Raw genomic sequence first — 114,360 nt, 5'->3', positions numbered from 1 at the left:
CGTCGAACGCGCGGCTGGCGGCGGCCACGGCGGCGTCGGTGTCGTCCGCACCGCCCTCGGCCACGACCGCGAGGACCGTGGCGTCCGCGGGGTCGAGCACCTCCCGCTGAGCGCCGGACGTGGCGGCCCGCCACACCCCGTCGACGTGGATGGTCTCGACTGACGACATCACTCTCTGCCTTCCGGTTCTGAACATTCCCGTCACCGGACGGCACGACGGCCGGACCGGCAACGGGACGCCCCTAACCAGAAGGGGGAAACCTATGCCTCCTTCTTCACAAAGAGTGACCTGAGTCACTCTGAGTCGCCGGTTTCCCCCGGCCGTGCCGGGTGACGATCAGGACGTCGTGCAGTACCCCAGCGGGCAGAACGTGCTCACCAGCGCCCGCTGGACCTGGAGCATCGCCGTCCAGCCGCTCTCCGGCCCGGCGACCAGCAGGGCGTACTGCCTGCCGTCGGGAGCGGTGTAGGCGTGGATCAGCGAGTGCCGCCGGGTGGAGTCCGCCTGGACGTAGGTGTACTCCAGCTCGGCCGGGTCACCCGGGCCGGCGGCGTGGGTGAGCCTGCTCTTCTGATACCCCCTGTACTGGGAGACGTACGTCTCGGATTCGGCCAGGGAGTCGTACGGCGTCGCCCTCGGCGGGTTCAGGACGAAGACCTGGATCAGGCTCCTGCCGTCGGAGGACTCGTAGAAGACGCTCTCCCGCTCGGTCCTGCGCTGCCACCCCAGGGGCACGGCCAGCCGGTACCCCGCCGGGTCCGTGACCCGCCGGAAGCCGGCCGGGACGGCCGGGTCGCCGAAGGTGCCGGCCGTGGTGGGGGCGGTCGTCGGCGCCGGGCCCGGGCCGGGGGTGAAGCCTCCGCCTCCCCCTCCGGCCGTGCCGGCGGAGGCGCCGTAGAGGTCCGTCGGGCCGGGGGTCACCGAGGCGCTCACCCCGGGGAGGACGTCGTCGTGGCCGGTCGTCCCGTCGCCGTCGCCGTCGTCCCGCACGAGCGCCCAGATCCCGGTGCCGAGCCCGCCGGCCAGGACCGCCCCGACCAGGACGCCGGCGAGGATCCTCGCGTGGGAGGGGCCGGCCGGCGGGTCGTCGGGGAACGACGGGTGGGGGATGGGGGTGATGTCGGGGGCGACGTGGAGGGTGGCGCCCGGCCCGGGCGGGTACGGCCCGGACGTGCGGTGATCGTCGCGGTCGTCGTGGTCGGTGCGGTCGTCGTGGTCCGGGGAGTCGACCCACCTCTGGAGGTCCGCGTCCCAGTAGCTCATGTGCCTCGCCGCCTCACGCCAATAACTGGCTGATCGACTGGACGAGGGCGACGGCCGAGGCCAGCCCTCCGGCGGCCGTGGCGCCGTCGCTCAGCAACGCGCGCAGCCGCGCAAGCCGTCCGGGGCGGGTACGGCCCTCGCGCCGCGCGTCGTCCTCCAGACCGGCCAGTTCCGCGTCGAGTTCGTCGAGGCCGTCGCCCTCGGCGCGGGTGAGCCGGGGCAGGTCGAGCCTCAGCTCCCGGGCGACGTGCAGCAGTTCGGGCGTCACGGTCAGGAGGCGCCGGGAGGCGTCGACGGCCTCCGCGTCGTCCCCCTGGGCGAGCGCGCCGCCCGACAGGCTGCCGACGGCGATGCCGCCGTGGTCCGGGGCCGGCACGGGTGCGGCCGCCGGGTCGCCGGCGCCCGCGGCGGGCGCCCCCGCGCGCTCGGAACGGTCCTCGGCCCGGGCCCCCGGGCCCTGGCCGACGGCACCGCCGCTCATCGACCCGATGGAGATGCCTCCACCGGGCTTCTCGCGTTCGTTCGTCATCGTCCCCCGCTTCCGGTCAGGTTCTTGGCCTCGGCGCCGGCGCCCTGGGCCACCGCGCCGCCGCTCATCGAGCCGATGTAGATGCCGCCCTCGCTGATCTGCACGATCTGCTGCTCGAACCGGTCGGTCTCGAAGCCCTGGGAGCGCAGGGCCTCCCGCACGCCGCTGGCGATCCGGTCCTGGACCGTCTTCACGTAGCGGCTGATGTCCATCTCCTGGAACAGCGAGACCTCCGGCACGCCGGCCAGCTCCCGCACCGAGTGCGCGGGCCCGTCCGGGACCGCCCGCCGGGGGTCGGCGAGCCAGGTGCGGAAGCCCGAGACCGCCGAGCGGATCGTGGACACCGCCGCGGCGAAGCCGGCGGCGGGGGCGCTCAGCAGGGCCCGCACGCCGTCGCGCAGCAGGTCGTCCTCGCCGCGCGCCGCGATCACGTCGACGGCCCGGAACTCCGGCCGAACGGGGGTGAGGATGTGCGGCACGACCTCGAGGACCAGCATCCCGCCCTGGGTGTGCACCCTGACCAGGACCGAGACCACGACCTGCTCGTCCCAGGCGCCCACGCGCACGCGCAGGAAGTAGCGCCGCGCCTCGCCGCCCTCGTTGACCGACTCGGCGAGGTGCCGGGAGACGGTGTGGTCGTCGTAGGCGACCCTGGGCCGGGGCGGGCCGACCGGCAGGTAGACGAACTCCTCGATCTCCAGGTCCTTCAGCCGGTCCCGGCTGGTCTCGGCGGCGGCCTTGCGCAGGGCCTCCAGCCGGGGCCGGATCAGCTCGACGACGGTGCGCCCGGTAAAGGGCGGGGTGCCGGGGGCGTTCCCGTCGGCACCGTCCGCGCCCTTGCGCCGCTTGAGTTCGAGGGCGAACGACCACGGCTCGTAGGGCACGCCCATGCCGATGAACGGCCGGGACGGGTCGTAGATGGTCAGGCCCGAATACTGCTCGCGGTCGATGGCCTGGGCGATCCTGCGGTGGTACGACGAGGAGGGATACGCCCGGGGCCGGCGGCGGAACGCCTCACGGCTCAGCTCCGTGCGCATGACCGCCGCCACGCGCGCCCGGTGCATCCACACGGGCAGCACCAGCAGCAGCGGGAAGATGATGCCGACCCAGTTGTCGGCCCCCTGGCTCAGCGCCCAGAAGGTGAACACCCAGTACGCGATGGCCAGCAGCGGCGGCCCCACGGGCAGCAGCACGCGCAGCGCCCGCAGCCCGCCGCTGCCCTTGAGGGCCTGGCGCAGGGTGCTCTTGTCGACGACGTACACGGACGAACCGCGCCCGGCGGCGGCCTGCGCGGTCCAGTGCATGAAGCACACCACCGCGTAGGCGGTCGACCAGATGGGCACGGGCGCCTCGGCCCCTTCGGGGGTGGAGGCGACGTCGACGGAGATGAAGCCCACCCAGAGGGCGAGCATGATCAGAGCGGTCAGGGTGTCCTGCCCGCGGGCACGCAGTGCGTGGGTGAGCACCGGCACGGCGTCCACGCCCAGGGAGGGCGCGACGGGTCTTTCGGCGTGTTCCACCAGCTCTTCGATGACCCGGCGGCGGAACTCGATGTCGAGGTAGGTCCCCGCGCAGAGTAACCGGGTGGCCTCTGTCGGGGAGTCCTGGGGCACGGAGTGACTCATTCTGGTTCCCCCGATCCGTCGAACTCATGGTCGCATTACATGAGTTGACGCACTTTCGGAAGACATCAGAATAGGCCACGGAAGGCTCCTGGGACCCCGTGCGTAGCCGACGGTTACCGGATCGTGGTGTCCCCGAAGGAGACGAGGAGGCGGCGCAGCAGGGCGGAGAGCTCGTCGCATTCGGCGCGGTCGAAGTCCTTCAGCATGCGGGCCTCGTTGACCAGGTGGTCGTCCATGAACGCCTGCGTGATCTCGCGGCCCCGCTCGGTGAGGCGGATCTTCACGACCCGCCGGTCCGCCGCCTCGCGGACCCGTTCGACCAGCCCCTTCGCCTCGACGCGGTCGATGCGGTTGGTGATCGCGCCCGACGTCACCATGGCGGCCCGCTTGAGGTCGCCGGCCGTCAGCTCGTACGGGGGGCCCGAGCGTCGCAGGGTGTTCAGGACGTCGAACTCGCCGAGCTCCAGGCCGCGCGCGGCGGCGAAGGCGCGGAACTCCCTGTCCAGGGTGACGCCGAGCCGCTGCAGGCGGCCCAGCACCTGGACCGGCCAGAGCCGCTCGGCCAGGTCGGGGCGCTCCTCGGCCCACAGACCGATGATCTCGTCCACGGCGTCGCCGCTCATCACGCTCCTCGGGGGTTGTTGGACGTCCCAGGTCTCTGGACGTTGAACATCTCAACCTTAAGACAGTTGACGTTCAACGACCAACGGTGGTTTTATCTCAACGTTGAAATAATCAACCTTGAATGGATGTGACCGCAGCATGTCCACGGCCTCCGTCGTGCCCACCACCTCCGTCACCGCCGCCCCGGTCACGCCCGCCGGGCCGGCGGCGCGGCGCCAGGTCCCCGTCGGCTGGCTGGCCGTGCTCGCCGCGCCCATCGCCATGGGCGCCAACGCACCCGTGCTGATCATGGGCGACCTCGCCCGCTCGCTGGGCGTCGCGCAGACCACCGCCACCTGGCTGGTCACGAGCTTCGCCTGGGCGATGACCGTCGGCACCCCGCTGTTCGCGGCGCTCCTGCGGCAACGCGGGGCGCGGCCGGTGCTCCTGACGGGAAGTGCGCTCGTGGCGGCCGGCACCCTGCTGGTCACGCTCGCGCCCTGGCTGCCGCTCGCGCTCGTCGGACGGGCCGGGCAGGCCCTCGGCGGTGCCGGGCTGGTGGCCGTGGCGATGAACCTCGCCGGGTCGGCCCGCCGCATGGGCGTCATCACGGCCGGCTTCGGCATGCTCGGCGCGTCCGGCCCCCTGCTCGGCTCGCTGCTCGCCGGGGCGGTCTCCGGGCGGCTCGCCCTCGCCCTGTCGGCGGTGGCCCTCTTCGCGGTGCCCGCCGTCTGGCGGCGCGCCGAGGGCACCTCCACCGCCCCCGGCGCGGCGTTCGACCCCCGGGGTGCCTCGCTCGTGGTGGCCCTCGTCTCGGCGCTGGTCCTGCTGCCCACCGTCCCGCTCGCGGCCGCCGGCGCCGCCGTCGTCGTCGCGGCCCTGCTGGCCGTCCACGTGCGGCGCCGCCCCGAGGGCTTCGTCCCGGCCGCCCTGCTGCGCTCGCGCACCTTCCTCACGTCCGCGCTGTTCGCCTGCACCGTCTCGACGTCGTACTTCGCCCTGCTCTTCAGCCTCCCCCGGCTGATCGCCCGCCGTACGGACTGGAGCACCGGCGCCGTCGGGACCGGCCAGCTCCTCGCCCTCCTCGCCGGCGCCGCCCTGTCCTGGCTGCTGGCCGCCGCCTCGGGCCGGCTGGGCCACCGCAGGGTCCTCGCCCTGCTGGCCGCGCTGGGCGCCCTCGCCCCGCTCACCGCGGCCCTCGCCGACCGGGCCCCGCTGCTCCTGCTGGCCGCCACCGTCGCCGTCTTCGTCTCCACCAGCGGCAACGCGGTCCTGTCCGTCCGCGTGGCCAAGGCCGCGCCAGCCGGCCAGAGCCCCACGGCGATCGGCCTCTTCGTCCTCTGCTACCAGCTCGGCGGCGCCCTCGGCCCGGCCCTGGCGGCCACCCTCGTCCTGAGCTGAGGCGCCCTGACCCCACGCGAAAGGCCCCCGGCAGCCAGACGGCTGCCGGGGGCCTTTCGCGTGCGGGGTCAGTCGACCCGGCCGGGGGGCCGGATCAGATGAGGCCCAGACCGCGGACCGCCTCGCGCTCCTCCTCGAGCTCCTTGACGGAAGCGTCGATGCGGGCGCGCGAGAAGTCGTTGATCTCCAGGCCCTGGACGATCTCGTACTTGCCGTCCTTGACGGTGACCGGGAAGGAGGAGATGAGGCCCTCCGGGACGCCGTAGGAGCCGTCCGACGGGATGCCCATGGAGGTCCAGTCGCCCTCGGCGGTGCCGTTGACCCAGGTGTGGACGTGGTCGATGGCGGCGTTCGCGGCGGAGGCGGCCGAGGAGGCGCCACGGGCCTCGATGATGGCGGCGCCGCGCTTGGCGACGGTCGGGATGAAGGTGTCCGCGAGCCACTGCTCGTCGTTCACGACCTCGGCGGCGTTCTTGCCGGCGACCTCGGCGTGGAAGATGTCCGGGTACTGGGTGGCCGAGTGGTTGCCCCAGATCGTCAGCTTCTTGATCTCGGAGACGGCGACGCCGGTCTTCTTCGCCAGCTGCGAGATGGCGCGGTTGTGGTCCAGGCGGGTCATCGCGGTGAAGCGCTCGGCCGGCACGTCCGGCGCCGCGGCCTGGGCGATGAGGGCGTTGGTGTTGGCCGGGTTGCCGACGACGAGGATCTTGACGTCGTCCGCGGCGTGGTCGTTGATGGCCTTGCCCTGCGGCTTGAAGATGCCGCCGTTGGCCTCCAGCAGGTCGCCGCGCTCCATGCCCTTGGTGCGGGGGCGGGCGCCGACGAGGAGGCCGACGTTCGCGCCGTCGAAGGCCACGTTCGGGTCGTCGGTGATCTCGATGCCGCGCAGCAGCGGGAACGCGCAGTCGTCCAGCTCCATCGCGGTGCCCTCGGCGGCCTTCAGGCCCTGGGGGATCTCCAGCAGACGCAGCTTGACCGGCACGTCCGCGCCGAGGAGGTGACCGGAGGCGATGCGGAAGAGCAGCGCGTAGCCGATCTGGCCGGCCGCGCCGGTGACGGTGACATTGACGGGAGTGCGGGTCATGGCGGTCTCCTGCTGCGAACTGGCGGTGGGTGTCCCTGCCCAAGGTGCTGATCTCTCGGTGTCAAGAGATCCGGCGTCAGGCTATCCGACCGCGCCCCCGCTGTACGTCCGACCCGGTGTGGGACGGCTCACCGTCCGCCCCTTCGCCGCCCGCCCGCGGCCGTCCCGCGGGGCTTCCCACGGTCTTACCGCCCGTCTCCTCGCCGTCCGCCGGCCCCTCCGTCCGGGTCAACCTCCTGCGCTTCCGCCCGGGTCAGCCCCCTGCCCCCTCCGCCCGGCTCAACCCGTCGGCCCCGGCTCCGCCGCCCCGGCCGCCCCCGCCGACTCCGACGGCTGTTCGGACGCCGCGCGCGGCACCGTGCACCCCTTGCGGCCGGACATCAGGGACGCGCACGCGGAGGCCTGCCCGGAGTCCGTGACGGCGATCATGCGGGTGTGCGCGTCGGCGCCCCGGTCGACCTTGCCGCTCTCCGTGCGGGCCTGCCCACCCGTGTCGCTTATGCGCAGGGTGTCCCCGGGCACGGCCTGGGTGATGCGGGCCCAGGCGGCGCCGCAGACCCTGCTGTAGCGCACCTCCAGATAGGACGTGCCGACCGTGGCCGAGCCGGCCGTCGTCGCGTGCTTGCCGCCGCAGCCCATCGTCTCGGGGTCCTGGCCCGTGCAGTCGCCGCCCGTGCACTTCACCCCGGCGGGCATCCCGGGGGCACTGCTCACGCTGGGCGTGGCCACCGTGCCGGTCGCTGCCTTGGGGCCGTCCTCGGCGCCGAGCAGCAGCACGGCGGCGGCGACCACGAAGAGGGCGCCCACGGCCCCCACCGTGAAGAGCACCGCGTGGCGCCGGGGCCGGAGCGGTGCCCGCCGGGCCTTCACGGGCACGGCCTGCGCCCTGACGTCGGGCGACTCCCCCGGACCGGGCAGCCCCGCGAGCGGGTCCTCCTGCGGCGGGCGATTCTCGGGGCGCGGCGCCGGGCGGACCTTGACCTTCACCTTCGCCTTGGCCTTGCCCTCGGCGGCGCCGGCGCCGTCGCCCTCCTCCCGCGACGGGCCGAACTCGCCCAGCGCCGCCCGGGCCTCGGCGACGCGGATGGCCTCCATCGTCACGTCGTGCCGCAGCTCCGAGCGGCTCCAGGACCGCTCGGCCAGCTCCCACAGCGTGCCCAGGTGGCCGACGTCCGTGCCGGTCACCTCGGCGAGGGCCTCAGCGGCCCCCCGAGGCGGCAGCAGACGACCGTTCAGATACCGCTCCCACGAGGTCTTGCTGTAGCCGGTGCGGTCCGCGACGGCGGCGATGCTGAGCCCGCTGCGCTCGACGAGTCTGCGCAACTGTTCGGCGAACTCGCGTACCTGCGGGTCGAGTTCTTCTGGTAGCGCCCTCCAGCGAGGCATTGCCCTCCCCTGTCCCCCGGTCCGTACGGTCGTCTTCCCCGTGTCACTGGGCGGCCCCGTGGCCTCGCTCCCCGCCGCCCGTCCCGGCACCCGCTCCCCATAACTTTGCTCCCGGCCACCCACGGGGATGCCCGAAACCAGCATGTCAGTTCCCAACGGGGCGGCGCACGGTGGCACTTGGGGTTGATCAGGCCGACAGGGCGCACGCCCCTGGGGCACGCCGGGGCCACCCGCCCGAGGCCGGCGTGTCACCGTACGGTGACACGCCCGGGCCATTTGATGCGGAACGGGGACCTGGTGCCGAAACGGTCACTTCCGCGCCACAAGGGAACGGCGGACCTTGATCCGGTCTGACGCGATCATGATCCTCAAGGGGTGAGCGGCGGCCGGTCCTCCCACGGGGGTGGAGGACCGGCCACCGGCTCTCCTCCACCCGCCTTCCTACCCGGTCCCGCGCGGGGATACGCCGAGAGAGGCGCAAAGGGCTCGTAACGCGCGAAACGACGGCTCACACCGCCAGCTTCGTCCGGAGGTTCTGATCAAGGGCCGCCAGGAACTGCTCGGTCGTGAGCCACGGCTGCTCGGGGGAGATCAGAACGGCCAGGTCCTTGGTCATCTGGCCGCCTTCGACGGTCTCGACGCAGACCCGCTCCAGGGTCTCCGCGAACCGGGTGACCTCGGGGGTGCCGTCCAGCTTGCCGCGGTGGGCCAGGCCGCGGGTCCAGGCGAAGATCGAGGCGATCGGGTTGGTGGAGGTCGGCTTGCCCAGCTGGTGCTGGCGGTAGTGGCGGGTGACCGTGCCGTGCGCCGCCTCGGCCTCGATCGTGCGACCGTCGGGCGACATCAGGACCGACGTCATCAGGCCCAGCGAGCCGAAGCCCTGCGCGACGATGTCGGACTGGACGTCGCCGTCGTAGTTCTTGCAGGCCCAGACGTACCCGCCCTCCCACTTCAGCGCCGAGGCGACCATGTCGTCGATCAGGCGGTGCTCGTAGGTCAGCCCCGCGGCCTCGAACTCCGTGCGGAACTCGGCGTCGAAGACCTCCTGGAAGACGTCCTTGAACCGGCCGTCGTACTTCTTGAGGATCGTGTTCTTGGTGGACATGTAGACCGGGAAGCCGCGGTCCAGGCCGTAGCGGAACGAGGCGCGCGCGAAGTCGCGGATGGACTCGTCCAGGTTGTACATCGACAGCGCGACGCCGGCGCCCGGGAACTCGTAGACCTCGAGCTCGATCGGTTCGGAACCGTCCTTCGGGGTGAACGTCATGGTGAGCGTGCCCTCACCGGGGACCTTCAGGTCGGTCGCGCGGTACTGGTCGCCGAAGGCGTGACGGCCGACGACGATCGGCTTCGTCCAGCCCGGCACCAGGCGCGGCACGTTGCCCATGATGATCGGCTCGCGGAAGATCACACCGCCGAGGATGTTGCGGATGGTGCCGTTGGGCGAGCGGTACATCGCCTTGAGGCCGAACTCCTCGACCCGCGCCTCGTCGGGCGTGATCGTCGCGCACTTCACCCCGACGCCGTACTGCTTGATGGCGTTGGCGGCGTCGACCGTCACCTGGTCGTTGGTGGCGTCGCGGTGCTCGATGCCCAGGTCGAAGTACTTCAGCTCGACGTCGAGGTACGGCAGGATCAGCCGGTCCTTGATGAACTGCCAGATGATGCGGGTCATCTCGTCGCCGTCGAGCTCGACGACGGGATGGGCAACCTTGATCTTGGTCATGAGCCGGTACGTCCCTCTCGCGCAGCGTGGTCCCCCGTCGGGAGACGGGCCCCCTCCCCCGCACCCCGGGCACGCCAAGGCGCCCGAAGGCACGGGGAAAGGAATATCTTGACGTCAAGATACTGAGGAAGTGTCTCGACATCAAGATATTTCTGGGGCCGGCCCCGCGGACGACCCCACGGAACGCACCTTGCCCTACCGGACGGTGAAGTGCAGCACGTCCTCCAGGAACGGCAGCTTCAGCCACGCGTGCGGCTGAGCCATCAGGGCCAGCAGGACGATCGCCACTCCCAGACCGCCGTACGTGGCGATGTCCGTGAAGCGCGAGCGCACGGCGAGCATGCCCACGGACGGCAGGGCCCAGCGCAGCGCCGCGCCCCCGAGCATGGCCAGCCCGATCAGGAGCGTGCCCACCCGGAAGGCGTCGAACGCGACGATCAGCAGGCCGAGGCCCGTGGCGCCGAAGACCGCCAGCAGCGGCCACTGGCGCGCGGGCGCCGGCGCGCCACCGGGCGCGGCGCGCCCGCCGCCCTCGGGGCGGGCCGTGTCCCGGGTGACCCGGGGAGGCCTCCGGGAGGACTTGCCGACGGCGGGGGCGTCGGCTGCGTCGCCGGTGCCCTCCGTCACGCCCGCTCCGGCCTCGGCGCCGACGCCGTTCTTGGCACCAGCGCTGCTCTTGGCGCTGACGCCGTTCTTGGCGCTGACGCCGTTCGCGCCGGCCGCACCTTCGGCCGTCTCGCCGGTGACTGCCGCGCCGTTCTCGCCGGCCGCCTTCCCGGTGCCCTCCGTCGCGCCCGCGCCGTTCTCGCCGCTCACGCCGTTCTTGCCGGCCGGCCCGCTGGCGCCGCCGGGGGTTCCTGCGCCCTTCTCGGCGCTTGCGCCCTGCTCAGCGCTTGCGCCGTTCTCGGCGTCCGGGCCGGCCGGCCCGGCGTCCTGCCCGCGCTTCGCTCCGGCCCCGTTCCCGGGCCGCGGCGCGCCCGGCTCAGCCCGCATCGCCACCGCCGGCTGCGCGCTCCGCGGCCTCCACCACGTTGACCAGGAGCAGCGCCCTGGTCATCGGGCCGACACCGCCCGGGTTGGGCGAGACCCAGCCGGCGACGCCTGCCACCGCGGGGTCCACGTCGCCCATGATCTTGCCTTCGCCGTCCCGGCTGACGCCCACGTCGAGGACCGCCGCGCCCGGCTTGACGTCCTCGGGCTTGATCAGGTGGCCGACGCCCGCCGCCGCGACGATGATGTCCGCACGGCGCAGCTGCTCGGACAGGTCACGGGTGCCGGTGTGGCAGAGGGTGACCGTGGCGTTCTCGGTCCTGCGGGTCAGCAGCAGGCCGATCGAGCGGCCCACGGTGATGCCGCGGCCCACGACGACGACGTGCGCGCCGTTGAGCTCCACGTCGTGGCGGCGCAGCAGCTCGATGATCCCGTTGGGGGTGCAGGGCAGTGGGCCGGTCTCGTTGAGCACCAGGCGGCCCAGGCTCATCGGGTGCAGGCCGTCGGCGTCCTTGGCCGGGTCCATCAGCTCCAGGACGCGGTTGGTGTCGATGCCCTTGGGAAGCGGGAGCTGGACGATGTAGCCCGTGCAGTCGGGGTTCTCGTTGAGCTCGCGGACGACCGCCTCGATCTCCTCCTGGGTGGCGGTGGCGGGCAGCTCGCGCTGGATCGAGCCGATGCCGACCTCGGCGCAGTCGCGGTGCTTGCCGGCGACGTACCACTTGCTACCGGGGTCGTCGCCCACCAGGAGCGTGCCCAGGCCGGGCGTGACGCCCTTGGCCTTCAGGGCCTCCACACGGACGGTCAGTTCGGACTTGATCGCGGCCGCGGTGGCCTTGCCATCGAGAATCTTGGCGGTCATGGGGGCCATCCTCCCGGATCGTGCGGCCCGCCTTCCACTCAGGTCGGGTCCGCGGTGTGCCTTTGCGTGGGGTGCGAACCGCCCACGGTCCGGCCAGATCGCCGGACACGTGGGCGTACGGCCGTACGGACGCGGCACGCGCGCGTACCCGTACGGCCGGACCGGTCAGTGGAAGAAGTGGCGCGTGCCCGTGAAGTACATGGTCACGCCCGCTGCCTTCGCGGCCTCCACCACCTGCTCGTCGCGGACGGAACCGCCGGGCTGGGCCACCGCCTTGACGCCCGCGGCCAGCAGCACCTCCAGGCCGTCGGGGAAGGGGAAGAACGCGTCGGAGGCCGCGTACGAGCCGCGGGCGCGCTCCTCGCCGGCGCGCTGGACGGCCAGCTTGGCGGAGTCCACGCGGTTGACCTGGCCCATGCCGACGCCGACGGTCGCGCCGTCCTTGGCCAGCAGGATGGCGTTGGACTTCACGGCGCGGCACGCCCGCCACGCGAAGGCCAGCTCGGCCAGCTCCGCCGCGGGCAGGGGCTCACCCGAGGCGAGCGTCCAGTTGGCCGGGTCGTCGCCCTCGGCCTGGAGGCGGTCCTTGGCCTGGACCAGCAGACCGCCCTCGACGGGCCGGGACTCGCCGTGCGCCGCGGGCGCGTCGGCGCAGCGCAGCACCCGGATGTTCTTCTTCCGGGCCAGTACCTCGACGGCGCCGGCCTCGTAGTCCGGCGCGACGACGACCTCGGTGAAGATCTCGGCGACCTGCTCGGCCATCGCCACCGACACCGGGCGGTTCACGGCGATCACACCGCCGAACGCGGACAGCGGGTCGCAGGCGTGCGCCTTGCGGTGCGCCTCGGCGACGTCCGCGCCGGTCGCGATGCCACAGGGGTTGGCGTGCTTGATGATCGCGACACAGGGGTCGGCGTGGTCGTAGGCGGCGCGGCGGGCCGCGTCGGTGTCCACGTAGTTGTTGTAGGACATCTCCTTGCCGTGCAGCTGCTCGGCGTTCGCGAGCCCCGTGCCGGTGGAGTCGAGGTAGAGCGCGGCGGACTGGTGCGGGTTCTCGCCGTAGCGCAGAACCTGCTTGCGGGTGTAGGAGGCCCCGATGAAGTCGGGCCACGGGCCCTCGTCCGCGCCGTAACCCTCCGCGAACCAGTTGGCCACGGCCGCGTCGTAGGCGGCCGTGTGCTGGAACGCCTCGGCGGCCAGGCGCTTGCGGGCGGCGAGGTCGAAGCCGCCGTCGGTGACGGCCTTGAGGACGTCGTCGTAACGGCCGGGGTTGACGACCACCGCGACCGAGGGGTGGTTCTTGGCGGCGGCGCGGACCATCGAGGGGCCGCCGATGTCGATCTGCTCGACGCACTCGTCGGGCGAGGCGCCGGAGGCGACCGTCTCGCGGAACGGGTAGAGGTTCACGACCACCAGCTCGAAGGGCCGCACCCCCAGCTCGTCCAGCTGGGCGCGGTGCGCCTCAAGGCGCTGGTCGGCGAGGATGCCGGCGTGGACGCGCGGGTGCAGCGTCTTGACCCGGCCGTCCAGGCACTCGGGGAAACCGGTCAGTTCCTCGACCTTGGTGACGGGGACGCCCGCAGCCGCGATCCGGCCGGCCGTCGAGCCGGTCGAGACGAGCTCGACGCCGGCCGCGTGCAGCCCGTGGGCCAGCTCTTCCAGGCCCGTCTTGTCGTAGACGCTGACCAGCGCGCGGCGGATGGGCCGCTGGGTGTCCTCGGTGGTCGTCGTACCTTCGGCGGTCACGGGATCCTTACCTTTCGTCCCTCTATGCGGTAGCCGTTGCGGGCCATGCGCCCCACGACATCGACGAGCAGCGTGCGCTCGACTTCCTTGATCCGCTCGTGCAGCGCGGATTCGTCGTCCTCGTCCCGGATCTCGACGACGCCCTGGGCGATGATCGGGCCGGTGTCGACGCCCTCGTCGACGAGGTGCACGGTGCACCCGGTCACCTTCACGCCGTACGCGAGCGCGTCGCGCACGCCGTGGGCGCCGGGAAAGCTGGGGAGCAGGGCGGGGTGCGTGTTGACGAGCCGCCCCCCGAACCGGGCGAGGAACTCCTTGCCCACGATCTTCATGAAGCCTGCCGAGACGACGAGGTCCGGCTCGTACGCCGCCGTCGCCTCGGCCAGCGCCTGGTCCCAGGCCCCGCGCGAGGCGTGGTCCTGCACGCGGCAGACGAAGGTGGGCAGCCCGGCGCGGCCGGCGCGCTCGAGCCCGGCGATGCCGTCGCGGTCGGCACCCACGGCGACGACGCGGGCGCCGTAGCCATCGGGGTCGGCGGCGATGGCGTCGAGCAGGGCCTGCAGGTTCGTGCCGGAACCGGAGACGAGCACGACGATGCGGGCGGGGCGGTTCGGCGCCTCCACGGTTAAGGCCCTTTCTCGCGGTCTGGTGCGGTGGTGAGCGCGGCCGGCCGACCGGTCGGGTCGGCCACGGTTCGCCGGTCACACTTCGTGGGTCAATCTTCGTAGGTTCGTACAGGCCGAAGGGTTCGCCGAATACGGGGGACTCTACGAAGCCGTCGACCGCCAGCAACGATACCGGCACACCGAACGGCCCCCACGGGACGGGGGCGTGCTCGGCGGGTAGCGTCGGACCGGGCCGGCCGGCGACACGGGAAACCGGGCGCGTCGCCGTAGGCTCGATGTGCAGGACGACGCCACAAGGGGAAGAAACACTCCACATGCCGGACCGACGCCGCCACGCGGCTCACCGCCCTCCGCTGCCCGCCGCCATCGCGCTGCGCGGACGCCAGTCGCCGCCGTCGAACGCCACGGGCTCGGAGGACCAGCGGGACAACCCCTTCGCGGCGCCGCCCGAGGGCCGGCCCGACCGGCCCTGGCAGCCGCGCCAACCGCAGCCCCCCGCCGGGGACGGCGACGGAGACGGCGAGGGCGGCTCCGGCCAGCAGCCCCCCGCGTGGGGCAGCCAGTGGAGCAACCGCCAGCCGGGACGGCAGGACGGCGGTTTCGGCGGCCAGGGAGGCGGCCCCGGGGGCCCCAACCCGTCCGGAGGCGGCCCGGGCGGCGGCCTGCGCTGGGACCCGACGGACCCCGCACAGCGGCGCGCCCGTTACGCGCTCCTCGCCGGCATGTGGGGCTTCTTCTTCGCGCTCTTCAGCATCCCGCAGGTGGCGCTGCTCCTCGGCGCCCTCTCCGTCTACTGGGGCATCAGCGCCCTGCGCGCCAAGTCCAAGCCCCGCGACCCGGACACCCCGGCCCCGGCGCCCACGGCGGGCGGCTTCCGCCCCCAGACCACGGCGGCCGTCAGCGGCCTGGTCACCGGCGGCCTGGCCCTGGCCATCGTGGCAGCGACCTTCACCGTGCACCTCGTCTACCGCGACTACTACACCTGCGTCGACGACGCCCTCACCCAGACGTCCCTCCAGTCCTGCGAGAACCACCTCCCGAAGCAACTGCGCCCGCTGCTGGGGTCGCAGGACTGAGACGGGGCGGCGGGGGCGGTCGGCTGCGGGGCGGGACGGTGCCGGCTGGGGTGAGCCGAGCGGCTCCGTGAGCGCGTGCGGGGGCAGCGCGGCGCTGGCAGGGCGAGCAAGCGGCCCGAGCGAGCGAGCCGACGGCCCTAGCTTGGCCCGTCCCACCGGCACCACAGGCGGGGTGACCCCGGGCCGGGCCGAGCCGAGGCGCCATGACCGCGCGCGGGGGCAGCGTGGCCGGTGGCGGGGCGAGCAAGCGGCCCGAGCGGGCGAGCCGGCGGCCCTAGCTTGGCCGGCCCCACCGGCACCACGGGCGGGGTGACCCCGGCCGGGCCGAGCCGAGGCACCATCACCGCGCGCGTGGGCAGCGCGGGCGCTGGCGGCGTGAGCAGCCGGCTCTCCCGTCAGCGAACCGGCCTCTGCGGAGCCGGGCCCGCAGGCACCACGAGCGGGATGGCGACGGCTCACACCGACCGGCTTCACCACCCACACGCGTCGACTGGCGGGGCGGGCGAGCGGCCCGCGAAAGCGAGCGAGCCGGGGCGAGGCGTGCCCGGGGCTCGGCAGTCCGCGGTGGTGCCGTCAGTCCCCTTCCGGCGCCGAGGGCTTCGCGCCGGGGGCGTCCAGCTCCGGGGCCAGCCGGGCACCGGAGTCCTTGAGGGCCGCCCAGCGGACCTGGCGGGAGCCCGTGTCGTGCCAGGCCGGGGCGGAGACGGCGGCCGGGTCCGGGGCACCAGGGTCCCGGGGCCCGGGTTCCTGGGCCTCGGGGTCCTTGCGGCGGGGCTTCCACCAGGGATGGCGCGCCGGAGCCGGCGGCGCGGCCTCGGGTGGCTGCCCGGCGCCCAGCGTCGGCAGCAGCGGAAGCATCTCCGGTTCGTACGCCACCTCCGGCGGCGGAGGCTCGCTCGGCCCGAAGCCGTACCAGGCCGCCACGCCCCGCCACCACGACCGCGGCCGCTCGTCGTCGCCCCCGGCCTCGCGCCCGGCCTCGTCCTCGCCGGCGTCCTCGCCGGCGTCCTCGTTCTCGTTCCCTTGCGTGCCGGTCGCGCCGGGCTCCTCCGGGTGGCGCGGCTCCCGGGGGTGCCGCTGTGCCTCGGGGTCGTGCGGGGGCGCCGGTGACGCCGGCTGCGGCTGCGGCTCCTGCCCCGGTTCGTCCGCGTCCACCGCCAGCCCCAGGGCGTAGCCCACGCGCCGCCACCCCGTCAGCACACCCGCGTCCGCGTCCGTGCCCGCTTTGGCCCGCGCCCGCAGCACCGCGCCGCGCCGCCACCGCACCACCAGCGCGCCCGGGACGCCGAGCGCCCCCGTCCACGCCGCGGCGGCCGCGCCCGTGCGCCAGCACGGCGGGCCGAAGTCGGCCAGGACGGCGTTGCCGAGTGCGCCCGACGCCGCGTAGGCGAGCACCGTGGTGAGCACCCCGCAGAGCAGGGCGGCCAGCAGGGCGATCATCGCGACCTCACGGCGCCCCACCCGCGTGGTGCGCCGCGGTACGGCGGCCCGCGCGGCCGCGACCCCGACCCCGGCGGTCAGCGCGACCGCCCCGGCCAGCCCCAGGGGGCCCGCCTCGCCGGGCGAGGGAAGCGCCGCGAGCAGGGGGAAGTGCGGCAGCAGCGGGCGGTCGGCCGCCACCGCAAGCGGGGCGACCACACCGCCCGCGCCGGCCGTGAAGCCTGGCCCCACCCCGTAGGCCGCGGCCCAGACGACCGCGTTGGGCAGCAGCGCCGCGCTCAGCAGGGACACCGCGAGCCGGCCGTGCCAGCCGGTCGCGAGGTGGGCGAAGGCGTCCCGCGCCGCGCCCGTGTGCAGACCCAGCGAGACGGCCAGCAACAAGGTGCCGCCGAGCAGGAGCACCCCGGTGGCCGACACCCCGGCGCGCACGACCGTGGCCATGTGGGAGCGCGTGAACCATGCCCGTACGCCCCAGGGCACGTACCGGCGTACGAACAGGGGTGCGGGTGGTGCGGGGAGGCCCGCCGCCGTCCAGACCCCGGCCGCGATGAACGCCGCCGCGACCAACGGCAGGTGCAGCAGCGCGCTCAGCGGCGCGACCCGGACCGGCGCGGACCAGGAGTACAGCGCCGCGGCCGCGGCCACCAGCAGATAGCCGCCCAGCATGGCGGTGATCGCCGTGCGCGGGGCGGGTCCCGGCGTGTCCGGGGGAGCGCTCTCGGCGGGTTCGAGGGCGTGCCGGGCGGCACGGTAGAGCAGGGTGCAGGGCACCACGGCGAACAGCAGCGGCGTCAGCCCGAGCGGCGCGGGCACGCCGGACAGCGTGTCGGTCCGCACCAGGGCCGCCCCGTGGGCCAGCAGCCACAGGTCGGCGGCGATGCGCAACGCGTCCGCGGGGCCGCTGTCGGGGTACGGGGAGGTGATCCACAACGCCAGCACGCCCATGGCGAAGGCCCCGAGCCCCAGACCGGCGGCGAGGACCCCGCCGAAGAACACGTGGCTCGCCGCGGACGGGCCGCGCACGGCGGGCCGATGGCGCGGCGGCGACGCGGGGCCGTGTTCGGCGTAGTGGCTCACGGGGCCATGCTGCCAACAACACGCCTTTCGGGCGTGTAGCCGGTAGCTGGTGGATAACCCTCGTGTCGCCCGTATGGGGAGTATCCGGATGTGCCGGGAATGTATCGATAGTTGCGGAAGAGGCGCGCTCCAGGGCCACTTGCGCGTCGGGCGGCCCGCCGGTCCCGCCGGGCGGGGCCGCTCAGGCCGCCACGCGGATGGATGGCCGCCACGCGGATGGACGGCGACCACGCGGACGGACGGCCGCCACGTGTAAGGGCGGCGACCACGCGCAGGGACGGCCGCCACGTACAAGGACGGCCACCACGCGCAGGGACGGCCACCACGCGGACGGACGGCCGCCACGCGTACGGGCGTGGGCCCGCACCCCTGACGGAGTACGGGCCCACTGCTCCCGGACGTGTCGCTCCGGGGGACGGCGTGTCAGCCGGCCAGCGCGGCGCGCGCGAGGCGAGCGGTCTCGGACGGGGTCTTGCCGACCTTCACGCCCGCGGCCTCAAGGGCCTCCTTCTTCGCCTGCGCGGTGCCGGAGGAGCCGGAGACGATGGCGCCGGCGTGGCCCATCGTCTTGCCCTCGGGCGCGGTGAAGCCGGCCACGTAGCCGACGACCGGCTTGGTGACGTTGGCCTTGATGAAGTCCGCGGCGCGCTCCTCGGCGTCGCCACCGATCTCACCGATCATGACGATCAGCTCGGTCTCGGGGTCGGCCTCGAACGCGGCGAGCGCGTCGATGTGCGTGGTGCCGATGACCGGGTCGCCACCGATGCCGACGGCCGAGGAGAAGCCGATGTCACGGAGCTCGTACATCATCTGGTAGGTCAGCGTGCCGGACTTCGACACCAGACCGATGCGGCCGGGCTTGGTGATGTCGCCCGGGATGATGCCGGCGTTCGACTGACCCGGGGTGATGAGACCGGGGCAGTTCGGACCGATGATGCGGGTCTTGTTGCCCTTGGACTTGGCGTACGCCCAGAAGGCGGCCGAGTCGTGGACGGCGATGCCCTCGGTGATCACGACGGCCAGGCCGATCTCGGCGTCGATCGCCTCGACCACGGCGGCCTTGGCGAAGGCCGGCGGCACGAAGACGACGGTGACGTCGGCACCGGTCTTCTCCATCGCCTCGGCGACGGAGCCGAAGACGGGGACGGCCGTGCCGTCGAAGTCGACCTCGGTGCCGGCCTTGCGCGGGTTCACGCCGCCGACGATGTTGGTGCCGTCACCCAGCATGAGCTTGGTGTGCTTCATGCCCGTGGCACCGGTCATCCCCTGGACGATGACCTTGCTGTCCTTGGTGAGGAAGATAGCCATGGTTGTGGAGTCCTCGTCCCTTACTTAGCCGCAGCCAGCTCGGCGGCCTTGTCGGCCGCGCCGTCCATGGTGTCCACGCGCTGCACGAGCGGGTGGTTGGCGTCCGAAAGGATCTTGCGACCCAGCTCGGCGTTGTTGCCGTCGAGGCGCACGACCAGCGGCTTGGTGACGTCCTCGCCCTTGTCCTTGAGCAGCTCAAGGGCCTGGACGATGCCCTTGGCGACCTCGTCGCACGCGGTGATGCCACCGAAGACGTTGACGAAGACGGACTTGACGTCCGGGTCGCCGAGGATGATCTCGAGGCCGTTGGCCATGACCTCGGCGGAGGCGCCACCACCGATGTCGAGGAAGTTGGCGGGCTTGACGCCACCGTGGTTCTCACCGGCGTAGGCGACGACGTCGAGGGTCGACATGACCAGACCCGCGCCGTTGCCGATGATGCCGACCTGACCGTCGAGCTTGACGTAGTTCAGGCCCTTGGCCTTGGCGGCCGCCTCAAGCGGGTTGGCCGACGCCTTGTCCTCGAGCGCCTCGTGCTCCGGCTGGCGGAAGTCGGCGTTCTCGTCGAGCGAGACCTTGCCGTCGAGGGCGATGACGTCGCCGCTGGCGACCTTGGCGAGCGGGTTGACCTCGACGAGGAGCGCGTCCTCGGCGACGAAGGTCTTCCACAGGGTCACCATGACCTCGGCGACCTTCTCGGCCACCTCGGCCGGGAACTTCGCCTGGGCGACGATCTCGCGGGCCTTCTCGATGGAGACGCCCTCGTTGGCGTCGACCGGCACCTTGGCGAGCTTCTCGGGGGTCGTCGCGGCGACCTCCTCGATGTCCATGCCACCGGCGACCGAGGCCATGGCCAGGAAGGTGCGGTTGGTGCGGTCGAGGAGGTACGAGACGTAGTACTCCTCAAGGATCTCGGGAGCGGTCTCGGCGATCATCACCTTGTGGACCGTGTGGCCCTTGATGTCCATGCCGAGGATGTCCGTCGCGCGAGCGACGGCCTCGTCCGGGGTCGCGGCCAGCTTCACGCCGCCGGCCTTGCCGCGGCCACCGACCTTCACCTGCGCCTTGACGACCGACTTGCCGCCAAGGCGCTCAGTCGCCGCGCGCGCCGCCTCAGGCGTGTCGATGACTTCACCGGCCAGCACCGGTACACCGTGCTTGGCGAAGAGGTCCCTCGCCTGGTACTCGAACAGGTCCACGCGCGTCCGTCCCTTTTCCATGGATATCGCGGTTCGTTGTCTGCGCGGGCGTGCCGCAGGGCAGCGTGACGACGCGATCTTTTACGAGGGCGGCACACGTTCACCGTTGACGCGGCATGTCCGTCTCGCAGGTTATCCCCGAGGGCGGGAGGTCCCTAAATCACAGGTCACACTCTGGCCGTGATTACGCTCACAGATCGCGACGGCGCCCGTACGCATACGGGTATACCGGGGCCCGGCCGGATCCGCCGCCCAGCGCCGCGCCGCGCGTCAGGCGCCCTTTCCGGGTATCGGTTCGGGGACCGGCAGGGGGCGCTTCTCCAGCGCCGCCGCCATGACGTCCGGGAAGAGGTCCGGGGTGCAGGCGAAGGCGGGCGCGCCAAGGGCCGCCAGCGCTGCCGCGTGGTCCCGGTCGTAGGCGGGGGCGCCCTCGTCGGAGAGCGCCAGCAGGGTGACGAACTGAACACCGGACGCCTTCATCGCCGCGACACGCTTGAGCATCTCGTTGCGGATTCCGCCCTCGTAGAGATCACTGATGAGGACCACGACGGTTTCCGCCGGGCGGGTGATCCGTGACTGACAGTAGGCGAGGGCCCGGTTGATGTCGGTGCCTCCGCCGAGCTGGGTGCCGAACAGCACGTCCACGGGATCGGTCAGCTGGTCGGTGAGGTCCACGATGGCGGTGTCGAAGACGACCAGGCGCGTGTCGAGGGTCCGCATCGAGGCGAGGACCGCGCCGAAGACGGAGGCGTAGACGACGGATGCGGCCATCGAGCCGGACTGGTCGATGCAGAGGATCACCTCCTTCTTCACCGACCGCGCGGCACGGCCGTAGCCGATGAGACGCTCGGGGACGACGGTGCGGTGGTCGGGCAGGTAGTTCTTGAGGTTCGCCCGGATCGTGCGGTTCCAGTCGATGTCGGCGTGGCGGGGGCGGCTGACCCGCGCGGACCGGTCGAGAGCGCCGGAGAGCGTGGCCCGCGTGCGGTTGGCCAGGCGCTTCTCGAGGTCCTGGACGACCTTGCGGACGACGGCCCGCGCGGTCTCCTTCGTGGCCTCGGGCATCGCCCGGTTCAGGGACAGCAGCGTGCCGACGAGGTGGACGTCCGCCTCCACGGCCTCCAGCATCTCCGGCTCCAGCAGCAGGGCCGACAGCCCCAGCCGGTCGATGGCGTCGCGCTGCATCACCTGAACGACGGAAGCCGGAAAGTACGTGCGGATGTCCCCCAGCCAGCGGGCCACGCGCGGCGCGGACCCGCCGAGCCCGGCCTCGCGCCGGCCCGGAGCCGCCGCCCCGCCGGAGCCGTAGAGGGCCTCCAGGGTGCGGTCCATGGCGGCGTCGCTCCCGGCGAGCGCACAGCCGGTGCCGTCACCCCCGTCAGCCTCACCCCCGAGAACGAGCCGCCAGCGCCGCAGCCGCTCGGCGACGGGATCGGCGCACGGAGAGACGACGCCCGAGCCGGCTGAGGCGAGGCCCGGGCCAGCTGAGGCGAGGGCCACGGGATCGCCGGGACGGGCGCCCGAGGCCGCACCGCTGGTGGTGGTGATGGTCACGGCAGCGACCTGGCCGCCGATGGCCGGCGCGGCACCGATGGCCGGCGTGGCACTGCTGGTGGTCGGCGTGGCGCCGGAAGCCGTCGCGTCGCGGGTGGCCGGCGTGGCGCCGGAGGCCGACACGGCATGGCTGGCGCTCGCCGTGGCGCCGCAGGCCGTCGCACCGCCGGTGATCGGCGTGGCACCGATGGCCGGCGCGGCACTGCTGGTGGTCGGCGTGGCACCCGTGGCCGGCGTGGCGCCAGTCGTCGGCACGGCGCCGATCGTCGCCGCCCCGCTGGTCGTCGGCGTGCCGCCGGCGGCCATCGCGCCGCCGGAGGTGATCGCGTCGCCGGAGGTCATCGCGTCGGTCGTCATTCCGTTCCCCCTGTGTGTGCGATGCCCAGCAGCAGGCGCATCGTCGGCAGCACCGCCGCCGCGCGCTCCTCGTCCAGGCCCGCGCCGAACCCGTTCCTCGTTCCCTCGCCGCGGACGGCCTCCGCGCCGCTCGCCCTGCCCCGCCGGACCAGTTCGCCGAGCGTGCGCCGCACGCCGGGCTCGTACGCGGAGAAGGTCCGCCGCAGCAACGGCAGGACGTCCGTGAACGCGTCCGGTGGAACGCCGGTGAGCCAGGTGTCCACGAGCCCGAGCAGGCGCTCGTCGTGGACGAGGAGCATGCCGCCGGCGCCCCCGCTGCCGACGAAGCCCTCTATCCACGCGGCCGCCTCGGCCGGGGCCGTGCCAGGCGAGAGGGCGAGGCCCATCAGCCGTGCCGCCTCGTCGTCCGTCAGCCGCCCGTCGTCGAGCAGCAGCCGCGCGGCCCGTCCCCGGATGCCGCCCGGCAGCCCGTCGCGCCCGGCGAGAACCTTGAGCACGGCGGCCCAACGGCCGCGTATGCCGGAACCGGCAGCGGCGACGTCGGCATCGGCGGCATCGGCATCGGCGGCCTGGGGGCCCGTATCGGTCTCTTCCGCCTCGGTCTCCCCGGCGGGCGGCCGGCCGGCTTGGCCGAGCAGGGCCACCGCCTGGTGCACCGCGTCAATGTGCCCCCGCATCTCCTCGGCCGCGTCCGTGTCGAGACCCGCGCACGCCGCGGGCAGGCTCACGAAGACGCGCTCGGCCAGCCCCGCGGCCACCTCGCCGAGGGCGGCCGTGTCGGTGCGGCGCACGTCGCCGTACCGCACGGAACGCACGAGGGCGGGCAGGGCCCGGGCCAGGTGCCCCACGTCCGCGTCGAGTGCGGCGCGGTCGGCGAGGGCGCGCATGACGACGGGCAGGGCGGCGGGCAGCCCCGCGAGGAGGCAGCGCTCAGCGAGGGCCGTGACCTCGGCGAGGGACGTCGCCTCACGGGCCAGGGACTCCGCCTTCGCCGTCGCCGCGGCCTCCACCGTGGTGCCCCAGGCCGCCGCTTCGGCCATCCGCACCGACAACTCGGGCTCCCAGCACACCCGCCAGCTCTCGCGGAACGTCCCGAGCCCTGAGCGGTGGCGGGCCGGCTCGCCCCAGCCGACGCCGAGCAGCCGCAGACGGTGCAGCAGCAGGCTGCGGGCCGCGTCGACGTCCTTGCGCAAGTCGAACTCGTGGTCACGATGGGCCGCTTCGGGCTTGAGGCGAAGGCTCCGCTGGAGCCGCGCGAGGTCGCGCTGGAGCGGTGTGGCGGGCGCGGATTCGGGGACCTCGCCGAGCACGTCCCCGATGACCAGCCGGTCCTGGACGAGCGCCAGCGGCACGTCGGAACCGTCGCACATCGCCGACCGGATCGCGTCGGTGGTCTCGGCGAGCCCGGCGAGCGGGCGGCCGCGCATGGCGGCCAGGGTGTCCGCGAGCCGTACGGCCTCGATGACGTGCGCGGAGGAGACGGGAAAGTCCTCGTCGCGCAGCAGGCCGGCGACAGTGGTCATCCAGCGCTCGACGGGACGGTCGGGGGCGTGGAAGAGGTGTCCGTACCAGCCGGGCGAGGTGATTCCGGCGCCGTAGCCGCTGCACCGGGCGAGCCGGCGGTGGGTCCAGGGCACCCAGCTCAGCTCGGCCTTGACCTTGGGCAGGCCCTTGAGCAGCTGCCGGTCGGCGGCGACGGTCCGCTTGGCGGCGAGGGCCGGTACGTGCCAGGCGCCGCAGACGACCGCTACGGCGTCGCCGAACTGACGCTTCGCCTCACGGAGTTTGAGCCGCATGTGCGCTTCCCGGACGGCGTCCCGGTCGGCGGGCCCGTCGCCGCCGGTCCCGCCGTCGGCGGCCTCCTCCCCGAAGGCTGCGCGCAGCTCGGCCATGGCCTCGGCGACGGCCCGGAAGGGCGCGAGGGCGTCGCCGCCGGCCGGGCCGCCGGCGCGGCGGTGCTCGACGGCGTCCTCCCACCACACCTCGGGGTCGTCGTAACCGGCGGCTCCGGCGAGCGCGGCCAGGGGGTCGAGCCGTGGTGCGACGGGTCGGCCACCGTCACCCTCGCCGCCCCCCTCGCCCTCGCCGCTGCCGTCACCCGCGCGGTGCGGCTTTTCGTCCACAGCGAGGGAGTGGGCGGCGGGCAGGTCGATGAAGCGCACCGGGACGTCGTGCGCCAGTGCCCACCGGACGGCCACCCACTCCGGGGAGAACTCGGCGAACGGCCAGAACGCGGCGCGCCCGGGGTCGTCCGCGACGTGGGCGAGCAGGGCCACGGGCGGGCGCATGCCCTCCTCCGCCGCGAGGTGGACGACGGCGTCGGCCTCCGGCGGCCCCTCGATCAGCACGGCGTCGGGCCGGCACTGGTCGAGAGCCGCCCTCACGGCCCTCGCCGATCCCGGGCCGTGATGGCGGACGCCCAGCAGCGCGGGGGTCGCGGTGGCGGGCGGCGTCATGCCGACACCTCGCGGCAGGCGCGGTAGAAGTCCTTCCAGCCGTCGCGCTCACGGACGACGGTCTCCAGATACTCCTGCCAGATCACCCGGTCCGCCGCGGGGTCGCGGACGACGGCGCCCATGATTCCCGCGGCCACGTCGCCGGCGCGCAGCACACCGTCGCCGAAGTGCGCGGCGAGGGCGAGCCCGCCGGTGACGACGGAGATCGCCTCGGCCGTGGACAGCGTGCCCGAGGGCGACTTGAGCTTGGTGCGGCCGTCGGTGGTGACCCCGTCGCGGAGCTCGCGGAAGACCGTGACGACGCGGCGGATCTCGTCGATGCCGTCGGGGGTGGCGGGCAGGTCGAGGGAGCGGCCGAGCTGGTCCACGCGCCGGGAGACGATGTCCACCTCGGCTTCGGGCGTGGCGGGCAGCGGCAGCACCACCGTGTTGAAGCGGCGGCGCAGGGCGCTGGAGAGCTCGTTGACGCCGCGGTCGCGGTCGTTGGCGGTGGCGATCAGGTTGAAGCCGCGCACGGCCTGGACCTCTTCGCCGAGCTCGGGGATGGGCAGGGTCTTCTCCGACAGGACCGTGATGAGCGTGTCCTGGACGTCGGCGGGGATGCGGGTCAGCTCCTCGACCCGCGCGGTCATGCCCTGGGCCATGGCCCGCATGACCGGGCTGGGCACGAGCGCCTCGCGGCTGGGGCCGTGGGCGAGGAGCCGGGCGTAGTTCCAGCCGTAGCGGATGGCCTCCTCGGCGGTGCCGGCCGTGCCCTGCACGAGCAGGGTGGAGTCACCGCTGACGGCGGCGGCCAGGTGTTCGGACACCCAGGTCTTGGCCGTGCCGGGCACGCCGAGCAGGAGCAGGGCCCGGTCGGTGGCCAGCGTGGTGACGGCGACCTCGACGATCCTGCGCGGGCCGACGTACTTCGGCGTGATGACGGTGCCGTCGGGCAGCGTGCCGCCGAGCAGGTAGGTGGCGACGGCCCAGGGCGACAGGCGCCAATGCTCGGGCCTGGGCCGGTCGTCGGCCGCGGCGAGGGCCTTCAGCTCGTCGGCGAAGGCGTCCTCGGCGTGCGGTCGCAGGGCTTCGGTCTCAATTCCGGACACGGTCACAAGTCCCCCTCGTCGTGCGGTTCCGGGATGCGTCTCACACCCTGCACCACCCCACTGACAATCGGCCTTTGCCCGTCGAATCCGCAGGTCAGAGCGATTGTCAGTGGGTGGCCCTACCTTCGGGGGCATGAATCCGCAGGGGGAACGCTGGACGGCGGAACAGGTGCTCGCGCTCGCACCTGACGCCGCATCACGTAAGGCGGGCGCGAAGCTCGCGGCGCCCGGACCGTGGTCGGGCCCGGGTGCGCACACGGACGGGGGCGTGGGCGCGGTGTGGGGGGAGTGCGCGGGCAGCGGCAGCAAGCCGTACCGGACGGTCGTGGACCTGGCGGGGCAGGGCGGACCGGGCTTCCACTGCAGCTGCCCGAGCCGCAAGTTCCCCTGCAAACACGCCCTGGGGTTGCTGCTGTTGTGGACGGAGGGGCCGGCCGCGGTGCCGGCCGCGGACGCCCCGCCGGACTGGGCGGGGCAGTGGCTGGAGCGCCGCCGGGGGCGTGCCGAGCGGGCCGATTCGGAGGCCGGGGCAGTGGGGGGTGCCACGGCCCCGGTGGACACGGAGGCGGCGCGGCGGCGTGCCGAGCGGCGGGCGGGGCGTATCGCCACGGGTGCCTCGGAGTTGGAGCAGCGGCTGTCCGATCTGCTGCGGGGCGGGCTGGCCGCGGTCGAGGGGGCGCGGTACGGGCAGTGGGAGGAGACGGCGGCCCGCATGGTCGACGCCCAGGCACCCGGACTGGCCGCTTGGGTAAGGGAGTTGGCCTCGCTCGCCGGGTCCGGGGCGGGGACGGACTGGGCGTCGCGCATGCTGGAGGAGTGCGCTCTGCTGCACACCCTCAGCCAGGGGTACCTGCGCGTGGAGGAGCTGCCCGAGGCGCTGGCCGCGACGGTGCGCAGCCGCGTCGGCATCAGCACGGACGCGGCGGCCCTGCTCGCCGCGGGCCCGCTCGTGCGCGACCACTGGCTCGTCCTGGCCCAGCGGGACAGTGACGACGGCCGCCTGACCACCCGCCGCATCTGGCTCCACGGCCGCGAGACGGGCCGCATGGCCCTTCTCCTGTCCTACGGGGCGGCGGGCCGCGCCCCCGAGTTGTCCCTGCCCGTGGGGCTCGCCCTGGACGCCGACCTGGCCTTTCACCCTTCCGCGCGACCGCTGCGCGCGGTCCTGGGCACCAGGCACGGCGCACCCGAGCCCTGCCCCGCCCCGCCGCCGGGCGGCGACGCCCGGGACGCCCTGCGCGCCTACGGCGACGCCCTGCGGGGCGACCCTTGGCTGGAGGCATGGCCGGTGGTCCTGTCCTCGGTGATACCGGTGCCGGGCGACGGCGGACGCAGGTGGCACATGAGCGACGTGGAGGGTGAGTCGGCGCTGCCGGTGGCCTCTCGCGGCGGCGGTGACGGTACGGGGCTGTGGCAGCTCGCGGCCATATCCGGCGGCGGGCCGGTGACGGTCTTCGGCGAATGCGGCCACCGGGGCTTCACACCGCTGGCGACGTGGGCCCCGGAGCCGGTGGCGCTCTGACGCGCACCGAACGGCCTCCGGCACCCAGCGCCGCCCGGCGCCCGTGGCCCGGGGCAAGCGCCCCCACTGCATCGTGCCGGCCGGCACGGTCGGCGGGCGGGTCGGCACCGGCCGGGCGCGATCTTCAACGCCCGGCATCCCGTCCTCCCGCTCCCACGCCCGTACCCGCAGCCGGTGCGACCGCCTGGCGACACGCCCCTGAAGTGGCGCCCGGGACATCGCGGCGCCGAACGCGGCACCCCCATGCTCCCGCCCCGATGAAGCGACAACGCGACAGTCAGAACACGAGCCAAGACATGTCGACACACGACCGAGACTGCGAGCGACACGAAAGGCAGGCACGCACATGACGACCGGCACCTGGGACGACCTCGTCTCGGCCGCCCTGCTCGGCACCGAGCGGCGCACGCCGCCCGCTCCTCCCCGGGCCGGGCAGGACACCGCCGGCGCCCTGCTGGACGCCGCGGCGCTACGGACGGTGCAGCGTCGCGCCGCCCTGCTTCCGGCGCCCGCGGCGGCGCGGCCCGAGGCGGCGCCCGAGGATCCCAGGCCCCCGTTGCCGGACGCCGCGCGGCGGCGGCTGGCGCTGCTGCTCGCCGACCGGGCGGCGCCGGGCGGCGGGCGGCGCGGTGGCGCCCCCGACCTCACCGAGCTGCTGCCCCAGTGGCTCGCGGCCGCCAACCGGCACGGATACCGCGCCCCCGCCGCCCTGCTGCCCGCACTGCTGGAAGCCGCCCGCGCCCGTAGCGACCTGCGGCCGGACGCGCTGGCACTGGGCGGCCCCCGGGCCCTGTGGCTGGCCCGGCTCAATCCGCAGTGGAAGTACGCCCTCCGCGGCCACGCCGCGGGAGCCACGGCCCCGGCCGCCACGGGCGAAGCCGGCGGGGGCCGGGAAGAGCGCGTGTGGCAGGAGGGGCTGTTCGCCGAACGTGTCGCCGTGCTGGCCTCGGTACGGCACCGCGATCCGTCCGCCGCGCGGGAGATGCTGGCCGCGACGTGGCCGAAGGAACGGGCCGAGGACCGGCTCCTGCTCCTGGACGTGCTGCGGGAGGAGTGCTCGCCCGCCGACGAGCCGTTCTTCGAGCAGGCCCTTTCCGATCGCAGCCGCAACGTACGCGCCGTGGCGGCCGAACTGCTGTCCACCCTCCCCGGTTCCGCGCTCTCACAGCGGATGGCGGCGCGGGCCCGGGCCTGTGTCGCCCTGGACCGCACCGGGGAGGGCGGTCCGCGCATCGTGGTCGAGGCGCCGCACGAGTGCGACAGCGCGATGCAGCGGGACGGCGTCGTGCGCAAACCCCCGGCCGGGCGGGGTGAACGTTCGTGGTGGCTGACCCAGCTGGTGGAGGCGGCACCGCTGTCCCTCTGGTGCGAGCGGTTCGGGGTCCGGAGCGCCGAGGAGGCCGTCGCCCTGCCGGTGGCAGACGGCTGGCAGCCCGATCTCCACGCCGCCTGGTGCCGGGCGGCGGTGCGGCAGGGGGACGCGGAGTGGTCGCGGGTGCTGCTCGGCGCCGCCGCGTCACCGCCCGCGCCCGCGGGCTCCTCCTGGCTGGACCCCGCGAAACTGCTCTCGGCGCTGCCCGCGGGGGAACGGGCCGTGTGGGTGGCCGACTTCATCGGGGCACACGGCCTGTCGGAGGCCTTCCGGCTGCTGGGGGTGTGCGCGGTGCCGTGGGCCGAACCACTGGGGAGGGCCGTGGTGGACGCGCTGGACTGCGCCCGGGACGCGGGCGGCTACCCGTGGAGCTTCAGCGGGGTCATGGGCCTCGCCGAGCGCTGCCTCGACCCTGAGCAGGCGGACCGGCTGGAAGCGCTGACCGTCCGCCCCGCGGCAGCGGAATCCGTCCCGACCACACCCGGCGCGGACTACTGGACGGAGGCGTTCGAGCGCCTCATAGGCACACTGCGGCTGCGCGCCACGATGCGAGCGGAGCTCGCGGCGGCCGGCTGAGGGCAAGCGCGGCGCAGCCGCGCACCCGAACCGGCCCTGCGGGACCCCGGGAAACGTGGGAGCCACGCCTCCGAACGACGCCGGAAGCACGCCCCAACGACACCGGAGCCGCGGCCCCGACCGACGCCGGAGCCACACCCCACACCACACCGGAAGCGCGGCTCCGACCGACACGAGAGCCGCGCCCCGGAACGACACCGGGAAACGCCCCCCGACCGACACCGGGGCCACACACCCGCACGACACCGGAAACGCAGCTCCGGACGACATCGAAAGCGCGGCCCCGGACGACACCGAAACGCACCCCCGACCGACACCGGAGCCACGCCCCCGACGGGGTCTCAGGCTTCGGCCGGGTGGCGGACGTTGGCGTTGACCCACTCCACGATCGACGTCGTCGTCGCGCCCGGGGTGAAGATCGCCGCGACGCCCTGGGCCTTGAGCGGGGGGATGTCCTCCTCGGGGATGATCCCGCCGCCGAAGACCTTGATGTCCGCCGCGTCGCGCTCGCGCAGCAGCTCCATCACCTTGGCGAAGAGGGTGTTGTGCGCACCGGAGAGGATCGACAGGCCGATCGCGTCGGCGTCCTCCTGGATCGCGGTGTCGACGATCTGCTCGGGCGTCTGGTGGAGTCCGGTGTAGATGACCTCCATGCCGGCGTCCCGCAGCGCACGCGCGATGACCTTGGCCCCGCGATCGTGGCCGTCGAGCCCCGGCTTGGCCACCACCACACGGATCGGACCGGTCACTCCCATCACTGCCTCCATGTACGACTGCCGTCGACCGCCGCGAGGTTCCTCGCGCCCACAGCGCCGAGGACGTGAACGAACGTTATCTCCAGCATCCCGCAACCGGCCGTTTCGCGGTGGAGAGCGAGGGGGAAATCACACGTGGGACACCACGTTCGCTACGCATCGCTGCCGCACCCCGCGTCTCACGGGCCACCAGAGCCACCCGGATACGAGCCGCCGGGCCACGGAGCGGAAGTGAGGGGAGCCGCGACGAGGTCCGCCGGGCCACGGGGCCGTCATGCCGTACGCCGCACGGCGCCGCGTCCGCCCGCCAGGCCGCGCACAGCTGCCCGCGAGGGCACACGGGGCAGGGAGCCGCCTTCCGGGTGCCGTTCGGGAGGTCGGTCGGCCATGAGGGCCTTGCCCTTTCTTTTCAGCTTCCTTCGCCCTTGTGCTCTTGTGCGCCCGTCGGCCGCCCTCGTGCGGTCCACGGTGCTCGAGCTGGCGATCCTCACCGCGCACGTCCTGATCTATCCCACGGGGATCCTGCAGGAACGCCGCCCGCCCACCCCTCCCGTCCCGGACACGGCGGACATGACCGTGGACGTGGACACGCTGGACATGCTGGACGTGCCGTCCGCGCCGGCCCTGCGGTCCGACACGCCGGTGCGGTCCGATCCACCGATCCGGTCCGACACGCCCGGGCCCTCGGACGACATGCCGGGCGACCGGCCACCGGTCCTCCTCCTGCACGGCTTCATCGACAACCGTTCGGTTTTCATACTGCTGCGGCGCTCGCTGCGGCGGCACGGGTGGCGGCAGGTGTGGTCCCTCAACTACTCGCCCCTCACCTGCGACGTCCGCACGGCGGCCGCACTGCTGGCGCGCCACGTGGAGGAGGTCTGCGCCCGGACGGGACGGCAGCAGGTCGACATGGTCGGACACAGCCTGGGCGGCCTGATCGCGCGGTATTACATCCAGCGGATGGGTGGCGACGCCCGGGTGCGCACGCTGGTCACGCTCGGCACGCCCCACGGCGGCACCCGTGTGGCGCCGGCCATGTCCGCCCACCCGCTGGTGCGGCAGATGCGTCCCGATTCGGAAGTCATCGCCGAACTTGCCGCGCCCGCCCCGCATTGCGCGACGCATTTCATCGCTTTCTGGAGTGAGCTCGATCAGATCATGGTCCCCGTCGAGACCGCCGCTATCGACCATCCGGATCTCATTTCGCGCAACGTCCGGGTGAGCGGCGTCGGGCATCTCGCCCTGCCCGTGCACGGCGAGGTGGCGGCCGGCATCCGCGGGGCGCTGACCGCCGAGCAGCCGGCGGCGGGTGCGGCGGGAGCCGCTTCGGTCGCCTGACGTCGGGACTTGCCGTTCCGGCTGCCGGCACCGCTCCAGGGGGCCGGGGTCGGCGCGGATACCACTCCCCCGCGGCCCCGCGCATCCGATTTCCACTCGAACGAATATCGAACGCCGGGTCGACCCATCCGGGTTCAGTCCACCAAAAGGCGGCTAAATGCCCAGCGTCCGGCCGCCTGAAACGTGATGAAGATTGTCGTCGCCGCATACCGCCGGGTACAGTCGCCGCTAATTCTCCTGCTGCCAAGGCGAAATGGAAGTGGTGGTGAACGACCGTCACCCGTCGGCGGGCTCCGGCCCGACCGTTCCCGCTCCCGATGGTTCCTACGGGCACTATGGCCCGTACGGGCAGCAGAGCAGTCAGCAGACCTACGCCGGATACGACGGCCACGCCGGGTACGACACCGGCCAGTGGGCCGCTCCCGGCGCGTCGGACACGTCCGGCCAGTGGGACACCGCCGCCCAGTGGGGCGTCGCCGGGCACACCCAGACGTGGGATTTCAGCGGCCACGACCTCGGGGCCCACGACACCGGCCAGCACGACCTCGGCACCTACGGCGACCAGGCCCCCACCGGTCACGGTCACGACCACCACCACAGCGGCCAGTGGGACACCTCCGGTGCGCACAGCGGCCAGTGGGACACGGGCGCCTGGAGCGCGGCCGGCTCCGCGGCCGGTTCGTACGACACGTCCGGCCAGGGCTACCAGTCGGGCCCGTGGGACACCGGCGCCTACGACCAGGCACAGCACCAGGGCTGGAACTCCACCGGCCAGTACGCGGCCACGGCCTGGAACACCGTCGACCAGTCGGCGCAGCCGGGCGGCCCCTCGGGCCAGTCCGATCCGTCGGGCCAGTGGGACATCAGCACCCAGCAGACCCAGATGTGGGACACCAGCGCCTACGCGTCCATGGACGACCACCGCCCGCAGTCCGCCGCCGAGCCGCGGCACACGGCGACCGTCCCGCACACGCCCACGCTCATGGTCGACCTCTCGGAGGCCGGCCTCTCCGACGCCGGTCTCCCCGACGCCGAGCCGGCGCTCGCCGCTCAGGCCCCCGGCGCCCGGTCCGTCGCCGACGCCGAGACCCGCACCATGTCGGTCGTCGAGGCCGAGGAGGCGGAGCGCGACACCGCGCCCTCGCACCAGCGGGAGACCGCCCCGGCCCCCGGCCGCAGCGCCAGGCGCAAGAGCAACGCGCCCTCCCGCGCCGGCTACCGCCCCCGCCGCAAGGCGCTGCTCACCGTCGCCGTTCCCTCGGTCGCGGTCATGGGCGTCGCCGGCATCGCCGCCGCCTCCGTCGTGAGCGGCGGCGACAAGGAGGCCCCGAAGGCCACGGCCGCCGCCGCCCCGGACACCTCCGTCAAGCTCTCGGCGGCCAACAGCCAGCTGGACACCCAGCTCGCCGGCCTCAGCCGGGGCGCCGACGACTTCGCCACCCGCGCCAACCGCACCCAGGAGCGGATCGACCTCAAGGCCCGCCAGGACGAGGAGCGCAAGCGCAAGGCCGAGGAAGCCGCGCGCAAGGAGCGCGAGCGGCCGAAGTTCTCGCTGCCCGTCACCCAGCACGGGCTGAGCGCGATGTACGGGCAGGCGGGCGTCAACTGGATGTCGGTGCACACCGGCATCGACTTCCCCGTCAGCTACGGCACCCCCGTCATGGCCGCCACCGACGGCACGGTGCGCACCCAGTACAACGTCGCCTACGGCAACATGGCCATAGTGACGGCGCCGGACGGCACCGAGACCTGGTACTGCCACCTCAGCAGCACCAAGGTCAGGTCCGGGTCCGTCAAGGCCGGGGACGTCATCGCGTACTCCGGCAACTCCGGCAACTCCACCGGCCCGCACCTGCACTTCGAGGTACGGCCCGGCGGCTCGGCCGTCGACCCGCTGCCGTGGCTGCGCAGCCACGACCTCGACCCGACGTGATGAGGGCGGGTGGCCCCGCCCGAAGCCGGGGCCGCGTCCGCTTCAGCTGTCCGTAGCCGCGTCCGCGGCTCCCGCCCCGGCTAGAGCTTCTCCACCGGCGCGTACCGCAGCAGCAGTCGCTTGGGCTTCTCGTCCCCGAAGTCGATCGTGGCCTCGGCGTTGTCACCGCCGCCCTTGACGGCGACGACCGTGCCGAGCCCGAACGAGTCGTGCGTGACCCGGTCGCCGATGGCCAGCGCCACGACCGGCCGGTCCTTGGCCCGCCGCGTGGCGAAACCACTCGGCCCCGCCTTGCCGCCGCCGGACCCCCCGGAGCGTGAGGCGAACGACGAGGAGAACCCCGAGGTGATGCCCGAGCCGGCCCCCAGCGAGGAGGCCGAGGGCGTCGCCGGCCCGGTTCGGCGCCAGTCCAGGTACTGGTCGGGGATCTCCTCCAGGAACCGCGACGGCGGGTTGTAGGAGGGCTGCCCCCAGGCGCTGCGCATGCTCGCCCGGGTCAGATACAGCCGCTCGCGCGCACGCGTGATGCCCACGTAGGCGAGCCGGCGCTCCTCCTCCAGCTCCTTGGCCTGGCCGAGGGCCCGCATGTGCGGGAAGACGCCGTCCTCCATGCCGGTGAGGAAGACGACGGGGAACTCCAGGCCCTTGGCGGTGTGGAGGGTCATCAGCGTGATGACGCCGCCGCCCTCGGTGTCCTCGTCGGGGATCTGGTCGGAGTCGGCGACGAGGGCGACCTTCTCCAGGAAGTCGGCCAGCGTCCCGGGCTCCTCCTCCGTGCGCTCCTGCTCGAACTCGAGGGCGACGGCGGCGAGCTCCTGGAGGTTCTCGACGCGGGTCTCGTCCTGCGGGTCGGTGGACGCCTGGAGCTCCGCCAGGTAACCCGTGCGCTCCAGCACCGCCTCCAGCACGGTCGCCGGGCCGGCGCCCGACTCCACGATCGTGCGGAGCTCCTCCATCAGGGCGTTGAAGCGCTTGACGGCGTTCGCCGAGCGGGGCGCCATGCCGTACGCCTCGTCCACGCGGCGCAGCGCCTGCGCGAAGCTGACCTTCTCGCGCAGCGACAACGCGTCGATCATGGCCTCGGCGCGCTCGCCGATGCCGCGCTTGGGCACGTTGAGGATGCGGCGCAGGGGCACGGTGTCCTCGGGGTTGGCGAGCACGCGCAGGTAGGCGAGGACGTCCCGGACCTCCTTGCGCTCGTAGAAGCGGACGCCGCCGATGACCTTGTACGGCAGGCCCACGCGGATGAAGATCTCTTCGAAGACGCGGGACTGGGCGTTGGTCCGGTAGAAGACGGCGACGTCCCCGGCCTTGGCGTCGCCGGAGTCCGTGAGCCGGTCGATCTCGTCGGCGACGAACTGGGCCTCGTCGTGCTCGGTGTCGGCGACGTAGCCGGTGATGGAGGCGCCCGCGCCGGCCTCGGTCCACAGGTTCTTCGGGCGGCGGTTCTGATTGCGCTCGATCACCGCGTTGGCGGCGCTGAGGATGGTCTGCGTGGAGCGGTAGTTCTGCTCCAGCAGGATCGTGGTGGCGTCCGGGTAGTCCTCCTCGAACTGGAGGATGTTGCGGATGGTGGCACCGCGGAAGGCGTAGATCGACTGGTCGGCGTCGCCCACGACGCACAGCTCGGCGACGCCCTCCTCGCCGCAGTTCTCGGGGGTGCCGACCAGCTCGCGCACCAGGGTGTACTGGGCGTGGTTGGTGTCCTGGTACTCGTCGACCAGGACGTGCCGGAAGCGGCGGCGGTAGTGCTCGGCCACGTCCGGGAACGCCTGCAGCAGGTGGACGGTGGTCATGATGATGTCGTCGAAGTCCAGGGCGTTGGCCTCGCGCAGCCGTGCCTGGTACATGACGTACGCCTCGGCGAGCGTCTTCTCGAAGCCGTCGGCGGCCCGGTCGGCGAAGGTCTCCTCGTCGACGAGCTCGTTCTTGAGGTTGGAGATCTTCGCGCTGAACGACTTGGGCGGGAACTTCTTGGGATCGAGGTCCAGGTCCCGGCAGACGAGCGCCATGAGCCGCTTGGAGTCGGCGGCGTCGTAGATCGAGAAGGAGGACGTGAAGCCCAGCTTCTTGCTCTCCCGGCGCAGGATCCGCACGCACGCGCTGTGGAAGGTCATGACCCACATGGCGTGGGCGCGCGGGCCGACGAGCTGCTCGACGCGCTCCTTCATCTCGCCCGCGGCCTTGTTGGTGAACGTGATCGCGAGGATCTGGCCGGGGTGGACGTGGCGGGAGCCCAGCAGATGAGCGATGCGGTGCGTGAGGACGCGGGTCTTGCCGGAGCCGGCGCCGGCGACGATCAGCAGCGGCGAGCCGGTGTGCACGACGGCCGCACGCTGCTGGTCGTTCATGCCGTCCAGCAGCGCCGCGGGGTCCACGACGGGGCGGGCGGCCCCGTCGCGGTAGTACGCCTCGCGCGGGACGGGCGCGTCGAAGGCACCGCCGAAGAGGTCGTCCGGCAGGGACTCGGGGGCCGCGTCCTCCGGGGGCGGCGGCTGCTCCTCGTCGGAGGGGGCCAGGTCCGCCAGGAAGCTGTCGTCAAAGAGGCTGCTCATCGCCTTCCGAGTCTAGGCGGCCCCGCTGACAGCCGGTCCCGGATCCCGCCAACAGTGGCCACTCCCACAGCCGGCGACGGTCACGGGACCGGGGATCACACCCACAGGACGGCGATGAAGACGTTGGCCGCCGTGGCCGCTCCCACGACGCCGAAGGAGGCCGCGTCGACCTTCTCCTCGTCGCGCTTGACGTACACCAGGCCCAGGATCATGATCAGCAGGGCCAGCTTCACACCGATCTTGAAGGTGTTGACCGTGTGGTCCTCGGCCTGGTTGAGGCCGACCAGCGCGACGCCGGTCACCAGCATGGTCAGCGCGCCGTGCAGCATGGCCGGAACCATGCGGGCCTCGCCCTTGCCCATGGCCTTCATCTGGGTCATGAAGCCGCCGAGCAGCGCGGCGATGCCGATGATGTGCAGGCCGACGACGGCGTGAATGAGTACGTCCATGGGGGCGACCCTAGCCGGGGCCATAGCACCTGCTCACGGCCAGGTCCGGCAGGAACACCGCTTCGATCAGTCGCGGGCGGCTTCCTTCCGTACGGGCGGCGGCCGACCGGCCACGAGCGGTCACCAAACAGCGGATTCAGGGCAATAGCGGTCATGGCCGTTTCCACGTGACCTTCAGGTTTAGCGTCCTCCTCCAGACGGCGGTGGCCCGCCTCTCCCCCCTCGCACGGGCCACCGCCGGGCATCTCGTGCCGGACCGGAAGGAAGTGACGGCCGTCGTGGCGTCGCACCGAAAGCCCAAGCAGAACCCGTTCACCGGCAGCACGGCCGCCCGGACCGCGGTGACCCTCGCCCTCGCCGGAGCCGCCACGGCCACGGCCCTCGACGGCACGGGTCACGCCGCCCCGGCGCCCACCCCCACCCAGCTGAAGGCACAGGTCGCGCGGTACTACCAGGAGGCCGAGGTCGCCACCGACCGGTACAACGGCGTGAAGGAGCGCGCCGACCGCGCCCGGGCCGCGCTGGACCGGCTGACGGACGAGGCCGCCCGCAAGACCGAGCGCCTCAACGCCGCCCGCAACGCCCTCGGCTCGTACGCCACCGCCCAGTACCGCTCCGGCGGCGTCCCCGTCGGCGTCCGGCTGCTGCTGTCCGACTCGCCCGACCGCTTCCTGCGCGACGCCTCGCTGGCCGACCGCGCGGGCGACCGGCAGGCCATCGCCGTCGCCCGGGTGCGCGACGAACTGCGGGACGTACGGCGGGTGCGCACGACCGCCGACGCCCGCCTGGCCGAGCTCAAGGGCGAGCAGGCCGCGCTCGCCGCGCACAAGCACATCATCGAGACGCGGCTCGAGGAGGCCAGGCGCCTCCTGGAGAAGCTGCCCTCCGAGGAGCGGGCGGCCGTCGAGGGCGGCGACACGGGCGCCGCCCCCGTCGCGCACGTCGCGGACACGGCACACGCGGCGGTCGACTCCGTGCAGGCCGCGGTCCCGGCCCCCTCCTCACGCGCCGCCCAGGCGGTGGCCTACGCCTACTCGGCGATCGGCAAGCCCTACGTGTGGGGGGCGACCGGGCCGTCCGCCTTCGACTGCTCGGGGCTGACGCAGGCCGCCTGGCAGGCGGCGGGCGTGTCGCTGCCGCGCACGACCTACACCCAGATCAACGCCGGCCGACGGGTGGCCCGCTCCCAGCTCGCCCCCGGCGACCTGGTCTTCTTCTACTCCGGCATCAGCCATGTGGGGCTCTACGTCGGCCACGGCCAGATGATCCACGCCCCGCACCCGGGGGCGCCGGTGCGGGTCGCGCCGATCAGCGAGATGCCGTTCGCGGGGGCGTCCCGGCCCGTGTGAGCCGCGTCAGCGGGTGGTCAGTAGGAGACCTGCTTGGTCAGCCAGCGGAAGACGTCCGGCACCTGCCGCTTCCACACGGCCGTGCCATGGCCGCCCGCACCCGCCGGGATCATGGTGACCTGCACGGTCGTCGGCGCCTTGGCCGCCTGCTTGATGGCCAGTCCGCCCTGGTAGCCGTCGCCCTCGGCGCCGGAGATGAACAGCGCCACGTGCGGCGGGGTCTTGGCGCGCTGGAGCATCTTCCAGGGGTTGTTCTCGTCGCGCAGCTGCGGCGTCTTCGCCGTGAGGGAGGCGGGCTCGCCGGAGGGGTCGTTGTAGCCGGAGAGGCTCACGCCGGCGCGGTAGCGGTCGGGGTGGGCGACGGCCAGCTTGGTGGCGCAGTGGGCGCCGGCGGAGTAGCCGGCGACGGCCCAGCCGTCGGGCTTGTCGGACACGCGGAAGGTGTCGACGACCATCTTCCGGACGTCCACGCTCAGCCAGGTGTCCGCGTTGACCTTGCCCGGGATGTTGGCGCAGCCGGTGTCGACGTCGCCGAGGAGCGTGGTGCGCGGGGCCACGATGATGAAGGGCGCGACCTCGCCCTTCTCCATCATCGGCTTGAGCTGCGTGTTGACGTCGAGGGTGCCGAACCACGCCTTGGCCGAGCCGGGGAAGCCCGGCAGCACCTCGACGACGGGGAACTTCTTGTCCTTGTACGCCGGGTCGTCGTACTGCGGCGGCAGCCAGACGTAGACCTCGCCCTCGACGCCGGATATTCGGCCCTTCAGCTGGGTCTCCCGGACGCCGGGGCCCATGCGCTTGTCGGACGCAGGCTTGAACGGCTGGACGACCTTCGGTTCGTCCTTGACCGACTTGCCGCCGGTACCGTCGGGCCCGAGGTCGGCCGCCACCTTGACGTGGTCGCCGGTGCCCAGCAGGTCGGCCCAGTTGTCGAAGAGCCCGTTGCTGTTGTTGACGATCACGAAGACCAGGACGATCGCGGTGGCCTGCGCGAACAGCAGCATGAAGATCCGGGTGACGTGCCGGACGAGCTTGGGACCGCCGATCCTGCCCCACAGGGTGAGGGGGAGCACGAGGCCGAGCACGACCAGGGCGATCGCGGTCAGGAAGAACGGGGTTCCCGTCAGGCTCATCGGGCGGCGGCTCTCGTTTCGTGGGGCTGTGCTCTCGCCCGTGCTAGATGGCGGGGAGGGCGGTCAGGTTCCCCTCGCGAGGGCGGGCGGCGTGGCAGAGGGTCACCGAAACCGCAGGATTGCTACGATGCGTAGCGCGTCGACTCCGTCACGTACGCACCGGGAGGGGTTCCGTGCCTGCCACCGCATCGGGCCTGAAGTGGCCGACCGCCCACGGCGGCGCGCTGGACACACGCGGGCGCCGCCTTCCGCCACCAGCAGGTCTGGGCGTAGCCGCGCCCGGCCGGCTCAGACCAGGCGTCGCGCCGTCGCCCAGCGCGTCAGCTCGTGCCGGTTGGACAGCTGGAGCTTGCGCAGCACGGCCGAGACGTGCGACTCCACGGTCTTCACCGAGATGAAGAGCTGCTTGGCGATCTCCTTGTAGGCGTAGCCACGCGCGATGAGCCGCAGCACCTCGCGTTCGCGCTGCGTCAGCCGGTCCAGGTCCTCGTCGACCGGCGGCGCGTCCGTCGAGGCGAAGGCGTCGAGGACGAAGCCGGCCAGCCGGGGCGAGAAGACGGCGTCGCCGTCCTTGACCCGGAACACCGCGTCCACCAGGTCGTCGCCGGTGATGTTCTTGGTGACGTAGCCGCGGGCGCCGCCGCGGATGACGCCGATGACGTCCTCGGCGGCGTCGGAGACGGACAGGGCGAGGAAGCGCACGGGGGCGTTCTGATCGGTCATCATGGCGGCGCTGCGGCGCAGCACCTCGACCCCGCCGCCGCCGGGGAGGTGGACGTCCAGGAGGACGACCTCCGGGCGGGTCGCGGTGATCACTGTGAGGGCCTGGTCGACGTCGGCGGCCTCGCCGACGACCTCGACGCCCGTCCGGTCGGTGGCCCCGATCTCGGCCTGCACGCCCGTGCGGAACATGCGGTGGTCGTCCACCAGCACGACCCTGACGTGTCGTTCCGCCGCTTGTCCGGTGGTCTCGGTCGTCATGACGCCTTCTCCGCCCTCTCCATCTCCAGCTCCCATTCCGTCCCGCCGCCGGGGACGGACCGCACGCGGGCGGTGCCGCCGTTGCGCTGCATCCTGCCGATGATCGACTCCCGGACGCCCATCCGGTCGTCCGGCACCGCGTCGAGATCGAACCCGGGGCCCCGGTCGCGCACCGAGATGAAGACCGTACGCCCTTCGACCTCGGCGTACACCTGCACGGCGCCGCCCTGGCCACCGTACTTGGCCGCGTTGACCATGGCCTCGCGGGCGGCCTGGAGCTGGGCGCCCAGCCGGTCGTCCAGGGGGCAGTCGCCGACGACGACGACCTCGATGGGCACGCCGTGGTGGTCCTCGACCTCGGCGACGGCCGCCTTCACGGCCTCCGCCACGGTCTGGGGCTCCTCGGCCTCCTCCTTGCCGCGGCCCTCGGGGTTGTAGAGCCAGGCGCGCAGTTCACGTTCCTGGGCGCGGGCGAGCCGGGCGACCTCGCGGGCGTCGTCGGCGTTGCGCTGGATGAGGGTGAGGGTGTGCAGGACGGAGTCGTGGACGTGGGCGGCGACCTCGGCGCGCTCCTGGGCGCGGATGCGCATGGTCCGCTCGGCCGAGAGGTCCTGCGTCATCCGTACGACCGAGGGACCGGCCAGCAGCGCGATGCCGACGAGGACGGCCAGCGACGCCTGGAGCACGGTTCCGAGGTGTTCGGCCGAGCCCTGGAGCACGACGATGCCCGTGGCGCCGACGCCGACGAGCAGCACGCCGGCCGCGCCGCGCGCGAACGGCAGGACGCGCTTGCTGCGGCTGACCTCCATCCAGTGGGCGCGGCGGGCGTTGTCGGCCTGCCGCCAGACGAGGGCCACGCCGGCGCCGATGAGCACGAGCGGCCAGATGTAGGCGTTGGCGCGGCCGAGCTGGAGGCGTTCGAGGAAGACGGCGCCGCTGACGACGATGGCCAGGAGGGCGAAGACCTGGCCCCGGTCGGGCTTGCGGACGAGGCGCCGGCGCCCGTCCGGCAGGACCTCCGCCGCCGTGGGGCGCGGCACCTCGACGCCGCCGACGCCGAGCGGCACGACGAACCAGAACACCGCGTACAGCAACGCGCCCATGCCCTGCGCCATGAGCAGCGCGAGGAACGCCAGCCGCACCCAGGAGACGGGCACCCCCAGGTGACCGGCGAGCCCCCGGGCCACGCCTCCGAGCATCCGCCCGTCGGCGCTGCGGTAGAGCTTGCGCAGGGGTGGGCTGTCCGGGCGTGGAGCGGTGGTCATGTACAGATCGTCACATGACCGCGGGGGGTGGGGCATCAGGGTCGTCCCTGAAGGCTCCCCGATCCCCAGGTCAGCGGTCCTCGGGCATCCGGAAGCCGTCCCTGACGTCGTCGAAGACCTTCTTGTGCCGGTCCCATTCGGCCTTGGGGGCCGAGAGGTAGATCGCGTACTCCTTCTCGCCCGGCCGGCCGAACCCGAGGTCGGCGGCCCGGAAGTCGCGTGCCCGGCCCTTGAAGGTGAACTCCCAGATCGCGGCGGGGCGCCCCCGGTACGTCGTGCTCTGCATGCGCAGTTGTCTGTAGCCGGGCAGTTTGCCCTCGGCCTGGGACTTGGCCTCGTCGTCCTTCCAGTGCTGGAGGGGGTCGGTGCTCGCGAGGTCGAGGACGGAGACCCGCAGGCCCACCAGTCCGCTCGGGTCGACGTAGACGATCGAGTCGTTCTCCTCGATCTTCTCGCGCCGCCAGCCGTCCGGCACGGGGAAGGAGACGCCGACCTTCTTCTCCTCGACCAGGTGGTACCCCTTGGGGACGGGGGGCGGGGCCGGGGCGTCGCTGCTGCGGGAGGGGGCGGGGGTGGCGCTCGGCGGCGCGGCGTCCGCTTCCTCGTCTGCGCCGCCGTCCTTCGACAGGACGTAGGCGCCGGCGGCGAGCACCAACGCGACGACGGTCGCGGCGGTGGCGATCCAGCCGGCCCGGCGCCGCTTGGCCGGAGTCCGCGGCGTGGCGGCCGTCGCGGTGGCGGTCGGGGACGTGGTGGTGGGTGCGGCCGTGGTGGCGGCGGTGGGCACGGCGGCGGTGGTGCCGGTCGCCGTGCCGGCCCCTGCCCCGGCCGGGGGCCCGGGGGGCGGTCCGGCGGCCGTGACGCCGCCCCGGGAGGCCGCCGGCGGCCGCATGGAGGCCGTGGCGGGCTCGGCGGCGGGCTCCCGCAGGATCTGCTCCACCAGCTCCGCCGGGGGCCGCAGGGCCGGGTCCTTGGCCAGGAGGGTCTCGACGAGCTTCGTCAACGGGCCGGCGTTGCGCGGGGGGACAAGCGGGTCCATGGCGATGGAGTACGCGGTCTCGACGGCGGTGTCCTTGCGGAACGGCGGCCGGCCCTCCAACGCCTGGTAGAGCGTGGCGCCCAGCGCCCACAGGTCGGCGGCGGGGCCGGGCTTGGCGCCCTTGACCCGCTCGGGGGCGATGTAGTCGATCGAGCCGACCATCTCGCCGGTCTTGGTCAGGGTGGACGTGCCGGTGGAGTGGGCGATGCCGAAGTCGGTGAGGACGACCCGCCCGTCGTGGCCGAGCAGGACGTTGCCGGGCTTGACGTCGCGGTGCAGCACCCCGGCGGCGTGCGCGGCGCGCAGCGCCGCGACCATGCCGCGGCCGATGCGCGCGGCCTCGTCGGGGCTGACGGTGCCGCGCTTGAGCAGGTCGCCGAGCGTCGTCGACGGCACGTACTCCATCACGATGCACGGCAGGCCGCCGTCCTCGACCACATCGTGGACGACCACGACGTTGGCGTGGTTGATCCGGGCGGCGCTGCGGGCCTCGCGGCGCGTGCGTTCGTAGAGGGTGGCGAGCTCGTCCTCCTCCAGGCCCAGCGGGACGTGCAGCCGTTTCAGCGCGACCTGACGGGCCAGCAGCTCGTCCTCGGCACGCCAGACGGTGCCCATGCCGCCCCGGCCTATGCGCTCCACCAGGCGGTAGCGCCCGGAAACCAGCCTGCCCAGCTCGGCCCCCGGTCCCACGCCGAACGCCGCCCCGGGCCCTGTCTCAGACACCGCGCGCCCCTCCGGTTACCCATGTGTGTTCGATGCGCCACCCTAACCGGAGGTTCTCAGGGACGATCTCAGGGAACGTCCAGGGTCACCTCGGGTGCCTCCTGCCCGTTCCGCTTGACACCATGTCCGTATGACGGAAGCACCCACCGCCGAGCAGGAGACGAGGCCACCGCTGCGGCGCAGCCGTGAGCACAAGGTGGTCTCGGGGGTGTGCGGCGGACTCGGCCGCTGCTTCGACATGGATCCCGTCATCTTCCGCGTGGTCCTGGGCGTGCTGGGCGTGACCGGCGGCCTGGGGCTGATCGTCTACGGCTTCGCCTGGCTGCTGATCCCGCAGGAGGGCGAGGAGGAGAACGAGGTCCGCAGGCTGCTGTCGGGCCGGGTCGAGGGGCCGGCGCTCACGGCGCTGCTGTTCGCCCTGGTGGGCTGTGGGTTGTTCCTGTCGATGCTCAACAACAGCAGCGTGATGTCCTTCGCGCTCATGCTGGCCCTCGCCATCAGCGGCGCGGCCTACTGGTCGCGCCACCGGCAGACGGCCGACGAGACGGAGGGCGCGCCCACGGCGGAGCAGGCAACTCCCGGTGCCCACAAGCCCCACAAGCCGCACAAGACGGTGGAGGCCCCCCCGGAGACGCAGGCCCCGCCGGCACCGGGCACACCCTCCTGGTGGCGCGACCCCGTCAAGGACCCCGCGGCCGCCGCCACGACGACCGCCGGCACCGGCTACTTGTGGGGCCCCGACGACGGCCCGTACGACACCGCGCCGGCCGGCCGGGCCCGCGCCGTCCCGGTGCGGACCGGCCGTCACCTCGGCGGCTGGACCTTCCTGCTGGCGCTCCTGGCCGCCGCTCTCGGCACCGGCCTGACCTGGCACCACCAGCCACTGGGCACCTCCCTGGAGATCGGCCTGGCCTGTGCGCTGGGCGCCTTCGGCCTGGGCATCACGGCCAGTTCGCTCTACGGGCGCATCGGCGGCGGCACCATCGTCACGGCCGCGCTGACCGGCGCGCTCCTCGCCGGCGCCGCCGCCCTGCCCAAGACCATCACCACCGAGTGGACCCGGGAGACCTGGCGGCCGACCGCCGCGTCCGACGTGCGGGCCCACTACGAGCTGGGCAGCGGCGTGGGCGTGCTCGACCTGTCCGCCGTGCCGCTCGACCGGGACGCGCCACCGGCCACCACGAGCGCGGAGATCGGTGCGGGGCAGCTCAAGGTCGTCCTGCCCCGTGACGCCACGGCGGAGGTGACCATCGAGGTCGGCGTCGGCGACATCCAGCTGCCCGGCGAGCGGCGCGACGACATCGACGTCCAGCCCCGCCAGAACCGGCACGTGACCCTGCGGCCGGACGCCGGACGGCCGGAGCGCGGCACCCTGCGACTGCGGCTCAAGGCCGGTCTCGGCCAGGTGGAGGTGGTCCGTGCCGCGGCATGACTTCGATCCCGGCAAGCTGGTCCTCGGGCTGGTGCTGCTGGGCGGCTGCGCGGCCTATCTGGCCGCGGCCGCCGGCTGGTGGCACTTCCCCTCCTACGCGGTGCTGCCCGCCCTGGCCGCCGGCTTCTGTCTGGCCGGCGTGGCCTCGGCCCTCGCCTACGCCGTGCGTCGGCGCCGCTCCCGCGGCCCGGACCCGGCCCTCGACCGGTCCGGCGACCGGACGCCCGGACCGGGCGGGCTCAGCTGAACAACCGTCCGCGCCGGCCGCGCCGGGCGCGCCCCCGGCCGCCGCGGGCCCACATCGCGTCGACCGACAGCAGGGGCGCGCCCGCGAGTATCAGCGGCAGCCAGGCCATCAGATAGGCCAGGTCGTTGCCGTAGTAGTACGGCGTGGTCGGCCAGCTGACGGTGAGCCAGAGGGTGAGCGAGATGAGCGCGCCGCCGGCGGCGGCGACGCGGGCGAACGCCCCGAACAGCGTGCCCAGGCCGACCGCCAGCTCGCCCAGCGCCAGGGCGTAACCGAAGCTCACGGGGCTCTTCAGCCCCAGGTCGACGAGGCCCGGGATCGCCGCGGTGTCACGCACCGAGCGCATCAGCTCGCCGAGGGACCCCTGCCCCTGGGCGGCCAGGAAGGCGGAGTCGGTGAGCTTGTCGACGCCCGCGTAGACGAACGTGATGCCGAGGAAGAGGCGCAGCGGCAGCAGGGCGTACCGGGAGAGGGCCGCCCGCCGCTCCTCCGCCGTCCCTCCGCGCCCGGTCAGTGTCATGCCGCTCCCCGCCTTTCCCTTGCCGCACACGATCGACGCCGCGGGCGCCTCCGGGGCGCCGCGGCCGTCATCCGACCATACGTGGGGATGCCGGCCGGCGTTCAAGCCTGTGGACGACCGCGGGGCGCAGGGGTCTCATGAGGGTGAGGAAGTTATCCACAGGCTTGGGGCAGCCTTGGGGCAAGCTTGGGGGCGCGCGCCGTCGCACCGGCGGCCGGCCGCTCAGCCGCCGGTGCGGACGCCCAGCGCGCTGCCCGCCAGCCACTGCTCCCAACTGAGGTTCCAGTCGCCGTGGCCGTTGCCGAAGTGGTCCATCGGCTTGGGCTTGGAGCCGCCGGTGACCTGCTGGTCGGCGGGGGTCGGGCCACGGGCCGCGTCAGCCCAGCAGCTCCGGTTCGCTGCGCGTGATCTGCTGGTACAGCGGCTGGTAGTTGATCCACGCGGCCAGGTCGTTGCCCAGCTGGTCACGGGTGTGCTCGGCGCTCGCCGCGTCGATGTGCACCGGCTTCCCGGCCGCCTTCGCCGCCAGCTGCACCTGGCAGGAACGTTCCATCGTGATGAACCACCACGCCGCCGCGTCCACCGAGTCGCCGACGGTCAGCAGTCCGTGATTCCGCAGGATGACGGCCTTGTGCGGCCCGAGGGCGGTCGCGATGCGCCGGCCCTCCTCCTCGTCCACGACGACGCCCGTGTAGTCGTCGAAGAGCGCGTGGTCCTGGTAGAAGGCGCAGACGTCCTGCGTGATCGGCTCCAGCAGCTCGCCGAGGGCGGACAGCGCCCGCCCGTACGTGGAGTGGCTGTGCGCGGCGGCCACGACGTCGGGGCGGGCCCGGTGGATCTGCGAGTGGATCGCGAACGCGGCCTGGTTGACGTGGTAGCGGCCCTCGACGACCTGCCCCCGGTGATTGACGAGGATCAGGTCGGAGACGGTGATGTGCTTGAAGGACATCCCGAAGGGGTTGACCCAGAAGTGGTCGGTGAACTCCGGGTCGCGCGCGGTGATGTGCCCCGCGACGCCCTCCTCGAAGCCGAAGCGCCCGAAGAGGCGGAGCGCGGCCGCGAGCCGCTCCTTGCGGTACCGCCGCTCGCCCTCGACGGAGTCGTGCTTGGGCGGCATGGCGAAGTGCAGCTGGTCGGTGGGTACGGGCTCGGGGGCGGTGGCCTGCGACATGGCGGAGCTCCTCCGGCTTCGGTGGTCCGTGGCTACGACACGGAAGCTACCGCCGGGTACCGAGGGAGACCAGGGGCTGCGCGCGGGACGCCTAGAGCTTGTCGATCTCGGTCAGATCGATGTCGATGTCGAAGGGGGCGGTGAACTTGAGTGCATCCCGGTACGTTCCGGTCGGTACGTATGTACGGGTCTCCTTGTCGAGCTCGAAGGCATGGACGACCGGATAGCCCTCGACACCCGCCATCTCGACCCGCCAGAAGTAAGGGATGCCCGCGAGAGCGTATTTGAACGGTTTGGTCACGGAATCGCGGGACACGGAATCAGGGGAGACCACCTCGACCGCAAGGAGAACATCCCTCACCGGGTAGTAGGTCTGATCGTAACTTCGCACCGACGCGGCACGCAGAACAGAGATGTCCGGTTCCGGAGCGTTGTGCTGATCGATCACAACGGTCATCTCACGGCGGACCTTCAGCCCGGGCGGCACAGTCCGGCGCAAGCCTTCGACCAGCAAATCGATCACGATGCTGTGAAAGTTCCGCTGAGGACTCACGAAAACCAGGCTCCCGTCGATCAACTCCGTGTGCGGCGGGAGGTCGGGCAGCGTCAGCAGGTCGGCCACGGTGTAACCGTCCGGCGGCGGCACCGGCCAGGCGTGCGCGGGCTCAGCGGTCATGGTTCCTCCCATGGACGGGATTCTCGGCCGTACGGTCAGCGTACCCACCGCCAACGCCACCGCCGCCGCTCAAACGAATGAGCGACGGCGGCGGCGTTGGCCTGATGGCCCTGTGGCCCTGTGGCCCTACGAGAGGACCGGTAGGACTACTCCCACTCGATCGTCCCCGGCGGCTTGCTCGTCACGTCGAGCACCACGCGGTTCACGTCACGCACCTCGTTGGTGATGCGCGTGGAGATCCGCGCCAGCACCTCGTACGGCATCCGGGTCCAGTCCGCCGTCATGGCGTCCTCGGACGAGACCGGGCGCAGCACGATCGGGTGGCCGTACGTACGGCCGTCACCCTGGACGCCCACGCTGCGGACGTCGGCCAGCAGGACGACCGGGCACTGCCAGATCTCGCGGTCCAGGCCGGCGGCGGTGAGCTCCTCGCGGGCGATGGCGTCGGCCTCGCGCAGCAGGTCCAGGCGCTCGCGCGTGACCTCGCCGACGATGCGGATGCCCAGGCCCGGGCCCGGGAAGGGCTGGCGCTGGACGATCTCGTCCGGCAGGCCCAGCTCCTGGCCGACCATGCGGACCTCGTCCTTGAACAGCTGGCGCAGCGGCTCGACGAGCTCGAACTCCAGGTCCTCGGGGAGGCCGCCCACGTTGTGGTGGGACTTGATGTTGGCCGTGCCGGTGCCGCCGCCGGACTCGACGATGTCCGGGTAGAGCGTGCCCTGGACGAGGAACGCGACGTCCTCGCCGTCGGCCGCGCCCTCGGCGACGATCTCGGCCTGCGCCTGCTCGAAGACGCGGATGAACTCCCGGCCGATGATCTTCCGCTTGGTCTCCGGGTCGGAGACGCCGGCGAGCGCGGCGAGGAACCGCTCCTGCGCGTCCACGACCTTGAGCTGGACGCCCGTGGCCGCGACGAAGTCCTTCTCGACCTGCTCGGTCTCACCCTTGCGCATCAGGCCGTGGTCGACGTAGACGCAGGTCAGCTGGGAGCCGATGGCCTTCTGCACCAGGGCCGCGGCGACGGCGGAGTCCACGCCGCCGGACAGGCCGCAGATGGCGCGCTTGCTGCCGACCTGCTCGCGGATGGCCTCGACCTGCTCCTCGATCACGTTGCCCGTGGTCCAGGTCGGCTCGATGCCCGCGCCGCGGTAGAGGAAGTGCTCCAGGACCAGCTGGCCGTGCGTGGAGTGCATCACCTCGGGGTGGTACTGCACGCCGTAGAGCTTCTTCTCGTCGTTCTCGAAGGCGGCGACCGGCACGACGTCCGTGGACGCGGTGACGGTGAAGCCCTCGGGCGCGGCGGAGCAGGCGTCGCCGTGCGACATCCACACCGACTGCTCGACCGGGGTGCCCTCGAAGAGGGTAGAGGCGGGCTTGGTGACGGCCAGCGGCGTGCGGCCGTACTCGCGGGCGCCGGAGTTGTCGACCGTGCCGCCGAGCGTGGTGGCCATCAGCTGGAAGCCGTAGCACATGCCGAAGACGGGGACGCCGGCCTCGAAGAGGGCGCGGGCGTCGTCCAGGCGGGGGGCGCCCTCCTCGTACACGGACGAGGGGCCGCCGGAGAGGATGATCGCCTTCGGGTTCTTCGCGAGCATCTCGGCCACCGGCATGGTGCTGGGGACGATCTCGCTGTAGACCCGGGCCTCGCGGACGCGGCGGGCGATGAGCTGGGCGTACTGCGCGCCGAAGTCGACAACGAGCACCGGTTCCGCGGTGTTGTCGTGGACGGCGGCGGGGGGTGCTGCTGACACGGGAGCGGCCTTCCGGCGGTCGAGAGGGGGTCTGTATTTGTCGATTCTACCGGGGCGCGGACGCTTGCCTTTGTCTCACCATCCGAACCCGGACGGGGTCCGCGTTGGCCCCGGGGCCGCGCACGGGCCATACTGTCGGCCATGCGCAAGCACCTGACCTTCGTCTTTACCTATGGCACCGGGCCCGTCCGGCTGCCATGGTCGTGCTGCTTGAGCAACTGACAAGCGACTTCCCAGGCGCCCCGGGCCGACAAGGCCCGGGGCGCCTGTCGTTTTTCCCGGGTCCTGCCGCTCCGGGGGCCGCGCCCTTTTTGGAGAAACACACATGAGCGCCACCGAGAGCCCCGCCGCCACCGCGACCCGCCGGCCCGCCGCCACCGGGGCCCACACCGACGAGGCCGTCGACGTGATCACGGACGCCCGCGGCCGGATCGACGATCTCGACGGCCGGATCATCGGGCTCGTGCAGGAACGGATGGCCGTGTCCGCGGTGATCCAGCGCGAGCGCATCGCCTCCGGCGGCCGCCGCGTCAGCCTCTCCCGCGAGATGGAGGTCCTCGGCCACTACAGCGAGCAGCTCGGCAGGCCCGGCACGGCACTGGCCATGACCCTGCTCGAACTGTGCCGCGGGCGCATCTGAGTTCGGGGCCCGTCACCCGTACGGCGCGTGACCGGCCCCGGGCCGCCTTCGTTGGTCCCGGTGTCCGCACCAGCCAGGAGCGGCCCCCGAGATCCACGCGTGGCTTCCGTCCCTGTTCATCTGGGCGCCCGGCAACGACAGGGCGGATCCACCGGAGTGTGTGACGCGCGAGCACGCGCGTCGTGGGACCTCACTCCGGTGGCGAGGCGACCGGTCAGCAGGGGACAGCAGCCCGGCCGCCACCCAAGGGGCGGTCGGTTCCAGGGACGCCTGGAACCGACCGTATCCGGTCGAAACGGTTGCGCTTGACGCGGCTCATCCCGCACGATGCCAAAGGGAAGGCCAAGCCCCCCGGCCCGTACCGCCATTGGTTCAACCATCTCTCAGCCCGCGGCGCTCCCCCCGGCGCCGCTCCGCGGCACCGAACTCTGCCCTGACCTCGGTGCCGGCAGTCAAGGGCCCCGAGGCCGCCCGCACGCCCCCGCGGAGCCGGCCCGGGGCCCTTCGCCGTGGTCCCGCCGCAACCCCTCCGCGGGCCGGCAGTGAGTCCGCTCACACGGCGCCCGACATTTCTCTGTAAGCCACAACCTTTCCCGTGAGCGACCGGTCATGTACGCGTAATCGTTCGCTTCCGGAAGAGGATCGATGAAGTTTCGCCGCACCCTGGCGACCGCCGCCGTCATGGCCGCAGTCGGGCCCGTCGCCCTGCTCGCCGCCCCCGGCGCCGTCCTGACCTCCCTCGGGCCCCTGTCGCAGCTGGTGGCCTCGCCCGCCCACGCGGCCGAGCACGCGCCCGCGGCGGACGGCAAGCCCGCGGCCTCCGCCGCCCCCTCGGCCGCTCCCTCGCCGATCGGCCGGCCCGGCGAGGAGACCCGGCCGTCCACCGGGCCCGGCAGCGGGACGACGGACGGCAGCCGGCCCGCCCCGTCGGCCAAGCCCTCCGCCGCGCCGTCCACGCCTTCGGCCGAGCCCTCCAAGGCCCCGCAGGTCACGCCGTCGCCCTCGTTCAGCCGCTCCGGCTCCTGCTCGCCGATCTTCGACGAGGACCGCGGCAAGACCGGGCTGCGCGGCCTCCCGAGCAAGATCGTCGCCGGCTCGGGCTGGCACGAGTTCACCTACCGGGTGACCAACGTCTCCAAGGTCACCGTGGTGGAGGCCGACGTCTCCCTGATGCTCGGCACCGCCGACCCCAAGCTCGACGACATCGCCCAGCTGGACGTGACCGTCGAGTGGTACAACCCGGCCACCCGCAGCTGGAAGGCCATCGAGGGCGGCGGCGCCGGGGCCCTCGACAACTACGACTTCGCCACCGTGAAGAACATCAAGCCGGGCGAGTACGCCGACGCGAAGATGCGCATCAAGGCCGGCGACAAGGCCCAGGCCGGAACCGGCTACTTCTTCACCATCGGCCACTCCTTCGGTGCCGACGGCAAGTGCGGCTCCGACGGGATCAGCCAGTTCGACTTCACCGTCCTCACCCCCGGCAGCAAGCCCGGCAAGGTCGGCGACGCCAAGGGCAAGCCGGGGAAGCCGGGCAGCGTCGAGCAGGCCCACAAGGCCGAGCAGGCCGCTGCCGGGAACAAGGCCACCGCCCAGGGCGAGCGCGCCGAGATCCCCGTCACCGGCAAGCTCGCGGAGACCGGTTCGTCCTCCGCCGTGCCCGTGGTCGCGGGCATCGGCGGTGCCGCCGTGGTCGCGGGCGCGGGTGCGCTCTTCCTCGTCAAGCGCCGCAAGGGCAACGCCTCGGCGTAACCCCGCCACCAGCGCCGTGTAAGGCCCGCGTTCCAAGGAGCGCGGGCCTTACACGTGCCCGTGAGCTACGCCTCTGCCGATTTCTTCGGGACCACCGGCACATCCAGCATCGGCAGCCTCAGTGCCCCGAAGGCCCCCTCGGGCACCGCCGGTTGACGGGGCGCGACCGCGGCCACGCGCTCGTACGCGCTCCCCTGCGCCGGGCGGGGATCGGCGTCCCCCTTGTTCGGCCAGAGGGACATCGCCCGTTCCGCCTGCGCCGTGATCGTCAGGGAGGGGTTGACGCCCAGGTTCGCCGAGACGGCCGCGCCGTCGACCACCGAGATGCCGGGATGGCCGTACAGCCGGTGGTACGGGTCGATGACGCCCCGCGAGGGGTCCGGGCCGATGGGGCACCCGCCGAGGAAGTGGGCGGTCAGCGGCATGCCCAGCAGCTCGCCGACGTTGCTGCCCGGAAAGCCGTTGATCTCCCGGGCGATGAGCTCCGCCGCCCGGGCGGCCTGCGGGATCTGCTTCGGATTGGGCGCGCCGTGGCCCTGGCGGGCGGTGAGCAGGCCCTTACCGGGGCCCTTGGGCCTGCGGTACGTGGTCAGGGAGTTGTCCAGCGACTGCATGACGAGGCCGATGATCGTGCGCTCCGACCAGCGGTGGTTGGAGAGGGACATCACCAGTTGCAGCGGGTGCAGCGCGCAGCGGGCCGCGAAGGCCAGCGCGCGCGGCGCCCGCGTCCCCACCGGCACCTGGAGGATGGACAGGACGCCCATGGCGTTGGAGCCCTTGCCGTAGCGCACGGGTTCGATGTGGGTGTCGGCGTCGGGGTGGACGGACGAGGTGATCGCGACGCCCCGCGTGAAGTCGGCCCGGGCCGCGCCGTGGGCCTTGCGGTAGCGGCGGTCGGTGGTCTGGGCCCCCACCAGGGCCTCGGAGTTCGTCCGGGTCAGCACGCCGAGGCGGTCGCAGACGCGCGGCAGCAGGCCCTTGTCCCGCATGGTGTGCAGCAGCGTCTGCGTGCCGTACGTTCCGGCGGCCAGCACCACGCGTTCGGCGCGCAGGACGCGCGGGCGGGCCTTGCGGCGCCGGTCGGTGGGGACGGTGACGACGCGGAAGCCACCGTCCCGGTGCTCGCTCACGGCCACGACCGTGGTCATCGGGCGCAGGACGGCCCCGGCGCGCTCGGCGAGGTGGAGGTAGTTCTCGTTGAGGGTGTTCTTCGCGCCGTGCCGGCAGCCGGTCATGCACTCGCCGCACTCGGTGCAGGCCGTGCGGGCCGGGCCGGCGCCGCCGAAGTAGGGGTCGGGGACCTCCTCCCCGGGCCGGGCCCGTCGTGCGCCGTCCGCGTCGTCGCCGTCGCCGAAGAAGACCCCGACGGGCGCCATGTGGAAGGTGTCGCCCACGCCCATCCGCTCGGCGGCGGCCTTCAGGTGCGCGTCCGAGGCGGTCACGGTCGGGTTGAGCCGCACTCCGAGCATGCGCCGTGCCTGCGCGTAGTGCGGGCGGAGTTCGTCCTCCCAGTCGGTGATGCCGGCCCACTGGGGGTCCTCGAAGAACGCCTTCGGCGGTACGTACAGCGTGTTGGCGTAGTTGAGCGACCCGCCGCCGACGCCCGCGCCCGCGAGGACCATCACGTTGCCGAGGAGGTGGACGCGCTGGATGCCGTAGAGACCGAGGGCGGGTGCCCACAGGTAGTTGCGCAGGTCCCAGGAGTTCTTCGGCAGGCTGTCGCGGGTGAAGCGCCGGCCGGCTTCGAGGACGCCGACGCGGTAGCCCTTCTCCGTGAGGCGGAGGGCGGCGACGGAGCCGCCGAAGCCGGAGCCGACGACGATGACGTCGTAGTCGTACGAGGTGGCGCGCGCGGCGCTGGACACGGTCTGTGACGGGGTCACCCGTACCTCCTGTTCGGACGTGGTCACCGGATCCTTCCCCCGGTCAGCGGAGGCGGACCGCTTTCAGCAGGCGCAGTCCGCGCGTCATCACGCGCGCGTACTGCTCGTCGTCCAGGCCGAACGCCGGTGCGAGCGGCATGATCCGCTGATGGGCGACCGTCTGGGCCTCGGTGTACTTGAGGAGGCCCTCCGAGCCGTGCCGCCGGCCCAGGCCCGAGTCGCCCATGCCGCCCATCGGTGCCCGCGCGCTGCCGTAGGCCGCCGCGTAGCCTTCGTTGACGTTGACGGTGCCGGCGTCCAGCCGGGCCGCGAGGGCCCGCCCCCGGCGCCCGTCCGTGGTCCACACGCTGGCGTTGAGGCCGTACGGGGTGGCGTTGGCCCGCCGCACCGCCTCGTCCTCGTCGTCGAAGCGGTAGACGGACACCACGGGGCCGAACGTCTCCTCCGCGCACACGGCCATGGGCGGCTCCACGCCGTCCAGGATGGTGGGCTCGTGGAAGAAGGGGCCGACGTCGGGCCGGGGGCGGCCGCCCGCCAGGACCGTGGCGCCCTTGGCGACGGCCTCCTCGACGTGGCGGGTGACGGTCTCCAACTGCCGTGCGGATATGAGCGATCCCATGTCGGCGCCGTACGCCAGGGCCGTGCCGAGCCGCATCGCCTTGGTGCGGGCGGTGAAGCGGCGCAGGAAGTCGTCGGCCAGCGAGGAGTGGACGTACAGCCGCTCGATGGAGACGCACAGCTGACCGGCGGAGGAGAAGCAGGCGCGGACGGCGCCGGCCGCCGCCTTCTCCACGTCGGCGTCGCGCAGCACCAGCATGGCGTTCTTGCCGCCCAGTTCGAGCGAGCAGCCCACCAGGCGGGCGGCCGCGCCCCGGGCGACCTCGCGGCCGGTGCGGGTGGAGCCGGTGAAGGAGACGTAGTCGGCGTGGGCCACGACGGCGGGCCCCACGACCGGGCCGTCGCCGAGCACGACCTGCCAGACGCCCTCGGGGAGGCCGGCCTCGACGAGCAGTCGCCGGGCCCACAGGGCGGTGAGCGCCGTCTGGGTGTCGGGCTTCATCACGACCGCGTTGCCCGCGGCGAACGCGGGCAGGGCGTCCCCGACCGACAGCTCGAAGGGGTAGTTCCAGGGCGCGATCTGGCCGACGACCCCGCGGGGCCGGCGCAGCTCGGTGGCCTTGGTCAGGAGGGGCAGGACGCCGGTGTGGCCCTTGGGGCGCAGGAGGGCGGGCGCGGCGTGCCCGTAGTGGCGGGCGGCGACGGCGACGGCCTGGACCTCCTCGTGCGCGTGCAGCCGGGCCTTGCCGGTCTCCAGCTGGATGAGGTCCAGCACCTCCGACTGGCGGGCGAGCACGAGGTCGTGGAAGCGCAGCAGCACGGCCGCCCGCCGGCGCACCGGCGTGGCGGCCCAGGCGCGCTGCGCCTGCCGGGCCCGCGCGAAGGCCCCGGCGACGTCCTCGGGGGTGGAGACCGGCAGTTCGGCCAGGACGTCGCCGGTGAGCGGCGTACGGCTGGTCGTCGTGCCGCCCGTGCTGACGACGCAGCGGGTCAGGCGGTCGACGAGGCCGGGGGTGACCACGTCGGCGGCGCCGCGGGCGCCCGCCGGGACTGCGGGGTTACGGGAGTTGCCATCGGTGACTGTTCCAGTGTCCTGCGGGTCCGTCATGCGGGTGAGCGTATGCCGGGTGGGCCGCTTTGGGTACCCATCGGTAACCCACTGATGTCACGAGCCCCGGACCGCCGGGCGCCCGAGGCGTTCTCCGCGGCCCCGCCCGCCGCGGGCGCCCCTCTGTGACGCTCCCGCCTCACGGGGAGGAGACGGGCTTCGTCCTGACGAACGTCGACACGGCCGCGTCGAAGTACCGCCGCCCCTCCTCGGCCTTCCCGGCCGGCGCCGACACCCACACGTCGTACATCTTCTCCCCCTCGTCCCAGGCGATGTCGTACGTGTGGCGGCTGCCCTGCGGCGCCTTGTTCTCGCTCTCCTCGAAGCCGTCCCAGGTGAACTCCCAGACGGCGGCGCGGTGGCCCTTGTGCTCGGCCCGCTCCACCGTGCCGTCGCGGTAGCCGGGGTAGCGGTCCGGGGCCAGGGCGGCGGAGCTGCGCATCACGCCGATCGGGCCGCCCTCCTGGAGGTCCTGGATGAGGACGCCGATGCGGAACTCCTTGCCAGGCGAGTAGTAGAAGATCCGCGGCGGCTCGAAGGAGCGGGTGAAGCCCTCGGGCACGGCCAGGGCGAAACCGGCCGGGTCCTGGACGGAGCGGTAGCCGGGGGGCGCGGTGACGGAGGCGCTGGCGGGCGGCTCGGGGACGGCCGAGGGCGTGTTCAGGGTGCTGGAGCGCGCCGGGGTCCTGCCGTCGGCCTGCGTGCCCCCGCGGTCCATGAGCAGCGCGGCGGCGCCCGCGCCCATGCCGGCCAGGGCGACGATCGTGATCGCCGCCAGCAGGGCGCTCCGGGCCCGGGTGATCTCATGCGTCTGCCGCCGTCCCGCCGGCAGGTCGGTCCGCGTCGGGGTGTACGCCACCGGGACCGGCGCGCGCCTGGACTCCAGATAGCCGGTCAGCAGGCGTTCCGCCTCGTCGGCGGACATGCGGTGCGCGGGGTCGCGCTCCAGCAGGCCGCGGACGACCGGGAGCAGGGGCCCGGCGGTGCCCGGTGGCCGGATCTCGTCGTACACCACCGCGTGCAGGATGCCGCCCAACGAGTCCCGGTGGAACGGTGATTCACCGTTCATCGCGGTGCACAACAGCACCCCCAGCGACCACAGGTCGGATTCCGGCCCCGCCGGCCCGCCCGACATCCGCTCGGGGGCCGTGTACTCGGGCGAGCCGACGAACGCCCCCGTCTCGGTGATCGTCGTGGCGCCCGAGACCTGGGCGATGCCGAAGTCGGTGAGGACGACGCGCCCGGTGCCGCTCTCCAGCAGGACGTTGGGGGGCTTGATGTCCCGGTGCAGCACCCCGCGCGCGTGGGCGGCGCGCAGCGCGCCCAGCATGGCCACGCCGATGCGGGCCGCCTCCCGCGGGGTGATGGGCCCCTCCGCGGCCAGCAGGCTCGACAGCGAGCGGCCGTCGACGAGCTCCATCACGATCCAGGGGCGGCCGTCCTGCTCGACGATGTCGTGCATGACGATCACGTTCGGGTGCTTGATCAGCGCGACCGCGCGGGCCTCGCGCAGCATCCGGTCACGCTGGGCCTGGGCCTCCTGGGCCGACTGCTGCTCGTCCATGTGGAGCTCTTTGACCGCGACCTCGCGGGCCAACAGCTCGTCCGTGGCACGCCATACGGTGCCCATGCCGCCGCGCCCGATCTTCCGGCCGAGCCGGTACCGCCCGGCAATCAGGCCGCCGTGTGCAGCGTAGGTGCCCATGAGGCCATATTGCCCCACAACCCCCCACCCGACCGGGCCCGTACCGGTCGCTTCACTCGCCGGATCGTACGGCCGGCCGCCGGGGTGTCGCCGGGAGCGGGGGAAAAGCACCGGAATACTTCATGTACAGTTGTTCCCGCAACGCCGACCGGCCGATCCTGAGGGACTGCCGGGAGCCGAGCGCTCGTAGCTTAACGGATAGAGCACTTGACTACGGATCAAGAGGTTGCAGGTTCGAATCCTGCCGAGCGCACACTTTCCGACGGGAGTCGGACGTCATGGACGTCCGGCTCCCGTTCTTCGTCGGCGGCCCCGCCGGAGAACTCCGCCGCCTCCTTCCGCGGGCGGGCTCGCCGGCCCTGACAGAGGCCGGGATCTGACCTACTGGGCCCCTACCGTCACTCCATGACCACCGGCCCCCGCATCAGTGACGACGACCGCCGCGCCCGCCTCGGCCGCCGGCACCTCCTCGCCCCCGCCCTGCGCGCCACGTCCGTCGAGGCCGTGGCCGACGCGCTGGTCGGGCTGCACGCCACCGACCCCGCGACCGTCTTCCTCTCCGCCTGCGCCCGGCTCGCCGAGCCGTCGCCGGCCGAGGTCGAGCGGGGGCTGTACGAGGACGTGACCGTGGTGAAGCTGCTCTCCATGCGGCGCACGATCTTCGCCGTGAGCACCGAGGTCGCCCCGTGCGTCAACTCCTCCACGGCCCGCACGATCGCCCGCCGCGAACGGGCCGCGCTGCTCAAGAGCCTGGGCGGCTCGTGGGACGGGCGACGGCTCGCCGAGGCCGAGCGGGCGGCGCTCGACGCGCTCGCCGCGCGGGGCGAGGCGACGACGGCCGAGCTGACGGCGGACGTCCCCGACCTCCAGGAGACCCTCGTCTCCTCGCCCGGCAAGCCGTACGAGGGGCGACAGAGCGTGGGCAGCCGGGTGTTGCGGCTGCTGGCGTCCGACGGCCACGTGCGGCGCGGCCGGCCCCGGGGGTCGTGGACGAGCAGCCTGTACCCCTGGGCGCCCGCCCCGAGCCTGCCGGAGATGCCGGAGCGGGAGGCGAAGGCCGAGCTGGCGCGCCGCTGGCTCGCCTCGTACGGGCCCTCGTCCGAGGCGGACCTGAAGTGGTGGACGGGCTGGGGGGTGCGCGACACGCGCACCGCGCTCGCGGACGCCGGGGCCGAGGCCGTGCGGCTCGGCCACGGGCCCGGCTTCGCGCTGCCCGGCGACACCGGCCCCGTGGAGCCGGCGGGCGACTGGGCGGCGCTGCTGCCGGGGCTGGACCCGACGGCCATGGGCTGGCGCGAGCGCGACTGGTACCTGTCCCCCGACCACGTCCCCTTCCTCTTCGACCGGGCCGGCAACGTGGGCCCGACCGTCTGGTGGAACGGCCGGATCGTCGGCGGCTGGGCCCAGCGCGCGGACGGCGAGATCGTGTGGCGGGCCCTCGCGGACGTGGGCCGCGAGGCCGTGGCGGCCGTCGAGGCGGAGGCCGGCCGGCTGGCGGACTGGCTGGGCGCGGTCCGCGTCACGCCCCGGTTCCGCACCCCGCTGGAGCGGGAGCTGGTGCGCTGAGCGGCTGGCGGGCACCGCGGGCCACGGGCGCGGCCCGGGCCACGCCCTCTTTGGGCGCACGGCTTGGGCGCACGGCGCCACCCCGACGACGCGGCGAGTGTGCGTTGCCAGGCGGCCCGGGCCGGGCCGGGCTTTGCGGGCCCGCCCCGGCGTCCGCCGCCGTCAGGAGGCCGGGCGGCGGCGCGGCAGGGCCAGGCCGATCAGCGCGGCGACGGCGGTGCAGACCGCCGCGACCAGCAGCCCGCGGCCGTAGCCCGCGGCCAGCGCGTCCCGGACGTCCCCGGGGTGGGCGGCCAGCCGGGCCGCCGTGGTGTGGGAGGCGATCGTGCCCAGCAGGGCGAGGCCGAGCGCGCCGCCGACCTGCCGGGAGGTGTTGACCAGGCCCGAGGCGAGACCGGCCTCGCCGGGCGCGGTGCCGCTGGTGGCGGTGACCGTCGTGGGCATGGTCGCCAGTCCCGTACCGAACGCGGCCAGCACGAAGGGGGCCACGACGTCGGTCGCGTAGCTGCCGTGGCCGCCGACGAGCGAGAGCCAGGCGAAGCCGGCGGTGCTGAGGGCCAGGCCGGTCAGCAGCAGCGGCCGGGCGCCGGTGCGGCCCAGGAGCCGGGTGGCGATCCGGGAGGCCACGATGATCGCGAGGGAGCCCGGCAGGAAGCACAGGCCGGCCCGGACGGCGCTGTAGCCGAGGGCCTGCTGGAGGTAGAGCGAGAGCAGGAACCACATCGAGAACATCGCCGCGCTGATCGCGACGACCACCATGTTGGCGGTCGCGAGGGTCCGGCGGCGGAAGATCGCCAGGGGTACGAGCGGATGGGCGGCCCGGGCCTCGACGGCCACGAACGCCGCGAGCAGCACCACCGCCGCCGCGACCGGCCCCCACACGGCGAGCGAGCCCCAGCCGTGCGTCTCGCTCGCGATGATGCCGTAGACGAGCGAGGTCAGCCCCGCCGTCACCGTCACCGCGCCCGGCAGGTCCAGGCGCCGCAGCCCGCCCTCGCGCACGGCTCCGGCCCGTACGCAGACCAGGGCGGCGGCCAGCAGCACGGCACCCAGGGGGACGTTGACGAACAGGACCCACCGCCAGCCGGCGTACTGCGTGAGCACCCCGCCGACGACCGCGCCCGCCGCGCCGCCCGCCGCCATGACCGCGCTCCACGCACCCATCGCCCGGGTGCGGGCGGCGGGTTCGGTGAAGGTCGTCATGATCAGCGTCAGGGTCGCCGGGGCGAGGACCGCGCCGCCGACGCCCTGGGCGGCGCGGGCGCCGATCAGCCAGGCCCCGTTGGTGGCGAAGCCGCCGGCGAGGGAGGCGAGGGTGAAGACGGTGAGGCCGCCGAGGAAGGCGCGCCGGGTGCCTATCAGGTCGGCCATCCGGCCGCCGAGCAGCAACAGCCCGGCGAAGCCGAGGGTGTAGGCGTTGACGATCCACTGCTGGCCCGCCCCGCTCAGGTGCAGCTCGGCGCGCATGGAGGGCAGCGCCACGTTCACGATCGACACGTCCAGGATGACCATGAACTGCGCCGCGCAGGCGATGGCCAGGACGGCGGCGGCGGACCGGGAGCCCGGGGCGGGCGGTGGGACGGGGACCCGGCCGGGTGCGGTGCGCGCGGGTGACGTACCGGTGGGCATGGGGCGTCCTCACATCCTCACGGAGCGGAATCCGCGGCGGCGACCGCGGGCCAGAATTAGAGCGGCTCTAAAAATATAGCAGCTCTATTTCTCGCCGGGGAGTCGCTATCCTGGGGGCCATGACGTCGTCCCCCACCGGCACCGCCGCGGCCGCCCCCGCCCCGGGTCTGCGCGGCCGCAAGCGCGAGCGCACCCGCCGCGCGATCTCCGACGCGGCCTTCCGGCTCTTCGCCGAGGAGGGCTTCGAGGCGGTCACGCTGACGCGGATCGCGGCGGCGGCGGAGGTGGCCCCCGCCACGGTCTTCACGCACTTCGCGTCCAAAGAGGAGATCTTCTTCAGCCGCCGCGAGCAGTTCCGGGAGGGTGTCACGGCGGCCGTGGCGGACAAGGCGACCGGTGCCGAGGTCCTCGACGGGCTGCGCCGGTTCTACGCCGACGCGTGCGACCTCGTGATCGCTGCGGAGTCCGTCGACAACGCCCGGGTGTTCGCCCGCGTGCTGCTGGAGAGCCCCGCCCTCGGGCGCAGCTACCTGCCGATCGTGCAGGAGCGCAGGCGGTTGCTCGCGGAGCGGCTCGCCGAGCGGCCGGGGTGCCGCGGTGAGCGGGCGGAGCTGGAACTGTTCGCCGGGCTGGTCATGGCGGCCGGCGAGGCGGTGTTCGGCGCCATGCACCGGGCGCTGTCCGAGGGCGAGCCGGCCGACGTCGTCCGGGCGGCGGTGGGGGCCGCTCTGGCGCGGGGCTTCGACCGGCTGGCCCGGGCCTACGAGGGCTCGGACGTGCTGGACGCCGAGCCCGCGTAGCCGGGGCGGATCAGCCGGCGATCCGCCAGGACAGCGTGGTCGTCAGCCGCTTGCGCAGCTCCGGGTCGCGCACCGCGTCCGTGGTGTCGGTCGCCCGCGCCGTCAGCGTGTGCGGACGGCCGTCGGCAGGGACGCCCATCTGGCGCGGCAGCACGTCGGTGTGCCCGCGGGCCTGGACGACCTCGCGGCCGTCGACGTACCAGCGCAGGTCCACGCGGGCCGCGGCGGGCCGCACGACCACCCGCTCCCAGCGCGAGACCTTGCCGTCCGGGCCGCTGTCGCTGCTGAGCACGCGCGCGTGCCGGTAGAAACCGGCGACCATGGCCTCGCGCCCGGGCAGGTTGAACTCGCGGCCCAGCGACCGCATGATCGAGTTCTCGGTCGGGCGGAACAGGCCCTTCGGGTAGTAGCCGCCGCCTTCGAAGGACCCGACCGTGCCGCCGTCCGGCGAGGTCTGGCCGAGCCAGCGGTACCACTTCTGCCGCCGGTCGTTCATCGCGCCCGACTCGAACGTGCTGACGTTGACGTCCCGGGGCTCGTCGCCGGTGTAGGTGCCGTACTCGTCGTACTGGTACTCGTCGGCGAGCTTGCCCAGCGAGTGGCCGGTCTCGTGGACCGCCACCTGGTCGGACTTGTCGTGGTCCGACGAGGCGGTGGCGATGCCGTCGTAACCCACCTTCGACACCACGTCGTTGTAGCCCGCGCCGCCGTACTTGGCGGAGTGGGAGAGGACGACCACCAGGTCGGCGGCGGGGGCCTTGGCGGCGTACGACTCGACCTTGGCCGTGTCGACGCACAGCAGGCGCTCGACGCCGTCGCAGAAGAAGCGGGAGCCCAGGGCGGTGTTCTTCACGACGCCCTGGACCGGGTCGCCGGAGACGCCCGAGTCGCTCGACACGGCGTCGACGGCCCAGACGTTGAACAGCCCCCGGTTGGAGGCGTAGGGCTCGACCGCGGACATCTTCGCCCACTTGGCGCGGACGGCCGCGTGGAAGGCCTCCTGCTCGGTGGCCGTGTAGCCGTCGCCGACGAAGACGACGTCGAGCTTCGCGCCGACGGGACCGTTGTCGACGACGGAGGTGACCGTGCCGTCGCCCTTGACCCAGGGGCGCAGGGCCTGGACGGGGGTGCGCGGGGCGGCCGGGACGGTGGTGTGGTGGGGGTGACCACCGGGTTCGGTGAAGTACTCCACCCTCTGGGTGGATCCTCCGTGCGGGTCCGGCCCGGCGGCGAAGGCGCCGGGGGCGGCCGCGAGGACGGTGGCGAGCACGGTCGTGAGCGTCGCGGCGGCCGCACCCGCCACGAAGGGTATTCGTCTGTGCATGGGGGGTTCCTCCCATAACCGAACCCACCGATTAAGCGGTGGGTTAAGTCGAGTTAAGGTGCGGATCAACGTAGGGGTTCGGGAGGTCGCGGGGCAATGGTTCGCGTGCAGAAAGGTGCGGCAACCGCCGTGCCGGCGAACGGAAATGCGCCGCGCGGGGTCGAAATGCCTTTCGAACTGCGGGAATTCCTCTCGCACACGGTCCGCGGCCCTGTGCGCAGGGTGGCCGTCCTGGGCATAAGTGGCCCCATGGAGCAGCGTGTACCAAGGGCTCCCGGCGCACGCACGCTCGGCGTCGTCCCCGGAGTCCCCCTCAGTACGGTCCGGGCCCGGCCGCCGGCCGGGCGGGGCGGACGGCCCCGTCCCCCGGGGCCTTATGGTCGAGCGGTACGCGGGAGAGGCGGTCCGCAGTGCCCGGCCCGGCCGACGGGCTGAGCCGACTCCGGCGGCCCCGCCCCGCACGGTCCTTGAGGCCCGTACGGACGGGACCGGGACGACGCGGTCGCATCCTCACGTCAACGCACTCAACCCAGGGTTTGAACCACGGCGCGAAGTACAAGGGGCGGAAGTGGCGGAGAACAGCACCCACGACATACGGGCGGACGAGCCCGCCGACATCGGGCGGCGCGTCCTGCGGCTGCGCACCGAAAGAGGGCTCACCCAGAAACAGCTCGCCGAACCCGCCTACACCGCCGCCTACATCTCCACCCTGGAGTCGGGCAGGGTACGGCCCTCCGAGACCGCCCTGCGGTACCTCGCCGGCCGGCTGGGCACCACTGTCGACGAGCTGGCGACCGGCCGTCCGCCGCACCTGGCGACCGTGCTGCGCATGCGGCTGACCGACGCCCGGCGGACCCTGGCCACCGGCGCCGCCGAGGACGCCGCCGCCCTCTTCGGCGCCCTGCGGGACGAGGCCGCCTCCTTCGCCCTGGTGGCCGAGGAGTTCGGCGCCCTGCTGGGGCTCGGCGACTGTGCGCTGGAGACCGGAGACCTCACCGACGCCCGCGACCTCTTCGCCGAGGCCGAGGCGCTGCTGGCCCACGAGCCGCTGCCGCGCCGCGTGCCGGCCCTGCGCGGACGCGCGACCGCCCATCTGCTGGCGGGCGAACTGCGCTACGCCTGCTACCTGCTGGAGACGGCGGTCGACGAGCTGAACGCCGCCGGGCTGCACGACCCCGACGCCCTGCTGCTGCTCTACACCGCCTCCATCGCCCCGTACATGGACATGGGGGCGCACGCCCGGGCCGCGCACGCTGCCGAGCTGGCGCTGGCGCTCGCACCCCAGGTGGACAATCCGGCACTCGTGGCGGGCATGCACCGCGGCGTGGCCCGCACGCTGATCGCCGAGGGGCGCATCGCCGACGCCGACGCCTCCCTCGCCAAGGCCCAGGAGCTCTACCAGCAGCTGCACATCCGCACCGAGCTCGCCCACTGCCACTGGATGCGCGGCTACGTCCACGCGCAGGACGGCAATCTGAAGAAGGCCGAGAGCGAGCTGCGCACGGCCCGCGACATGCTGGCCTCCAAACGCGCCACGCTGTTCACCGTGCAGGTGGAGGTCGAGCTGGCGGACGTGCTGCGGCGCCGGGGCAAGGCGGCCGAGGCAGAGGAGCTGCTGCGCCCGCTGCTGGCCCCCACCGCGCTGGGCGCCGAACGCGGCGCCGTCCACGCGGGCGGGGCGCACCGGCTGCTGGGGCTCATCGCCGAGGACCGCGGCGACACGGAGGCCGCGGAGGAGCACTACTGCGCCGCCCTGTCCCTGCTGGAGCGCACCGGGGCCGCCGGCGACCTGGCCGACCTGTGCCGGCTGCTGGGCGACCTGCTGCGGCGCACGGGCCGCACGGAGGCCGCCCTGGACGCCTACCGCACGGGGCTGGGCCACCGCGCCGCGCCCGGGACCACGACGCTGGGCCCGGCGCCGGCCGCGCCGCCGCCCTGGCCCCGGCCGTGAGGGTCAGCGGCCGGTGGCGTAGGGGCGCAGGAGGGTGTTCCAGCCGCGCCGCAGGGCGTCGTACTCCTCCTCGCACAGCTCCGCCCGCTCCTCGGTGAGGCCCTGGCGGCCGACCATGTCGCGGGACGCGTCGGGAGCCGAGCCGTAGAGGTAGCAGCGGTAGTTGACGCTGCGGACGGAGTCGGGGGCGTGCTCGTCGGAGGGGTCGAAGTCGTCGGGGCCGCTCTCGCGCGCGTACTGGTCGTAGTTGTCGGCGGCGGCCAGCAGCGCCGCGCGGCCCTTCTTCCCCTGCCGCAGCAGGCGGTAGGCCGCGAACTGGTCCGCGACGTCCTCCTCGCGGCCGGTGAAGGGCAGGTCCAGCTTGTCCAGGAGGGCGTGGGCGGCCTCGTGGTAGAGCGTCTCGGTGATCACGCCCGCGGTGCGCTCGTCGGGGTCGCCCGCGCCGGAGGAGGGGTCGGCCGCGAACATCCGGCGGACCTCGCCGACGAAGCCGTAGCAGAGGGCGATCCGGCCCGTCTGCGGGTGGTACTCGGGGGTGTCGTCCTTGTCGCAGGAGCGGCCGACGATCTCGACGCCCTTCGGCAGCCGCACGGAGGCGTTGACGTCCTGGGCGACCTGCTCGGCGAGCCTGCGGTCCGTCAGGAAGGCCCGCGCGGCCCGCTCGCCGGCGCCGCCGCCCTCGGGGGCCTCGTAGGAGACGGACAGACCGCCGCGTGTGGGGGACGCGGCGGCCTGCGATCCGGGGCCGCACCCGGTGGCGAGGACGGTGGCCGCGAGGACACCGGCCGCGACGAGGGCGCGGGCGCGCCACGCGCGGGCGGTAATCCGGGGGCCGGTCCCCGCATGGTGCAGCATGGACAGCACTCTGCCGGTCGGGACACTCGTTCGGAAATCCGTCGTGGGTCCCGGCCGACCCCCGCCGGTCGGCGGGGGTGGGCCCTGCCAGGGGTGGAGTGACAGACTCCGCTTTGCCCCGCCGGTGCGGCACGCTGGAGGGGTCAGGGAGGCCGCCGGGGGCTCCGGTGACCAAGGGAAGAGGGAGCGGGCGGTGATCCGTGTAGCGGTGGTGGACGACGAGCAGCTCGTCAGGTCCGGGCTGCGCATGATCCTGGGCACGGCCCCCGACATCGAGGTGGTCGCGGACTGCGGGGGCGGCGCCGCCGTGGCCACCGTGACCGGCCACGCGCCCGACGTCGTCCTCTTGGACGTGCGCATGCCCGACGTCGACGGCCTGACGGTGCTGCGGGCGCTGCGGGCCCTCGCGCACCCGCCCGCCGTCGCCATGCTCACCACCTTCGACACCGACGAGTACCTCGCCGCCGCGCTGCGCGACGGCGCCGCCGGCTTCCTGCTCAAGGACACCGACCCCGAACAGCTCGTACGGGCCGTGCGCACCCTCGCGGCGGGCGGCAGCGTCCTCGACCCGGGCGTCACCCGCGCGGTCATCGGGGGTTACCTGGCCGCCGAGGCGGAGAACACGGCCGCGCGGGCCGTCCAGGCGCTGACCCCGCGCGAGCGCGAGGTGCTGGCCCACCTCGGCGAGGGCCTGGCCAACCCGCAGATCGCCGAACGCATGGGGCTCGCGCCCAGCACGGTCAAGGACCACGTCCGGGCGGTGCTCGGCAAGCTGGGCGGGCTCAACCGCGTGCAGGCCGCGGTCGTCGCCGACCGGGCGGGCCTGGTGACGGCGCGCCGCTGCGGCGGCACCCGATGACCTTCCGGCGCGCCTCGCCGCCCCCGCGGATGCCGGGCTGGGCGGCGGTGGTCGCGCCCGCGCTGCTGGCGGCCGGGGACGCCCTGCTGGTCAACGGCGTCGAGCCGGGACTCCAGCTGTGGGTGTCGCTGCTGGCCGCGGTGGCGCTGCTGTGGCGGCTCCGGTTCCCCGTCACGGCGTTCCTGGCGGGGCTGCCGGGCATGTACCTCTCGTACATCTGGCTCGCGCCCATGATCGCGCTGTACACGGTGGCGGCCCGGCGGCCGCGGCGGTGGCTGCTCGCCTGTACGGGCCTGCTGATGGCGGCCGCCCAGTTCGTGCCGTACCCGCTCTCGGACCTGTCGCTGTCGCACCGGCGCGAGACGGCCGTCAACCTGGTCGACGCCTTCGTCGTGGCGGCCACCCCCATCGCGCTGGGCCTGCTCACCCGCACCCGCCGCGAACTGGCCGAGCGGCTCGACGAGCTGACCCGCAGCCGGGCCCGCGAGGACCGGCTGCTGGCCGACCGGGTGCTGGCCACCGAGCGGGCCCGGCTGGCCCGCGAGATGCACGACGTCGTCGCCCACCAGGTCAGCCTGATCAGCCTGCAGGCGGGTGCGGTGCAGATCAGCACCGACGACACCCGGGCGAGGGCCGGCGCCCGGACGATCCGCGAGCTGTCCGTGCGGACCCTCGACGAGCTGCGTCACATGGTCGGCATCCTGCGCGCCGCGGGGGCCGACACCGAGGAGCTCACGCCGCAGCCCCGCCTCGCGGACCTGCCCCGGCTCATCGAGCTCAGCGCGCTCGACGTGAGCTACGAGAACCGCTGCGAGCCGGACGCCGAGCGCTCGGAGGCCGTGGAGCGGGCCGCCTTCCGCACGGTGCAGGAGGCGCTGACCAACGTGCGCAAGCACGCGCCCGGTTCGAAGGTGCGGGTGCGGGTCGGCGAGGAGCCGGCGGGGCTGGTGGTGGAGGTCCGCAACGGTCCGGCGGACGCGGCCGTGCCGGCGCCGGAGCTGCCCGGCGGGGGGCACGGCCTGGTGGGGCTGAGGGAACGGGCGCAGAGCCTGGGCGGGACGCTGGAGGCGCACGCGACGCGGGAGGGCGGGTTCGTCGTACGGGCCCGCTTCCCCCGGGAGACGCCGCGGGAGAACGGCGGGGAGCCGGCCTAGGCCGACAGCGGGTCGGTGCTCTCCGCGGTCGCGCTGTCGAGGTCGGGGTAGACGTCGAAGAGCCTGCGCACCCCCAGGGCGCCCAGCACCCTGTTGACGTGCGAGCCCTCCACGGCGCCGCGCTCGGGCAGGATCAGCCGCAGCCGCCCCTGGCACGAGCGCATCAGGCGGCGGGCGGCGATCAGCACCCCCACGCCGCTGGAGTCGCAGAAGCGGACTTCCCCGAGGTCGAGCACCAGACTGCGCCGCCCGTCCGCGACAGCGTCGTGCACGTGCTGCCGGACCGACGGCGAGGTCACCAGATCCATCTCGCCGCAGACCTGGAGCACGGCCCAGTCCCCCTGTTCGTGCTCCAACACCTTCAACGTCACGCGCTCGAGCCCCTTCACTCGGACTGCTATGGAATGGACCCTTCCGCGGTGCGGGCTGCCTGGCGCTTCCCCCGTCGGGCGTGATGTGAAACGCCGCAGTCAAGGACGCGGCATAAGCCGACCGCTGATGACCCTATGCCCAGCCCGGACCCCTAATCCCCATAGATCCGGTCACACCCGCATAACACATCGGCACATTCGCTCAGCCATGACCATGACCGGTCAGGACCGATCGGACGTCTTGGCCGGATATCCACCCGAAGTGACCAGACCTCTACCATGCGGGGCCGTCTCGGAGGTCCACCTTTCCGGCTTTCTCCTCATTCGCTCGTGCGCCGTCGGACCCGGCCGATACATTCGGCGGTGGGGCGGCGGACAGACGTACGACAGCGCGTGCGACAGGGGGCAGGCCGGGATGACTCACGACGCGCCGGCGCGGTGGGACCGCAAGATGCGGCAGCGGCTCGCGCACGGCGAGGCCGCCGCGCTCGGCGAGCTGTACGACCGCTTCGGCTCGCTCGTGCACGGCCTCGCCCACCGCGTCCTCGGCGACGAGGGCGGCGCCGACGGCGTCACGCGCGAGGTCTTCGCCCACGTGTGGGAGCACCCCGAGGAGTTCGACCCCCGGCACGGCCCGCTGCGCTCGTGGATCGCCGGGCTCGCCCACCGGTACGCCGTCGGCCGGCTGCGGCGGGCGGCGGACGACGGGGAGCGCTCGCCCGAGGAGATCGAGGAGCAGGTCCGCGCGGCGAGCGCCGCGGCCCGCGCGGACTACATCGTCACGTCCATGCCGGCGCCCCTGCGGGCGGCGCTCGACCTCGCCTACTTCCGGCGCCTGGACTACCGCCAGGCCGCCGCGCGGCTGGGGGTCACGGAGGACGAGGCGCGCCGCCGGCTGCGGCTCGGCTTACAACTGCTGTCGACCGCGCACGACGGCCCGCGGGCCGTCTCCCCGCCGGGCGGCTGCGGGGCGCACCGGTGAGCGCGCCGCGCCCCGGGGCCCGGCCGCCCCACCCCGTGCTCAAGTCCCTGCTCGGGGCCTGGGCGCTGGCCGCGTGCTCGGCCGAGGAGACCGCGGCCGTCGAGGAGCACCTGACCGACTGCGCCGCCTGCGCGGACGAGGCCGTGCGGCTGCGGGACGCCGTCGCGCTGCTGCACCCCGAGGACAGCCTGGACCTCGACCCCACGCTGCGCTCCCGCGTCCTCGCGGGCGCCCTGGGCCGCCGGCCCGCCCGGGTGCCGGTGCCCGACTGGGCCGCGCCCTACGAGGCGGAGACCGCCCGGCTGGACGCGCTGCTGCGCGACTTCGGCGACTCGGAGTGGCGGGCGCCGGTGCGGCTGTCGTGGTTCGACGGCAGGCAGCCGGTGGAGCGCGAGGTGACGGTGGCGGGGGTGATCGGCCATCTGACGGAGGTGGACGGTCGCCTGGCGGGCGCCCTGGACCTGCCGCCGCCGTCGCCGCCACCGGCGGACGGGGTGCCGGGCGAGGTCCGCTCCGCCTGGCGCGACCAGGGCCGGGCGCTGGTGCGGGCCGTGTCCTTCGCGGGCGGCGAGGTGGCCGGCGTGCCCGTGGCGTACGGGCCCCTCAGCCTGCCGCTGCGCGACTCCTTCCTGGACCGGGCCTTCGAGTGCTGGGTGCACGCGGAGGACATCGCGGTGGCGGTCGACTATCCGTACGAGCCGCCGGCGTCGTCCCATCTGCACCACATGATCGACCTGGCGGCGAGGCTGCTGCCGACGGTCATCGCGACCCGACGCCGGGCGGGCCTGGCACCCCCGGCCCGCGGCCTGGTCCCGGTGGGCGCCCCGGGCCGTGCCCTGCACCTGGAGATCGAGGGCCGCGGCGGCGGGCACTGGTACATCCCCCTGGACTCCCCGGCGGCCCTGGGCACGCCGGAGGGCGAGGTGGCGCATGTGGCCCTGGACGGCGTGGAGTTCTGCCGCCTGGCCGCGGGCCACGTCTCCCCGGGCGAAGCGGCGGCGGGCTCGCTGGGCGACGAGGAGGCCGTCCAGGACGTCCTGTACGCGACGGCGTCACTGTCCCGCCCGTAGGCGCCCCTCCGGGGGCGAGGGGGCGCGAGCCCCCTCGTGGGAACCCCCTACGCGAAGACCACCGTGCGCTTGCCGTTCAGCAGCACCCGGTGCTCGCTGTGCCACTTCACCGCTCGCGCCAGCGCCTGGCACTCCACGTCGCGGCCCACCGCCACCAGCTGCTCGGGGGTGAGGTCGTGGCCCACCCGCTCGACCTCCTGCTCGATGATCGGGCCCTCGTCGAGGTCCGCGGTCACGTAGTGCGCCGTGGCACCGATCAGCTTCACGCCGCGCTCGTGCGCCTGGTGGTACGGCTTCGCGCCCTTGAAGCTCGGCAGGAAGGAGTGGTGGATGTTGATGATCCGCCCTGACAGCGCCTTGCAGAGGTCGTCGGAGAGGACCTGCATGTAGCGGGCGAGCACGACCAGCTCGACGTTCTCCGCCTGCACCAGCTCCAGCAGCCGCGCCTCCGCCTCCGGCTTGGTCTCCTTCGTCACCGGAATGTGATGGAAGGGGACGCCGTAGGAGCCCACCAGCTCGGCGAAGTCCGTGTGGTTGGAGACGACCGCCGCGATCTCCACCGGGAGCGCACCGATCCGCGAGCGGAAGAGCAGGTCGTTGAGGCAGTGCCCGAACTTGGACACCATCAGCACGATCCGCATCTTGTCGTCGGCCAGATGGATCTGCCAGTCCATGTGGAAGGAGTCCCCGACCGCCGCGAAGCTGGCCCGCAGCTTCTCCAGCGTCACCGGCGCCTCGGCGCCGAAGTGCACGCGCATGAAGAACAGGCCCGTGTCGCGGTCACCGAACTGCTGGCTGTCCTCGATGTTGCAGCCGGTCATGAAGAGGTAGCTGGACACCGCGTGCACGATGCCCTGCTTGTCCGGGCAGGAGAGAGTGAGGACGTACTGCTGTGGCTGTTCGGTGGTCATAGCCCAATAGCGTCGCATACCCGCGGACCCGTCCGGACCGCACGGCCACCCCTCAGAACGCGGTCAGCCGCGCCAGCACGGCGAGCGGGCGGGGCCGCGCCTCGGGGTCGTCGCCGTCGTTCAGCGCCAGCCTTACGTGTGCCTCCCGGGCGGCCCGTACGGCCTCCGCCCATCCGTGGTGCTCGAGGTACGCGGAGACGGGCGCGTCCGCCCCGACCTGGTGCATGATCCGCAGGACCCGCAGCACGGCGACGTCGACGAGCGCGGCCTCCCCGGAGTCCCGGAAGACCGTGCCGACGTATTTCTCGGCCGACCAGTTGTCCAGCCAGGTGTCCTCGACCAGGCGGTAGACGGCGTCGGTCACATCGCCGTACCCCTCGTGCCCGGCGAGCCAGCACTCCGTCTGGAAGACCGGGTCCGAAAGCATGTGCAGCGCGGAGCGTACGTTCGCACGCCAGCGCCACCACGGCATGTCATTGAACGGCATGCCGTCCATGGTGGTCGAGCGGCGGCCGCGACGGGAAGACTTCTCCGAACCTTGCACAGCGATCGATCGTACGTTCCCCCCGGCGGGGGCCGCGCCCGGCCCCACCGTGCCTCACGGCGTCACAGCTGCGTCCACTCGTGCGTCGTCAGCCCGTATTGCTTCGCGATCGGGTTCCACAGGTCCGCCGCCTTCTTCTTCGCGGTCGTGGCGTCCGCGCTGGCCCGGTCCCCGAGGACGCTGTCCTTGCTGGGGCGGGCGTGCCCTCCGGCGCAGCCCTTCTTGCCGTCCGTCTGGCGCGCCCACGCCGCGTAGTGGCTGTCCGCCGCTGCCGACGACTTCCACGCCTTCGCCAGCTGGGCCTTGAGCTCCGCGTTGTCGCCCGGCAGCTTGTCGACCGCCGTCTGGTCCAGGCGGCCCACGAGGGCGTTGCGCTGGCCCGCGGCGTCGCGGAGGTCGGCGGCGGACTTGTCCAGGTCCTTGCAGTTCCGGGTGGAGTCGACGGCCTTGATGACGGCGTCCCGGCTGTTGTTGCTGTCCTTCAGCAGCGCGTCCAGCGCCTTGGCCTGCGCCTCGGCCGGGTCGGCGGGCTTCGCCGAGCCGTCCGGTGTGGGCTGGGCGGGGTCCTTGCCCTTGTCCTTCGCCCCCTCGCTCGGCGCCGGGCTGGCCACGGCGGTGTTCTCCTTGCCGCTCTTGTCGTCGTCCCCGCCGCTGAGCAGGGCGCCGGCCCCGAGTCCGGCCACGGCGCAGCCCGCGACCACAGCGGTGATCACCAGCGCGGGCGGCTTCTTCCTCGGGCGGCGCGACGCCGCCGGTGCCGCGGCCCGGGAAGCGGGCGGGGGTGGCGGCGGGGCGGCCGCCATCGGCGACGGGGCCGCGGGCCGGGCCGGCGGCACGGGGGGCAGGTGCTGTGTCGGCGCGGCGGCGCGGAACAGCGTGTCGAACTCGGCGGGCGGCGGCCGCTCGCCCTCCCGGGCCATCACGGTGAAGGGCGTCGCGGCGCCCGGGCCGCTCCCGGCGCCCGCACCGGGCCCGCCCACCGGCGGCAGGAAGGCGGTCGCCTCGGCGTCACCCGGACCGGCGGGGACCGCGCCACCGCCCACCGGCGGCAGGAACGCCGTCGCCTCCGCGTCACCCGGGCGGGCGGGGCCCGCGCCGCCACCCACGGGCGGCAGGAACGCCGTCGCGTCGGCGTCACCCGGGCGCGAGGGGCCCGCGCCACCGCTCACCGGCGGCAGGAAGGCGGTCGCCTCCGCGTCGCTCGTGCGCTGCGGTGCCGGACGGTACTCGTCCGCGTTGACCACGGGCGGAAGGTACTGCGTCGCCGGTGCGTCCGCCGGCGGCGGGGACAGCAACTGCGTGGCCTCGGAGGCCGAATCCGCTATGCCGGGTATGGGAGGTATGCCGCCGCCCGTGCCCCCGACGCCCGCGCCGGGCGGGGCCGGCGGCGCCGCGTACGGCCGGGGCGGCAGCGGGGTGCCCGGCATGGGCGCCCCGCCCACGGGCGGCAGGTACTGGGTGGCCTCCGAGTCGCCCGGCGGGTTCTCCGGCGGCAGCGGAGCGCGCCCGGCGGCGGGCTGCCAGGGGGCACCCCACTCCGGCGCGGGCCGCGCCGGCGGCTCGGGCGGGGCCGCAGGCACCCGCGGCTCGTTTCCCTGTCCGCTCTGCGTCACCGGGACTCCTCATGCTGTAACGGGACTTACGTGACCGGCGGCTCACGCTACCGGGTCGCCCCGGCCCTCGGCCAAGCACCGCCGCATCACCCCGCCCGCAGCACGGATCGTCCCGGGCCGCCCCGGACCCCGGACCGGACGTTCCGGACCCCGGGGCGGCCTCCTCACGCCGCCTGCATCTCCATCCGCGCGCCGAACTCCCGCACCACCGGCTCGTCCCGGTACGGCTCCAGCCGCTGCTGGAAGTCGTCGAGGTACTCCGACCCCCGGTTGGAGCGCAGGGTGCCCAGGAGTTCCAGGGCCCGCGTGCCCGTCACACAGGCCTCCTCCACCTCACGCTGCTGGACGTGCGCGGTGGCCAGCAGCAGCAGGTCGATCGCCCGCCGGCGCACCCTGCCCCGGGGGTGGGCCGCCAGCGCGTCCTCGGCGTGCCGCCGCGCGGGTTCCGCCTGGCCGAGGTCGCGGTGACAGTGCGCCAGTTCGTCCGAGAGGTAGGCCCGGTCGAAGTGGCGGATCCACGGCGGGTCGTCGCCGGAGTCCGTGCCGTTGTCCGCGGCTTCGAGCCGCGTGACGGCCCGGGAGGCCACCACCTGGCAGGAGCGTGCGTCACCGAGCAGCGCGTGGCCGCGCGCCTCGGCCGCGTAGAACATCGCCTCCGCCCGGGGCGTCACATGGCCCCGCGCCCCCTCCTGCGCCGCCTTGGCCAGTTGTGCGATCTCCCGGGGGTTGCCCAGGGACGCGGCGAGGTGGCTCATGCTGGCGGCCAGGACGTAGCCGCCGTAGCCACGGTCGCCGGCGGCCTGGGCCAGGCGCAGCGCCTGGATGTAGTAGCGCTGGGCCAGGCCCGGCTGGCCGGTGTCGACGGCCATGTAGCCCGCCAGTTCGGTCAGCCGGGCGACGGCGGCGAAGAGGTCCCTGCCGACGGCCTCCCGGTACGAGCCGGCCAGCAGCCCGGAGACGACGCTGTTGAGGTAGTGCACCACCACGGGGCGCACGTGGCCGCTGCCGTAGCGGTGGTCGAGTTCGACCAGCGCCTCCGTGGTGGCCCGCACGGCCTCGACGTCGGACGGGCCGACGCGGGCGCCCGCGTTCCGGGCGACCTGGGGGTCGGCGGCGGTGATCAGCCAGTCGCGGCTGGGCTCGACGAGGGCCGAGGAGGCCACCGACGTGCCGCTGAGGAAGTCGCGGCGGCCGACGTCGCTGCGCCACAGTTCGCAGACCTGCTCGATGGCGCCCAGGACGGTCGGGGAGAACTGGAGTCCCACGCCCGAGGCGAGGTTCTTGCCGTTGGCCATGCCGATCTCGTCGATCGTCACCGAGCGGCCCAGCTTGCGGCCGAGGGCCTCGGCGATGACGGCCGGCGCCCGGCCCCTCGGCTGCTGACCGCGCAGCCAGCGGGCTACGGAAGTCTTGTCGTACCGCAGGTCCAGACCGTGCTCGGCGCCGCACATATTGACTCGGCGGGCCAACCCGGCGTTGGAACAGCCGGCTTCCTGGATGAGCGCTTGCAGCCGTTCGTTCGGCTGCCGCGCGACGAGTGGCCGTGCGGCCATGGCTTACCCCCTGAGACTGCTATGCGTTCGCGATGAGAACCGCGAGATGCGGAAGTGCTGAGCCAGCTGTGAACGCCTTCTCCCGTGATCTTTGCCCCCCTGATATGCGGAGAATGCAGGACTTGCCGGTATTGACATCAATAGCGGCAATGACCTAAGTCAGCGTCCGCCGCCCAGGTGGCTACCCCTTCGCGGCGGCGAACCCCCGCCTGCGCCCCCGTCCATGCATCCGTGCGCCCCGTGTGCTGTCACCGGCCGTTGCGACGAGCGTGCGCCAGAGCCGTAACCCCTGGTGACAAGGGGAGTTGTGATGAACGTGGAAGAGACCATCGGAGTTGGAGCCCCGCACATCCCCCAACAGCGCGCCGAGCACGTGCTCGACGCCGCGGCGAGGTACGCGGAGGACCGTCACTGGGACGTATTCGCCGGCACCTGGCTGGAAGCCGTGGAGGGAAGGGAGCGCTGCTCGTGCGGTGACCTCGACTGCCCTGCCCCGGGCGCCCATCCGGCCCGGCCCGACTGGGCCGCCCAGGCCACGGGCAGCGCGTCCACCGCGCGCCGGATGTGGGCCAAGCAGCCCCGGGCGTCGATCCTGCTGCCGACCGGCCGCACGTTCGACGCGCTCGACGTCTCCGAGTCGGCCGGGTTCCTGGCGCTGGCGCGCATGGAGCGCATGGAGATCCAGCTGGGGCCCATCACGTGCACGCCGTTCCGCAGGATGCTGTTCTTCGTGCTGCCCGGCGGGGCGCTCAAGGTCGCCGACGAGGTGCGCAAGCTGGGCTGGGCGCCCTCCTCGCTCGACCTCGTCGCCCGGGGCGAGGGTGACTACGTGGTCGCTCCCCCGACCCGCATCGGCAGCCGCGGCCGGGTGCAGTGGGCGCGCCAGCCCACCGCCGCCAACCGCTGGCTGCCGGACGCGCAGGAGCTGGTCAGCGCCCTGTCCTACGCCTGCGGCCGCGAGGCGGCACTGACCCGGAGCCGGTGACTGCGCCGCTCTGTCCCCGCCCCTCGAAGCCCTAGGGTGGCCCGGGGGGCGGGGGTGTGTTCCGTCCCCAACACGTCATCGAGCACGACCAACGGGGATCGGGGCAAGCAGTGGGACAGGACGACATATCCGCGGCGGCGGCCGTACGCATCGAGGGTCTGTGGAAGCGGTTCGGCGAGCAGGTCGCGGTCGCCGGCATCGACCTGGAACTGCCCGCGGGCCGGTTCGTCGGGCTGGTGGGCCCCAACGGCGCCGGCAAGACCACGACCCTCTCGATGATCACCGGGCTGCTGCGGCCCGACTCCGGTCGGGTCGAGATCGCCGGCCACGACGTATGGCAGGATCCGGCCGCCGTCAAGGCGCGCATCGGTGTACTCCCCGAGGGCTTGCGGATGTTCGAGCGCCTCTCGGGGCGCGAACTGCTCGCGTACACGGGCCGGCTGCGCGGGCTGCCCGGCGACGAGGTGGACCAGCGCGCCACCCAGCTCCTGGACGTCCTCGACCTCGCGGGCGCCCAGCACAAGCTCGTCATCGACTACTCCACCGGCATGCGCAAGAAGATCGGCCTCGCCGCCGCACTGCTCCACAACCCCGAAGTCCTCTTCCTCGACGAACCGTTCGAAGGCGTGGATCCCGTCTCGGCCCAGACCATCCGCACCGTGCTGGAGCGCTACACCGCCTCGGGCGCCACGGTCGTCTTCTCCAGCCACGTCATGGAACTGGTCGAGTCGCTGTGCTCCTGGGTCGCGGTGATGGCCGGGGGCCGCATCCGCGCCCAGGGGCCGCTCGCCGAGGTGCGCGGGGACGCCGCCTCCCTCCAGGAGGCGTTCCTCGCCCTGGTCGGCGCCCGGGGCCGGGCCCAGGACGACAGCCTCGACTGGCTCGGCGGCGCCCGATGAGCGCCCCGGCACCCACCCTCCTCGCCACCTTCGTCCGCCTCAAGCTCTCGCTCCTGCGGAACGGCCTGCGCCAGTCCTCGGGCCGCAGGGCGGTCTTCGTCACCGCGATCGTCCTCACCGGCCTCTTCGCGGCGCTCCAGTTCCTCGGCCTGTGGGCGCTGCGCGGCGAGGAGCACGCCGCGGCCCTCACCGTGCCGCTCGCGGCGCTGACGGCGCTCGGCTGGGCGTTCGTCCCCCTGTTCTTCCCCGGCGGGGACGAGACGCTCGACGCGTCCAAGCTCGTGATGCTGCCGTTGCGCACGACGCCCCTGGTGGTCGCCCTGCTCGCGGCCTCCCTGGTCGGCATCGGCCCGGCCTTCACCCTGGTCCTCTTCCTCGGCTCGGTCGTCGCGACGGCGCACGGCGCCGCGGCATGGGCCGTCGGCCTCCCCGCCTCGGTGATGGCGCTGCTGCTGTGCCTGGCACTGGCCCGGGCGGTCGCGACCGCGAACGTCCGGCTGCTGACCAGCCGCAAGGGCAAGGAGATGGCCCTCCTCAGCGGCGTGATCATCGCCGTCGGCATGCAGCTCGTGAACCTCGGCATGTCCAAGGTCAACGCCGTCGGCGGCCTCGCCCGGCTGGAGCCGGCCGCGGACGTGCTGCGCTGGGTGCCGCCGGGCTCGGCCCTGGACGCCGTGCGGGCGGCCGGGGAGGGCGCCTACGGGCAGGCGGCGGCCGAACTGGCCCTGACGGCCGCCGTGCTCGCCGCGGTGCTGTGGTGGTGGCAGCGCGGCCTGACCAAGGTCATGACCTCGGGGGACGCCTCGACGCTCCCCGCCGCCTCGCCCGCCGGCAAGGGCGGCTCCCGGGCCGGCGCCACCGGCGGCCTGCCCGGCTGGCTGCCTCCGGGGCGACCCGGCGCGGTCGTCTTCCGCTCGCTGCGCTACATCGGCCGCGACCCCAAGACGCGGATGGCGTGGACGTCCGCGCTGCTGGTCGGCCTCGTGGTGCCCGCCGTCAACGCGGCGCAGGGCAACGCCAGCGTCTACTGGTCGTTCTTCGCGGCCACCATGCTCGGCATGCAGACGTACAACCAGTTCGGCCAGGACGGTTCGGCGTTCTGGATGGTCCTCCAGACGATCGCCTCGCCCCGCGACGCCTATCTGGAGCTGCGCTCGCGCACGGTGGCCCTGGCGGTCATCGCGGTGCCGTACGTGACGCTGGTGGCGCTCGTCTCGGCCGCGATCGCCGGTGACTGGCGGGCCCTGCCGACCGTGTGGGGGCTCTGCCTGGCGCTGGTCGGCGCGCTGTTCGCGACGGGCGCGCTGGCGTCCACGCACTACCCCTACTCCGTCCCGCAGGAGGGGGCGTTCAAGAACGTCGCGCCCGGCCAGGGCGGCATCGCCTGGATGAGCCTGTTCCTCGGCGCCCTGGTGAGCGCGGCCCTGTGCGCGCCGGTCGTGGGACTGGCGGTGTGGCTGCACTCGCTGGGCTCCGCCGCGGCGCTGTGGGCCCTCGTGCCGGTCGGCGCCGCCTACGGCCTGTCGGTCACCTGGGCGGGGCTGCGCGTCGCCGCCCCGCGGACCGCCGCCCGGCTGCCGGAGATCCTGGCGGCGGTGAACAAGGGCTGACTCCCGCTCAGACCGTCTCCGCGGCCCGCTCCACATAGGCGTCGGGCCGCACGAGGAGGCTCGTCCCGCTCGCGTCGGCGCGGGTGACGGTGGTGACGGGCATGCCGCCGCCGTCCGCAGGGGCCTTCGCACCGCGCGGCAGGACGCGGACGTACGTGCCGCCGCGCAGGGCCTCGTACAGCCGCGTGGGGCCCTTGCCGTCGCCGGTCTCGGCCAGCGGCAGGTCGGGGGCCCGGTGGCCGGTCAGCGGATGGGAGCCGCGCGGGGCGGGGTAGGAGATGCCGATGCCGGAGACGAAGAGCGCGCCGCGGCGGACGACCCCGGGCGCGGCGAACGCCCCGGCGATGGCGGCGTTGCGCAGGCCCCGCTTCACGCGCGAGCCCGCGAGGGCCGCGCGCACCAGGCCGCCGCTCAGCCGCAGGACGCCCCGGCCCACGGGGTGGCGCTCCGCGTCGTAGCTGTCCAGCAGGTCGTCCGACGCCTGGCCGTGGACGACGGCGGCCAGCTTCCAGCCGAGGTTGGCGGCGTCCTGCAGGCCGGTGTTCATCCCCATGCCGCCGGCCGGGGAGTGGACGTGCGCGGCGTCGCCCGCCAGGAAGACCCGTCCGTCCCGGTAGCGGGGCACCTGGCGCTCGTCGCTGTGGAAGCGGGAGGTCCAGCGGGCGTCGCGCATGCCGAAGTCGGTGCCGTAGCAGGCGCGGACGAGGGCCCGCAGGCCCTCCATGTCGACCGGTGCGTCGGACGGCAGGTCACAGCCCCGCTCCCAGGCGATGACGCGGTACCAGCCGTCGCCGAAGGAGGCGAGGAACACGAAGCCCTCGTCCCCGGTCCGCACGGTGGGCGTCTGGGCGGGCGCGGAGTCCAGCCGCACGTCGGCGAGCATGACGGACCGCACGACGCTGTGGCCGGGGAAGGGCATGCCGAGCGCCTCGCGCACGGCGCTGTGCACGCCGTCGGCGCCCACGGCGTACCGGGCGCGCAGGGTGTACGACGCCCCGTCGGTGCCGGGGCCCGGGCCGACGTCGACGCTCACGCCGTGGGCGTCCTGCCGCAGCCCGGTCACCCGGGCGCCGCGGCGGATCTCCACGCCGTGCCGCACGGCCCGGTCCTGGAGGACCCGTTCGGTCTCGTACTGCGGCGTCATCAGGACGCCGGCGAAGCGGGTGGGCAGACCGGTCAGATCGATCCGGGCGGGGCCGAAGAGGCGCAGGCCCGGGAGGAAGGTGCCCGTCTCCATGAGCTTCTCGGCGACTGAGCGGATGTCGAGCACCTCAAGGGTGCGGGCGTGGACGGCGAAGGCGCGGGTGAGGTTGGACTCCTGGTCGCGCCGCTCCAGCAGGACGACCCGCACGCCGGCGGCGGCGAGGTCGCCCGCGAGCAGCAGGCCGGTGGGGCCGGCTCCGACGACCAGGACGTCGGCGTCGGCCTCAGGACCGGTAGGGGGTGACATGGCGGCTCCCGGTGGGTGCGTCCGCGTGGCTGCGCGGGGGTGTCGCGCACTGGTCTGCGTAGTTCCAGTGGACACCCGGCGCCCACCTATGTCAACGCCTGTTGAATTAATTCGGCCACCCCTCGGACACCCCCTAGGCCGGCACCGCCGCCTTCAGGAAGGGCTCGGCGGCCCGGCGCCAGCCGTCCGGCTGGTCGTAGTGGGCGAGGTGCCCGGCGTCGGGGATCTCGGCGTAGCGGCCGCGGGGCAGGACGCGGACCATCTCCTGGGCCTCGGCCCGGCCCAGCGCGCCGTCCAAGCCGCGCACGACCAAGGTGGGGCACTCGACCAGGGCCAGCTCCTCCCAGTGCGCGTCATGGGCGTAGGCCTCGCGGGCCTGGAGCATCTGCCGGCGGAAGAACAGCGGGCGCCAGCCGTCGGCGCGCTCGGCCATCACCTCGGCGTAGAAGTCGCCGCGGGCGGGGGCGGGCCGCTCCAGCGTGGGATCGTCCTCGCCGAACCACTTGCGGACGTCCGCCAGCGTGGTGAACGGCACGGGCCAGGACTTGAACCACTCGCTCCACTCGCGCTGGGTGGCCGCGCCCAGGGCGGAGGCCCGCATGTCGCAGATCACCAGCGCGCGGACCAGGTCGGGCCGGCGGGCCGCCAGCTGCCAGGCGGTGAGGGCGCCCATGGCGTGGCCGATGAGGGTGACGGGGGCGAGGCCGAGCTGCTCGACGGCGGCCTCGGCGTCGGCGACATATGCCTCGCGGACGTAGGGACCGCTGACGGGCTTGTCACTGCGGCCGTGGCCGCGCTGGTCGAGGGCCACCGTGCGGTAGCGGCCGGAGAGCCAGCGGGCCGTGTCCGCCCAGTGCACGGCCCGGCCCAGCAGGCCGTGCAGCAGCAGCACTCCGCCCCGCCCCCCGCCGCCGGCCCGCCCGGCGCCGCCCGCCCCGGACCGGCCACCGCACCGGCCACCGGCGCCGCCCGTCCTGGACGGCTCGGCGAACTCCCAGGCGGCGAGCCGCACTCCGCCGCTTCCGGTCACCTCGATACGCCGCACCATGAGCCCTGGCACCCCCTCATCTCCCCCGAGCAGCTCTACCTACGGAAGCCTATGGAACTTCCATTCGAATGAACCGCTGTCGCGCGCAACACCCCTCGTTCGAGTGACCAACCGGCAGGGTTGGTCGTTCGCGCCCAGGGGAGAAATCGACCTGGGCGCGGACCGCTCGGGGAAGAAGGTCCGCGAGGCGCACCCTGGGAGCTCGGGGCTCCGGGTCGCCACGGGGGAGAACGGGGAGGCGGGGCCCCGGCCGCCCGTGAGGGCGCCGGGGCCCTTCGACGTCGTGCGAGGGCCCCGCGGCCCCGGGCCCGCTGACCCGACATCCCCGGCCCCCTCCCCCGCTCGACGGCGCGCATATGCGGTCCGGTCCTCAGCGCCAGCGTGGCACGGCCGGGCTCCGGGCGCGCCGTTTCCGCGGGGGCTCGGCAGGTTTACGTAAGGCGGGATACGTACCCGGCGCCGCCGGGCCGCGGGCCTCCGTCGAGGCCGGTCAGCGCTTGGCCACGAAGACGTGGGCGGCGATGTCCGAGACCAGCTCGGCGGCCTCGCCACTGCTGCCCACCATCACCCCGCCGGGCGACTCGGTCACGCTGACGACGGCGCCCGGCTGGACCCCGGCACGGCGCAGCGTGTACATCAGCTGGGCGTCCGTCTGAATCGGCTCGCCGATCCGGCGCACGACCACCGTCTTGCCCTCGGTGCCCGGCTCCAGGTCCATCAGGCTGACCATGCCGTCGTTGAGGAAGGGGTCGGCCTCGGCCTTCTCGCCCAGCTCCTCCAGGCCCGGGATCGGGTTGCCGTACGGCGACTCGGTGGGGTGGCGCAGGAGCTCCAGGACGCGGCGCTCCACGGCCTCGCTCATCACGTGCTCCCAGCGGCAGGCCTCGGCGTGCACCTGCTCCCACTCCAGACCGATCACGTCGACCAGCAGGCACTCGGCCAGACGGTGCTTGCGCATCACGCGCGTGGCCAGCTGGCGGCCCTCCTCGGTCAGCTCCAGGTGACGGTCGCCGGCCACCGTGACCAGGCCGTCGCGCTCCATGCGGGCCACCGTCTGGCTCACCGTCGGCCCGCTCTGGTCGAGCCGCTCGGCGATGCGGGCGCGCATGGGGACCACACCTTCCTCTTCCAGCTCAAGGATGGTGCGGAGATACATCTCCGTGGTGTCGATCAGTCCGGACATGCGGTGCCCCTCGATAAGTCGTGCGCTGGCCCTGGACTCAATTCTGACGCATGGCACCGACAACCGGGCCGCGTACGCCCGCGCCGCCACTCCCCGTATTGACACGGCCGCCGTCCACACCGCAACGTGATCCGCGCCACGAGAGGGGCGGCGAGGCCGCGCGCCCCCGCCGGACCGAGCCGAGGAGACCCGCAGCGATGAGCGAGAACAAGCTGGCCGGCCAGTTCTTCGACGCCGCGATCGAGCTGCTGCGCCGGGTCCGCGACGAGGAGGCCGGGAACATCGCGGCCGCCGGTGCCGCGATGGCCGACGCGGTGGCGGCCGGCGGCCGGCTCTTCGTCTTCGGCGCCGGTCACTCCTCGCTCCCCGCCCAGGACGTGGTCTACCGCGCCGGGGGCCTGGCGCTGGTGAACCTCCTGGTGGTGCCCGGCGTCATCGGCGTCGACGTCATGCCGGCCACGCTGGGCAGCGCGCTGGAGCGCGTGGACGGCCTGGCCGGGGCCGTGCTGGACACCAGTCCCGTCCAGGCCGGCGACGTCCTGGTCGTGGTCTCGCTGTCCGGCCGCAACTCCCTGCCCGTGGAGATGGCCCTGAACGCCCGGGCGCTCGGGCTCAAGGTCGTCGGCGTCACGTCGCTGGCGTACGCGCGCGAGACGAAGTCACGGCACGCGTCGGGGACGTTCCTGCGCGACCACTGCGACATCGTGATCGACAGCAAGATCGCGGTCGGGGACGCGGAGCTGGCGGCCGAGGGGATCGCGGCGCCGTTCGCGCCCGCGTCGACGGTCGTCACCAGCGCCGTCATGCAGGCCGTCGTCGCGGCCGCGGCCGGCGAGCTCGCGTCCCGGGGCGTCGAGCCCCCGATGCTCCGGTCCGGGAACGTGGACGGGGGCCACGAGTGGAACGGGCGGGTGCTGGAGGAGTACGGGGACCGGATCTTCTTCCGGCACTGAGGCCCGTCCGGCCGGGAGGCTATCCCCCCACCGCCGCCGCCAGGTCGATCGCCGCCGCGACCCGGGACGCGATGTCCTCCGCGTAGGCGGCGTCCGCCCGGTCGAAGGGCCGCCGCGACGCCCCGCGCAGGAAGGTGACCGCGCCCATCGTGCGCCCCCGGCTCCGCAGGGCCGTCGCGAGGCCGTGCCGGGTGCCGTCCGGCCACTTGTGGTCGGCGGCCCACGAGACCGAGCGGTCCGTGGCCGCCCGCACCGAGCCGCAGCGCTCGACCGCCTGGAGGGCCGGATGGCCCTCCCGGTACGCCACCGGCAGGCCCCCGCCGACCGGCAGCGCGCCCGGGCCCGGTACCCCCGCGGGGGTCGTGGCCGCGCGGACCAGCCGGACCGGGCCCTCCGGCGCCGCCTCCGGCTCCGGCAGCAGGTCGATCAGGGCGTGGTCGGCGAAGCCCGCGAGGGCGAAGTCCATGTAGAGGACCGCCGCCTCCATGGGGTCCTCGCACTCCGCGACCGCCCGCCCCGCGCGGTGCAGCTGACTGCCCCGGAAGCGCAGCCGCGCGCTCTCCTGCTCGGCCAGGCGCGTCTTCGTCACGTCCAGGAACAGCCAGGCCACGCCCAGCGGCACGGGCTCCTCGGCCAGCGGACTGGCCAGCCGCAGGAAGCCGCTGCGCCAGCAGCGCCGCTCGGGCGGCAGCGTGCCGCCGCGCGGGTCGCGCACGGTCACCCACAGCTCGCTGGGTTCCGGGGGCGTCCCCGCGGCCAGCACGTGCTGGATCGCCCCTTCCAGTTCCTCCACGCCCTGTTCGAGGAGGTCGCCCAGGGGGCGTCCCAGCAGGGCCGTGCGGCTGGTGCGCAGGGCACGCGCGGCGTGGGCGTTGGCCAGCGCCGGGCGCAGGTCCGCGTCGACCAGCACCACGCCCCACGCCGAGGCCTCCCCGAACAGCGCCTCGCTCAGCGCGACCGACCGCTCCAGGTCGATCTGCGTGTGCACCTCGCTGAACGCGCAGTACACCCCGGCCGGTCTGCCGTCCGCGCCCGGCACCGCGGAGGACTGGACGCGCACGAGCACCCTGCCGCCGTCCTTGGTGAGCAGCGCGAACTCGTCCACCTGCCGGCCCGGTGCCGTCATCGCGCCCAGCAGCCGGGCGGTGACCTCCTGGGCGTCGGCCTCGCGCACCGCCCATCCCGTGAGGCCGTGCCGGCCGACCGCCTCGGCGGCGGACCAGCCCAGTATCCGCTCGGCCTCGCGGTTCCAGTGGGTGACCGTGCCGTCCGCGTCGAAGGCGCACAGCGCGGCGTCCATGCCGTCGAGGAGGGCCGCGAGGAGGTCGTGGTCGTCGGTGTCCGGGGCCGCTCCCTGGCGGGCGGGGCCGGACTGGTGTGGAGCCGTCACGAGATACCCCCTGCCGGCCGCGTCTGCGTGTCCTGCACGACCGGCATTCAACTCGACGCCGGCGGGGACCACACCGTCTTCGGCGAAATCGATGCCCACGGATATTCGCTTGCCGGTCCCGAGGGGCGGTTCCTAGGCTGTGGAGCACACGAGAAGGGAGGTGGTTCGGGACATGATTTCTTTCCGGACGCGTGAGGTGACTGCGGGCTAGCGCCCGTCGTCGCGCACAGCGCAGCGCCGGGGTCACCACCCGGGCCGTTTCGGCCCCGGGGCGATCGCCGGCCCAATCCCAGGCAGTCACCCGATCCGTGGGCCGCCGAGTCGTCCGCTCGGCACCGCCGCGCCGCCATCCGGCGGCGTGGCGGTAGCAGCCCACGGATCGTCTGCTTTCCGGCCCGTTCCGCCGTGGCGGGCCCTCACGGGCCCCTGGTGGCTACGGGCACAGGCGCTCCACGCGCCACTCCTCGCCCTCCCCGTCGCGCACGTACCGCAGCCGGTCGTGGAGCCGGTTCGCGCGCCCCTGCCAGAACTCCACCATGTCGGGCACCACGCGGAAGCCGCCCCAGTGCGGCGGCACGGGCACGGGCTCGCCGAGCGGGTGGCGGGCCGCCATCCGGTCGTACGCCGCGTCCAGTTCCGCGCGCGAGGCCACCACCGTGGACTGCTCGCTCGCCCAGGCCCCGATCTGGGAGCCGTGCGGGCGGGAGCGGAAGTACACGGCCGTCTCCTCGGGGTCCACGCGGGAGGCCCTGCCGGTGACGACGATCTGGCGGGCGAGCGGGTACCAGGGGAAGAGCAGGGAGACGTGCGGGTTCTCCGCGATCTCCCGGGCCTTGCGGGAACCGTAGTTGGTGTAGAAGACGAAGCCGCGCGTGTCGTAGCCCTTCAGCAGGACGGACCGCGAACTGGGGCGGCCGGCGGCGTCCGCCGTGGAGACGACCATGGCGTTGGGTTCGTGCAGCTCTCCGGCGACGGCTGCCGCGAACCACAGCGCGAACTGCTCGAACGGGCCTTCCGCCAGGTCGTTCTCGGCGAGGCCCTCGGACTTGTAGTGGGCGCGCATGGCGGCGGGGTCGTGGTGGTGCTCCCCGGGGAACGCGCGATCGTCGGAATCGGACACGGCCACATCTTGCAGGAGGGGGCGGCCGCAGGAGAAGTGCGGCCGGGGAGGGCCGGCCGGGCGAACATCCGATCAACTCTTCTTCCCATCGATCGGGTGTTCGTAACCCTTACGCCGCGGAAAGCGCGTGTGCCGGACATCACCTTCCCCCGCACGAGGCCAACCCCCCAGAATCGCCAGGTGGAGAACTGTGGGACCCGCAGGTGACCGGCTATCGTGTCCCGCCCCGGCAAGCGGACCCCGGCCCCCGCGGGGCCGGACGACGCACCGGGTGAAGTACCGCCGCCCGGGGCATGACCGGGTTGACCGGAACGGACCGCGAGCCGCGTCCACGGCCGTGTAACCGCACCGGCGCCACCGCACCACCCGTCAGCCAGGAGCCGTCAGCCATCAGCCGGGCGGGCCGAGAACCCCGGCCCGGCCGACGGCAGTCGCTTGTCGAACCCACCCTGAGGAGCCGCCTGATGTCCGACTTCGTACCCGGACTCGAGGGAGTCGTCGCGTTCGAGACGGAGATCGCCGAACCCGACAAGGAAGGCGGCGCCCTCCGCTACCGCGGCGTCGACATCGAGGACTTGGTCGGCAACGTGTCCTTCGGGAACGTGTGGGGACTGCTGGTCGACGGCGCCTTCAACCCCGGCCTGCCGCCGGCCGAGCCGTTCCCCATCCCCGTGCACTCCGGTGACATCCGCGTCGACGTGCAGTCGGCGCTGGCGATGCTCGCGCCGGTCTGGGGACTGAAACCGCTCCTGGACATCGACGAGGCCACGGCCCGTGACAACCTGGCGCGGGCGGCGGTCATGGCGCTGTCGTACGTGGCCCAGTCGGCGCGCGGCCAGGGGCTGCCGATGGTGCCGCAGCGGGAGATCGACAAGGCGGAGACCGTCGTCGAGCGCTTCATGAAGCGCTGGCGCGGCGAGCCGGACCCCAAGCACGTCAAGGCCGTCGACGCCTACTGGACCTCGGCCGCCGAACACGGCATGAACGCCTCCACGTTCACCGCCCGCGTCATCGCGTCGACCGGCGCGGACGTGGCGGCGGCCCTGTCGGGCGCCGTGGGCGCCATGTCCGGCCCGCTGCACGGCGGCGCGCCCTCCCGCGTCCTCGGCATGATCGAGGAGATCGAGCGCACCGGCGACGCCGCGGCCTACGTCAGGCACGCCCTCGACCGCGGCGAGCGCCTCATGGGCTTCGGCCACCGCGTCTACCGCGCCGAGGACCCCCGGGCCCGCGTCCTGCGCCGCACGGCGAAGGAGCTGGCCGCGCCGCGTTTCGAGGTCGCGGAGGCGCTGGAGAAGGCGGCGCTGGAGGAGCTGCACAACCGCCGCCCGGACCGGGTCCTGGCCACGAACGTGGAGTTCTGGGCCGCCATCGTGCTGGACTTCGCCGAGGTGCCGGCGCACATGTTCACGTCGATGTTCACGTGTGCCCGGACGGCGGGCTGGAGCGCCCACATCCTGGAGCAGAAGCGCACCGGCCGCCTGGTCCGTCCCTCGGCCCGCTACGTCGGACCGGGCCCGCGCGACCCCCGCGAGGTCACGGGCTACCCGGACATCGCGCGCTGACCTTCCCCATGCACGGCCTGCGGCGCGTTCCCCTCCGGCGGGGGCGCGTCGCGGCGGTTCGCGGCCGGTTCAGCCGGCGGTGGGCCAGTCCCAGCCCAGCTGCAGGAACATGCCGAGCCGGTCGCTGACCGCGCGGATCTCGGCGATCCTCCCCGCCCGCACGGTGAAGATCCATATCTGCTCGACCTCGAACGAGCGCCCCGTCGGCTCGGGCATCCGCGGGTGGTGGCCGGTGTGGGTGCCGGCGGCCACGACGCGGGCCACGACCGTGTCGCCCTCGGCGACGAGCTGCCGCGGCACCACCGTGAACTCGCCGAAGGCGTCGAGCTGCTGGCGGAAGCCGTCGAAGGCCGCGCCGGGTTCGTCGGCCTCACCGTGAATGATTTTGTTGTGGTCGACGACGTCGGCCGCCAGGTACCGGCCGAAGTCGGCGACCCGCCGCTCGTTGACCGCTTGGAAGAAGTCCCCCACGACCTGCTTGCCGCTCTCCATGCCCGCCTCCGCGCTCTCAGTATTCTTACGACGTAAGAATCCGTCGGGGGATACGATGCACTTACGTTGTAAGAAAAGTCAAGGGCGGTGGATCCGGCATGGTCGCGAAGAAGCGGACACGGGGCGAGCGCGCGGGCCTGACCAGGCACCGCATCCTCGACGCCGCCCTGGAGCTCGTCGACCGCGAGGGACGCACGGCGCTGACGATGCGCCGGCTGGGCACCGAACTGGGCGTGGAGGCCATGACCCTCTACCACCACGTGCCCAACAAGGACGCGCTGCTGGACGGCCTCGTGGAGCGCGTCTTCGCCGAGGCGCTGCCCCTCGCCGACGAGGACGCCGACTGGCGCACCCTGCTGCGGACCTACGCCTTCTCCCTGCGCGAGGCCCTGCTGCGCCACCCCGGTGTGCTGCCCCTCGTCGCGGGACGCCCCGCGGTGACGCCCGCGACGCTGGACGCCGTGGAGCGCGGACTGGGGGCGCTGACCTCGGCGGGCTTCCCCCTCGGGCCGGCCGTCGACGCCCTCAACTCCCTGTCGCTCTTCGTCATCGGCCACACCGCCGCCGAGGCCGCCGGCCCCCCGGCCGACGCCCCCGGCTCGGCGGCGTGGCTGACCGGACTGGACGCCGAACGCCATCCCCTCGTCGTCGAGGCCGCCGCCACGGGAGCCGGCACGGACGACGCCCGCAGGTTCCGCTTCGCGGTCGAGGCGCTGCTGGCGGGCTTCGCGGCCACGGACCCGGCGTCCGTCTGACGACGGCGCGCCCGGCCGGCGGCCCGCGCCGGGCAGCCGGCCGCCGCGTCACCGTGACCGGCGACCGGCACCCTCAACGACCGTCGCGCACCGGCACGTCCAGGACCCCGTCCAGGATCCGCACCCACTGCTCCACCACGCGGCGCCGCCGCGCCCCGTCGTCCGTCAGCAGCGTCGCCAGCCCCAGTCCGCGCGCCATGTCCAGCAGGCCCTGGACGGTCTCGCGCACCCCCGGCGCCGTCTCGTCCGCCCGCAGCAGCTCGACGGCCATCCGGTGCGTCTCCCGGCCCACCCGCGCCTCCAGGTCCACCACGCGCCGGCGCAGCTGCGCGTGGTCGTGGGACGCGGCCACCCACAGTTGCAGCGCCGCCCGGAACAACGGCCCGGTGTACAGCTCCACGAGCTCGGTGACGATCACGTGCCGGCGCGCCGGCCCCGGCAGCGGCGACGTCGCCGCCATCAGGGTGCGCAGCGCCGCCTGCCGCTCCTCGGCGACGTGCTCCACGGCGGCGGTGAACAGGTCGTCCCGGGTGCGGAAATGGTGCTGCGCGGCACCCCGGGACACGCCCGCGCGGGCGGCCACCACGGACACCGTGGAGCCCGCCCACCCGTGCTCCGCCAGGCACGCGATGGCGGCCTCCAGCAGCCGCCGCCGCGTGGCCCGGCTGCGGTCCTGCTTGGGCACGGTCACCGCGTCCACGACGTCTCCTGCATCTCAGTAGGACTTGGGAAGGCCGAGGGTGTGGTGCGACACGTAGTTGAGGATCATCTCCCTGCTGACGGGGGCGACCCTCGCCACCCGCGCCGCCGTGATCAGCGAGGCCAGCCCGTACTCCGTGGTGAGGCCGTTGCCGCCGAGGGTGTGGACCGCGTGGTCGACGGCGTGGACGGCGGCCTCACCGGCCGCGTACTTGGCCATGTTGGCCGCCTCGCCCGCGCCGGCGTCGTCCCCCGCGTCGTAGAGGTGGGCGGCCCGGTACGTCATCAGCCGGGCCAGCTCGATCTCGATGTGCGACCGGGCGAGCGGATGGGCGACGGCCTGGTGGGCGCCGATCGGCTCGTCCCACACCCGGCGGGTACGGGCGTAGTCCACGGCCCGGTCCAGCGCGTAGCGGCCCATGCCGAGCGCGAACGCCGCCGTCATGACGCGCTCGGGGTTGAGACCCGCGAACAGCTGCAGCAGACCGGCGTCCTCGTCGCCGACGAGCGCGCCGGAGGGCAGCCGAACGTCGTCCAGCACCAGCTCGAACTGTTTCTCCGGGGCGGAGACCTCCATGGGGATGCGCCGGTACGAGAAGCCGGGCGCGTCGCGGCCGACGACGAACAGGCAGGGCTTGAGCCGGCCGGTGCGGGAGTCCTCCGTCCGGCCGACCACGAGGGTCGCGTCGGCGGTGTCCACACCCGAGATGAACACCTTCCGGCCGGTGAGCAGCCAGTCGTCGCCGTCGCGCCGGGCGGTGGTGGTGAGTCGGTGGGAGTTCGACCCCGCGTCGGGCTCGGTGATGCCGAACGCCATCTTCAGCGTGCCCGCCGCCAGGCCCGGCAGCCACGTGCGCTTCTGCTCGTCCGTGCCGAAGCGCGCGATCACGGTCCCGCAGATGGCGGGCGAGACGACCAGGAGGAGCAGCGGGCAGCCGGCGGCGCCCAGCTCCTCCAGGACGATGGCCAGTTCGGTGATCCCGCCGCCGCCTCCGCCGTACTCCGCGGGGAGGTTGACGCCGAGGTAGCCGAGCTTGCCGGCCTCGGCCCACAGCTCGTCGGTCTGGGCGCCCTCGCGGACCACCGACGCGAAGTACGCGCGGCCGTAGCGTCGCCCCAGGGCCGCGACGGCGGTGCGCAGCGCGCGGTGTTCGGGGGGTTCGGTCAGGGTGCTCACGGCGTTCATGCGGACTCCTCCTCGGTCTCGGTGACCACGGCGAGCAGTTCCCCGGTCTCGACCTGCCGGCCCGGCGCCGCGTGCAGCGCGGTGAGCGTGCCGGAGGCGGGCGCGACGACGCGGTGCTCCATCTTCATGGCCTCCAGCCACAGCAGCGGCGCCCCGGCGGTGACGACGGCGCCCACGGCGACGCCCTCCGCAAGCCGCACGACCGTGCCGGGCATGGGGGCGAGCAGGGAGCCGGGGTCCGTGTCGCGGGCGGTGGCGTCGGGGAAGCGGGGCAGGGCGGTGAGGGCGTGCGGTCCCACGTGGACGCGGGTCCCGTAGACGGCGACCGGGTGGGTCCGTCGCACGCCCCCGGTCTCCAGGACCACCCGGTCCGGGGCAGCGCTCAGCACGCGGACGCCGGGGAAGCCCTCGGGGACGAGCCCCTGCCGGGTGCACCGGTAGCGGACCTCGTGCTCGGTGCCGCCGGGCTCCGTCCGGTAGCGCTTGCTCTGCGGCTGGGAGGGCACGTTGCGCCAGGCGCCCGGGTGCCGGGAGGCGTCGGCGAGGGCGGCCACGAGGGCCGCCAGGCGTTCGCCCTCGCGCGGGACGGTCAGCTCGGGCAGGTGCCGGGCGTAGAAGCCGGTGTCCGTGCGGGCGTCCGTGAACTCCGGGTGGCGCAGGGTGCGGACGAGCAGGTCGCGGTTGGTCACCGGGCCGTGGACGCGGGCGTTCTCCAGCGCGTGGGCGAGCTTGCGGACCGCTTCGGCCCGGCTGGGGGCCCAGGCGACGACCTTGGCGAGGAGGGCGTCGTAGTGCGGGCTGACGGTGTCGCCGGCGGCGTAGCCGGTGTCCACGCGCAAGGTGCTGCCCTCCCCCGGGAAGCCGAGCGCCCGCACCACTCCCGTCTGCGGCGCGAAGTCCCGGGCCGGGTCCTCCGCGTAGAGCCGCGCCTCCACCGCGTGCCCCCTCGCCGGGGGCGGCCCGGGCGGCAGCGGCGCGCCCTCGGCGAGGCGGATCTGCAGGGCCACCAGGTCGACGCCGTACACGCGTTCCGTCACCGGGTGCTCGACCTGCAGGCGCGTGTTCATCTCCAGGAAGCAGGGCCGCCGCCCGTCCGCCGGGACCAGGAACTCGACCGTTCCCGCGCCCACGTACCCGATCGCCCGGGCGGCGTCGGTCGCGGCGCGGCACAGCGTCTTGCGCACGTCCTCCGCCAGGCCCGGGGCCGGGGCCTCCTCGATCACCTTCTGGTGGCGGCGTTGCAGCGAGCAGTCCCGCGTGCCCAGCTCCCACACCGTCCCGTGGGTGTCCGCGAGGAGCTGCACCTCCACGTGGCGGGCGCCTTCGAGGAACGGTTCGGCGAAGACCTCGCCGTCGCCGAACGCGGCCTCGGCCTCGGCGCGGGCGGACGCCAGCTCGGCCGCCAGCAGGCGTGGTTCGCGCACGATCCGCATGCCGCGGCCGCCCCCACCCGCGGCGGCCTTGAGGATGAGCGGCATGTCGGCGGCGCCCGCCGCAGCCGGGTCCACGGCCGCGAGCAGCGGCACTCCGGCGGCCGCCATGAGCGCCTTGGCGCGCGTCTTCGAGGCCATCGCCTCGATCGCCTCGGGCGGCGGCCCGATCCACACCAGTCCGGCCGCCCGGACCCGCCGGGCGAAGGCGGCGTTCTCCGACAGGAACCCGTAGCCGGGGTGGACGGCGTCCGCGCCGGCCGCCAGGGCCGCCGCCACCACCGCCTCGCCCCGCAGGTACGTGTCCCGGGGCGCCGTCCCCGGCAGCCGCACCGCGGCGTCGGCCTCGCGGACGTGCAGCGTCCCGGCGTCGGCGTCGGAGTACACGGCGACGGTGGCGACGCCCAGTTCGCGGCACGTGCGGAAGACGCGGCAGGCGATCTCACCGCGGTTGGCGACGAGCACAGAGGTAACCATCAGCCCTCACATCCGGAAGACGCCGAACCCGCCCCTGGTGCCCTCCACCGGCGCGGTGTGGACGGCGGACAGGCACATCCCGAGCACCGTCCGCGTGTCGCGCGGGTCGATGACCCCGTCGTCGTACAGCCGCCCGGACAGGAACGCCGGCAGCGACTCCGCCTCGATCTGCTGCTCGACCATCGCGCGCAGCCCGGCGTCGGCCTCCTCGTCGTAGGGCCGGCCCTTCGCGGCCGCCGACGCCCGCGCGACGATCGACAGGACGCCGGCGAGCTGCTGAGGGCCCATGACGGCGGACTTCGCGCTCGGCCAGGCGAAGAGGAAGCGCGGGTCGAAGGCCCGCCCGCACATGCCGTAGTGCCCGGCACCGTAGGAGGCGCCCATGAGCACGGACAGGTGCGGGACCCGCGAGTTCGCCACCGCGTTGATCATCATGGCGCCGTGCTTGACGATGCCGCCCTGTTCGTAGTCGCGGCCGACCATGTAGCCGGTGGTGTGGTGCAGGAACAGCAGGGGGATGTCGCGCTGGTTGGCGAGCTGGATGAACTGGGCGGCCTTCTGGGACTCGGCGCTGAACAACACCCCCCGGGCGTTGGCGAGGACGCCCACGGGATAGCCGTGCAGGCGCGCCCAGCCGGTGACCAGGCTCGGCCCGTACAACGGCTTGAACTCGTCGAAGTCCGAACCGTCGACGACGCGGGCGAGCACCTCGCGCGGGTCGAAGGGCACTTTGAGGTCGCCGGGCACGACGCCGAGGAGTTCCTCCGGGTCGTACAGCGGGTCCGCGAAAGGGCCCGGCGCGGGGTGCGCCTTGCGCCAGTTGAGCCGGGCGACGACGCGCCGGGCCTGGCGCAGCGCGTCCGGCTCGTCGACGGCGAAGTGGTCCGCGAGGCCCGACACGCGCGCGTGCATGGCGGCGCCGCCCAGCGACTCGTCGTCGCTCTCCTCCCCGGTGGCCATCTTCACCAGCGGCGGGCCGCCGAGGAAGACCTTGGCCCGCTCCTTGACCATGACGACGTGGTCGGACATGCCGGGGACGTACGCGCCGCCCGCCGTCGAGTTGCCGAAGACGACGGCCACCGTGGGGATCCCTGCGGCCGACAGCCGGGTGAGGTCCCTGAAGAGCCCGCCGCCGGGGATGAAGACCTCCTTCTGGCCGGGCAGGTCGGCGCCGCCGGACTCGACGAGCGAGACGACGGGCAGGCGGTTGGCGAAGGCGATCTCGTTGGCGCGCAGGGCCTTCTTCAGCGTCCAGGGATTGCTGGCGCCGCCCCGCACCGTCGGGTCGTTGGCGGTCACCACGCACTCAACGCCCTCGACGACGCCGACGCCGGTCACGAGGGAGGCGCCGACGGGGTACTCGCTGCCCCACGCGGCCAGCGGGGACAGTTCCAGGAACGGGGTGTCGGGGTCCAGGAGCAGTTCGACACGCTCGCGGGCCGTCAGCTTGCCGCGCGCCCGGTGCCGGGCGGTGTACCTCTCCCCGCCTCCGGCCACCGCCTTGGCGTGCTCGGCCTCGATCGCGGCCAGCTTGTCGAGCATCGCGGCCCGGTTGGCGGCGTACCCGGGGCCGGCCGTGTCGAGCGCGGACGCCAGGACGGTCACAGCAGGACCTCCGGTATCTCCAGGTGGCGGGCGCGCAGCCATTCGCCGACGGCCTTGGCCTGGGGGTCGAAGCGGGACTGGGAGGCGACGCCCTCGCCGAGCAGCCCGTCGACGACGAAGTTCAGCGCCCGCAGGTTCGGCAGCACGTGCCGTTCGACGCGGTAGCCGACCGTCTCGGGCAGCAACTGCCGGAACCGGTCGACGGTCAGGGCGTGCGCGAGCCACCGCCAGGCGTCGTCGTCGCGCACCCACACCCCCACGTTGGCGTCGCCGCCCTTGTCGCCGCTGCGCGCCCCGGCGACCAGCCCGAGCGGGGCACTGCGCACCGGCCCGGCCGGCAGCGGCTCCGGCAGCACGGGCCGGGGCGGCGGCGCGGCCGTCCCCCGCACCGGGGGCGCCGGGAGCACCGGCACCCGGTTGCCGCACGGCAGCACCGCCACGTGCCGCACGGCGTCCGCGTCGACGTACGCCGCCTCGAACACCCCGTACTGCGTGCCCTTCCCGGGCGCCGCCGTCACGTGGAAGCCGGGGTAGCTGGCCAGGGCCAGTTCCACGCAGGCGGCGTTGACGGCGCGCCCCACCTCCGGGTCGCGGTCGCGCACCACCAGCCTCAGCAGCGCGCTCGCCTCCTCCTGGACGGGCGCGTCGGCCCGGTCGGTGCGGGCGAGGGTCCACCGCACCTCGGCCGGCCGGTGGGTGGCGAGGACGCCGTCGAGCTGGGCGCGCACGAGCCGGGCCTTGGCCTCGACGTCGAGGCCGGTCAGCACGAAGACGACCTCGTGCCGCCAGCCCCCGGGCCGGGTGAGCCCGACCTTGAGGGTCGCCGGCGGTGCCTCGCCGCGTACTCCGCTGATCCGCACCCGGTCGGGGCCGTCGGGCGTGAGCCGCACCGAGTCCAGCCGGGCCGTCACGTCCGGCCCGAGGTAGCGGGCGCCCGCCGTCTCGTACAGCAGCTGCGCGGTGACGGTGGAGACGGTGACGGCGCCGCCGGTGCCGGGGTGCTTGGTGATGACGGCCGAGCCGTCGGGGTGGATCTCGGCGATCGGGAAGCCGGGGTGGCGCACGTCGTGCTCGCCGAAGAAGGCGTAGTTGCCGCCCGTGGCCTGGGTGCCGCACTCCAGGACGTGCCCGGCGACGACCGCTCCCGCCAGCGGGTCCAGGTCGTCCGCCCGCCAGCCGAAGTGCGCGGCGGCGGGCCCGGAGACGAGCGCCGCGTCGGTGACGCGGCCCGTGACGACCACGTCCGCGCCCGCCCGCAGGCACTCGGCGATGCCGGCGCCGCCGAGGTAGGCGTTGGCGGTGAGGGTGCCGGGCGCCCAGGTGCCCTCGCCGATCAGGTCGTCGCCGGTGACGTGGGCGACGCGGGCGCGGATCCCCAGGCGGTCGGCGAGTTCGGTGATGCGCTCGGCGAGCCCGGCCGGGTTCAGCCCCCCGGCGTTGGTGACGATCTTCACGCCGCGGTCGGTCGCCAGGCCCAGCCCCTCCTCCAACTGGCCCAGGAACGTGCGGGCGTAGCCGCGACCGGGGTCCTTCAGCCGGTCCCGGCCGAGGATCAGCATGGTCAGCTCGGCCAGGTAGTCACCCGTCAGGACGTCGAGAGGGCCGCCGGTGAGCATCTCGCGCAGCGCGTCGAAGCGGTCGCCGTAGAAGCCTGAGGCGTTGCCGATTCGGAGTAAGGGCACGGGCATGCCACCGGAGGGTGACAGCGCCCGGAGAAACAAGCAAGCGTGCTTGCATTATTTTCGGCCGGGCGGCGCCGGGTCGTTCCTCTCCCGCAGCGCCTGGGCCAGCACTTCGGCGAGGTGCCGGGCGCGCACGCCGGCGAGCTGGCCGATCTGGGTGCGGCAGGAGAAGCCGTCGGCGAGGATCTCGGCGCCCTCCGGCGCCTGCCGCAGGGACGGCAGCAGCTGCTCCTCGGCGCACGCCCGGGACACCTCCTCGTGGCCCCGCGTGAAGCCGAAGTCGCCGGCCAGGCCGCAGCAGCCGCCGCTGAGCGGCCCGGTCAGCCCGGCCTTCTCCCGCAGGCGCCGCTCGGCGGCGTCGCCGAGCACCGCGTGCTGGTGGCAGTGCGTCTGCCCGGCGACGGGCCGGCCGACGCGCGGCGGCGTCCAGTGGGGCGCGTACTCCTCGACGGTCCGCGCGAAGGTGCGGACGGCGGCGGCGAGTCGGGCGGCGCGCGGGTCGTCGGGCAGCAGCTCCGGCAGGTCGGTGCGCAGGGCGGCCGTACAGCTCGGCTCCAGGCCGACGACGGGCAGGCCTGCCGCGAGGGCGGGGGCCATGACGTCGAGGGTGCGGCGCAGGACGGCGCGGGCGCGGGTGAGCTGCCCGGTCGAGACCCAGGTGAGCCCGCAGCAGACGGGCCGGGGCGGCACGATCACGCGCAGTCCCGCGTCCTCCAGGACGGCGACGGCGGCCCGGCCGGTCTCCGGGGAGAGATGGGTGGTGAGCGTGTCGGGCCACAGCACGACGGGCACACCGTCCCCGGCCGGCCGCCCGGGCCCGCGGGCCCGCCACCAGCGGGTGAACGGCTCGCCGGGCAGCTCGGGGATCGTCCGGTCCGCGGCCAGGCCGCCCAGCCGCTTGGCGAGCGCGGCGAGGGGGGTGCGGGCGGCGGCGTTGAGCACGGGCGCGGCCCGCACCGCCGCCGCGGCCCGCAGCCACAGCGGCAGCCATCCCAGCGCGTAGTGGGCGGCGGGCCGCACCCGGCCGGCGTAGTGGTGGTGCAGGAACTCCGCCTTGTAGGTGGCCATGTCGACCCCCACCGGGCAGTCGCTGCGGCACCCCTTGCAGGCCAGGCACAGGTCCAGGGCCTCGCGCACCTCCTGCGAGCGCCATCCGCCGGTCACGACCTCACCGGCGAGCATCTCGTGCAGCAGCCGGGCCCGGCCGCGCGTGGAGTGCCGTTCCTCGCCGGTGACCCGGTACGACGGGCACATCACGCCCGTGTCCACCGTCGTCTGACGGCACTTGGCGACGCCGACGCAGCGCCGCACCGCCGCGCCGAAGTCCCCGCCGTCGTCGCGGTAGCCGAACTCCACGTCGACCGGCTTCCCGGGCAGGACGGCGAAGCGCAGGTTCGCGTCGAGGGGGTAGGGGCGGACGACCATCCCGGGGTTCAGACCGCCGAGCGGGTCCCACAGGTCCTTGAAGCGTTCGAAGAGCGCGACGGCCTGCGGCCCGTACATGCGCGGAAGCAGCTCCGCCCGCGCCTGTCCGTCACCGTGCTCGCCGGACAGCGAACCGCCGTGCGCGACCACCAGGTCGGCCATGTCGCCGGAGAACCGCCGGTAGCGGCGCACGCCTTCGGACGTCAGCAGGTCGACGTCGAGGCGTACGTGCACACAGCCGTCGCCGAAGTGCCCGTAGGGCGCACCCCGCAGTCCGTAGCGGCCCAGCAGGGCCCGGAAGTCGCGCAGGTACGCCCCGAGGCGCTCCGGCGGGACCGCGCAGTCCTCCCAGCCGGGCCACGCCTCGCCGCCGTCGGGCAGCCGCGTGGCGAAGCCGGCCGCGTCCTCCCGTACGCGCCACAGGGCGCGCTGGGCGCCGGGCTCGGTGAGCACCAGGTGGCCGGTGGGGCCGCCGTCGCGGGCCGCGCGGACGAGTGCCGCGGCCCGGTCCGCCGCCTCGGCCGGCGTGGCGCCGCCGACCTCGGCGAACAGCCAGGCGCCGCCCTCGGGGAGCCCGGCGACGCGGCCCACCAGGTCGGTGGCCATGCCCTCGACCGTCAACGGCCCGTGCGGCAGCAGCGACGGGGCGGCGTCGGCCGCCGCGCCCTCGTCGGGGTAGCCGAGCACGACCAGCGCCCGGGCGGGGGGCGCCTCGACGAGGCGGACGGTCGCCTCGGTGACCACCCCGAGGGTGCCCTCGCCGCCGGTGAACGCCCGGGCCACGTCCGTGCCCCGTTCGGGGAGGAGGGCGTCCAGGGCGTAGCCGGAGATGCGGCGCGGCAGGCGGGGGAAGCGGGTGCGCAGGAGGGCGAGGTTCTCCGCGGTGAGGGCGCGCAGCCCGTCGGCGAGGCGCGGCGGCAGGCCCTCGGTGCCCCGGGACAGACGTGCGTGCTCGCCGCCGTACGTGAGGACCTCGAGCGCGCACACGTTGTCGGCCGTGGTCCCCCAGGCCACGGAGTGGGAGCCGCAGGCGTTGTTCCCGATCATCCCGCCGAGCGTGCACCGCCCGTGCGTGGAGGGGTCCGGCCCGAACGTCAGCCCGTGCGCGGCGGCCGCCGCGCGCAGCCCGTCCAGCACCAGTCCCGGCTGGACGACGGCCGTGTGCGCTTCCGGGTCGACGCGCACGAGGGTGTTCATGTGCCGGGTGAAGTCGAGGACGACGCCCTCCCCCGTGGCCTGCCCGGCCACCGAGGTGCCGCCGCCGCGGGGCACCACCGGCACCCCGTGCGCGCGGCAGACGGCGAGGGCCGCCGCGACGTCGTCGGCGTCGCGCGGGGCGACGACGCCGAGGGGGACGCGGCGGTAGTTCGAGGCGTCCATGGTCACCAGGGCACGGCTCCCGGCGTCGAAGGCGACCTCGCCGCGGACCACCGGGCGCAGGGCGCGCGCCAGGGCCCGGCTCAGGTCCCCGTCCCGTCGTTCGTGATCGGCCATGGGCCCATCGTCCACCGCGACGGGGGGAAGAGGTGGACGTCGACGTCTCACAGAGTGAAATCCGCTGGCCGGATACCGGCGGTCAGGCACTAGGCTGCGGCCGTGGCTGAGATCCGGATCCCCGCTGACATCAAGCCCGCCGACGGTCGTTTCGGCGCTGGCCCGTCCAAGGTGCGTACGGAAGCGCTCGACGCGCTGGCCGCCACCGGCACCTCCCTGCTGGGCACCTCACACCGGCAGGCACCGGTGAAGAACCTGGTCGGCAGGGTGCGCGAGGGAGTGCGGGAGCTCTTCTCCCTGCCCGACGGATATGAGGTGGTCCTCGGCAACGGCGGCTCCACCGCCTTCTGGGACATCGCCACCCACGGCCTGATCGCGTCGAAGTCCCAGCACCTGTCCTTCGGCGAGTTCTCCTCGAAGTTCGCCACGGCCGCGAAGCTCGCGCCCTGGCTGGCCGAGCCCACCGTGATCGCCTCCGAGCCCGGCACCCACCCCGAGCCGCGGGCCGAAGCGGGCGTCGACGTCTACGCCCTCACCCACAACGAGACCTCCACCGGTGTCGCCGCCCCGCTGCGCCGCGTCCCCGGAGCCGACGAGGACGCGCTGGTGCTGGTCGACGCCACCTCCGGTGCCGGCGGACTGCCCGTCGACATCGCCGAGACCGACGTCTACTACTTCGCCCCGCAGAAGTCCTTCGCCGCCGACGGCGGCCTGTGGCTGGCCGCCTTCTCCCCCGCCGCCCTGGAACGCGCCGCCCGCGTCCACGCCTCCGGCCGTCACGTCCCCGCGTTCTTCTCCCTGCCGACCGCCATCGACAACTCCCTGAAGAACCAGACCTACAACACCCCCGCCCTGAGCACCCTCTTCCTCCTCAACGAACAGCTGGAGTGGCTGAACGGGCAGGGCGGCCTCGACTGGGCGGTCCGCCGCACCGCCACCTCCGCGCGGGCGCTCTACGGCTGGGCCGAGGCGTCCAAGCACGCCGAGCCGTTCGTCACGGACCCCGCCAAGCGTTCCCAGGTCATCGGCACCATCGACTTCACCGACGACGTCGACGCGGCCGCGATCGCCAAGGCGCTGCGCGCCAACGGCATCGTCGACACCGAGCCCTACCGGAAGCTGGGCCGCAACCAGCTGCGGGTGGCGATGTTCCCGGCGATCGACCCGGCGGACGTGGAGGCGCTGACGGCCTGCGTGGACTACGTCATCGAGCGCCTGTAGGAAACAGGGACGTGCAGGAGACGGGACCTGTGGGAAGCGGGGAGGAGGGACGGAAGCCTAACCGGTCTTCTTCCCCCGCAGCAGTCGGCGCAGCGCGACGATCAGGGCGGTGACCACCGCGATCAGGCCGGCTCCCACGGCGAGGTCGGGGTCACGGTCGTGGCCGCCCCCGCCGTCGTCCCCGCTGGCGGCCTGGTCCCCGCCCCTGCCGGACCGGCCGGCGCCCTTGTCCCCCTCGGGGGCGCTGTCGGGCAGGAGTTCACCGGTCAGCTTGACGGGCGTCACGCGGCTGCGGGCGCCCTCGCTCCCGTACATCAGGTACCGCCCGTCGAGGGTGAACGTCACCGACTCGCCCTGTCGCTGGAGGGGCACGGTCGGCCGCCCGAGCTCCTTGACGGGACGGCCGTCCTTCCAGAGGTACTCGCGGGCCTCGAAGTAGCTGCGGACGACAAGCCGTGTGCCGTCGGGGGAGAACGCGGCGTCCGTGGCCCAGGTGTTGATGTCGGCCACCCGCCGGAAGGTGTTCACGCCGGAGGCGGAGAGGGTCTCGGGCGCCTCGTACAGCGCGCCCTTGCCGGATTTCTTCTTGCTGACGATGTACACCCGCCCGGTCTTGGGGTGCACCATCAGCGACTCGGCGTCACGGGGGCCGTCGTCGTAGCGCACGGTGTAGCGGGTGGGGGTGACGGTGATCTCGCCCTTGAGTTCCTTGGGTTCGGCGAAGCGGTAGATCCACACCTCGGGCCACGTGCCGCCGAGGTTGTCACCGGTGTCGCCGAGGTAGAGGTTCCCGTCGGGCCCGAGGGAGATCGCCTCGACGTCCCGCGGGTCGACGCCTTCGAGGGTGACCCTGGCGACGGTGCGCCCGGTGCGGCTGTCGACGGCGAAGACGTACGCGCCGTCGCCGCTGTCGTTGTGCGTCCAGTAGATCCCGGGGTGCGCGCGGCTGGCGGCGAGCCCGCTGGACTCCTTGACGCGGGCGTCCTCGATGGTGAACGCGGAGGGGGTGTCGGCGGCGGTGCCCTCGTCGGCGACGGCGGGCACGGCGACGGACATCGCGATCAGGGCGGCGGCGATTCCGGAGCCGGCAAGACCAGGAAGACACGGGCGCATGGCCCAAGCCTGCCATCTCCCCCGGGGATTCGGGTGCAACGGCCACTCGTGTGCGCCGAAGCACAGGCGACGGGCCGGGGTGGTTCCTCCGGCTTGCGGCCCGGGGCGTTGCCTCCGGCCCGCAGCCGGGGACGGCGACGCACGGATCCGTCGCCGGGTCGTTCGACGCGGCCCGCCGGTGCGCGGCCGAACGGTCACCGGGCGCGGGGAGAGACACCCGGCTCCCCCGGCCCCCGGCACCGAGGCGCGCCCGTCGGCGCGCATGGCGGCGGGGGCCTCGGCCGGTGCGGTGAGGGGAGACCGGCACCGGCCCGGCCGGGGTGCGGCTATCGGCCGGCCCCCGGGCACCCCTTGGCGGGCCACTGGTGGGTGGCGCTGATCTGGCAGATCCGGGTGGCCACGGCGTCCGCGTCGAGTTCCCACAGCCGTACGGTCCGGTCCGCGCTCGTGGTGGCCAGGGTGTGGCCGTCAGGAGCGAACGCCACGGAGGTGACGTCACCCTCGTGGCCCGTCAGCGTCGCCTCCGTCCGGCGCCCGGTGGTGTCCCAGAGCCGCACGGTCCGGTCGGCGCCGCCGCTGGCCAGGGTCCGGCCGTCCGGGCTGAACGCCAGGGCCCGCACCTCGCCGGTGTGGCCGGTGAGCGTGGTGACGGGCCTGTGGGTGGCGGCGTCCCACAGCCGGATGTCCCCGTCGGCCCCGGCCGTGGCGAGCAGCCGGCCGTCGTGACTGAAGGCGACCGCCCAGGTGGTGGCGTTCTGCCCGCGCAGGACCGTGGTGGTCCGGCGCGCGGGGACGTCCCACAGCCGCACGGATCCGTTGTAGTTGCCGCTGGCCAGGGTCCGGCCGTCCGGGCTGAACGCCACCGTGGCCGCGCTGTCGGTGTCACCGATGATGGTGTCCACGAGCCGGCGGGAGCGCGTGTCCCACAGCCGGGTGGTGTGGTCGGCCCCCGCCGCCGCCAGGAGCTGCCCGTCGGGGCTGAACGCCACGCCGAGGACGGCCTGGCCGTGCCCCGTGAAGACGGCGTCCTCCGCGAAGGTCGAGAGATTCCACTGCCGTACGGTCCGGTCGGCGGAGCCGCTGGCCAGTGTCCGGCCGTCCGGTGCGAACGCCAGCTGCGTGACGGCGGCGGAATGACCGGTCAGCGTCACGATGGGCTGGTCGTCGGCGAGGTTCCACAGCGTCACCAGACCGTCGGTGTCGCCGACCGCCAGCGTCCGGCCGTCGGGCGAGACGACGGCCGACGTCGGGGGCGTCGTCCCGTTGGGGAAGGTGGCGACGGCCTGCCCGGAGGAGACGTCCCAGATCCTGGTCCCGTCCGCCCGTCCCGCCTGCCCGCCGGCGGTGGGCGGGAGGGAGCCGCGGGAGGAGAGCAGGGCGGTGGCGAGGTGACGGCCGTCCGGCGAGAAGGCCAGGGCCTGGACGGGTTGTCCGATGCGCAGCGTGGTGGTGGACTCCCCCGTGGCCGGGTCCCACAGGCGCACCGTGCCGTCGTAGGAGGCGGTGGCCAGCCGGCGGTCCGTGGGGGAGAAGGCGAGGTCCATCACCTGGTCGGTGTGACCGGTGAGAACGGCCAGCGGGCGGTTCGTCGCGGTCTCCCACAGCATCGTGGTCCGGTCCGCGCTCGCGGTGGCCAGGATCCGGTCGTCCGCGGAGAAGGCCACGGCCATGACGGAGTCGGAGTGGCCCGTGAGGGTGCCCGTCTCCTTGCGCGTGGCGGTGTCCCACAGCTTGACCGTGTGGTCGTTGCAGACGGTGGCCAGCGTCCGGCCGTCGGCCGAGAAGGCGGCTCCCATGACCTGTTGGGTGTGGCCGCTGAGGGTGGCCGTGAGCTGGTGCGTGACGGTGTCCCACAGCTTGACGTCCCTGTCGTGGCCGGCCGTGACCAGGGTCCCGCCGTCGCGGCTGAAGACGACGGTCAGGACGGCGCCCCGGTGCCCCGCAAGCGTGGCGATCACCGTGTTCGTCGGCAGGTGCCACAGCTTCGCGCTGCCGTCCTCCCCTCCGCTGGCGAGGACCTTGCCGTCGGGCGAGAAGGCCAGGGCGTCGACGCCCCGGGTGTGCCCGCGCAAGGTGGTGATCAGGCGCTTCGAGGTGACGTTCCACAGCTTGACCGTGTGGTCGTCGCTCGCGGTCGCCAGCGTCCGGCCGTCGGGCGAGTAGGCGACGGCGTTGACGGGCTTGTCGTGGCCGGTGAACTCGTTCGCCCGGTAACGCGCGTAGGCGCTGATGATGCTCCCGCGCGCCTGGCCGGTGTGCGCCTGCCGGTAGGCGCTGAGCGCGGAGAGCGTCGCCGCCTCGGGCGCGTCGCGGTTGAGCAGGTCGGCCCGGGCGGACAGTTCGCGGGACGCCGCCATGCGGCGCTGTTCCTCGGCCGACCGCTTCTCCACGAAGGCGGACGTGCCCGCCACGAGCGTGAGCACGAGCAGGGTGGCGAGCCCGGAAACCAGCAGCCGCAGCCGCTTCACACGGTCACGGTCCCTGCGTTCCTCGGTGGCCTCAAGCTCGGCGCTCGCTTCGAGAAACCGCCGGACGACGGCCGGCAGGGCGATGGCGGGGCCGGGGTCGCCCTGCCGGTCCCGGGCCGCGGACAGACGGTTCCCCCGGTACAGCATGCTGGGGTCGCGCCCGCTCTGGTCCCACAACGCGGCGGCCTCGGCGAGGAGCTGGTGGGCGTGGAGGTCGGCCCGGTCCTCGTCGATCCACTGGCGCAGCCGGGGCCAGGCGTGCAGCAGGACCTCGTGGGCCAGCCCCACGTGGTCGGTGTCCGCCGTCAGCATGCGCGCCTGGATGAACACCCCCAGGACGGCCTCGACGGCCTCCCGTGTGGTGCCGCCCTCCAGGAGGTTCGAACGGGCGGCCCGGCGGCTGGCCTCGTGGTCCTCGCCGATGCGGACGAGCTGGAGCAGCACGCGGCGGGCGATGGGACGCAGTTCCGCGGGCAGCGAGACGTAGGCCTGTTCCGCGGTGGCGGCGACGGCCTCGCAGATGCCCCCGGTCCGCTGGTAGCCCGCGACCGTCAGGGCCGTGCCCTCACGGTGCTGCCAGGTGCCCAGGAGCGCGTGCGAGAGGAAGGGCAGCACGCTGGTCCGGGAGGGGTTTCCGGCCGCCTCGCCCGTCGGTGCCCGGCCGAGGTCGCGGCACAGCACCTCGACGAGCCCGGGCCCGACCGTCAGCCCGGCCGCCCGGGCCGGACCCACGATGACCTCGCGCAACGCGGCGTCGCTCAGGGGACCCAGTGCGACGTGACCGTCCTGGAGCGAGGAGGCCAGTCCGGGGAAGGCCAGACAGCGGTCGTAGAAGTCGGCCCGCATGCCCAGGACGACCACGGCGGTGGGCAGCCCGTCGTCCTCCGGCGCCGGGGGCTCGGTCAGGGCGGTCAGCGTCTCGATGAACGACGACCGCTCGGCGGCGTCCTGGCAGAGGGTGAAGACCTCCTCGAACTGGTCGACTATGACGACGACCGCGGCCGTGCGCGGGGCGGCGGCGGGAGTTTCCGCCGGCCCGGTGTGCTCCGTCTCCGGTTCCGGGGCTCGGGCGAACCGCTCGGTCACTTCCGCCCGCACCATCGCCGCGAGTTCCCCGGGCCCCCGCTGGAGGGACTTCTCAAGTGCCCGCCGGCTCGCCCCGGTCGTCGCGGCCAGCTGTTCCAGGAGTGCCGCCACGGGTTGTTCCCCGGGCGTGAAGAGGCTCACCGGCCAGTTCCGCGATCCGTCGACGGGCAGAACCCCCCGGCGCAGCGCCGTGATCAGTCCGGCTCGCAGGAGGGACGACTTTCCCGCGCCGGAGGGAGCGGTGAGCACGAGGGGGCCCGGACGGTGGAGATGCTGGGCGAGTCGGGACGCCAGGTGCGCGACGGTCTCCTCCCGCCCGAAATACCAGCGGGCGTCTTCCTGCTCGAACGGCGAGAGCCCTTGGTACGGGCACGCCTCATCGTCCTCCCGCCGCCGGGGCCTTTCACCGCCGGCGGTCGGATGGAGAACGATGCGTTCGAGTGCGCCGCCGGTTTCCAGCGCCTGATCGCAGGCGCGCGCGAGTTCCAGAGTCAGCGGCTTCTCACCGTTTTCGACCTTGCTCAGATATCCCTTGCTGTAGAACGCCGAGCGGGCGAGCTTGACCAGTGATACACCGCGTTCGCGACGTAACCGCCGTAGCTGCTCCCCGGCCGGGTCCGTGCCCGAGGGTGGCGCCCCGACGGTTGCGCCGTCGACGTCGCGGCGTCTGTCTTCCACTGATCGGTCCCCTCACGCTTTCCCGGGTGCCGGTCCACACCCCCGAAGATCCTTTCAGCGGGGGCCGGAAAGGATCAATCGCACTTCAGGTCGCAGTCCGGGGCTCGAAGACGGCCCCGGCAGGAAGCCGCGGGCTGCGGGCGCCCGCCGGCGGGCACTCGGCGAGACCGGCCACCGCGACGGACGTCCACGCAGGTCAGGGCCGGTTTCCCAGTCGCCCGCGCGGAGAGGAAACCGGGAAACGTCTCGACCGGCGGCCCCGGCTCGGGCTGGACTGTCCCTCGTCAGCCCCGGTCGGCGGACAGGGTCCCCCCAGGCCCGGCGCGACGGCCACCAGGTGCGTACGCGCTGCCCACCGACGGGGGCTGTCACGGGGGGACGGGGGTGCTGTACGGGGGGAGGCCCCGCCGATCGCGTGTCGGCGGGGCCCGCAGTACGGGGGACCGGGATGCACGGGCAGACGGCGAAGCTCGACCGGGACGACGCCTGGTACGTCGTCTTCACGGCCGCCGACGAGGCCCTGGACATCCCGGCGGTGAAGAAGGCCGCTCGTCTGGCACTGAGCACGGACGCGAACATCAAGCCCATGCTGGAGGGAAACAAGTCCTTCACCCTGGGCTACCAGTCGCGCTGGCTGCCGTTCCTGGGAGCCGTCGGCACGGTCGTACTGGCCGTGGCCATGGTCTTCGCGGCGTTCTCCGAGTTCCTGCGCTTCGCGCGGTCGTTGGCACCGCTGGCCGTGCTCACGGGAAACGGTCGCATCTTCAGGACGACGGCGGTGTGGGCACTCGGCGTGCCGGTCGCCGTGGCGGGGGTCCTCGGCCTGGCGATGTACGTCGTCCTGGGCCAGGCAGTGACCGGAGGACCGTACGGCGCTGAGCTCTCCGGGCGGCTGTGCCTGGTGCTGTTGCTTGCGGCCGTCGCCGTGGCGGTGGTGATCGCGTGGGTGGCCGGCAGGGCGGCCGAACGCGCAGAACGTCCTGGTACGCGGGCGAGCCGCCGCGCTGTGACGCGGGGGCGCAGCCGGAAGGCCTTTCGGTGAGCCGACGGGCCGCCGCCCCAGCCCCCGACGCGTGCTCAAGCAAGCGAGCCGGACCGTTGGCGCAGTCGCACGACGTGCGACTGCGCCGCCGCGCGACCAGAGGGCGCGCCCGGCGCCGGGTCGCACTTGTCGAATATCGATATGCCGCCTAGCCTGAGGCATATCGACAATCGATAGGGGAGAATGGGATGAACACGCGACTCACAAGGACCCTGGCCTCGGTGACCTTCGTGCTGGCGGTGCTCTGTGGGCTCGCATTCGTCGGCACAGCGGTCACCCACATGCTCGACGACGGGGCGGTCTGCGTGCAGACGGACTTCTGGCGCAACGCCTCCATCGGGGAAGGCCTGCCGATCGGCAAGGGCGTGAAGGCGTCCAGCAGCGCCACGCGCCTGTGCCAGGACGGCCCCTCCACGGGTCAGCGCGCCGCCGACCTCGGGGGCGAACTGCCCTGGCTGCTGTTCGGCTCCCTCGCGCTGCTGCTCTTCTCCCGGCTGCTCAAGGCCGTCCTGCGGCAGGGCCCGTTCACCGACACGGTGTCGCGGCGGCTGTCCGTTCTCGGCTGGTTCGTCGCCTTGGGCGCCCCTCTGGCCGGCCTCGTCGTCGGCTGGTCGCAGTCCTGGCTCGTCGGGAGCATGGCGCCGGTCGTGGGTTCCGGGCCGACGGTCTCCGGACCGATGGTGCTCATCCTCGCCGGCCTCGCCGCAGTGATCTGGGGGAAGATCATGCGTGACGGCGTGCGCATGCGAGAGGACCTCGAAGGGACCATCTGATGCCCGAAGAGGAACTCCACTCGATCCGGATCCACCTCGACCGGATCCTCGCCGAGCGCGGCATGACGCTCACCGAGCTGTCCGCACACGTGGGCATCACCGTCGTCAACCTGTCCGTCCTCAAGAACGGGCGGGCCAAGGCCATCCGCTTCTCGACCCTGTCGAGGATCTGCGATGTCCTCCGCTGCCAGCCGGGCGACCTGATCACCCACGACCCCGCCGACTGATGCGCAGCAGGCGCTGGTCCTCGTCGTCAGCGATCTCCCGAACCCGTACTCGTTCTGCCACCGGCCCAGCCCGGCGACACCGCGCCCCAGGCCGGCGACCGGACGGCGCGTCACGTCTCGACAGGGCCGAGGTCCTCCTCCGGCACGGCGACAGCTGACCGGCGGGAGGACGGCGGCAGCAGCCCACGCCGCGGCGCAGCGGACACTCCGCGCTCAGGACAGGGCGTCCTCAACCGAGGTCAGCCAGTACGTGACGCGCAGCGAGTCGTCGATGTGCACCCCCTTGGCCTGGAGGGCGGCTTCGGTCATCTTGTCGCTGCCCTGGAAGCCGATCTCCAGACTCTGGGCCGTGCAGCCCTCGCCACCCCGACCGTCCCCGGCGGACAGGATCACGCCCGCGTAGCCCTTCTTGCCGGGGCGGAGCGAGGTGACCGCTTGCGGCTTGGTGTGCTCCATGACCGGCGGGACGGACTGGGCGCCCTCGAACTTGACGACGGGGTAGCCCGCCAGGTCGCACATCGTGGAACCCGTGTTGGTGATCGTGAGCAGCATGTGGTTGAGGGGGCGGGAGACCGGGGTGGCCACGACCTCGGTGTTGTCGGCGGTGCAGGGCACGCGGTTCGCCGGGGCGTCCGGGTCGGCGCCGGCGGCCGGCGCCGACGCGCGACCCCCTCCCTTGCCGGTGCCCGACCCACCCGTCCCCTTCGTGGCCTTCGTGGCGGGGGCCTTGGCGGTGGCCGTCCCGCCGGGCGTGGCGGCTGGCTTGTCCTGGGCCGGCGTCTGCGGGGACTGGGTGGGCTCCGAGGCGACGGGCTCCGAGGCGGCGCCCTCCTCGCGGACGCCCCCTCCCTTCTCACACGCCGTCAGGGCGAGCGCGAGGGAGGCGACGGCGAGCAGACGGGGCCGGCGGACGGAGGCGCGCATGGCGGATCTCTTTCTTCACGGGCGGGCAGCGGAGCGCCGCTCGACCGGACCCGGGAGCGGCGTGCTTGGATGACGAAAGCTTGTGCGACACCGTGTCCCGGGCGCCAGCTCCGCTGGCCGGTTAGGGACGCTGGAACGTTGACACCGGCTCTGACCTGGGGGAATGGGTGTTCTCTGGAACGAGGACATGGGACGGAGGAGTGGCGTGGGGGCAAGCGATCTCGCGGAGTCGCTGCGATCGCTGAAGGAGCGGTCCGGCCTGAGTTACGGAGTGCTGGCCAAGCGGCTGCACGTCAGTACGTCGACCTTGCACCGGTACTGCAACGGGTCCGCCGTGCCGACGGAGTTCGCTCCGGTCGAGCGGTTGGCGCGCCTGTGCAAGGCCACTCCGGAAGAGCTGATCCAGGTCCACCGGCAGTGGATCCTCGCGGACGCGGCGCGGGGCCGTAAGCCGCGGGCGGACGGAGCACCAGCCGATGCCGCCCAGCCGGAACCCACGGCTCCGGCAGAGGAGGAGGCGACGACACCGGTATCCGGCGTGGCGGACGCACCCCTCATTCCCACCGGCACGGGGTCGGGCGGGCCGACTCCCCCGGCCTCGTCGAAGGGCCGCCCACAGCGGGAACGGCGGTCCCGGAAGGTCGCCCTGGCCGCCCTGGCCGTCACCTGTGTGATGGGCTCCACCGTGCTCGCCGTCAGCCTCGCCGACGGCGGCGACGACGGCACAAGGACCCGGCCCGCTGGAGCCTCCTCTCCCCGGGGCGCCGAGGTGAGCGGGCCCGGCAAGCCCGGAGAGCCCGGGACGAGCCCGGTCGCCACGCCGTCCTCCTCCCCGGAGGAGGAAGAGGAGAAGGGGGGCGGCGAACCCACCGCCTCCGCCGGGCCGGACGGCACCACGTCCCCTTCATCCGCCGGCAAGCAGGACGCCGGTGGCGACAAGGGCGGCGACGACCAGGGCGACGCTCCGCTGACCGTCCACACCCGGCCCTACGCCTACGAAAGCCCCTGTTCCCAGAGCTTCCTGGTCAACCGGAGCCCCGGCCAGATGCCGAAACCTCCCATCGAGCAGGACGCTCCCGCCTGGGTGTCCGAGCTCGGAGCCGTCAGCGCCGAGAACCAGTTCGTCAAGGTCACCTTGCAGGGGACCGGCACGAACACGGTCGTGCTCGAAGAACTGCACGTCCGGGTGGACGGCACGAACGCGCCGCTCGCCTGGAACGCCTACGCCACAGGCGTCGGATGCGGCGGTGACGTGGCGACGCGGTCCTTCGGCGTCGACCTCGACGCCGGGGCACCCGCCCTCACCCCGATCGCCGGCCAGCGCGCGTTCCCGTACAAGGTCAGCCGGACCGACCCCGAGGTCTTCTACGTCAAGGCCGACGCCAGGCGGCACGATGTGCGATGGCATCTGGAAGTGCAGTGGTCCAGCGGCAGCCGGCGCGGGGTGCTCAGGATCGACGACCAGGGCAGACCCTTCCGCACCAGCGGTTCCACGGGCAGGCCCTCCTATCAGCAGCCGCCGGGGGCCGCCCGGTGGTCGCCCGCCCCCCAGGGCTGACCGCCGGCGTTCCACCAAGGCGTTCCACGGCCTGGCATGTGCGCAGGTCAGGCCGTGTGTGGCCGTCCCGGCGTGCCGGAATGCCGGATGAGTCTTGAAGCGGGCACGGGCACCGCCGCAGGCTGATCAGGCCTCGGGGAACACCGGGGCGACAAGCGGCCACTGACTCTCATCAGGAGCATCCCCATGCGCTTCGCACGTCTCATCGCTTCCGCCGCCCTGTCCGGCGCCGCCGTTCTGGCGACGGCGGCCGTTCCCGCCCAGGCCGCCCCGCAGGCGGACCGCGGCCCGGTCCAGGCGCTCTGCTCCACCTCGTCCGCCGACTTCACCGTGCGGAACGTGAGCCGCCCGATCAACCACCAGCTGCTGACCGTCACCAACACCGGCTCCGAGTCCTGCACCCTCGTCAAGGCCCCGCTCCTGGGCTTCGACAACGACACGTACGTCGGCGCCCAGGCGATCGAGGAGTCGGCGCCGCAGTCGGTCGTGACGCTCGCGCCGGGCCAGTCCGCCTACGCGGGCATCCGGCTGTCGTCCGCCGACGGCTCCGGGGAGAACGGGCGTGACGTCCGGACCGTGCACGTCTTCCTCGACAGCGGTGACGGCTCCGAGGGCGGACCCGACTCGATCGCCCTCCCGAAGGGCACGTGGATCGACGACAGCGCGGCCGTCACCTACTGGCAGTCCAACGCCTCGGACGCCTTGGTGTGGTGACCACGGCGCTGCCCTAAGGCTTGTCCGGCGGACCGTGTGAGCGGACGCTGCGGGCCGTACTGCCCGCACCACCGCCGCGGTTTCGCCGCTGCACGGCACGAAGCGGCGGGCTACGGCCTGAGGCCCGGCCGCTGCGCGACCGAAAGGCCGGCCCGGCGCTCGGGACGGTGGCCGTCTCCGCTGACGAGCGCAGCGACAGCGCGAGCCGGCCCTGGAGGCGATCCGGGCGAACCGGTCCTGGAGGTGATCAGGGTGCCTCTACGACCAGCACGTGCCACAAGGCCTACCCCCACCCTCGATTCAGTCGCTCAGGCGGTTCGCCGCTCGCGCCCCCAGGCAGCCAGCGGCTCGAGCGCGGCGTTGAGGCGCGTGCCGTCCTCGGTGAGCGAGTACTCGACGCGGGGCGGCACCTCGTCGTAGGAGAAGCGGTGCACGACGCCGTCTGACTCCATCTCCCGTAGATGAGAGGCCAGCACCTTCTCGGTGACCCCCGGAAGCAGTCGGCGCAGCTCGCCGAAGCGGCGGTGGGGGTGCTCGTGAAGTGCCCAGAGAATCAGCACCTTCCATTTGCCGCCGATCACCTCCATCGCGGTGTCGATCCCGCAGACGTGTCCGCCTGGTGCCCCCGGCCGGTTCAGCGTCGTCATGCCCACCCCTTCTGACGTGCTCGCTCACCCCGCGGTAACCACCCACTCAGAAGTGCGTACTTGATCACCCCGGGGTCTGCGACGAGCCTAATCGGCATGGCACAGAACTCCGTTGAAAAGACCCCCGTCACACTGCTGGGGCTCGGCGCGATGGGCAGCGCGCTGGCCCGTACCTGGCTTGCCGCCGGTCACCCGCTCACCGTCTGGAACCGCACGCCGGCCCGCGCCGACGCGCTCGCCGCAGAGGGCGCGAACGTCGCGGACAGCGCCGCTGAGGCGGTCGCGGCGAACAAGCTCGTCGTCACCTGTCTGCTGGACGACGCCTCGGTCGGCGAGGCGCTGGCCGGCACCGACCTGGCCGGCAGGGACTTGGTCAATCTGACCACCAGCACCCCTGCCCAGGCCCGGGACCGCGCCGCCTGGGCCGGCGACCGCGGCGCCCGCTACCTGGACGGCGGGATCATGGCTGTCCCTCCCATGATCGGCGTCCCGGAGGCCGGCGGTTACGTCTTCTACAGCGGCTCGCGGGAACTGTTCGAACGGCACCAAGACACGTTGGCCGCCCCGGCCGGCACCACCTACGTAGGCGAGGACGCGGGCTTCGCAGCCCTCCACGACGTGGCCCTGCTCAGCGCCATGTACGGGATGTTCGCCGGGACCGCGCACGCCTTCGCCCTGATCCGCAAGGAAGACATCGACCCCGCGGCGCTCGCTCCGCTGCTCGCCGACTGGCTCATCGCGATGGCCCCGGCAGTTCACCAGACCGCCGACCACCTGCGGACCGGTGACTACACCAAGGATGTCGTCTCCAACCTCGCCATGCAGGTGGCCGGCACGCCGACCTTCCTGAGCACCGCCGAGCAGCAGGGCGTCAGCTCCGAACTGCTCAGTCCCTACTTCGAGCTGATGCGCCGCCGCCTGGCCGAGGGCGGCGGCGAGGAGGACCTGACAGGTCTGATCGACCTGCTGGTGCACTGACGGGCTGCTCGCCGCTCTCACGCACCACCACCCTGTGCAACGGTCTGCCGGGTGATCCAGCGGCTGTGTCCGCTGCCCGCTCTCGACGCGACGCCCCTGGTCCTGGGCTCTGGAGCAAGGGGCACGTGCGGTGCTGCTCAGCCGCGGCCGGCGGCGCGGCGGCCTCCGACCAACAGCAGGATGTTCGCGAGCAGGAAGAGCGGCCAGGGCGTGGTGATGAGGACGACGGCGTCCACCACCCCCCAGATCCCCAGCGTCCACGCGATGAACGGCGGTGGCGTGATGCCACGGCGGTCCAACCACAGGACGATCAGGCCGACCACGAGGAGCGGCGGGCCGAAACTCTCCAGAGACAGCCAGAGCGCGCTGCCGGCCGGGCTCATGTCGGAGAAGTCCTCACCCCACAGCGCCCCGCTGAACCACTCCCCGGCGTGGCGTGCGGCTCCCTCCATCGTCAGGGCGAGGAGCGTGTGTGCGGCCCCCAAGAACACGAGGAGCCAGCCGGCACCTTTGATCATTTGAATCCCCCTCTGTCGCGTGCTGCGGCGGGCCGTTGCGGCCGGCCGCGGTCGAGCCGAGCAGGTTCGGTGTGGGTGTGGGCGCCCTTCGGGATGCGCATCAGCCATTCCTTCCGAGCCGGCACACCGTGCCGGTGGGGCCGGACCCGCCGATGGCGGGCGCCGGCCATCACCGCGCGCCGGGCGGACGGCTGCGCTGGAGAACGACGAACCCGACAGGTACGGGAACCCCCGACAGTCATGGGAGCCCGAGGGTTATGGGAACCCGATGGTTATGGAACTCCCGGTTTCGATACTGTCGGTTTCGTATGATGCTCGCATGTCTGCGCGAAAGCAAGCCCGCAACCAGGGGGGCCGCCCCCGAGACAGCCGCGTCGACGACGCCATCGCCACCGCCGTCCGAGAGCTGCTGACCGAGGTGGGGTACATGCGGCTGACGATGGCCGAGGTGGCCGCGCGAGCGAGCGTGGGCAAGGCGGCGATCTACCGGCGGCACGCCACCAAGCAGGAAATGATCTTTGACGTGCTTCTACCGGATCAGTTTCTGGCCGTGGCACCCGACCGCGGGTCGCTCCGCGCCGATCTGGCCGCCGTGCTCGCCGAGGTCGCGGACAGCATGGCCATGCCGCCGCAGGGGACGATCCCGGGCCTGCTGGCGGACATCCACGCCGATCCCGCACTACGGGACCGGTTCGACCGGAAATACCTCGGAGCCCAGCGCCAGACCCTCACGGAGATCCTGGATCACGCGACCGCACGCGGCGAGCTCACCACCCGCCCCGACCCAGCCGCCCTCAACGCCCTGCTGGTCGGCCCCGTCTTCGCCTGGCTGTTCCTGCTGAGCGAATCCCCCGACCGACTCCCCGCCCTGACCTCCACACTTCTCGACGCCGTACTCACCCTCATCAGCCCCGGACCTCCCCGCCCCTAGACGCCGCCGCAGTCAGATCGCGAGGTAGGGGCAGGTGGGGGCAGGGGGAGCGAGCGGAGGCGTCGGCGCGGCGCACGAAGCGCGGCTTGGGGCGCGGAGGCAGGTTGCTGGCGCGGCGCACGAAGTGTGACTGCGCCGCTGCGCGGCTTGGGCGCGAAGGCGGCGGGCTACGCCCTGGAGGCCCGGCCGCTGCGCGACCAAAGGCTTTCCCCGCACCGGGACGGTGACGGTGTCTGCTGAGGAGCGCAGCGACGGCTCGCGCTTCGCTGCTCCCCACCCCACCGGCCGCACCTCAAAAGTCCTGTCCCCCGGGAGGAACGCGGCAGCAGCCCGCGCCGCAGCGCAGCGGAGGCATCTTTGCCCCCAGCCCCCCACCGGCCCAACCGACCGACACCGAACCGCAGCCCCACCCTCCCCTCCCGCCGCCAGCGCCTTGCGCCACAGGCGCGAGGCGAAACCCGCACCCGGCACACCACAATTCACTGCCCCACCGGCCCAAGCCGCCCCCCACATCCCGTAGGGGCCCACCCGTCCTTCAGGACTTCGGCTGGGTGAAGCGGATGCGGTTGCCGAACGGGTCGCGCAGACCACAGTCCGTTCCGTACGGGCGGTCGGTGGGCTCCTCGGTGAACTCCACGCCCCGCGCCAGCAGCGTTTCGTAGGTCTTGCGGCAGTCGTCCGTCGTGAAGATCAGCCAGCCGCCCATCGCGCCCTTCGTCACCAGCTCGCGCACCTGCTGCGCCGTCTCCTCGGACATCGCCGGAGCACCCGGCTTCTCCAGCAGGATCTGACGCTCCGGGTGACCGGGCACGCTGACGGTCAGCCAGCGCATGAAACCCATGTCGACGTCGGCGGTGACCTCCAGACCCAGCTTCCCGACATAGAAGTCGAGGGCCTCGTCCTGGTCGAGGACGTATATCTGCGATTGCGTGATGGCGTTGAACATGTGCACCACACTAGTGAGCCGGCCAGCCGGAAACTTATCCAAAACTGCTCAGCTGGAGGGCCGCGTCCACGCCATCGTGAAGCACGTCGGCACGCGCGCAGACACCGCTTCCTTGCGGTACGTCCTCGGCGACCGGCCGACGATGTCGCGGAACGTCCGGCTGAAGGTTCCCGGACTGCCGAAGCCGACCTCGAAGCAGACGTCCGTCACGCTGCGATCGGTCTCGCGCAGCAGGAACATCGCCCGCTCGACACGGCGGCGCTGTAGGTAGCGGTGCGGCGTCTCGCCGAACGTGGCCCGGAAGGTGCGCGTGAAGTGCGCCTCCGACACGTGGGCGATCCTCGCCAGGGCCGGGACGTCCAGCGGCTGCGCGTAGGCGCGGTCCATCGCATCCCGCGCCCGGAGCATGCGGCGGTTGGTCTCTTCCATGGCACGGCTCATGGCGTCATCACACCACGGAGCTTCGTCGTCCATGACGGGTGCGGTGACCCGGATCCTGCCGCGGGGGCTTCACTCGGCATCTGTCGGCTGGCGCTGAGCGACGAACGTCCCCTTGGCAGGCAGGGTGATCAGCAAGCCCCGCTCCCTTAGTTCCTGAATCGCGCGGCGAGCAGTGCCGATCGCCACGCCGTACTCCTCAGCCAGGTCGCGCTCACCGGGCAGACGGGCGCCCTGGACCAGCGGCGTCTTCGTCGACACCTTCAGTAACGGCCTCGGCACCGTCGTCGCGTCCACCGACGGCCTCGTACGGCTCGAACATCCCGACGGCGTCAGCTGGGACGTCTTCGCCGGCAACCTCCGGCCGCCCACCCCACCTGAGCTGCGCCTGTATGAGGCGGCCCGCCGGGCGTGGCCTAGCGCAGGATCCCCTCCAGGAAGTCGCTGCTGAGCCTCGCCACCGTCCCCACGTCCAGCTGGTAGTGGACGTAGCGGCCCCGGCGGCGCGTCGTGATCAGGTCCGCCCTCCTCAGCACCGCGAGGTGGCGGGAGACCTCCGGCGCGGTGACGCCCAGCAGGTCCGCCAGCTCTCCCGTGGTGTACGGGGCGCGGGCCACATTGCGGCAGAGCTGGATGCGCAAGGGGTGGGCCAGCGCCTCCAGGCGGCGCTTCAGTGCGTCGGCCGAGGCCGGGGGCGGCAGTTCCGGTGAGCCGACCGGGTAGTGGACCACCGGGCGCCAGCCGGGGCGGTGCAGGATCATCAGGTGCGGCCAGCCGAAGTGTGACGGTACGAACGACAGGCCCGGGCCCACCGCCGGGTCCGTCGCCGTCGCCTCCCCCTCCGCCAGCTTGTCGGCGCGGATGCGCGTGCCGCCGTCCTCCAGGTGCAGCGCGGGAGAGACAGCCGTCAGGGCCTCGCGCAGGCCCCGGCGCCGTAGCAGTTCGCTCTTGTGCCGGGTGTCGGCGGCCAGGGCGGGCCGCACCCGCTGCCAGACCTCCGCGAAGAACGCCTCGTCGCAGTCCTCCAGCAGGCGGCGCACCCACCCCCGCACCGCGACGGGGTCCTTCAGCAGGCGCCCGGCGAAGCCCAGTTGGCGGGGGCCGCGCGCCGCGGCCCGCTCCAGCGCCCTGCTGCGGGCCGCGGCGTCGGTGAGCGGCGACGGCGCTCCCTTGTCGTACGCGGCCAGGCTGGCGAACTCCAGGGCTGTCGCGACGAACTGTTCGTCGTCCAGCCCGTCCAGCATGTCCAGTTCCCCGGCGAGCGTCGTCCCCGCCCTGCCGTCGCCCCCGCGCAGTCCCGCGTACGGCATGAAGAGGTCGGAGAACGTGTTGCGCCACAGGAAGTCGGCCTCGCGCAGCCGGTCGGCCAGGTCCGGCCGCAGCGCGGCGTTCGTGGCCGTCGTCCAGCCGGCGAGCCGCGGGTGGTGGCCCGGCTCGGACAAGGCGTGCAGCACCAGGCACAGTTCGGCCAGGGGCGACGTCTCGAAGACGATCCGCTCGGCGGGCAGCCCCGCGATGTCGATGCTCACGCTCATGGCGTCATGATGCCCACCGCCTTCGGTGACCCCGCCGCCGATTGACGGTTCGCGCCAATCGGCACCAGCGTCGCGCGCCCGGCAGTCGCAGCCCGACGCT

At 73.6% G+C, this 114,360-nt stretch carries 93 protein-coding genes and 1 tRNA gene (1 of these 94 running past the window's edge); 33 read left to right on the top strand and 61 right to left on the bottom strand.

Annotated features, from left to right (window positions below):
• The 5 genes from CYQ11_RS18520 to CYQ11_RS18500 all read right to left on the bottom strand — a co-directional run.
• A protein-coding gene (locus CYQ11_RS18520; protein ID WP_099201710.1) for an aldehyde dehydrogenase family protein crosses the window boundary here: on the bottom strand, positions 1-169 show its 5' portion. The gene continues 1,340 nt to the left of window position 1, outside the view; only the first 169 of its 1,509 coding nucleotides appear in the window; it begins with the start codon at positions 167-169; its stop codon lies beyond the left edge, outside the window.
• 168 nt (positions 170-337) lie between these two features.
• Positions 338-1,264: a serine/threonine kinase C-terminal domain-containing protein gene (locus CYQ11_RS18515; RefSeq protein WP_099201711.1), complete on the bottom strand. Its 927-nt coding sequence runs from the start codon at positions 1,262-1,264 to the stop codon at positions 338-340.
• Positions 1,265-1,277: 13 nt separating this feature from the next.
• Entirely contained in the window at positions 1,278-1,793 is a 516-nt protein-coding gene (locus CYQ11_RS18510; RefSeq protein WP_099201712.1) for a hypothetical protein, read from the bottom strand.
• Positions 1,790-3,418 (bottom strand): AbeC-like domain-containing protein, encoded by a 1,629-nt coding sequence (locus CYQ11_RS18505; RefSeq protein WP_099201713.1) that lies wholly within the window; start codon positions 3,416-3,418, stop codon positions 1,790-1,792. The genes CYQ11_RS18510 and CYQ11_RS18505 overlap by 4 nt, the downstream gene beginning before the upstream one ends.
• 113 nt (positions 3,419-3,531) lie before the next feature.
• Positions 3,532-4,041, bottom strand: a complete 510-nt coding sequence (locus CYQ11_RS18500; RefSeq protein ID WP_099201714.1) for a MarR family winged helix-turn-helix transcriptional regulator — start codon at positions 4,039-4,041, stop codon at positions 3,532-3,534.
• A gap of 139 nt (positions 4,042-4,180) precedes the next feature.
• On the opposite strand from CYQ11_RS18500, the gene CYQ11_RS18495 reads away from it, so the two are divergent.
• The gene (locus CYQ11_RS18495; RefSeq protein WP_099201715.1) at positions 4,181-5,422 is read left to right on the top strand and encodes an MFS transporter; all 1,242 of its coding nucleotides are present in this window, start codon (positions 4,181-4,183) and stop codon (positions 5,420-5,422) included.
• A gap of 94 nt (positions 5,423-5,516) precedes the next feature.
• On the opposite strand, the gene CYQ11_RS18490 is transcribed toward CYQ11_RS18495, so the two are convergent.
• The 7 genes from CYQ11_RS18490 to purN all read right to left on the bottom strand — a co-directional run bounded on the left by CYQ11_RS18490 (position 5,517) and on the right by purN (position 13,839).
• Complete coding sequence (locus CYQ11_RS18490) at positions 5,517-6,506, bottom strand: malate dehydrogenase (RefSeq protein ID WP_099201716.1); 990 nt, start codon at positions 6,504-6,506, stop codon at positions 5,517-5,519.
• Between the two features lie 279 nt (positions 6,507-6,785).
• Positions 6,786-7,892: a helix-turn-helix domain-containing protein gene (locus CYQ11_RS18485; protein ID WP_099201717.1), complete on the bottom strand. Its 1,107-nt coding sequence runs from the start codon at positions 7,890-7,892 to the stop codon at positions 6,786-6,788.
• Positions 7,893-8,400: 508 nt separating this feature from the next.
• Positions 8,401-9,618, bottom strand: coding sequence for an NADP-dependent isocitrate dehydrogenase (locus CYQ11_RS18480; protein ID WP_099201718.1), 1,218 nt, complete (start codon positions 9,616-9,618; stop codon positions 8,401-8,403).
• Between the two features lie 195 nt (positions 9,619-9,813).
• Positions 9,814-10,434, bottom strand: coding sequence for a DUF3017 domain-containing protein (locus CYQ11_RS18475; protein ID WP_240003620.1), 621 nt, complete (start codon positions 10,432-10,434; stop codon positions 9,814-9,816).
• Positions 10,435-10,600: 166 nt separating this feature from the next.
• Positions 10,601-11,470 carry a bifunctional methylenetetrahydrofolate dehydrogenase/methenyltetrahydrofolate cyclohydrolase gene (locus CYQ11_RS18470; protein ID WP_099201719.1) on the bottom strand — a complete coding sequence of 290 codons (870 nt, stop codon included), beginning with the start codon at positions 11,468-11,470 and terminating at the stop codon, positions 10,601-10,603.
• A gap of 165 nt (positions 11,471-11,635) precedes the next feature.
• Positions 11,636-13,216, bottom strand: a complete 1,581-nt coding sequence (purH, locus tag CYQ11_RS18465) for a bifunctional phosphoribosylaminoimidazolecarboxamide formyltransferase/IMP cyclohydrolase (protein WP_099201720.1) — start codon at positions 13,214-13,216, stop codon at positions 11,636-11,638.
• Entirely contained in the window at positions 13,213-13,839 is a 627-nt protein-coding gene (purN, locus tag CYQ11_RS18460) for a phosphoribosylglycinamide formyltransferase (protein WP_099201721.1), read from the bottom strand. Before purN ends, purH begins: the two co-directional genes overlap by 4 nt.
• A gap of 317 nt (positions 13,840-14,156) precedes the next feature.
• Here purN and CYQ11_RS18455 point away from each other — a divergent pair, with 317 nt between their 5' ends.
• Complete coding sequence (locus CYQ11_RS18455) at positions 14,157-14,918, top strand: hypothetical protein (RefSeq protein WP_099201722.1); 762 nt, start codon at positions 14,157-14,159, stop codon at positions 14,916-14,918.
• Between the two features lie 573 nt (positions 14,919-15,491).
• Here CYQ11_RS18455 and CYQ11_RS18450 read toward each other — a convergent pair.
• From CYQ11_RS18450 to CYQ11_RS18425, 6 genes are all read right to left on the bottom strand, one after another.
• Positions 15,492-17,435, bottom strand: coding sequence for a cell division protein PerM (locus tag CYQ11_RS18450; RefSeq protein WP_099201723.1), 1,944 nt, complete (start codon positions 17,433-17,435; stop codon positions 15,492-15,494).
• Between the two features lie 423 nt (positions 17,436-17,858).
• Positions 17,859-18,743 carry a succinate--CoA ligase subunit alpha gene (gene sucD / locus CYQ11_RS18445; protein WP_099201724.1) on the bottom strand — a complete coding sequence of 295 codons (885 nt, stop codon included), beginning with the start codon at positions 18,741-18,743 and terminating at the stop codon, positions 17,859-17,861.
• Positions 18,744-18,763: 20 nt separating this feature from the next.
• Positions 18,764-19,942, bottom strand: coding sequence for an ADP-forming succinate--CoA ligase subunit beta (gene sucC / locus CYQ11_RS18440; RefSeq protein ID WP_099201862.1), 1,179 nt, complete (start codon positions 19,940-19,942; stop codon positions 18,764-18,766).
• 270 nt (positions 19,943-20,212) lie between these two features.
• On the bottom strand, positions 20,213-21,358 hold the full coding sequence (locus CYQ11_RS18435; RefSeq protein WP_240003089.1) for a VWA domain-containing protein: 1,146 nt from the start codon (positions 21,356-21,358) through the stop codon (positions 20,213-20,215).
• A gap of 491 nt (positions 21,359-21,849) precedes the next feature.
• Positions 21,850-24,309, bottom strand: a complete 2,460-nt coding sequence (locus tag CYQ11_RS18430) for a DUF5682 family protein (RefSeq protein ID WP_099201725.1) — start codon at positions 24,307-24,309, stop codon at positions 21,850-21,852.
• Positions 24,306-25,535: an ATP-binding protein gene (locus tag CYQ11_RS18425; protein ID WP_398780181.1), complete on the bottom strand. Its 1,230-nt coding sequence runs from the start codon at positions 25,533-25,535 to the stop codon at positions 24,306-24,308. The genes CYQ11_RS18430 and CYQ11_RS18425 overlap by 4 nt, the downstream gene beginning before the upstream one ends.
• Here CYQ11_RS18425 and CYQ11_RS18420 point away from each other — a divergent pair.
• Positions 25,534-26,922 (top strand): SWIM zinc finger family protein, encoded by a 1,389-nt coding sequence (locus CYQ11_RS18420; protein WP_099201727.1) that lies wholly within the window; start codon positions 25,534-25,536, stop codon positions 26,920-26,922. The genes CYQ11_RS18425 and CYQ11_RS18420 overlap by 2 nt on opposite strands.
• Positions 26,923-27,268: 346 nt before the next feature.
• Positions 27,269-28,870: a DUF5691 domain-containing protein gene (locus CYQ11_RS18415; RefSeq protein WP_099201728.1), complete on the top strand. Its 1,602-nt coding sequence runs from the start codon at positions 27,269-27,271 to the stop codon at positions 28,868-28,870.
• 341 nt (positions 28,871-29,211) lie between these two features.
• Here the strand turns inward: CYQ11_RS18415 and icmB are convergent, their stop codons facing one another.
• Complete coding sequence (gene icmB, locus CYQ11_RS18410; RefSeq protein WP_099201863.1) at positions 29,212-29,625, bottom strand: coenzyme B12-dependent isobutyryl CoA mutase small subunit; 414 nt, start codon at positions 29,623-29,625, stop codon at positions 29,212-29,214.
• A gap of 387 nt (positions 29,626-30,012) precedes the next feature.
• On the opposite strand from icmB, the gene CYQ11_RS18405 reads away from it, so the two are divergent.
• Together CYQ11_RS18405 and CYQ11_RS18400 are read left to right on the top strand one after the other, a co-directional pair.
• On the top strand, positions 30,013-30,963 hold the full coding sequence (locus tag CYQ11_RS18405; RefSeq protein WP_099201729.1) for an esterase/lipase family protein: 951 nt from the start codon (positions 30,013-30,015) through the stop codon (positions 30,961-30,963).
• Between the two features lie 265 nt (positions 30,964-31,228).
• The gene (locus tag CYQ11_RS18400; protein WP_099201730.1) at positions 31,229-32,896 is read left to right on the top strand and encodes a M23 family metallopeptidase; all 1,668 of its coding nucleotides are present in this window, start codon (positions 31,229-31,231) and stop codon (positions 32,894-32,896) included.
• Between the two features lie 80 nt (positions 32,897-32,976).
• Here the strand turns inward: CYQ11_RS18400 and pcrA are convergent, their stop codons facing one another.
• Positions 32,977-35,451 carry a DNA helicase PcrA gene (gene pcrA / locus CYQ11_RS18395; RefSeq protein WP_099201731.1) on the bottom strand — a complete coding sequence of 825 codons (2,475 nt, stop codon included), beginning with the start codon at positions 35,449-35,451 and terminating at the stop codon, positions 32,977-32,979.
• 95 nt (positions 35,452-35,546) lie between these two features.
• Positions 35,547-35,900, bottom strand: coding sequence for a hypothetical protein (locus CYQ11_RS18390; RefSeq protein WP_099201732.1), 354 nt, complete (start codon positions 35,898-35,900; stop codon positions 35,547-35,549).
• 278 nt (positions 35,901-36,178) lie between these two features.
• Between CYQ11_RS18390 and CYQ11_RS18385 the strand changes: the two genes are divergently transcribed.
• A complete protein-coding gene (locus tag CYQ11_RS18385) occupies positions 36,179-37,249 on the top strand; it encodes a C40 family peptidase (RefSeq protein WP_099201864.1) in 1,071 nt (356 codons plus the stop codon).
• A 17-nt stretch (positions 37,250-37,266) separates the two neighbouring features.
• Here CYQ11_RS18385 and CYQ11_RS18380 read toward each other — a convergent pair whose 3' ends face one another.
• The 4 genes from CYQ11_RS18380 to CYQ11_RS18365 all read right to left on the bottom strand — a co-directional run bounded on the left by CYQ11_RS18380 (position 37,267) and on the right by CYQ11_RS18365 (position 42,282).
• Complete coding sequence (locus CYQ11_RS18380) at positions 37,267-38,382, bottom strand: alpha/beta hydrolase (RefSeq protein ID WP_099201733.1); 1,116 nt, start codon at positions 38,380-38,382, stop codon at positions 37,267-37,269.
• A gap of 288 nt (positions 38,383-38,670) precedes the next feature.
• Positions 38,671-39,363: a LuxR C-terminal-related transcriptional regulator gene (locus tag CYQ11_RS18375; RefSeq protein WP_099201734.1), complete on the bottom strand. Its 693-nt coding sequence runs from the start codon at positions 39,361-39,363 to the stop codon at positions 38,671-38,673.
• Positions 39,360-40,628, bottom strand: coding sequence for an ATP-binding protein (locus CYQ11_RS18370; RefSeq protein ID WP_099201735.1), 1,269 nt, complete (start codon positions 40,626-40,628; stop codon positions 39,360-39,362). The genes CYQ11_RS18375 and CYQ11_RS18370 overlap by 4 nt, the downstream gene beginning before the upstream one ends.
• A gap of 70 nt (positions 40,629-40,698) precedes the next feature.
• Positions 40,699-42,282 (bottom strand): serine/threonine-protein kinase, encoded by a 1,584-nt coding sequence (locus CYQ11_RS18365; RefSeq protein ID WP_099201865.1) that lies wholly within the window; start codon positions 42,280-42,282, stop codon positions 40,699-40,701.
• Between the two features lie 238 nt (positions 42,283-42,520).
• Here CYQ11_RS18365 and CYQ11_RS18360 point away from each other — a divergent pair, with 238 nt between their 5' ends.
• Both CYQ11_RS18360 and CYQ11_RS18355 read left to right on the top strand, forming a co-directional pair.
• Entirely contained in the window at positions 42,521-43,822 is a 1,302-nt protein-coding gene (locus CYQ11_RS18360) for a PspC domain-containing protein (protein ID WP_099201736.1), read from the top strand.
• Positions 43,809-44,069: a hypothetical protein gene (locus CYQ11_RS18355; protein ID WP_181143697.1), complete on the top strand. Its 261-nt coding sequence runs from the start codon at positions 43,809-43,811 to the stop codon at positions 44,067-44,069. Before CYQ11_RS18360 ends, CYQ11_RS18355 begins: the two co-directional genes overlap by 14 nt.
• On the opposite strand, the gene CYQ11_RS18350 is transcribed toward CYQ11_RS18355, so the two are convergent.
• From CYQ11_RS18350 to guaA, 4 genes are all read right to left on the bottom strand, one after another.
• Positions 44,062-44,589: a DoxX family protein gene (locus CYQ11_RS18350; protein WP_099201866.1), complete on the bottom strand. Its 528-nt coding sequence runs from the start codon at positions 44,587-44,589 to the stop codon at positions 44,062-44,064. The genes CYQ11_RS18355 and CYQ11_RS18350 overlap by 8 nt on opposite strands.
• 376 nt (positions 44,590-44,965) lie before the next feature.
• The gene (locus CYQ11_RS18340) at positions 44,966-45,760 is read right to left on the bottom strand and encodes a class II aldolase/adducin family protein (protein ID WP_099201738.1); all 795 of its coding nucleotides are present in this window, start codon (positions 45,758-45,760) and stop codon (positions 44,966-44,968) included.
• Positions 45,761-45,851: 91 nt separating this feature from the next.
• Complete coding sequence (locus CYQ11_RS18335) at positions 45,852-46,436, bottom strand: Uma2 family endonuclease (protein ID WP_240003622.1); 585 nt, start codon at positions 46,434-46,436, stop codon at positions 45,852-45,854.
• Between the two features lie 146 nt (positions 46,437-46,582).
• A complete protein-coding gene (gene guaA, locus CYQ11_RS18330) occupies positions 46,583-48,187 on the bottom strand; it encodes a glutamine-hydrolyzing GMP synthase (RefSeq protein WP_099201740.1) in 1,605 nt (534 codons plus the stop codon).
• Between the two features lie 325 nt (positions 48,188-48,512).
• Between guaA and CYQ11_RS18325 the strand changes: the two genes are divergently transcribed.
• Positions 48,513-48,827, top strand: a complete 315-nt coding sequence (locus CYQ11_RS18325; RefSeq protein ID WP_099197848.1) for a chorismate mutase — start codon at positions 48,513-48,515, stop codon at positions 48,825-48,827.
• Between the two features lie 645 nt (positions 48,828-49,472).
• The gene (locus CYQ11_RS29605; protein WP_181143696.1) at positions 49,473-50,579 is read left to right on the top strand and encodes an LAETG motif-containing sortase-dependent surface protein; all 1,107 of its coding nucleotides are present in this window, start codon (positions 49,473-49,475) and stop codon (positions 50,577-50,579) included.
• A 65-nt stretch (positions 50,580-50,644) separates the two neighbouring features.
• Here CYQ11_RS29605 and CYQ11_RS18310 read toward each other — a convergent pair whose 3' ends face one another.
• The 3 genes from CYQ11_RS18310 to CYQ11_RS18300 all read right to left on the bottom strand — a co-directional run bounded on the left by CYQ11_RS18310 (position 50,645) and on the right by CYQ11_RS18300 (position 55,833).
• Positions 50,645-52,462 carry a GMC oxidoreductase gene (locus CYQ11_RS18310; RefSeq protein WP_099201867.1) on the bottom strand — a complete coding sequence of 606 codons (1,818 nt, stop codon included), beginning with the start codon at positions 52,460-52,462 and terminating at the stop codon, positions 50,645-50,647.
• Positions 52,463-52,505: 43 nt separating this feature from the next.
• The gene (locus CYQ11_RS18305; RefSeq protein ID WP_099201743.1) at positions 52,506-54,128 is read right to left on the bottom strand and encodes a succinic semialdehyde dehydrogenase; all 1,623 of its coding nucleotides are present in this window, start codon (positions 54,126-54,128) and stop codon (positions 52,506-52,508) included.
• A 139-nt stretch (positions 54,129-54,267) separates the two neighbouring features.
• On the bottom strand, positions 54,268-55,833 hold the full coding sequence (locus CYQ11_RS18300; protein ID WP_099201744.1) for a serine/threonine-protein kinase: 1,566 nt from the start codon (positions 55,831-55,833) through the stop codon (positions 54,268-54,270).
• Between the two features lie 180 nt (positions 55,834-56,013).
• Here CYQ11_RS18300 and CYQ11_RS18295 point away from each other — a divergent pair.
• Both CYQ11_RS18295 and CYQ11_RS18290 read left to right on the top strand, forming a co-directional pair.
• Positions 56,014-56,086 (top strand) — tRNA-Arg (locus tag CYQ11_RS18295).
• A gap of 152 nt (positions 56,087-56,238) precedes the next feature.
• Complete coding sequence (locus tag CYQ11_RS18290) at positions 56,239-57,399, top strand: winged helix DNA-binding domain-containing protein (RefSeq protein WP_099201745.1); 1,161 nt, start codon at positions 56,239-56,241, stop codon at positions 57,397-57,399.
• A gap of 162 nt (positions 57,400-57,561) precedes the next feature.
• On the opposite strand, the gene CYQ11_RS18285 is transcribed toward CYQ11_RS18290, so the two are convergent.
• Positions 57,562-59,028: an MFS transporter gene (locus tag CYQ11_RS18285; protein WP_099201746.1), complete on the bottom strand. Its 1,467-nt coding sequence runs from the start codon at positions 59,026-59,028 to the stop codon at positions 57,562-57,564.
• Positions 59,029-59,147: 119 nt separating this feature from the next.
• Between CYQ11_RS18285 and CYQ11_RS30340 the strand changes: the two genes are divergently transcribed.
• Positions 59,148-59,828, top strand: a complete 681-nt coding sequence (locus tag CYQ11_RS30340) for a TetR/AcrR family transcriptional regulator (protein WP_099201747.1) — start codon at positions 59,148-59,150, stop codon at positions 59,826-59,828.
• 10 nt (positions 59,829-59,838) lie between these two features.
• Here CYQ11_RS30340 and CYQ11_RS18275 read toward each other — a convergent pair whose 3' ends face one another.
• Positions 59,839-61,152, bottom strand: coding sequence for a M64 family metallopeptidase (locus CYQ11_RS18275; protein WP_099201748.1), 1,314 nt, complete (start codon positions 61,150-61,152; stop codon positions 59,839-59,841).
• A 568-nt stretch (positions 61,153-61,720) separates the two neighbouring features.
• On the opposite strand from CYQ11_RS18275, the gene CYQ11_RS18270 reads away from it, so the two are divergent.
• Complete coding sequence (locus CYQ11_RS18270; protein WP_099201749.1) at positions 61,721-63,103, top strand: helix-turn-helix domain-containing protein; 1,383 nt, start codon at positions 61,721-61,723, stop codon at positions 63,101-63,103.
• A gap of 3 nt (positions 63,104-63,106) precedes the next feature.
• Here the strand turns inward: CYQ11_RS18270 and CYQ11_RS18265 are convergent, their stop codons facing one another.
• Positions 63,107-63,958: a DUF4344 domain-containing metallopeptidase gene (locus CYQ11_RS18265; protein WP_181143695.1), complete on the bottom strand. Its 852-nt coding sequence runs from the start codon at positions 63,956-63,958 to the stop codon at positions 63,107-63,109.
• A gap of 193 nt (positions 63,959-64,151) precedes the next feature.
• Here CYQ11_RS18265 and CYQ11_RS18260 point away from each other — a divergent pair, with 193 nt between their 5' ends.
• Together CYQ11_RS18260 and CYQ11_RS18255 are read left to right on the top strand one after the other, a co-directional pair.
• On the top strand, positions 64,152-64,817 hold the full coding sequence (locus CYQ11_RS18260) for a response regulator (protein WP_099201751.1): 666 nt from the start codon (positions 64,152-64,154) through the stop codon (positions 64,815-64,817).
• Positions 64,814-65,971 carry a sensor histidine kinase gene (locus tag CYQ11_RS18255; protein ID WP_240003623.1) on the top strand — a complete coding sequence of 386 codons (1,158 nt, stop codon included), beginning with the start codon at positions 64,814-64,816 and terminating at the stop codon, positions 65,969-65,971. The genes CYQ11_RS18260 and CYQ11_RS18255 overlap by 4 nt, the downstream gene beginning before the upstream one ends.
• Here CYQ11_RS18255 and CYQ11_RS18250 read toward each other — a convergent pair.
• Positions 65,968-66,342 (bottom strand): STAS domain-containing protein, encoded by a 375-nt coding sequence (locus tag CYQ11_RS18250; protein WP_099201868.1) that lies wholly within the window; start codon positions 66,340-66,342, stop codon positions 65,968-65,970. The genes CYQ11_RS18255 and CYQ11_RS18250 overlap by 4 nt on opposite strands.
• A 415-nt stretch (positions 66,343-66,757) precedes the next feature.
• On the opposite strand from CYQ11_RS18250, the gene CYQ11_RS18245 reads away from it, so the two are divergent.
• Positions 66,758-67,324 (top strand): RNA polymerase sigma factor, encoded by a 567-nt coding sequence (locus CYQ11_RS18245; RefSeq protein ID WP_099201753.1) that lies wholly within the window; start codon positions 66,758-66,760, stop codon positions 67,322-67,324.
• On the top strand, positions 67,321-68,394 hold the full coding sequence (locus tag CYQ11_RS18240) for a zf-HC2 domain-containing protein (RefSeq protein WP_240003624.1): 1,074 nt from the start codon (positions 67,321-67,323) through the stop codon (positions 68,392-68,394). Before CYQ11_RS18245 ends, CYQ11_RS18240 begins: the two co-directional genes overlap by 4 nt.
• 47 nt (positions 68,395-68,441) lie before the next feature.
• Here CYQ11_RS18240 and purU read toward each other — a convergent pair whose 3' ends face one another.
• The 4 genes from purU to CYQ11_RS18220 form a co-directional block, all read right to left on the bottom strand.
• Positions 68,442-69,305 (bottom strand): formyltetrahydrofolate deformylase, encoded by an 864-nt coding sequence (gene purU, locus CYQ11_RS18235; RefSeq protein ID WP_240003625.1) that lies wholly within the window; start codon positions 69,303-69,305, stop codon positions 68,442-68,444.
• Positions 69,306-69,357: 52 nt separating this feature from the next.
• Entirely contained in the window at positions 69,358-69,855 is a 498-nt protein-coding gene (locus CYQ11_RS18230; protein ID WP_099201870.1) for an SCO4402 family protein, read from the bottom strand.
• Positions 69,856-69,911: 56 nt separating this feature from the next.
• Positions 69,912-71,462, bottom strand: a complete 1,551-nt coding sequence (locus tag CYQ11_RS18225) for a hypothetical protein (protein WP_099201755.1) — start codon at positions 71,460-71,462, stop codon at positions 69,912-69,914.
• Positions 71,463-71,626: 164 nt separating this feature from the next.
• Positions 71,627-73,015 (bottom strand): NsdA family TPR-like regulatory protein, encoded by a 1,389-nt coding sequence (locus CYQ11_RS18220; RefSeq protein WP_099201756.1) that lies wholly within the window; start codon positions 73,013-73,015, stop codon positions 71,627-71,629.
• Between the two features lie 310 nt (positions 73,016-73,325).
• On the opposite strand from CYQ11_RS18220, the gene CYQ11_RS18215 reads away from it, so the two are divergent.
• The 3 genes from CYQ11_RS18215 to CYQ11_RS18205 all read left to right on the top strand — a co-directional run bounded on the left by CYQ11_RS18215 (position 73,326) and on the right by CYQ11_RS18205 (position 76,509).
• Positions 73,326-74,000, top strand: coding sequence for a bifunctional DNA primase/polymerase (locus tag CYQ11_RS18215; RefSeq protein WP_099201757.1), 675 nt, complete (start codon positions 73,326-73,328; stop codon positions 73,998-74,000).
• Between the two features lie 110 nt (positions 74,001-74,110).
• Positions 74,111-74,899: an ABC transporter ATP-binding protein gene (locus CYQ11_RS18210; RefSeq protein ID WP_240003626.1), complete on the top strand. Its 789-nt coding sequence runs from the start codon at positions 74,111-74,113 to the stop codon at positions 74,897-74,899.
• On the top strand, positions 74,896-76,509 hold the full coding sequence (locus CYQ11_RS18205) for a transporter (protein WP_099201758.1): 1,614 nt from the start codon (positions 74,896-74,898) through the stop codon (positions 76,507-76,509). Before CYQ11_RS18210 ends, CYQ11_RS18205 begins: the two co-directional genes overlap by 4 nt.
• Positions 76,510-76,516: 7 nt before the next feature.
• On the opposite strand, the gene CYQ11_RS18200 is transcribed toward CYQ11_RS18205, so the two are convergent.
• The 3 genes from CYQ11_RS18200 to CYQ11_RS18190 all read right to left on the bottom strand — a co-directional run bounded on the left by CYQ11_RS18200 (position 76,517) and on the right by CYQ11_RS18190 (position 80,190).
• Positions 76,517-77,959 (bottom strand): FAD-dependent monooxygenase, encoded by a 1,443-nt coding sequence (locus tag CYQ11_RS18200; protein WP_099201759.1) that lies wholly within the window; start codon positions 77,957-77,959, stop codon positions 76,517-76,519.
• Positions 77,960-78,092: 133 nt separating this feature from the next.
• Positions 78,093-79,007 (bottom strand): alpha/beta fold hydrolase, encoded by a 915-nt coding sequence (locus CYQ11_RS18195; protein ID WP_099201760.1) that lies wholly within the window; start codon positions 79,005-79,007, stop codon positions 78,093-78,095.
• 490 nt (positions 79,008-79,497) lie between these two features.
• On the bottom strand, positions 79,498-80,190 hold the full coding sequence (locus CYQ11_RS18190; protein ID WP_099201761.1) for an iron-dependent transcriptional repressor DtxR: 693 nt from the start codon (positions 80,188-80,190) through the stop codon (positions 79,498-79,500).
• Between the two features lie 197 nt (positions 80,191-80,387).
• On the opposite strand from CYQ11_RS18190, the gene CYQ11_RS18185 reads away from it, so the two are divergent.
• Positions 80,388-81,143: an SIS domain-containing protein gene (locus CYQ11_RS18185; RefSeq protein WP_099201762.1), complete on the top strand. Its 756-nt coding sequence runs from the start codon at positions 80,388-80,390 to the stop codon at positions 81,141-81,143.
• 19 nt (positions 81,144-81,162) lie between these two features.
• Here CYQ11_RS18185 and CYQ11_RS18180 read toward each other — a convergent pair whose 3' ends face one another.
• Positions 81,163-82,533: a PAS domain-containing protein gene (locus CYQ11_RS18180; RefSeq protein WP_240003627.1), complete on the bottom strand. Its 1,371-nt coding sequence runs from the start codon at positions 82,531-82,533 to the stop codon at positions 81,163-81,165.
• 433 nt (positions 82,534-82,966) lie between these two features.
• Positions 82,967-83,596 (bottom strand): pyridoxamine 5'-phosphate oxidase, encoded by a 630-nt coding sequence (gene pdxH / locus CYQ11_RS18175; RefSeq protein ID WP_099201873.1) that lies wholly within the window; start codon positions 83,594-83,596, stop codon positions 82,967-82,969.
• A gap of 521 nt (positions 83,597-84,117) precedes the next feature.
• Between pdxH and CYQ11_RS18170 the strand changes: the two genes are divergently transcribed.
• Positions 84,118-85,218, top strand: a complete 1,101-nt coding sequence (locus CYQ11_RS18170) for a citrate synthase 2 (RefSeq protein ID WP_099201763.1) — start codon at positions 84,118-84,120, stop codon at positions 85,216-85,218.
• A 69-nt stretch (positions 85,219-85,287) separates the two neighbouring features.
• On the opposite strand, the gene CYQ11_RS18165 is transcribed toward CYQ11_RS18170, so the two are convergent.
• Positions 85,288-85,710: an ester cyclase gene (locus tag CYQ11_RS18165; RefSeq protein ID WP_099201764.1), complete on the bottom strand. Its 423-nt coding sequence runs from the start codon at positions 85,708-85,710 to the stop codon at positions 85,288-85,290.
• A gap of 98 nt (positions 85,711-85,808) precedes the next feature.
• Between CYQ11_RS18165 and CYQ11_RS18160 the strand changes: the two genes are divergently transcribed.
• The gene (locus CYQ11_RS18160) at positions 85,809-86,465 is read left to right on the top strand and encodes a TetR/AcrR family transcriptional regulator C-terminal domain-containing protein (RefSeq protein WP_099201765.1); all 657 of its coding nucleotides are present in this window, start codon (positions 85,809-85,811) and stop codon (positions 86,463-86,465) included.
• Between the two features lie 73 nt (positions 86,466-86,538).
• Here CYQ11_RS18160 and CYQ11_RS18155 read toward each other — a convergent pair whose 3' ends face one another.
• From CYQ11_RS18155 to CYQ11_RS18130, 6 genes are read right to left on the bottom strand one after another with little or no spacing between them, the layout of a single operon-like run.
• The gene (locus CYQ11_RS18155; protein WP_099201766.1) at positions 86,539-87,165 is read right to left on the bottom strand and encodes a TetR/AcrR family transcriptional regulator; all 627 of its coding nucleotides are present in this window, start codon (positions 87,163-87,165) and stop codon (positions 86,539-86,541) included.
• Positions 87,166-87,180: 15 nt separating this feature from the next.
• The gene (locus tag CYQ11_RS18150; protein ID WP_099201767.1) at positions 87,181-88,350 is read right to left on the bottom strand and encodes an acyl-CoA dehydrogenase family protein; all 1,170 of its coding nucleotides are present in this window, start codon (positions 88,348-88,350) and stop codon (positions 87,181-87,183) included.
• Positions 88,347-90,257, bottom strand: a complete 1,911-nt coding sequence (locus tag CYQ11_RS18145; RefSeq protein WP_099201768.1) for an acetyl/propionyl/methylcrotonyl-CoA carboxylase subunit alpha — start codon at positions 90,255-90,257, stop codon at positions 88,347-88,349. Before CYQ11_RS18145 ends, CYQ11_RS18150 begins: the two co-directional genes overlap by 4 nt.
• Positions 90,258-90,263: 6 nt before the next feature.
• The gene (locus CYQ11_RS18140) at positions 90,264-91,862 is read right to left on the bottom strand and encodes an acyl-CoA carboxylase subunit beta (RefSeq protein ID WP_099201769.1); all 1,599 of its coding nucleotides are present in this window, start codon (positions 91,860-91,862) and stop codon (positions 90,264-90,266) included.
• Positions 91,859-93,550 (bottom strand): acyclic terpene utilization AtuA family protein, encoded by a 1,692-nt coding sequence (locus CYQ11_RS18135; RefSeq protein ID WP_099201770.1) that lies wholly within the window; start codon positions 93,548-93,550, stop codon positions 91,859-91,861. The genes CYQ11_RS18140 and CYQ11_RS18135 overlap by 4 nt, the downstream gene beginning before the upstream one ends.
• 48 nt (positions 93,551-93,598) lie before the next feature.
• Positions 93,599-96,463: an FAD-binding and (Fe-S)-binding domain-containing protein gene (locus CYQ11_RS18130; protein ID WP_099201771.1), complete on the bottom strand. Its 2,865-nt coding sequence runs from the start codon at positions 96,461-96,463 to the stop codon at positions 93,599-93,601.
• A gap of 102 nt (positions 96,464-96,565) precedes the next feature.
• Between CYQ11_RS18130 and serC the strand changes: the two genes are divergently transcribed.
• A complete protein-coding gene (gene serC / locus CYQ11_RS18125; RefSeq protein ID WP_099201772.1) occupies positions 96,566-97,684 on the top strand; it encodes a phosphoserine transaminase in 1,119 nt (372 codons plus the stop codon).
• Positions 97,685-97,741: 57 nt separating this feature from the next.
• On the opposite strand, the gene CYQ11_RS18120 is transcribed toward serC, so the two are convergent.
• Positions 97,742-98,797, bottom strand: a complete 1,056-nt coding sequence (locus CYQ11_RS18120; protein WP_099201773.1) for a TolB-like translocation protein — start codon at positions 98,795-98,797, stop codon at positions 97,742-97,744.
• 326 nt (positions 98,798-99,123) lie between these two features.
• Positions 99,124-103,029 carry an nSTAND1 domain-containing NTPase gene (locus CYQ11_RS18115; protein WP_099201774.1) on the bottom strand — a complete coding sequence of 1,302 codons (3,906 nt, stop codon included), beginning with the start codon at positions 103,027-103,029 and terminating at the stop codon, positions 99,124-99,126.
• Between the two features lie 448 nt (positions 103,030-103,477).
• Between CYQ11_RS18115 and CYQ11_RS18110 the strand changes: the two genes are divergently transcribed.
• The 3 genes from CYQ11_RS18110 (at position 103,478) to CYQ11_RS18100 (ending at position 105,071) form a co-directional block, all read left to right on the top strand.
• Positions 103,478-104,071, top strand: a complete 594-nt coding sequence (locus CYQ11_RS18110) for a hypothetical protein (RefSeq protein ID WP_099201775.1) — start codon at positions 103,478-103,480, stop codon at positions 104,069-104,071.
• A 188-nt stretch (positions 104,072-104,259) separates the two neighbouring features.
• Positions 104,260-104,844, top strand: coding sequence for a DUF2975 domain-containing protein (locus tag CYQ11_RS18105; RefSeq protein ID WP_099201776.1), 585 nt, complete (start codon positions 104,260-104,262; stop codon positions 104,842-104,844).
• A complete protein-coding gene (locus tag CYQ11_RS18100) occupies positions 104,844-105,071 on the top strand; it encodes a helix-turn-helix domain-containing protein (RefSeq protein WP_099201777.1) in 228 nt (75 codons plus the stop codon). The genes CYQ11_RS18105 and CYQ11_RS18100 overlap by 1 nt, the downstream gene beginning before the upstream one ends.
• A 213-nt stretch (positions 105,072-105,284) precedes the next feature.
• On the opposite strand, the gene CYQ11_RS18090 is transcribed toward CYQ11_RS18100, so the two are convergent.
• Positions 105,285-105,995 carry a DUF4232 domain-containing protein gene (locus CYQ11_RS18090; protein ID WP_099201778.1) on the bottom strand — a complete coding sequence of 237 codons (711 nt, stop codon included), beginning with the start codon at positions 105,993-105,995 and terminating at the stop codon, positions 105,285-105,287.
• Between the two features lie 205 nt (positions 105,996-106,200).
• Between CYQ11_RS18090 and CYQ11_RS18085 the strand changes: the two genes are divergently transcribed.
• Complete coding sequence (locus tag CYQ11_RS18085) at positions 106,201-107,553, top strand: helix-turn-helix domain-containing protein (RefSeq protein WP_240003628.1); 1,353 nt, start codon at positions 106,201-106,203, stop codon at positions 107,551-107,553.
• Between the two features lie 186 nt (positions 107,554-107,739).
• The gene (locus CYQ11_RS18080; protein ID WP_099201779.1) at positions 107,740-108,267 is read left to right on the top strand and encodes a DUF4232 domain-containing protein; all 528 of its coding nucleotides are present in this window, start codon (positions 107,740-107,742) and stop codon (positions 108,265-108,267) included.
• A 308-nt stretch (positions 108,268-108,575) separates the two neighbouring features.
• Here CYQ11_RS18080 and CYQ11_RS18075 read toward each other — a convergent pair whose 3' ends face one another.
• Positions 108,576-108,914, bottom strand: a complete 339-nt coding sequence (locus CYQ11_RS18075) for a winged helix-turn-helix transcriptional regulator (RefSeq protein WP_099201875.1) — start codon at positions 108,912-108,914, stop codon at positions 108,576-108,578.
• 96 nt (positions 108,915-109,010) lie between these two features.
• Between CYQ11_RS18075 and CYQ11_RS18070 the strand changes: the two genes are divergently transcribed.
• A complete protein-coding gene (locus CYQ11_RS18070) occupies positions 109,011-109,892 on the top strand; it encodes an NAD(P)-dependent oxidoreductase (RefSeq protein ID WP_099201780.1) in 882 nt (293 codons plus the stop codon).
• Positions 109,893-110,029: 137 nt separating this feature from the next.
• On the opposite strand, the gene CYQ11_RS18065 is transcribed toward CYQ11_RS18070, so the two are convergent.
• On the bottom strand, positions 110,030-110,410 hold the full coding sequence (locus tag CYQ11_RS18065; protein ID WP_099201781.1) for a DUF6463 family protein: 381 nt from the start codon (positions 110,408-110,410) through the stop codon (positions 110,030-110,032).
• A 319-nt stretch (positions 110,411-110,729) separates the two neighbouring features.
• Between CYQ11_RS18065 and CYQ11_RS18060 the strand changes: the two genes are divergently transcribed.
• Positions 110,730-111,341: a TetR/AcrR family transcriptional regulator gene (locus CYQ11_RS18060; RefSeq protein ID WP_181143694.1), complete on the top strand. Its 612-nt coding sequence runs from the start codon at positions 110,730-110,732 to the stop codon at positions 111,339-111,341.
• Positions 111,342-111,876: 535 nt separating this feature from the next.
• Here the strand turns inward: CYQ11_RS18060 and CYQ11_RS18055 are convergent.
• The 4 genes from CYQ11_RS18055 to CYQ11_RS18040 form a co-directional block, all read right to left on the bottom strand.
• Entirely contained in the window at positions 111,877-112,287 is a 411-nt protein-coding gene (locus CYQ11_RS18055; RefSeq protein WP_099201876.1) for a VOC family protein, read from the bottom strand.
• Positions 112,288-112,335: 48 nt separating this feature from the next.
• The gene (locus CYQ11_RS18050; RefSeq protein WP_099201877.1) at positions 112,336-112,728 is read right to left on the bottom strand and encodes a helix-turn-helix domain-containing protein; all 393 of its coding nucleotides are present in this window, start codon (positions 112,726-112,728) and stop codon (positions 112,336-112,338) included.
• 69 nt (positions 112,729-112,797) lie between these two features.
• On the bottom strand, positions 112,798-113,022 hold the full coding sequence (locus CYQ11_RS18045; RefSeq protein ID WP_240003629.1) for a GntR family transcriptional regulator: 225 nt from the start codon (positions 113,020-113,022) through the stop codon (positions 112,798-112,800).
• Between the two features lie 119 nt (positions 113,023-113,141).
• On the bottom strand, positions 113,142-114,260 hold the full coding sequence (locus tag CYQ11_RS18040; RefSeq protein WP_099201783.1) for a DUF5937 family protein: 1,119 nt from the start codon (positions 114,258-114,260) through the stop codon (positions 113,142-113,144).
• Between the last annotated feature and the right edge of the window lie 100 nt (positions 114,261-114,360).

Source organism: Streptomyces cinnamoneus (genome assembly GCF_002939475.1).
In the GTDB taxonomy this organism is placed as follows: domain Bacteria; phylum Actinomycetota; class Actinomycetes; order Streptomycetales; family Streptomycetaceae; genus Streptomyces; species Streptomyces cinnamoneus_A.
This window is presented reverse-complemented; position numbering and strand designations above follow the sequence as displayed.

Coding starts and splice junctions, on each gene's coding strand:
- CYQ11_RS18245 (WP_099201753.1), top strand. CDS start 66,758: ATGACTCACGACGCGCCGGCGCGGTGGGACCGCAAGATGCGGCAGCGG.
- CYQ11_RS18380 (WP_099201733.1), bottom strand. CDS start 38,382: ATGAGCCTGACGGGAACCCCGTTCTTCCTGACCGCGATCGCCCTGGTC.
- CYQ11_RS29605 (WP_181143696.1), top strand. CDS start 49,473: ATGAAGTTTCGCCGCACCCTGGCGACCGCCGCCGTCATGGCCGCAGTC.
- CYQ11_RS18480 (WP_099201718.1), bottom strand. CDS start 9,618: ATGACCAAGATCAAGGTTGCCCATCCCGTCGTCGAGCTCGACGGCGAC.
- CYQ11_RS18190 (WP_099201761.1), bottom strand. CDS start 80,190: ATGTCCGGACTGATCGACACCACGGAGATGTATCTCCGCACCATCCTT.
- CYQ11_RS18265 (WP_181143695.1), bottom strand. CDS start 63,958: ATGCTGCACCATGCGGGGACCGGCCCCCGGATTACCGCCCGCGCGTGG.
- CYQ11_RS18405 (WP_099201729.1), top strand. CDS start 30,013: ATGAGGGCCTTGCCCTTTCTTTTCAGCTTCCTTCGCCCTTGTGCTCTT.
- CYQ11_RS18135 (WP_099201770.1), bottom strand. CDS start 93,550: ATGCCCGTGCCCTTACTCCGAATCGGCAACGCCTCAGGCTTCTACGGC.
- CYQ11_RS30340 (WP_099201747.1), top strand. CDS start 59,148: ATGACGTCGTCCCCCACCGGCACCGCCGCGGCCGCCCCCGCCCCGGGT.
- CYQ11_RS18375 (WP_099201734.1), bottom strand. CDS start 39,363: ATGACGACCGAGACCACCGGACAAGCGGCGGAACGACACGTCAGGGTC.
- CYQ11_RS18350 (WP_099201866.1), bottom strand. CDS start 44,589: ATGACACTGACCGGGCGCGGAGGGACGGCGGAGGAGCGGCGGGCGGCC.
- CYQ11_RS18195 (WP_099201760.1), bottom strand. CDS start 79,007: ATGGTGCGGCGTATCGAGGTGACCGGAAGCGGCGGAGTGCGGCTCGCC.
- CYQ11_RS18170 (WP_099201763.1), top strand. CDS start 84,118: ATGTCCGACTTCGTACCCGGACTCGAGGGAGTCGTCGCGTTCGAGACG.
- CYQ11_RS18335 (WP_240003622.1), bottom strand. CDS start 46,436: ATGACCGCTGAGCCCGCGCACGCCTGGCCGGTGCCGCCGCCGGACGGT.
- CYQ11_RS18100 (WP_099201777.1), top strand. CDS start 104,844: ATGCCCGAAGAGGAACTCCACTCGATCCGGATCCACCTCGACCGGATC.
- CYQ11_RS18370 (WP_099201735.1), bottom strand. CDS start 40,628: ATGACCACCGCTCCACGCCCGGACAGCCCACCCCTGCGCAAGCTCTAC.
- CYQ11_RS18105 (WP_099201776.1), top strand. CDS start 104,260: ATGAACACGCGACTCACAAGGACCCTGGCCTCGGTGACCTTCGTGCTG.
- CYQ11_RS18110 (WP_099201775.1), top strand. CDS start 103,478: ATGCACGGGCAGACGGCGAAGCTCGACCGGGACGACGCCTGGTACGTC.
- CYQ11_RS18415 (WP_099201728.1), top strand. CDS start 27,269: ATGACGACCGGCACCTGGGACGACCTCGTCTCGGCCGCCCTGCTCGGC.
- CYQ11_RS18340 (WP_099201738.1), bottom strand. CDS start 45,760: ATGTCGCAGGCCACCGCCCCCGAGCCCGTACCCACCGACCAGCTGCAC.
- CYQ11_RS18220 (WP_099201756.1), bottom strand. CDS start 73,015: ATGGCCGCACGGCCACTCGTCGCGCGGCAGCCGAACGAACGGCTGCAA.
- CYQ11_RS18390 (WP_099201732.1), bottom strand. CDS start 35,900: ATGGACGTACTCATTCACGCCGTCGTCGGCCTGCACATCATCGGCATC.
- CYQ11_RS18495 (WP_099201715.1), top strand. CDS start 4,181: ATGTCCACGGCCTCCGTCGTGCCCACCACCTCCGTCACCGCCGCCCCG.
- CYQ11_RS18050 (WP_099201877.1), bottom strand. CDS start 112,728: ATGAGCCGTGCCATGGAAGAGACCAACCGCCGCATGCTCCGGGCGCGG.
- CYQ11_RS18040 (WP_099201783.1), bottom strand. CDS start 114,260: ATGAGCGTGAGCATCGACATCGCGGGGCTGCCCGCCGAGCGGATCGTC.
- CYQ11_RS18420 (WP_099201727.1), top strand. CDS start 25,534: ATGAATCCGCAGGGGGAACGCTGGACGGCGGAACAGGTGCTCGCGCTC.
- CYQ11_RS18055 (WP_099201876.1), bottom strand. CDS start 112,287: ATGTTCAACGCCATCACGCAATCGCAGATATACGTCCTCGACCAGGAC.
- icmB (WP_099201863.1), bottom strand. CDS start 29,625: ATGGGAGTGACCGGTCCGATCCGTGTGGTGGTGGCCAAGCCGGGGCTC.
- CYQ11_RS18500 (WP_099201714.1), bottom strand. CDS start 4,041: ATGAGCGGCGACGCCGTGGACGAGATCATCGGTCTGTGGGCCGAGGAG.
- pcrA (WP_099201731.1), bottom strand. CDS start 35,451: ATGAGCAGCCTCTTTGACGACAGCTTCCTGGCGGACCTGGCCCCCTCC.
- CYQ11_RS18470 (WP_099201719.1), bottom strand. CDS start 11,470: ATGACCGCCAAGATTCTCGATGGCAAGGCCACCGCGGCCGCGATCAAG.
- CYQ11_RS18075 (WP_099201875.1), bottom strand. CDS start 108,914: ATGACGACGCTGAACCGGCCGGGGGCACCAGGCGGACACGTCTGCGGG.
- CYQ11_RS18090 (WP_099201778.1), bottom strand. CDS start 105,995: ATGCGCGCCTCCGTCCGCCGGCCCCGTCTGCTCGCCGTCGCCTCCCTC.
- CYQ11_RS18065 (WP_099201781.1), bottom strand. CDS start 110,410: ATGATCAAAGGTGCCGGCTGGCTCCTCGTGTTCTTGGGGGCCGCACAC.
- CYQ11_RS18080 (WP_099201779.1), top strand. CDS start 107,740: ATGCGCTTCGCACGTCTCATCGCTTCCGCCGCCCTGTCCGGCGCCGCC.
- CYQ11_RS18185 (WP_099201762.1), top strand. CDS start 80,388: ATGAGCGAGAACAAGCTGGCCGGCCAGTTCTTCGACGCCGCGATCGAG.
- CYQ11_RS18215 (WP_099201757.1), top strand. CDS start 73,326: ATGAACGTGGAAGAGACCATCGGAGTTGGAGCCCCGCACATCCCCCAA.
- sucD (WP_099201724.1), bottom strand. CDS start 18,743: ATGGCTATCTTCCTCACCAAGGACAGCAAGGTCATCGTCCAGGGGATG.
- CYQ11_RS18485 (WP_099201717.1), bottom strand. CDS start 7,892: ATGCCTCGCTGGAGGGCGCTACCAGAAGAACTCGACCCGCAGGTACGC.
- CYQ11_RS18455 (WP_099201722.1), top strand. CDS start 14,157: ATGCCGGACCGACGCCGCCACGCGGCTCACCGCCCTCCGCTGCCCGCC.
- CYQ11_RS18300 (WP_099201744.1), bottom strand. CDS start 55,833: ATGGGCACCTACGCTGCACACGGCGGCCTGATTGCCGGGCGGTACCGG.
- CYQ11_RS18120 (WP_099201773.1), bottom strand. CDS start 98,797: ATGCGCCCGTGTCTTCCTGGTCTTGCCGGCTCCGGAATCGCCGCCGCC.
- purU (WP_240003625.1), bottom strand. CDS start 69,305: ATGACCACCGAACAGCCACAGCAGTACGTCCTCACTCTCTCCTGCCCG.
- CYQ11_RS18325 (WP_099197848.1), top strand. CDS start 48,513: ATGAGCGCCACCGAGAGCCCCGCCGCCACCGCGACCCGCCGGCCCGCC.
- CYQ11_RS18360 (WP_099201736.1), top strand. CDS start 42,521: ATGACGGAAGCACCCACCGCCGAGCAGGAGACGAGGCCACCGCTGCGG.
- CYQ11_RS18430 (WP_099201725.1), bottom strand. CDS start 24,309: ATGACGCCGCCCGCCACCGCGACCCCCGCGCTGCTGGGCGTCCGCCAT.
- CYQ11_RS18365 (WP_099201865.1), bottom strand. CDS start 42,282: ATGGGCACCGTCTGGCGTGCCGAGGACGAGCTGCTGGCCCGTCAGGTC.
- pdxH (WP_099201873.1), bottom strand. CDS start 83,596: ATGCGCGCCCACTACAAGTCCGAGGGCCTCGCCGAGAACGACCTGGCG.
- CYQ11_RS18515 (WP_099201711.1), bottom strand. CDS start 1,264: ATGAGCTACTGGGACGCGGACCTCCAGAGGTGGGTCGACTCCCCGGAC.
- CYQ11_RS18145 (WP_099201768.1), bottom strand. CDS start 90,257: ATGGTTACCTCTGTGCTCGTCGCCAACCGCGGTGAGATCGCCTGCCGC.
- CYQ11_RS18130 (WP_099201771.1), bottom strand. CDS start 96,463: ATGGCCGATCACGAACGACGGGACGGGGACCTGAGCCGGGCCCTGGCG.
- CYQ11_RS18305 (WP_099201743.1), bottom strand. CDS start 54,128: ATGACGGACCCGCAGGACACTGGAACAGTCACCGATGGCAACTCCCGT.
- CYQ11_RS18425 (WP_398780181.1), bottom strand. CDS start 25,535: ATGCCCCCGAAGGTAGGGCCACCCACTGACAATCGCTCTGACCTGCGG.
- CYQ11_RS18275 (WP_099201748.1), bottom strand. CDS start 61,152: ATGCACAGACGAATACCCTTCGTGGCGGGTGCGGCCGCCGCGACGCTC.
- CYQ11_RS18070 (WP_099201780.1), top strand. CDS start 109,011: ATGGCACAGAACTCCGTTGAAAAGACCCCCGTCACACTGCTGGGGCTC.
- CYQ11_RS18505 (WP_099201713.1), bottom strand. CDS start 3,418: ATGAGTCACTCCGTGCCCCAGGACTCCCCGACAGAGGCCACCCGGTTA.
- CYQ11_RS18290 (WP_099201745.1), top strand. CDS start 56,239: ATGACCACCGGCCCCCGCATCAGTGACGACGACCGCCGCGCCCGCCTC.
- CYQ11_RS18285 (WP_099201746.1), bottom strand. CDS start 59,028: ATGCCCACCGGTACGTCACCCGCGCGCACCGCACCCGGCCGGGTCCCC.
- CYQ11_RS18160 (WP_099201765.1), top strand. CDS start 85,809: ATGGTCGCGAAGAAGCGGACACGGGGCGAGCGCGCGGGCCTGACCAGG.
- CYQ11_RS18510 (WP_099201712.1), bottom strand. CDS start 1,793: ATGACGAACGAACGCGAGAAGCCCGGTGGAGGCATCTCCATCGGGTCG.
- CYQ11_RS18150 (WP_099201767.1), bottom strand. CDS start 88,350: ATGAACGCCGTGAGCACCCTGACCGAACCCCCCGAACACCGCGCGCTG.
- CYQ11_RS18490 (WP_099201716.1), bottom strand. CDS start 6,506: ATGACCCGCACTCCCGTCAATGTCACCGTCACCGGCGCGGCCGGCCAG.
- CYQ11_RS18060 (WP_181143694.1), top strand. CDS start 110,730: ATGTCTGCGCGAAAGCAAGCCCGCAACCAGGGGGGCCGCCCCCGAGAC.
- CYQ11_RS18200 (WP_099201759.1), bottom strand. CDS start 77,959: ATGTCACCCCCTACCGGTCCTGAGGCCGACGCCGACGTCCTGGTCGTC.
- CYQ11_RS18165 (WP_099201764.1), bottom strand. CDS start 85,710: ATGGAGAGCGGCAAGCAGGTCGTGGGGGACTTCTTCCAAGCGGTCAAC.
- CYQ11_RS18255 (WP_240003623.1), top strand. CDS start 64,814: ATGACCTTCCGGCGCGCCTCGCCGCCCCCGCGGATGCCGGGCTGGGCG.
- CYQ11_RS18205 (WP_099201758.1), top strand. CDS start 74,896: ATGAGCGCCCCGGCACCCACCCTCCTCGCCACCTTCGTCCGCCTCAAG.